Source organism: Microbacterium sp. WHRI 7836, from assembly GCF_040223885.2.
In the GTDB taxonomy this organism is placed as follows: Bacteria; Actinomycetota; Actinomycetes; order Actinomycetales; family Microbacteriaceae; genus Microbacterium; species Microbacterium oxydans.
The window spans coordinates 733,714-845,286 of sequence record NZ_CP168171.1 but is presented as its reverse complement, the minus strand read 5'-3'; the positions used below and the strand labels follow the sequence as shown (position 1 = coordinate 845,286).

Annotated in this window: 111 protein-coding genes and 2 tRNA genes (2 of these 113 cut by a window edge); 39 read left to right on the top strand and 74 right to left on the bottom strand. The window is 66.6% G+C overall.

The window, feature by feature from the left end; translation table 11 throughout:
- A protein-coding gene (locus tag ABRP18_RS03960; protein ID WP_082738403.1) for a M20/M25/M40 family metallo-hydrolase crosses the window boundary here: on the bottom strand, positions 1 to 280 show its 5' end (the start). The gene continues 1,067 nt to the left of window position 1, outside the view; 280 of the gene's 1,347 nt are visible here — the first part of the coding sequence; it begins with the start codon at positions 278 to 280; the stop codon falls past the left edge of the window.
- 112 nt (positions 281 to 392) lie between these two features.
- Here ABRP18_RS03960 and ABRP18_RS03955 point away from each other — a divergent pair, with 112 nt between their 5' ends.
- From ABRP18_RS03955 to ABRP18_RS03945, 3 genes are all read left to right on the top strand, one after another.
- A complete protein-coding gene (locus tag ABRP18_RS03955; RefSeq protein WP_113681524.1) occupies positions 393 to 1,133 on the top strand; it encodes an SDR family oxidoreductase in 741 nt (246 codons plus the stop codon).
- Between the two features lie 85 nt (positions 1,134 to 1,218).
- Entirely contained in the window at positions 1,219 to 1,485 is a 267-nt protein-coding gene (locus ABRP18_RS03950; RefSeq protein ID WP_061015541.1) for a thioredoxin family protein, read from the top strand.
- Positions 1,486 to 1,570: 85 nt separating this feature from the next.
- Complete coding sequence (locus ABRP18_RS03945; protein WP_193762255.1) at positions 1,571 to 1,984, top strand: VOC family protein; 414 nt, start codon at positions 1,571 to 1,573, stop codon at positions 1,982 to 1,984.
- A 12-nt stretch (positions 1,985 to 1,996) separates the two neighbouring features.
- Here the strand turns inward: ABRP18_RS03945 and ABRP18_RS03940 are convergent, their stop codons facing one another.
- The 8 genes from ABRP18_RS03940 to ABRP18_RS03905 form a co-directional block, all read right to left on the bottom strand.
- Complete coding sequence (locus ABRP18_RS03940; RefSeq protein ID WP_058630436.1) at positions 1,997 to 3,511, bottom strand: CdaR family transcriptional regulator; 1,515 nt, start codon at positions 3,509 to 3,511, stop codon at positions 1,997 to 1,999.
- Positions 3,508 to 4,536 carry a DUF917 family protein gene (locus ABRP18_RS03935; protein ID WP_046747272.1) on the bottom strand — a complete coding sequence of 343 codons (1,029 nt, stop codon included), beginning with the start codon at positions 4,534 to 4,536 and terminating at the stop codon, positions 3,508 to 3,510. The genes ABRP18_RS03940 and ABRP18_RS03935 overlap by 4 nt, the downstream gene beginning before the upstream one ends.
- A gap of 10 nt (positions 4,537 to 4,546) precedes the next feature.
- Positions 4,547 to 5,665 (bottom strand): DUF917 domain-containing protein, encoded by a 1,119-nt coding sequence (locus ABRP18_RS03930; protein ID WP_113681527.1) that lies wholly within the window; start codon positions 5,663 to 5,665, stop codon positions 4,547 to 4,549.
- Positions 5,662 to 6,762, bottom strand: a complete 1,101-nt coding sequence (locus ABRP18_RS03925) for a DUF917 domain-containing protein (protein WP_061015545.1) — start codon at positions 6,760 to 6,762, stop codon at positions 5,662 to 5,664. The genes ABRP18_RS03930 and ABRP18_RS03925 overlap by 4 nt, the downstream gene beginning before the upstream one ends.
- A 1-nt stretch (position 6,763) precedes the next feature.
- Positions 6,764 to 8,311: a hydantoinase/oxoprolinase family protein gene (locus ABRP18_RS03920; protein WP_349885582.1), complete on the bottom strand. Its 1,548-nt coding sequence runs from the start codon at positions 8,309 to 8,311 to the stop codon at positions 6,764 to 6,766.
- A 42-nt stretch (positions 8,312 to 8,353) separates the two neighbouring features.
- A complete protein-coding gene (locus ABRP18_RS03915; RefSeq protein ID WP_113681528.1) occupies positions 8,354 to 9,694 on the bottom strand; it encodes a cytosine permease in 1,341 nt (446 codons plus the stop codon).
- Positions 9,695 to 9,952: 258 nt separating this feature from the next.
- Positions 9,953 to 11,356 carry a threonine synthase gene (gene thrC, locus ABRP18_RS03910; protein WP_349885581.1) on the bottom strand — a complete coding sequence of 468 codons (1,404 nt, stop codon included), beginning with the start codon at positions 11,354 to 11,356 and terminating at the stop codon, positions 9,953 to 9,955.
- Between the two features lie 88 nt (positions 11,357 to 11,444).
- The gene (locus ABRP18_RS03905; protein ID WP_113681530.1) at positions 11,445 to 11,951 is read right to left on the bottom strand and encodes a methylated-DNA--[protein]-cysteine S-methyltransferase; all 507 of its coding nucleotides are present in this window, start codon (positions 11,949 to 11,951) and stop codon (positions 11,445 to 11,447) included.
- A 168-nt stretch (positions 11,952 to 12,119) separates the two neighbouring features.
- Between ABRP18_RS03905 and ABRP18_RS03900 the strand changes: the two genes are divergently transcribed.
- Complete coding sequence (locus ABRP18_RS03900) at positions 12,120 to 12,932, top strand: alpha/beta fold hydrolase (RefSeq protein WP_113681531.1); 813 nt, start codon at positions 12,120 to 12,122, stop codon at positions 12,930 to 12,932.
- Positions 12,933 to 12,989: 57 nt separating this feature from the next.
- On the opposite strand, the gene erm is transcribed toward ABRP18_RS03900, so the two are convergent.
- From erm to ABRP18_RS03885, 3 genes are all read right to left on the bottom strand, one after another.
- Entirely contained in the window at positions 12,990 to 13,754 is a 765-nt protein-coding gene (gene erm, locus ABRP18_RS03895; RefSeq protein ID WP_349885580.1) for a 23S ribosomal RNA methyltransferase Erm, read from the bottom strand.
- A 226-nt stretch (positions 13,755 to 13,980) separates the two neighbouring features.
- Entirely contained in the window at positions 13,981 to 14,583 is a 603-nt protein-coding gene (locus ABRP18_RS03890; RefSeq protein WP_061015550.1) for a response regulator transcription factor, read from the bottom strand.
- A complete protein-coding gene (locus ABRP18_RS03885) occupies positions 14,580 to 15,779 on the bottom strand; it encodes a histidine kinase (RefSeq protein WP_308472280.1) in 1,200 nt (399 codons plus the stop codon). The genes ABRP18_RS03890 and ABRP18_RS03885 overlap by 4 nt, the downstream gene beginning before the upstream one ends.
- Before the next feature lie 156 nt (positions 15,780 to 15,935).
- Between ABRP18_RS03885 and ABRP18_RS03880 the strand changes: the two genes are divergently transcribed.
- From ABRP18_RS03880 to ABRP18_RS03860, 5 genes are all read left to right on the top strand, one after another.
- Positions 15,936 to 16,484: a hypothetical protein gene (locus ABRP18_RS03880; protein WP_058630427.1), complete on the top strand. Its 549-nt coding sequence runs from the start codon at positions 15,936 to 15,938 to the stop codon at positions 16,482 to 16,484.
- Positions 16,485 to 16,545: 61 nt separating this feature from the next.
- A complete protein-coding gene (locus tag ABRP18_RS03875) occupies positions 16,546 to 16,881 on the top strand; it encodes a helix-turn-helix transcriptional regulator (RefSeq protein WP_058630426.1) in 336 nt (111 codons plus the stop codon).
- On the top strand, positions 16,881 to 17,582 hold the full coding sequence (locus ABRP18_RS03870) for a cation transporter (RefSeq protein ID WP_113681534.1): 702 nt from the start codon (positions 16,881 to 16,883) through the stop codon (positions 17,580 to 17,582). The genes ABRP18_RS03875 and ABRP18_RS03870 overlap by 1 nt, the downstream gene beginning before the upstream one ends.
- Before the next feature lie 34 nt (positions 17,583 to 17,616).
- Positions 17,617 to 18,525: an SDR family NAD(P)-dependent oxidoreductase gene (locus ABRP18_RS03865; RefSeq protein WP_349885579.1), complete on the top strand. Its 909-nt coding sequence runs from the start codon at positions 17,617 to 17,619 to the stop codon at positions 18,523 to 18,525.
- Between the two features lie 38 nt (positions 18,526 to 18,563).
- On the top strand, positions 18,564 to 19,469 hold the full coding sequence (locus ABRP18_RS03860) for an arginase family protein (RefSeq protein WP_349885578.1): 906 nt from the start codon (positions 18,564 to 18,566) through the stop codon (positions 19,467 to 19,469).
- Between the two features lie 16 nt (positions 19,470 to 19,485).
- Here the strand turns inward: ABRP18_RS03860 and ABRP18_RS03855 are convergent, their stop codons facing one another.
- The 3 genes from ABRP18_RS03855 to ABRP18_RS03845 all read right to left on the bottom strand — a co-directional run bounded on the left by ABRP18_RS03855 (position 19,486) and on the right by ABRP18_RS03845 (position 22,825).
- Complete coding sequence (locus tag ABRP18_RS03855; protein WP_113681772.1) at positions 19,486 to 20,766, bottom strand: hemolysin family protein; 1,281 nt, start codon at positions 20,764 to 20,766, stop codon at positions 19,486 to 19,488.
- A gap of 94 nt (positions 20,767 to 20,860) precedes the next feature.
- Entirely contained in the window at positions 20,861 to 21,901 is a 1,041-nt protein-coding gene (locus tag ABRP18_RS03850) for a TerC family protein (protein ID WP_061015555.1), read from the bottom strand.
- Positions 21,902 to 22,135: 234 nt separating this feature from the next.
- Positions 22,136 to 22,825, bottom strand: a complete 690-nt coding sequence (locus ABRP18_RS03845; protein ID WP_308431943.1) for a GntR family transcriptional regulator — start codon at positions 22,823 to 22,825, stop codon at positions 22,136 to 22,138.
- Positions 22,826 to 22,939: 114 nt separating this feature from the next.
- Here ABRP18_RS03845 and ABRP18_RS03840 point away from each other — a divergent pair, with 114 nt between their 5' ends.
- Complete coding sequence (locus ABRP18_RS03840) at positions 22,940 to 23,902, top strand: bile acid:sodium symporter (RefSeq protein ID WP_349885576.1); 963 nt, start codon at positions 22,940 to 22,942, stop codon at positions 23,900 to 23,902.
- 60 nt (positions 23,903 to 23,962) lie between these two features.
- Positions 23,963 to 24,955 (top strand): DUF418 domain-containing protein, encoded by a 993-nt coding sequence (locus ABRP18_RS03835; RefSeq protein WP_349885574.1) that lies wholly within the window; start codon positions 23,963 to 23,965, stop codon positions 24,953 to 24,955.
- Positions 24,956 to 25,230: 275 nt separating this feature from the next.
- Here the strand turns inward: ABRP18_RS03835 and ABRP18_RS03830 are convergent, their stop codons facing one another.
- Together ABRP18_RS03830 and ABRP18_RS03825 are read right to left on the bottom strand one after the other, a co-directional pair.
- Entirely contained in the window at positions 25,231 to 25,923 is a 693-nt protein-coding gene (locus tag ABRP18_RS03830; protein ID WP_193762245.1) for a type 1 glutamine amidotransferase domain-containing protein, read from the bottom strand.
- A gap of 17 nt (positions 25,924 to 25,940) precedes the next feature.
- Complete coding sequence (locus ABRP18_RS03825) at positions 25,941 to 26,495, bottom strand: TetR/AcrR family transcriptional regulator (RefSeq protein ID WP_061015560.1); 555 nt, start codon at positions 26,493 to 26,495, stop codon at positions 25,941 to 25,943.
- Positions 26,496 to 26,557: 62 nt separating this feature from the next.
- On the opposite strand from ABRP18_RS03825, the gene ABRP18_RS03820 reads away from it, so the two are divergent.
- Complete coding sequence (locus ABRP18_RS03820; RefSeq protein WP_349885573.1) at positions 26,558 to 27,475, top strand: NAD-dependent epimerase/dehydratase family protein; 918 nt, start codon at positions 26,558 to 26,560, stop codon at positions 27,473 to 27,475.
- 347 nt (positions 27,476 to 27,822) lie between these two features.
- On the opposite strand, the gene ABRP18_RS03815 is transcribed toward ABRP18_RS03820, so the two are convergent.
- The 5 genes from ABRP18_RS03815 to ABRP18_RS03795 all read right to left on the bottom strand — a co-directional run bounded on the left by ABRP18_RS03815 (position 27,823) and on the right by ABRP18_RS03795 (position 30,686).
- Positions 27,823 to 28,224, bottom strand: coding sequence for a hypothetical protein (locus ABRP18_RS03815; RefSeq protein ID WP_349885572.1), 402 nt, complete (start codon positions 28,222 to 28,224; stop codon positions 27,823 to 27,825).
- A gap of 123 nt (positions 28,225 to 28,347) precedes the next feature.
- Positions 28,348 to 28,710, bottom strand: a complete 363-nt coding sequence (locus ABRP18_RS03810; protein WP_349885571.1) for a hypothetical protein — start codon at positions 28,708 to 28,710, stop codon at positions 28,348 to 28,350.
- A gap of 50 nt (positions 28,711 to 28,760) precedes the next feature.
- Positions 28,761 to 29,126, bottom strand: a complete 366-nt coding sequence (locus ABRP18_RS03805) for a DUF6527 family protein (protein ID WP_349885750.1) — start codon at positions 29,124 to 29,126, stop codon at positions 28,761 to 28,763.
- A 77-nt stretch (positions 29,127 to 29,203) separates the two neighbouring features.
- Entirely contained in the window at positions 29,204 to 30,436 is a 1,233-nt protein-coding gene (locus ABRP18_RS03800; protein WP_349885570.1) for a ThiF family adenylyltransferase, read from the bottom strand.
- Entirely contained in the window at positions 30,411 to 30,686 is a 276-nt protein-coding gene (locus ABRP18_RS03795) for a multiubiquitin domain-containing protein (RefSeq protein ID WP_349885569.1), read from the bottom strand. The genes ABRP18_RS03800 and ABRP18_RS03795 overlap by 26 nt, the downstream gene beginning before the upstream one ends.
- A 131-nt stretch (positions 30,687 to 30,817) precedes the next feature.
- Here ABRP18_RS03795 and ABRP18_RS03790 point away from each other — a divergent pair, with 131 nt between their 5' ends.
- The 3 genes from ABRP18_RS03790 to ABRP18_RS03780 are packed head-to-tail and all read left to right on the top strand — an operon-like array spanning position 30,818 to position 32,709.
- Positions 30,818 to 31,198, top strand: coding sequence for a helix-turn-helix transcriptional regulator (locus ABRP18_RS03790; protein ID WP_025104520.1), 381 nt, complete (start codon positions 30,818 to 30,820; stop codon positions 31,196 to 31,198).
- Between the two features lie 23 nt (positions 31,199 to 31,221).
- Positions 31,222 to 31,776 carry an ImmA/IrrE family metallo-endopeptidase gene (locus ABRP18_RS03785; protein WP_349885568.1) on the top strand — a complete coding sequence of 185 codons (555 nt, stop codon included), beginning with the start codon at positions 31,222 to 31,224 and terminating at the stop codon, positions 31,774 to 31,776.
- Positions 31,777 to 31,824: 48 nt separating this feature from the next.
- Positions 31,825 to 32,709 (top strand): HNH endonuclease, encoded by an 885-nt coding sequence (locus ABRP18_RS03780; protein WP_349885567.1) that lies wholly within the window; start codon positions 31,825 to 31,827, stop codon positions 32,707 to 32,709.
- 76 nt (positions 32,710 to 32,785) lie between these two features.
- Here ABRP18_RS03780 and ABRP18_RS03775 read toward each other — a convergent pair whose 3' ends face one another.
- On the bottom strand, positions 32,786 to 34,426 hold the full coding sequence (locus ABRP18_RS03775) for a hypothetical protein (RefSeq protein WP_349885566.1): 1,641 nt from the start codon (positions 34,424 to 34,426) through the stop codon (positions 32,786 to 32,788).
- Positions 34,427 to 34,535: 109 nt separating this feature from the next.
- Here ABRP18_RS03775 and ABRP18_RS03770 point away from each other — a divergent pair, with 109 nt between their 5' ends.
- Complete coding sequence (locus tag ABRP18_RS03770; RefSeq protein WP_374168966.1) at positions 34,536 to 35,006, top strand: zinc ABC transporter ATPase; 471 nt, start codon at positions 34,536 to 34,538, stop codon at positions 35,004 to 35,006.
- A gap of 9 nt (positions 35,007 to 35,015) precedes the next feature.
- A complete protein-coding gene (locus ABRP18_RS03765; protein ID WP_349885564.1) occupies positions 35,016 to 35,810 on the top strand; it encodes a metallophosphoesterase in 795 nt (264 codons plus the stop codon).
- 12 nt (positions 35,811 to 35,822) lie between these two features.
- On the opposite strand, the gene ABRP18_RS03760 is transcribed toward ABRP18_RS03765, so the two are convergent.
- The 4 genes from ABRP18_RS03760 to ABRP18_RS03745 form a co-directional block, all read right to left on the bottom strand.
- Entirely contained in the window at positions 35,823 to 36,518 is a 696-nt protein-coding gene (locus tag ABRP18_RS03760) for a hypothetical protein (protein ID WP_349885563.1), read from the bottom strand.
- Positions 36,446 to 37,387: a TnsA-like heteromeric transposase endonuclease subunit gene (locus ABRP18_RS03755; RefSeq protein ID WP_349885562.1), complete on the bottom strand. Its 942-nt coding sequence runs from the start codon at positions 37,385 to 37,387 to the stop codon at positions 36,446 to 36,448. The genes ABRP18_RS03760 and ABRP18_RS03755 overlap by 73 nt, the downstream gene beginning before the upstream one ends.
- Positions 37,388 to 37,627: 240 nt before the next feature.
- Positions 37,628 to 40,099: a S8 family peptidase gene (locus ABRP18_RS03750; protein ID WP_349885561.1), complete on the bottom strand. Its 2,472-nt coding sequence runs from the start codon at positions 40,097 to 40,099 to the stop codon at positions 37,628 to 37,630.
- Positions 40,100 to 40,103: 4 nt separating this feature from the next.
- Complete coding sequence (locus ABRP18_RS03745; RefSeq protein ID WP_349885560.1) at positions 40,104 to 41,282, bottom strand: ATP-binding protein; 1,179 nt, start codon at positions 41,280 to 41,282, stop codon at positions 40,104 to 40,106.
- A gap of 690 nt (positions 41,283 to 41,972) precedes the next feature.
- Between ABRP18_RS03745 and ABRP18_RS03740 the strand changes: the two genes are divergently transcribed.
- Both ABRP18_RS03740 and ABRP18_RS03735 read left to right on the top strand, forming a co-directional pair.
- Complete coding sequence (locus ABRP18_RS03740; RefSeq protein ID WP_256535808.1) at positions 41,973 to 42,686, top strand: response regulator transcription factor; 714 nt, start codon at positions 41,973 to 41,975, stop codon at positions 42,684 to 42,686.
- A complete protein-coding gene (locus ABRP18_RS03735; protein WP_062635612.1) occupies positions 42,683 to 43,660 on the top strand; it encodes a sensor histidine kinase KdpD in 978 nt (325 codons plus the stop codon). Before ABRP18_RS03740 ends, ABRP18_RS03735 begins: the two co-directional genes overlap by 4 nt.
- Here ABRP18_RS03735 and ABRP18_RS03730 read toward each other — a convergent pair.
- The 4 genes from ABRP18_RS03730 to ABRP18_RS03715 all read right to left on the bottom strand — a co-directional run bounded on the left by ABRP18_RS03730 (position 43,651) and on the right by ABRP18_RS03715 (position 47,195).
- A complete protein-coding gene (locus ABRP18_RS03730) occupies positions 43,651 to 44,490 on the bottom strand; it encodes an FAD:protein FMN transferase (protein WP_269405192.1) in 840 nt (279 codons plus the stop codon). The genes ABRP18_RS03735 and ABRP18_RS03730 overlap by 10 nt on opposite strands.
- On the bottom strand, positions 44,490 to 44,969 hold the full coding sequence (locus tag ABRP18_RS03725) for an FMN-binding protein (RefSeq protein ID WP_062635609.1): 480 nt from the start codon (positions 44,967 to 44,969) through the stop codon (positions 44,490 to 44,492). The genes ABRP18_RS03730 and ABRP18_RS03725 overlap by 1 nt, the downstream gene beginning before the upstream one ends.
- A 14-nt stretch (positions 44,970 to 44,983) precedes the next feature.
- Positions 44,984 to 46,405, bottom strand: coding sequence for a ferric reductase-like transmembrane domain-containing protein (locus tag ABRP18_RS03720; protein ID WP_062635607.1), 1,422 nt, complete (start codon positions 46,403 to 46,405; stop codon positions 44,984 to 44,986).
- A gap of 73 nt (positions 46,406 to 46,478) precedes the next feature.
- Positions 46,479 to 47,195 (bottom strand): VIT family protein, encoded by a 717-nt coding sequence (locus ABRP18_RS03715; protein ID WP_157523996.1) that lies wholly within the window; start codon positions 47,193 to 47,195, stop codon positions 46,479 to 46,481.
- Positions 47,196 to 47,580: 385 nt separating this feature from the next.
- On the opposite strand from ABRP18_RS03715, the gene ABRP18_RS03710 reads away from it, so the two are divergent.
- A complete protein-coding gene (locus ABRP18_RS03710; protein WP_045264357.1) occupies positions 47,581 to 47,892 on the top strand; it encodes a hypothetical protein in 312 nt (103 codons plus the stop codon).
- Positions 47,893 to 48,226: 334 nt separating this feature from the next.
- A complete protein-coding gene (locus ABRP18_RS03705) occupies positions 48,227 to 48,832 on the top strand; it encodes a DsbA family protein (RefSeq protein ID WP_374168965.1) in 606 nt (201 codons plus the stop codon).
- Between the two features lie 85 nt (positions 48,833 to 48,917).
- Here ABRP18_RS03705 and ABRP18_RS03700 read toward each other — a convergent pair whose 3' ends face one another.
- The 6 genes from ABRP18_RS03700 to ABRP18_RS03675 all read right to left on the bottom strand — a co-directional run bounded on the left by ABRP18_RS03700 (position 48,918) and on the right by ABRP18_RS03675 (position 54,605).
- Complete coding sequence (locus ABRP18_RS03700) at positions 48,918 to 49,448, bottom strand: signal peptidase II (RefSeq protein ID WP_374168964.1); 531 nt, start codon at positions 49,446 to 49,448, stop codon at positions 48,918 to 48,920.
- The gene (locus tag ABRP18_RS03695) at positions 49,448 to 50,056 is read right to left on the bottom strand and encodes a cadmium resistance transporter (protein ID WP_045264185.1); all 609 of its coding nucleotides are present in this window, start codon (positions 50,054 to 50,056) and stop codon (positions 49,448 to 49,450) included. Before ABRP18_RS03695 ends, ABRP18_RS03700 begins: the two co-directional genes overlap by 1 nt.
- The gene (locus tag ABRP18_RS03690) at positions 50,056 to 51,966 is read right to left on the bottom strand and encodes a cation-translocating P-type ATPase (protein ID WP_197462137.1); all 1,911 of its coding nucleotides are present in this window, start codon (positions 51,964 to 51,966) and stop codon (positions 50,056 to 50,058) included. The genes ABRP18_RS03695 and ABRP18_RS03690 overlap by 1 nt, the downstream gene beginning before the upstream one ends.
- Positions 51,963 to 52,322, bottom strand: a complete 360-nt coding sequence (locus ABRP18_RS03685) for a helix-turn-helix transcriptional regulator (protein ID WP_062636047.1) — start codon at positions 52,320 to 52,322, stop codon at positions 51,963 to 51,965. The genes ABRP18_RS03690 and ABRP18_RS03685 overlap by 4 nt, the downstream gene beginning before the upstream one ends.
- Positions 52,323 to 52,431: 109 nt before the next feature.
- On the bottom strand, positions 52,432 to 53,832 hold the full coding sequence (locus tag ABRP18_RS03680; RefSeq protein ID WP_349885557.1) for an FAD-dependent oxidoreductase: 1,401 nt from the start codon (positions 53,830 to 53,832) through the stop codon (positions 52,432 to 52,434).
- Positions 53,833 to 53,843: 11 nt separating this feature from the next.
- Positions 53,844 to 54,605 (bottom strand): MIP/aquaporin family protein, encoded by a 762-nt coding sequence (locus ABRP18_RS03675; RefSeq protein ID WP_046747249.1) that lies wholly within the window; start codon positions 54,603 to 54,605, stop codon positions 53,844 to 53,846.
- 48 nt (positions 54,606 to 54,653) lie between these two features.
- Between ABRP18_RS03675 and ABRP18_RS03670 the strand changes: the two genes are divergently transcribed.
- Together ABRP18_RS03670 and ABRP18_RS03665 are read left to right on the top strand one after the other, a co-directional pair.
- Positions 54,654 to 55,328 (top strand): helix-turn-helix domain-containing protein, encoded by a 675-nt coding sequence (locus ABRP18_RS03670; RefSeq protein WP_046747248.1) that lies wholly within the window; start codon positions 54,654 to 54,656, stop codon positions 55,326 to 55,328.
- 21 nt (positions 55,329 to 55,349) lie between these two features.
- Positions 55,350 to 55,748 carry a low molecular weight phosphatase family protein gene (locus tag ABRP18_RS03665; RefSeq protein ID WP_062635603.1) on the top strand — a complete coding sequence of 133 codons (399 nt, stop codon included), beginning with the start codon at positions 55,350 to 55,352 and terminating at the stop codon, positions 55,746 to 55,748.
- A 491-nt stretch (positions 55,749 to 56,239) separates the two neighbouring features.
- Here ABRP18_RS03665 and ABRP18_RS03660 read toward each other — a convergent pair whose 3' ends face one another.
- Together ABRP18_RS03660 and ABRP18_RS03655 are read right to left on the bottom strand one after the other, a co-directional pair.
- On the bottom strand, positions 56,240 to 57,538 hold the full coding sequence (locus ABRP18_RS03660; RefSeq protein ID WP_045264191.1) for a nucleotidyltransferase: 1,299 nt from the start codon (positions 57,536 to 57,538) through the stop codon (positions 56,240 to 56,242).
- Positions 57,538 to 58,092 carry an SLATT domain-containing protein gene (locus ABRP18_RS03655; protein WP_197073244.1) on the bottom strand — a complete coding sequence of 185 codons (555 nt, stop codon included), beginning with the start codon at positions 58,090 to 58,092 and terminating at the stop codon, positions 57,538 to 57,540. The genes ABRP18_RS03660 and ABRP18_RS03655 overlap by 1 nt, the downstream gene beginning before the upstream one ends.
- A 366-nt stretch (positions 58,093 to 58,458) precedes the next feature.
- Here ABRP18_RS03655 and ABRP18_RS03650 point away from each other — a divergent pair, with 366 nt between their 5' ends.
- Together ABRP18_RS03650 and ABRP18_RS03645 are read left to right on the top strand one after the other, a co-directional pair.
- Positions 58,459 to 59,331: an HNH endonuclease gene (locus ABRP18_RS03650; RefSeq protein ID WP_349885556.1), complete on the top strand. Its 873-nt coding sequence runs from the start codon at positions 58,459 to 58,461 to the stop codon at positions 59,329 to 59,331.
- Positions 59,331 to 60,956, top strand: a complete 1,626-nt coding sequence (locus tag ABRP18_RS03645; protein ID WP_349885555.1) for a hypothetical protein — start codon at positions 59,331 to 59,333, stop codon at positions 60,954 to 60,956. Before ABRP18_RS03650 ends, ABRP18_RS03645 begins: the two co-directional genes overlap by 1 nt.
- A gap of 402 nt (positions 60,957 to 61,358) precedes the next feature.
- Here ABRP18_RS03645 and ABRP18_RS03640 read toward each other — a convergent pair whose 3' ends face one another.
- Positions 61,359 to 62,228 carry a hypothetical protein gene (locus ABRP18_RS03640; protein WP_062635599.1) on the bottom strand — a complete coding sequence of 290 codons (870 nt, stop codon included), beginning with the start codon at positions 62,226 to 62,228 and terminating at the stop codon, positions 61,359 to 61,361.
- Between the two features lie 529 nt (positions 62,229 to 62,757).
- Between ABRP18_RS03640 and ABRP18_RS03635 the strand changes: the two genes are divergently transcribed.
- Positions 62,758 to 65,262 carry a hypothetical protein gene (locus ABRP18_RS03635; protein WP_349885554.1) on the top strand — a complete coding sequence of 835 codons (2,505 nt, stop codon included), beginning with the start codon at positions 62,758 to 62,760 and terminating at the stop codon, positions 65,260 to 65,262.
- Positions 65,263 to 65,446: 184 nt separating this feature from the next.
- Here the strand turns inward: ABRP18_RS03635 and ABRP18_RS03630 are convergent, their stop codons facing one another.
- Positions 65,447 to 68,167 (bottom strand): ATP-dependent RecD-like DNA helicase, encoded by a 2,721-nt coding sequence (locus tag ABRP18_RS03630; protein ID WP_062635597.1) that lies wholly within the window; start codon positions 68,165 to 68,167, stop codon positions 65,447 to 65,449.
- A gap of 440 nt (positions 68,168 to 68,607) precedes the next feature.
- Here ABRP18_RS03630 and ABRP18_RS03625 point away from each other — a divergent pair, with 440 nt between their 5' ends.
- Entirely contained in the window at positions 68,608 to 69,120 is a 513-nt protein-coding gene (locus tag ABRP18_RS03625) for an HAD domain-containing protein (protein WP_156149169.1), read from the top strand.
- A gap of 23 nt (positions 69,121 to 69,143) precedes the next feature.
- On the opposite strand, the gene ABRP18_RS03620 is transcribed toward ABRP18_RS03625, so the two are convergent.
- A complete protein-coding gene (locus tag ABRP18_RS03620) occupies positions 69,144 to 69,521 on the bottom strand; it encodes a hypothetical protein (protein ID WP_045264199.1) in 378 nt (125 codons plus the stop codon).
- 86 nt (positions 69,522 to 69,607) lie between these two features.
- The gene (locus ABRP18_RS03615; protein ID WP_156149170.1) at positions 69,608 to 70,030 is read right to left on the bottom strand and encodes a hypothetical protein; all 423 of its coding nucleotides are present in this window, start codon (positions 70,028 to 70,030) and stop codon (positions 69,608 to 69,610) included.
- Positions 70,031 to 70,292: 262 nt separating this feature from the next.
- Between ABRP18_RS03615 and ABRP18_RS03610 the strand changes: the two genes are divergently transcribed.
- Complete coding sequence (locus ABRP18_RS03610) at positions 70,293 to 70,577, top strand: helix-turn-helix domain-containing protein (protein ID WP_197073245.1); 285 nt, start codon at positions 70,293 to 70,295, stop codon at positions 70,575 to 70,577.
- Here the strand turns inward: ABRP18_RS03610 and ABRP18_RS03605 are convergent.
- From ABRP18_RS03605 to ABRP18_RS03585, 5 genes are all read right to left on the bottom strand, one after another.
- Positions 70,458 to 71,120, bottom strand: coding sequence for a hypothetical protein (locus ABRP18_RS03605; RefSeq protein WP_045264201.1), 663 nt, complete (start codon positions 71,118 to 71,120; stop codon positions 70,458 to 70,460). The two genes, ABRP18_RS03610 and ABRP18_RS03605, sit on opposite strands and share 120 nt — an antisense overlap.
- Before the next feature lie 482 nt (positions 71,121 to 71,602).
- Entirely contained in the window at positions 71,603 to 72,505 is a 903-nt protein-coding gene (locus ABRP18_RS03600) for a TniQ family protein (protein WP_153243565.1), read from the bottom strand.
- Complete coding sequence (locus ABRP18_RS03595) at positions 72,502 to 73,530, bottom strand: ATP-binding protein (RefSeq protein ID WP_045264203.1); 1,029 nt, start codon at positions 73,528 to 73,530, stop codon at positions 72,502 to 72,504. Before ABRP18_RS03595 ends, ABRP18_RS03600 begins: the two co-directional genes overlap by 4 nt.
- Positions 73,527 to 75,476, bottom strand: coding sequence for a Mu transposase C-terminal domain-containing protein (locus tag ABRP18_RS03590; protein ID WP_157523994.1), 1,950 nt, complete (start codon positions 75,474 to 75,476; stop codon positions 73,527 to 73,529). Before ABRP18_RS03590 ends, ABRP18_RS03595 begins: the two co-directional genes overlap by 4 nt.
- Before the next feature lie 53 nt (positions 75,477 to 75,529).
- Positions 75,530 to 76,267, bottom strand: coding sequence for a TnsA-like heteromeric transposase endonuclease subunit (locus tag ABRP18_RS03585; protein ID WP_082066568.1), 738 nt, complete (start codon positions 76,265 to 76,267; stop codon positions 75,530 to 75,532).
- A 444-nt stretch (positions 76,268 to 76,711) separates the two neighbouring features.
- On the opposite strand from ABRP18_RS03585, the gene ABRP18_RS03580 reads away from it, so the two are divergent.
- The 3 genes from ABRP18_RS03580 to hrpB all read left to right on the top strand — a co-directional run bounded on the left by ABRP18_RS03580 (position 76,712) and on the right by hrpB (position 81,535).
- Positions 76,712 to 77,140, top strand: coding sequence for a MarR family winged helix-turn-helix transcriptional regulator (locus ABRP18_RS03580; protein ID WP_045264204.1), 429 nt, complete (start codon positions 76,712 to 76,714; stop codon positions 77,138 to 77,140).
- Between the two features lie 170 nt (positions 77,141 to 77,310).
- Positions 77,311 to 78,903, top strand: coding sequence for a flotillin family protein (locus ABRP18_RS03575; protein WP_046746700.1), 1,593 nt, complete (start codon positions 77,311 to 77,313; stop codon positions 78,901 to 78,903).
- Between the two features lie 76 nt (positions 78,904 to 78,979).
- On the top strand, positions 78,980 to 81,535 hold the full coding sequence (hrpB, locus tag ABRP18_RS03570) for an ATP-dependent helicase HrpB (protein ID WP_349885553.1): 2,556 nt from the start codon (positions 78,980 to 78,982) through the stop codon (positions 81,533 to 81,535).
- Between the two features lie 20 nt (positions 81,536 to 81,555).
- On the opposite strand, the gene ABRP18_RS03565 is transcribed toward hrpB, so the two are convergent.
- The 5 genes from ABRP18_RS03565 to ABRP18_RS03545 form a co-directional block, all read right to left on the bottom strand.
- Positions 81,556 to 82,290 (bottom strand): ABC transporter permease, encoded by a 735-nt coding sequence (locus ABRP18_RS03565; protein WP_046746701.1) that lies wholly within the window; start codon positions 82,288 to 82,290, stop codon positions 81,556 to 81,558.
- Positions 82,287 to 83,072 carry an ABC transporter ATP-binding protein gene (locus ABRP18_RS03560; protein ID WP_349885552.1) on the bottom strand — a complete coding sequence of 262 codons (786 nt, stop codon included), beginning with the start codon at positions 83,070 to 83,072 and terminating at the stop codon, positions 82,287 to 82,289. The genes ABRP18_RS03565 and ABRP18_RS03560 overlap by 4 nt, the downstream gene beginning before the upstream one ends.
- A gap of 134 nt (positions 83,073 to 83,206) precedes the next feature.
- Positions 83,207 to 83,803, bottom strand: a complete 597-nt coding sequence (locus tag ABRP18_RS03555; protein WP_058631477.1) for a TetR family transcriptional regulator — start codon at positions 83,801 to 83,803, stop codon at positions 83,207 to 83,209.
- 42 nt (positions 83,804 to 83,845) lie between these two features.
- Positions 83,846 to 84,601, bottom strand: coding sequence for an AAA family ATPase (locus tag ABRP18_RS03550; protein ID WP_046746703.1), 756 nt, complete (start codon positions 84,599 to 84,601; stop codon positions 83,846 to 83,848).
- Between the two features lie 70 nt (positions 84,602 to 84,671).
- Entirely contained in the window at positions 84,672 to 86,168 is a 1,497-nt protein-coding gene (locus ABRP18_RS03545; protein ID WP_349885551.1) for an L-serine ammonia-lyase, iron-sulfur-dependent, subunit alpha, read from the bottom strand.
- 126 nt (positions 86,169 to 86,294) lie between these two features.
- Between ABRP18_RS03545 and ABRP18_RS03540 the strand changes: the two genes are divergently transcribed.
- Positions 86,295 to 86,591: a hypothetical protein gene (locus ABRP18_RS03540; protein ID WP_349885550.1), complete on the top strand. Its 297-nt coding sequence runs from the start codon at positions 86,295 to 86,297 to the stop codon at positions 86,589 to 86,591.
- An 84-nt stretch (positions 86,592 to 86,675) separates the two neighbouring features.
- Here the strand turns inward: ABRP18_RS03540 and ABRP18_RS03535 are convergent, their stop codons facing one another.
- Positions 86,676 to 88,406, bottom strand: coding sequence for an FAD-binding protein (locus tag ABRP18_RS03535; RefSeq protein WP_349885549.1), 1,731 nt, complete (start codon positions 88,404 to 88,406; stop codon positions 86,676 to 86,678).
- 77 nt (positions 88,407 to 88,483) lie between these two features.
- On the opposite strand from ABRP18_RS03535, the gene ABRP18_RS03530 reads away from it, so the two are divergent.
- Entirely contained in the window at positions 88,484 to 89,416 is a 933-nt protein-coding gene (locus ABRP18_RS03530) for a LysR family transcriptional regulator (RefSeq protein ID WP_058631591.1), read from the top strand.
- 101 nt (positions 89,417 to 89,517) lie between these two features.
- On the opposite strand, the gene ABRP18_RS03525 is transcribed toward ABRP18_RS03530, so the two are convergent.
- Both ABRP18_RS03525 and ABRP18_RS03520 read right to left on the bottom strand, forming a co-directional pair.
- Positions 89,518 to 89,590, bottom strand: a tRNA-Arg gene (locus ABRP18_RS03525).
- Positions 89,591 to 89,654: 64 nt separating this feature from the next.
- Positions 89,655 to 90,239 carry a hypothetical protein gene (locus tag ABRP18_RS03520; protein ID WP_058631503.1) on the bottom strand — a complete coding sequence of 195 codons (585 nt, stop codon included), beginning with the start codon at positions 90,237 to 90,239 and terminating at the stop codon, positions 89,655 to 89,657.
- 129 nt (positions 90,240 to 90,368) lie between these two features.
- On the opposite strand from ABRP18_RS03520, the gene ABRP18_RS03515 reads away from it, so the two are divergent.
- Positions 90,369 to 91,208, top strand: a complete 840-nt coding sequence (locus ABRP18_RS03515) for an SDR family oxidoreductase (protein WP_349885548.1) — start codon at positions 90,369 to 90,371, stop codon at positions 91,206 to 91,208.
- Between the two features lie 20 nt (positions 91,209 to 91,228).
- Here the strand turns inward: ABRP18_RS03515 and ABRP18_RS03510 are convergent, their stop codons facing one another.
- From ABRP18_RS03510 to ABRP18_RS03475, 8 genes are all read right to left on the bottom strand, one after another.
- On the bottom strand, positions 91,229 to 92,089 hold the full coding sequence (locus ABRP18_RS03510) for a hypothetical protein (protein WP_058631592.1): 861 nt from the start codon (positions 92,087 to 92,089) through the stop codon (positions 91,229 to 91,231).
- Positions 92,089 to 92,334, bottom strand: a complete 246-nt coding sequence (locus ABRP18_RS03505) for a hypothetical protein (protein ID WP_058631505.1) — start codon at positions 92,332 to 92,334, stop codon at positions 92,089 to 92,091. The genes ABRP18_RS03510 and ABRP18_RS03505 overlap by 1 nt, the downstream gene beginning before the upstream one ends.
- A gap of 110 nt (positions 92,335 to 92,444) precedes the next feature.
- Positions 92,445 to 93,110 (bottom strand): GntR family transcriptional regulator, encoded by a 666-nt coding sequence (locus ABRP18_RS03500; RefSeq protein ID WP_046746712.1) that lies wholly within the window; start codon positions 93,108 to 93,110, stop codon positions 92,445 to 92,447.
- A 113-nt stretch (positions 93,111 to 93,223) separates the two neighbouring features.
- The gene (locus ABRP18_RS03495; protein WP_046746713.1) at positions 93,224 to 93,865 is read right to left on the bottom strand and encodes an NADPH-dependent F420 reductase; all 642 of its coding nucleotides are present in this window, start codon (positions 93,863 to 93,865) and stop codon (positions 93,224 to 93,226) included.
- 56 nt (positions 93,866 to 93,921) lie between these two features.
- Positions 93,922 to 94,863: a GNAT family N-acetyltransferase gene (locus tag ABRP18_RS03490; RefSeq protein WP_349885547.1), complete on the bottom strand. Its 942-nt coding sequence runs from the start codon at positions 94,861 to 94,863 to the stop codon at positions 93,922 to 93,924.
- Between the two features lie 16 nt (positions 94,864 to 94,879).
- Entirely contained in the window at positions 94,880 to 95,314 is a 435-nt protein-coding gene (sufU, locus tag ABRP18_RS03485; protein WP_058631507.1) for a Fe-S cluster assembly sulfur transfer protein SufU, read from the bottom strand.
- Positions 95,311 to 96,618: an aminotransferase class V-fold PLP-dependent enzyme gene (locus tag ABRP18_RS03480; protein ID WP_061016099.1), complete on the bottom strand. Its 1,308-nt coding sequence runs from the start codon at positions 96,616 to 96,618 to the stop codon at positions 95,311 to 95,313. The genes sufU and ABRP18_RS03480 overlap by 4 nt, the downstream gene beginning before the upstream one ends.
- 43 nt (positions 96,619 to 96,661) lie before the next feature.
- The gene (locus ABRP18_RS03475; RefSeq protein WP_061016101.1) at positions 96,662 to 97,042 is read right to left on the bottom strand and encodes a helix-turn-helix domain-containing protein; all 381 of its coding nucleotides are present in this window, start codon (positions 97,040 to 97,042) and stop codon (positions 96,662 to 96,664) included.
- A gap of 89 nt (positions 97,043 to 97,131) precedes the next feature.
- Between ABRP18_RS03475 and ABRP18_RS03470 the strand changes: the two genes are divergently transcribed.
- Together ABRP18_RS03470 and ABRP18_RS03465 are read left to right on the top strand one after the other, a co-directional pair.
- Positions 97,132 to 97,524 (top strand): nuclear transport factor 2 family protein, encoded by a 393-nt coding sequence (locus ABRP18_RS03470; RefSeq protein WP_349885546.1) that lies wholly within the window; start codon positions 97,132 to 97,134, stop codon positions 97,522 to 97,524.
- Positions 97,525 to 97,601: 77 nt separating this feature from the next.
- Positions 97,602 to 98,249 carry a LysE family translocator gene (locus ABRP18_RS03465; RefSeq protein ID WP_349885545.1) on the top strand — a complete coding sequence of 216 codons (648 nt, stop codon included), beginning with the start codon at positions 97,602 to 97,604 and terminating at the stop codon, positions 98,247 to 98,249.
- A 10-nt stretch (positions 98,250 to 98,259) separates the two neighbouring features.
- Here ABRP18_RS03465 and ABRP18_RS03460 read toward each other — a convergent pair whose 3' ends face one another.
- The 7 genes from ABRP18_RS03460 to ABRP18_RS03430 form a co-directional block, all read right to left on the bottom strand.
- A complete protein-coding gene (locus ABRP18_RS03460; protein WP_349885544.1) occupies positions 98,260 to 99,060 on the bottom strand; it encodes a DUF1206 domain-containing protein in 801 nt (266 codons plus the stop codon).
- Positions 99,061 to 99,136: 76 nt separating this feature from the next.
- Positions 99,137 to 99,772, bottom strand: coding sequence for a GyrI-like domain-containing protein (locus ABRP18_RS03455; protein ID WP_193762602.1), 636 nt, complete (start codon positions 99,770 to 99,772; stop codon positions 99,137 to 99,139).
- 84 nt (positions 99,773 to 99,856) lie between these two features.
- On the bottom strand, positions 99,857 to 100,723 hold the full coding sequence (locus ABRP18_RS03450; protein ID WP_349885543.1) for a GyrI-like domain-containing protein: 867 nt from the start codon (positions 100,721 to 100,723) through the stop codon (positions 99,857 to 99,859).
- Positions 100,724 to 100,816: 93 nt separating this feature from the next.
- Positions 100,817 to 100,951, bottom strand: a complete 135-nt coding sequence (locus tag ABRP18_RS03445; RefSeq protein WP_227751399.1) for a methionine/alanine import family NSS transporter small subunit — start codon at positions 100,949 to 100,951, stop codon at positions 100,817 to 100,819.
- Complete coding sequence (locus ABRP18_RS03440; protein ID WP_349885542.1) at positions 100,948 to 102,570, bottom strand: sodium-dependent transporter; 1,623 nt, start codon at positions 102,568 to 102,570, stop codon at positions 100,948 to 100,950. The genes ABRP18_RS03445 and ABRP18_RS03440 overlap by 4 nt, the downstream gene beginning before the upstream one ends.
- 69 nt (positions 102,571 to 102,639) lie before the next feature.
- Entirely contained in the window at positions 102,640 to 103,314 is a 675-nt protein-coding gene (locus ABRP18_RS03435) for a haloacid dehalogenase type II (RefSeq protein WP_349885541.1), read from the bottom strand.
- 75 nt (positions 103,315 to 103,389) lie between these two features.
- Positions 103,390 to 103,478: transfer RNA gene (locus tag ABRP18_RS03430), tRNA-Ser, on the bottom strand.
- A 159-nt stretch (positions 103,479 to 103,637) separates the two neighbouring features.
- Between ABRP18_RS03430 and ABRP18_RS03425 the strand changes: the two genes are divergently transcribed.
- Entirely contained in the window at positions 103,638 to 104,345 is a 708-nt protein-coding gene (locus ABRP18_RS03425) for a potassium channel family protein (RefSeq protein ID WP_349885540.1), read from the top strand.
- 52 nt (positions 104,346 to 104,397) lie between these two features.
- Positions 104,398 to 107,004, top strand: coding sequence for a family 78 glycoside hydrolase catalytic domain (locus tag ABRP18_RS03420; RefSeq protein ID WP_349885539.1), 2,607 nt, complete (start codon positions 104,398 to 104,400; stop codon positions 107,002 to 107,004).
- 98 nt (positions 107,005 to 107,102) lie between these two features.
- Here ABRP18_RS03420 and ABRP18_RS03415 read toward each other — a convergent pair whose 3' ends face one another.
- Positions 107,103 to 109,388 carry a glycoside hydrolase family 3 C-terminal domain-containing protein gene (locus ABRP18_RS03415; protein WP_349885538.1) on the bottom strand — a complete coding sequence of 762 codons (2,286 nt, stop codon included), beginning with the start codon at positions 109,386 to 109,388 and terminating at the stop codon, positions 107,103 to 107,105.
- 94 nt (positions 109,389 to 109,482) lie between these two features.
- On the opposite strand from ABRP18_RS03415, the gene ABRP18_RS03410 reads away from it, so the two are divergent.
- Positions 109,483 to 110,061, top strand: a complete 579-nt coding sequence (locus ABRP18_RS03410) for a TetR/AcrR family transcriptional regulator (protein ID WP_349885537.1) — start codon at positions 109,483 to 109,485, stop codon at positions 110,059 to 110,061.
- 90 nt (positions 110,062 to 110,151) lie between these two features.
- On the opposite strand, the gene ABRP18_RS03405 is transcribed toward ABRP18_RS03410, so the two are convergent.
- Complete coding sequence (locus tag ABRP18_RS03405) at positions 110,152 to 111,099, bottom strand: carbohydrate ABC transporter permease (protein ID WP_046746726.1); 948 nt, start codon at positions 111,097 to 111,099, stop codon at positions 110,152 to 110,154.
- Positions 111,096 to 111,573 carry the end of a sugar ABC transporter permease gene (locus tag ABRP18_RS03400; protein WP_349885536.1) on the bottom strand. It continues 488 nt past the right edge of the window, so 478 of the gene's 966 nt are visible here — the last part of the coding sequence; its start codon lies off the right edge, out of view; the stop codon is at positions 111,096 to 111,098. Before ABRP18_RS03400 ends, ABRP18_RS03405 begins: the two co-directional genes overlap by 4 nt.

The window sequence follows — 111,573 nt, the reverse complement described above, 5'->3', positions numbered from 1 at the left end:
TCTCGTCGACGGGGACGACGTCGTAGTGCGCCATCAGCACGACGGGCCCCTCGTCCGCCGCAGCACTCCCGCTCCCCTTCCAGTGGAACAGCAGGCCGAATTCGGTGTGCCGTTCCAGACGCAGCCTCTCGTGCGTCAACGGGTAGAGCTCGGCGATCAGCGCGACGAACTCCTCGAACGGAGCCGAGCCGCGTTCATCGAGTTCGGCCGACACCGTCGGGATCCGGATCATCTGCGAAAGCCTCTCGGCGATGCCGGGGCGCACGGTCGATGTGGTCACAGCGCCATCGTACCCAGCGGCGGATCCGCTCATCGCGAGCCTTCCGACTGCGTTCGCGCTCGTCCGGCTCGGCGAAAAAGACGAGGATGGACCGAGACGAAGGAGAACGCACATGAGGATCGCCGTCGCAGGAGGAACCGGGACCGTCGGTCGACACACGGTCGAGGCGCTGCAATCGGCCGGCCACGACGCCGTCGTCCTCAGCCGATCCCGAGGAGTGGACCTCGTGACCGGGCAGGGCGTGGGGGAGGCACTCGCCGGCGCGGATGCGGTGATCGATGTCGTGAGCGTCGAGACCCTCAAGGCGAGCACGGCGATCGAGTTCTTCACCGCGGCGGCCGGGAACCTGTCCGCTGCGGCTGCCGACGCGGGTGTCGGACATCTCGTGCTGCTGTCGATCGTCGGGATCGACCGCATCCCGTACGACTACTACGCCGGCAAGATCGCCCAGGAGAAGATCGTCGAGGGATCCCGCGTGCCGTCGACGATCCTGCGAGCGACGCAGTTCCACGAGTTCGCCGGGCAGATGTTCGAGCGGGCGAAGCTCGGACCGCTCCACCTCGCCCCGAACGCCCGCACCCAGCCTGTGGCAGCCCGTGAGGTGGGCGCACGTCTCGCGGCACTGGCAGGGGCGGAACCGCAGGGCCGGGTACGCGACCTCGCCGGACCCCGCGAGGAGCAGCTGTCCGACATGGTCCGCGCTTTCGCTCGACGTCGCGGATACCGCGGCTGGGTGCCCACCGTGAACGTGCCGGGGCCGCAGATGGCGGGGATGAGGGCGGGCCATGCGCTCCCCGGCCCCGACGCCGACCTCGGGCACCAGGGCTTCGCCGAGTGGCTCGCCGCGCAATAGCGTCCTGGAGCCGGTCGGGGAACACGAAGAACCGGGCGGAGGTTGCACCTGTGGTGATGACGCGAGAGCGTCCGAGGAGGTGCGGATGGAACTGACCCTGGTGTCGTCGTCGTTCTGCGGCGCGTGTGCACGGACCAGGACCGTGCTGGCCGAGGCGGCACGCTTCCTTCCCGACGCGACCATCACGGAGATCGACGTCGCGCGAGACCCGGATACCGCCGAGAGACTCGACATCGAGGTCACACCGACGGTGATCATCCGCGACGCCAGTGGCCTCGAAGTGTTCCGCGCCGCCGGCGTCCCGACCGTGCCGCAGGTACTCACCGCCGCGGTCAGAGCGCTCCCGGCCTGAACCTCTTGCGGGCACGACGACCGCGGCGCAGACTGAGCCTCAGCGGCACCGGCCGTGTCGTCCGTGTCAGCCTCCTGGAGTTCTCATGCCCGCTCTCAACCCGTACCTGTCCTTCCGCACCGAGGCCCGCGCGGCGATGGAGTTCTATCAACGCGTCCTCGGGGGCGACCTCGTGGTGAACACGTTCGGGGAGTTCCCCGACATGGTGCAGGATCCGAGCCAGCGGGACCTCATCATGCATGCGCAGCTGGACACTCCGGACGGTCTGGTGCTGATGGCCTCGGACACCCCCGACGGCATGCCCTACGAGAAGCCGCAGGGATTCTGGGTCTCGCTGAGCGGGAACTCGCAGGAGACCACCCGCGCCGTGTGGGACGGGCTCTCGGACGGGGCGACGATCACCATGCCGCTCGACGTGCCCCCGTGGGGCGGCCTGTTCGGGATGCTCGTGGACCGGTTCGGCATCCCGTGGATGCTGCACGGCGACCCGCAGGACTGAAGACTCCCCGGCTCAACGCGGCTGCACCGCGCGACACGCGAGGTGCAGGGCGAGGCGCGCCTCCGGGTCGGTTAGATCGATCCCGAGAAGCTCCTGCACGCGTCTGATCCGCATGGTCACGGTGTTGCGGTGCAGGCCCAGCGCAGCCGCGGTCGCGGCGATGCCCGATTCGTGGTCGAGGTAGGCCGAGAGCGTGACGAGCAGTTCGCCGCCTCCCTCCCGCAGCGGAGCCAACAGCGATTCCGCCGCGGGAACGAACGTGTCGTTGCCGGTCCACGCGAGAAGGAGCTGCTCCAGTCCGAGACTGTCCACCCGTACGAACCATCCCGTCGCCGACCGCGATGCCGCGATGCGCGCCGCGTCGCCCGCCTCGTCGAGCGTCGTTGCGAGGCCTTCCGAACCGCCCTGGAGCGAGCCGACCCCGGTGGCGACGGCGAAATCGCGCAGCACCCCGAGATGCAGGTCCCGCAGAGCGGCGACGGCCCGCTCCACCTGATCCGGATCCGGCGACTCGGCGAAGGTCAGCCACCCGCTCAGTCCACGACCGGCCGTCGTCGCATGCGCCTCGCCGTCGATAGCGCTGAGGCCGGCGCTGACCGTACGCAGCAGCGAGAAGGAGTCGAGGCGGCCCCGTGCCACCATCCGGAAGCCGAGGTGATGTCCGCTGGTGCGCCACCCGCGCTCGAGCATCCGTCGTTCGACGTCGGCATCCGCCGCACCGTGCAGGTCGACGAAGTCCCGCAGCAGTCCGGACGACACCGCGACGTCGTTCACGGCCGCCACCTCGTCGATCAGGATGCGTGCGGCGACGGCGGGCATCGCGACCTCGGCCGCGACGGACAGCGACTGCACCTGCGCCTCACCGAGCCCCCGGCCGAACAGCACGAGCCGCAGACCGCTGCGCCCCGGGCTGTCCACGCGCACCGATGCGGCCGCAGCATCCCCGATGCTCGTCCGATCCAGCCAGGATTCGAAGCCGATCGCGGCGTGCAGCCGCTCGTCCAGGTGAGCACCCGCCTCCTGGAGCACGCCGGACGAGTCGATCAGCGCAGCTCCGACGCCGAGGTTCGCGGCAATGTGGCCGAGCAGGTCGGCCAGGTCATCGGCGGCGTACTCGAAGGACTGGGCGACCTTGCGCACCTGACTGAGCGTCAACGCATCCCGCGCCTCGATCAGCATCCAGCAGGCCCTCGCGAGCTGGATCGGTCGCTCGACATCGAGCAGGCAGAGGCCGATACGGTCTGCGAGGCGGAACGCGCCCGCGTCGAACGAGGCGGCTCCGGGGAGGGCGAGCCCCGAGTACCCGCGATCACGCAGGCGGCGCAGCAGTGCATCCTGCTGCCAGGTCGATGTCGGCGCTGCCGCCGTGATGATCGCGAGTCGGCCGGTGCCGGCTTCGACCAGCTCTGCCTCACTCGCCCCCACCGCGACGGCATCCCACAGTGCATCCGCGGGTCCGGCGACACGCCTGAGGGCGCCGTTCTCGGAGTGGGCGAGCAGCGCGCTCAGCTGCAGTCTCTCGTTCACGCGGCGTCCACACCCTCGAGGCCGTACGCCGAGGGCAGCACCTTCGCGCGTCGGTCCGCTCTGGCGTTCCACCAGGGAGGCGCCGGGATCGCGAGCACCGCCACCGTGCGCGCGAGCCGGAGCTCGGTCACCTCGAGGATCTCGCGCGATATCGCGTCGACGACCACGATGATCTCCGGCGCCGACGCCACGAGACGGCCATCCGTGAGCACCGCGAGGGTCTCGGAGCGGCTGACCACGCGATGGACTGCGCCGGTGAGACCGCTGATCTCCACCGCGTTCACGTGTGGATCGTGCGCCCAGGGCGATACCGAGATGATGCGACCCTCGGCGAGCAGTTCCGCCCCGAGGACGTCCGCGAGCAGAGGGAGGGGTGCTGCCGAGGCTGCGAGGTAGGCCCGGCCCAGTTCGAGCGCGTAGGCGAGGTGTCCACCGATCGCGTGCTCCGTCAGATCGCCGACCGTGAACCCGCCGAGCACGGCACATCCGACCCCGCCCGCCTGGACGATCGCCGACCGCACCACCCTCTCGGCGTCGATCGCGCGGTGCGCCTCGACGAGCGCGACGCCGTCGGACCCCGTGTCGCACGCGAACACGAGACCGGGCACCTGATCCACGAACAACGACATCTGGTCGAGGCCGGGCACTGCGCGACCGGTGCAGTCCGCGTCGACGATCACGTGTGAACCTGCGAGCGTCAGCGGAGCGAGGCCGTTCATGCCCCCGCCCTCGAGAGAGCAGACGGCCGGCACCGGATGGCCGATCCAGCGTTCGACCGCGCCCAGCAGCCGGGCGAACGGGTTCGCCCCGGGGAGCCGCTCACCGAGCAGCATCGTGGAGCCGACGAAGGCGACACCCAGGCATGGCGTTGCCGGGTCCAGCGCCGCGACCGGTGAGACCTCGATCGGCCAGCCCTCGGCTCCGGCGAGCATCAGCTCGAGCATGGTCGTCGAGCCACCGCCGCCGGAGCCGAGGAGCGCATAGCCGCGGGCGAGCGCCGTGAGGTCGTCGCGCTGCAGCATCATGCGCTCCAGCCTAGGGAGAAACGCCCTCACCCGCGGCCAGCGCTTCGATCGGAGCGAACTCCGCTGCGAGGCCGAACGCCGAAGGTCCGAAGGCGGCGAGGGCATCGGGCGTGCGCATCATCTCCGGAGTGGAGATACCCAGTACCCGGACGCGCTGACCGTACCGGAGCCCTTCCGTCGTGATGGGCTCGGCCGTCTCGTGATCGACCACGCAGATCAGGTCGGGGACGATCGCGACGAGCGTCTCGCCGCGGTGCGCGATGAGGTTCTCGTTCTGGAACGAGATCTCGAACGTGTCGCCCTCGTCCGCGCCCAGCGGTGCGATGACGGCTCGCCCCTTCGCGAATCCCTCGGTCGTGCGGCGTTCGACGTCGACGACCTTGCCGACGCAGAGTTCGCGCAGGTGCGGGTACAGGGTGGTCGAGAGCGTGCGGGCGATCGCCTCGAACGGCGAGCGATGCTCCTCGCGCGCGAGGCGGATCGCGCGACCGAGCGCGAGCGCCATCGAGATCGTGCGTGGCACGGCCGTCCTCCGCACGTCGGCTCCGGTCATCGCATACTCGGCGATGTGCCCGACGCCGCCGAGACGGATGGTGATCCCGCGGGCGAGCCACTCCATCTGCCGGTCGTCGTCGCCCGTGTCGATCACGACCTTCTCGCCCCGTTCGCCGGCGAGGGCGAGGGGCGATCCGTGCACGCCGTACACGGCGAAGGTCTCCATCGACAGCTCGGGAAACGCCCGTCCCATGCCGTCGGCGTCGACCACGGGAAGCCCGGTCTCCGCGGCGACGATGAGCGGGATCATGGAGTTGATGCCACCGCATTCGATCGGCATCGTCGCATCGGCCTTGCGCCCCAGGTGCTCTTCGAGCGTGCGCAGAGCCAGCGTGGGCTCCGTGCCCGCGGGGATCTTCTCGATCATCACGGTCGGCGCCCCCATCTGCGCGGTCGGGATCACGAACAGATCGTCGGGGAGCTCATCCGGGTCGAGGATCGTGATGCTGCCCTCGCCGAGAACGCGCTCGACGAGCATCTTGCCGATGTACGGATCGCCTCCCCCGCCGGTACCGAGCAGCGTCGCGCCCCTGGCGAGGTCGGGCAGGTCGGCGGCCGTGAGCTGCCAGCTCATACGGCGGCTCCCGCCGCAGCGGTTCCGACGGAGACGCTGCCATCGAAGCGGTGCGCATCCATGTCGTACCCGAAGTACCCGGGGCCGACCATCGCGAGCGCCGCCTGCGAATGCCAGCGCTCGTCGGCCGGAGCCGCGATCACCCGCACCCGCTGTCCGTAGCGCAGCGCCTCGGTCGTGATCGGCTCACCCGACTCGCCGTCGAGCACCATGATCAGGTCGGGCGTGGTCGCGAGGACGACGCCGTCGGCTTCCGCCACCAGATGCTCGTTCTGGAACTGCAGGGTCAGCGTCGCCCCGCCGTCGCCGTCGATGCGCGCGCGCCCCCGGGCGAAGCCGGTCGTGGTGGCCCGGTGCACGTCGACCACCTTGCCGTCGAACAGCTCACGCCCGCCGAGCAGATCGACGACGCCATCGACCGGGTCCGTCTTCGCGTCCCGCGCCGCCGTGATGCGCTCGCCGATCTCGATGCATCGGGAGAGCGAGCCCGCCACCAGCGACTCACGTGCGGCGGAACCCGACATCGAGAACCCGGAGATCATGACCGAGCAGCCCATCTCCACGCAGGCCACGCGGGCGATGCGCTCCGTCCAGGAGTTGTCGACCGTCTGCAGCACGCCGGTGTTGCCCTTCTCGTCGCTGAACGCGAGAGGGGAGGCGGTCACCCCGTAGAGGGTCGGGAGCACCATCTGCAGCTCGGGGAAGGCACGTCCCATCCCGTCGGCGTCGACGAGCGGCAGACCGAGTGCTGCGGCGGCCGCGATCGGGATGGTCGAGTTGACTCCGCCGACCTCGGCGCACGCGATGTGGGTGATCGGACGGCCGAGATGGATGCTGAGCGCCTTGACCGGCTCGACGACCTCGGCGAGACTCGGCAGCTTCTCCACCATGACGGTCGGTGCGCCCATCATCGCGACGAACAGCACGAGAGCGTCGTCCGGCACCTCGTCGAGGCCCACGACCGTGACCTCACCGGCGGCCAGCGCCTGACGGGCGAGGAGTGCTCCGATGTAGGGGTCTCCTCCCCCACCCGTGCCGAGGACGGCAGCACCGCGGGCGAGTCCGTCGATGTGCGCAGACGTGATGGTCCAGCTCATGTCACGCCCCCATGTCGAGGTCGCCGACGGCCTTCACGCGGATGCGCGTGGCGTTGCCCGGGAGGTACGGGATCGGAACCTCGTCGAAGTCGATGATCGATACCGTCGAGGGTTTCGCACCCGCCGCGATCGCCTTGTCGACGGCTTCCGCGCGGACTTCGGCGATCGTCTCATCGCGACGACCGGGCTCGATCGCATAGACCTTGTCGATCTCGCCGCCGACCTGGGCGATCGATGCGCCGATGGCGTTCGCGACCGCGTAGTTCTCCGGTCGGTGCACGGTGCCGAACAGGGCCAGCTCGTCGGGGAGCAGGATGGATCCGCCGCCGACGGCCACCACGGCGATGGGCTCCGGCGAGGTGCGCATGCGGTCGACTGCTTCGGAAACGCGCTCGGCGATGCGGGCGAGCACTCGCTGCACGAACACGGGGTCGAGGTGTGCGACCCTGCTCGCATCGCCCACCTGGGCGCGACCCGCGGCCACCGCGATGTCCGTGGCGGTGAGCGTGGAACCGCCGAAGACCAGGGCCTCGGTGGTCAGCCGGTACCCCACCGATGCCGGTCCGACCTCCGCGGTCTCCTCATCGACGATGCTGCCGCCGCCGATGCCGAGGGAGAGCACGTCCGGCATCCGGAAGTTGGTGCGGATGCCGGCGACCTTCACCTCGTTCGCCGTCTCCCGGGGGAAGCCGTTGATCAGCAGTCCGATGTCGGCGGTCGTGCCGCCGACATCGATCACGGCACAGTCGTCGAGACCGCTGGTGGCCGCTGCTCCGCGCATCGAGTTCGTCGGTCCGGAGGCGAAGGTGGCGACCGGGTAGCGGCGCACGTACTCCTCGTCCATGAGCGTGCCGTCGTTCTGGCTGAGGAAGATCGGCGCCTCGATGCCCTGGGCACGCACCGCCGAGGTGAGCCCGTCGACGATCTCGGAGGCGAGCTCGCGGAGCGCGGCGTTGATGATCGTCGCGTTCTCGCGCTCCAGCAGCCCGATCCGTCCGATCTCGTGCGACAACGAGATGGCGGCATCATCCCCCAGCACCGACGCGACGATCTCGGCGGCCTGCACTTCGAGGTCGTGGTTGACCGGGCTGAAGACCGAGGAGATGGCCACCGAGCGGATGCCGTGCGCCTTCATGTCCTCGGCGTGCGCGCGGATCTCCTCGGGGTCGAGGGGCGAGATCGGCCTGCCGTCGAACTCGTAGCCACCGTGCGCGAGGTAGCTGCGGGCCTGGGTCGCCTCGACCAGCACCTCCGGCCAGTCGACCAGCGGCGGCAGTGCGCGCGTCGCCGGCAGTCCGAGGCGCAGGGCGGCGACGGGCGCGAGACGGCTGGCCTGCACCAGGGCGTTGATGAAGTGCGTCGTGCCGATCATCACGGCGTCGATGTCCGCACCGGCGAAGGCGTGTCCGACCCGCAGATCCTCGATCGCCTGGATGATGCCGCTCGTCACATCGGGTGTGGTCGAGTGCTTCACCCCCGCCAGGGTGCGGGTGCCGTCCATGAGGACGGCATCGGTGTTGGTGCCGCCGACGTCGATGCCGATGTGCATGATTCTCGCTTTCCGGTGAGGGGATGTCTGTCTCGGGGCCGGTCAGGCCGCTGCTGCCGCTTCTTCGATCGGGGCTGCCTGTCGCGTCGTGGCGACTCCGACCCCGCGCACCCAGCCGAGCTTGCCCGCCACGATGTACAGCACCATGGAGAGGAAGAGACTGAGCAGGGACGGGATGCCCCACGTGACGAAGTATCCGACGAGTGCCGAGACGAGCCAGACGACGATGGTCGCGGGCACGATGCGCGGTGCCGTCGCCGGCAATGTGCCGGCTTCTCGGGTGGCGTCGAGCTCGGGGCGCCAGCGACGCACGATGTAGTACTCGGCGACCATGATCCCGGCGATCGGCGGGAATGCGACGCTGAGCACGATCAGGAACTCGGTGAACTGGCCGAGGATGCCGACTGCGGCGAGCACGGACCCGACGATGCCCAGCACGATGGTCGTCGTGACGCGGTGCAGGTTCTTGCCGAACGCGGTCGAGATGAAGTTCACGAGTCCCAGCGTGGAGGAGTACAGGTTCCAGTCGTTGATCTTCAGGGTGCCGGTGAGCACGATGAACAGACCGATGAAGCCGACCGACGAGGTCACGATCGCGACGATGTCGCCACTGGCGGCCGCGTGGGCGAGCAGCACGCCGGCGAGCCCGATCACGAACTCGCCGAGCGAGACGCCGACCACGGTCTGCTTGACGACGTCGGCGCGGGAGCGGTTGAAGCGGGTCATGTCACCGGTGATGATCGCACCGACGATGAGACCGCCGGCGACGATGCCGGTCCCGGCCCAGACGCTCATGGTCGGGCCTGGGGCAGGACCGGTGAGCAGTTCGCCGATGTCGTGGCGGGTGAGCTCGGAGATGACCGACCAGCCGACCAGGATGAGGAACAGCGGCACGGTGATGTTCGCGAGCCACTGCATCCCCACGAACCCGAAGGCCACGATCGCGGTGACGGCGAGACCGAAGATGAGGCTCCAGGCCCACACCGGCAGGGCACCGGGCATGAGCGCGTCGAGAGACTGGGCGGAGATGGCCGACTGGATGCCGAACCAGCCGATCAGGCTGATGCCGATCGCGAGGCCGACCAGCGAGGCTCCGATCTCGCCGAAGCCGGTCCAGCGGGCGAGGAGTGCGGTGTTCAGGCCTTCGCGCTGGCCGATGAAGCCGACCACGCACATGATCACCTCGAGGATGAGCGAGCCGAACAGGAAGGCGAGGACGGCCTCGCCGAAGGTCATGCTGTAGCCGAGAGTCGCGCCGAGGAGGAACTGCGAGAGGGCCGAGACCTGTCCGAATCGCTGCACGGCGATTCCGAACCAGGGTTTGCGGGCCTCGGGAGTCACTCGGGAGAGCGCGAAGTCGTCTGCGTGCGCCGTGCGTGCCATGAGGATCCTTCGGGAGGAGGAGGACGGGTTGTGCGCCACAGTAGCGACGCTTCCCACGGCCCCGACATGTGCATATCGCACGAGAATCACGCGAGGATGTGCAGGTCGCACACCTAAGGTTCCTCTTCCTCGCCTGTCTCTTGTCCAAGAACGACGCCGAGACCCACGCTCAACGCCGAGACCCCCTCCTGCCGACGCGGGCAGGAGGGGGTCTCGGCGCCAGGCGTGGGTCTCGAGGACGGCCTGGGGCGCGTGGAGTCAGTGCAGCGCGTTGGTCTCGATGAAGGCGCGCAGGGCCTGCTCGTCGTCGCCCATCTCGGTCACGTGCTGAGGCGCATCGAGCATCTCCTGCAGCTCCGGCGCGTAGCCGAGCTCGACACCGATGGCCTCGTGGAGCATCTCTGCGAACTTCTCGGGCTTCGCGGTCTCGAGCACGAGCATCGGCACGCCGGGCTCGACATACTCGCGGGCGACCTTGACACCGTCGGCCGTGTGCGGGTCGATGACCTCGCCGGTCGCCTCGTACACCGAGCGGATGGTCGCCAGTCGATCCGCGTGCGTCGACGTGCCGCTGACGATGCCGAACTCTTCGAGGAAGCGCTCCTTGTCGGCGGAGAAGTCGAAGTGGCCCTGCGCCTCCAGATCGTCCCAGGCGCCGACGACGCGAGCGGGGTCGCGGCCGACGAGCTCGAAGATGAAGCGCTCCAGGTTGGACGCCTTCGAGATGTCCATCGAGGGACTCGACGTGGCGAGGGTCTGGGCGGCGCTGCGCGGTCGATAGACGCCCGTGCGGAAGAACTCGTCCAGCACGTTGTTCTCGTTAGCTGCGAGCACGAGACGACGGATCGGGAGTCCCATCTGCTTCGCGAAGAAACCGGACAGGATGTTGCCGAAGTTCCCGGAGGGCACCGTGAACGACAGCTCTGTCCAGCCTCCGGCATCCGTCGCCCGCAGCCAGGCCCAGAAGTAGTAGACGGTCTGCGCCGTGATGCGTGCCAGGTTGATGGAGTTCACCGCGCCGAGGTGCTGGGCGTGCTTGAAGTCGAGGTCGCCCGCGAGCTTCTTCACGAGGTTCTGGCAGTCGTCGAAGACGCCCTCGACCGCGATGTTGTGCACATTCGCGTCATCGAGCGAGAACATCTGCGCCCGCTGGAACGCGCTCATGCGGCCCTGCGGCGACAGCATGAACACGGCGACGCGCTCCTTGCCGCGCAGCGCGTGCTCCGCCGCCGAGCCGGTGTCTCCCGAGGTGGCGCCGAGGATGTTGAGCACCGCGTCGTTGCGCTCCAGCGTGTACTCGAGCACCTGGCCGAGGAACTGCATGGCCATGTCCTTGAACGCGAGCGTCGGTCCTTCGGAGAGCCCGACGAGCGTCAGGTCGTCGTCGATCGCGCGCAGCGGCACCACACCGTCGGGGAAGTCGGCGTACGCGGCATCCGTCATCCTGGCCAGGTCTGCACGGGGGATGTCGGTGGCGAACAGCCCGAGCACCTCGGTCGCGAGTTGCGGATACGTCAGCGCACGCCAGCGCTCGAGCGTCTCGCCATCGACAGTCGGCATGACCTCGGGCACCGCCAGTCCGCCGTCGGGCGCGAGGCCCTCCAGAAGCGTCTCGCTGAACGACTGCGGCTGCATGCCGCCGCGGGTGGAGATGAACTGCACGTTGGCTCCTCGGCTCGGGACTCGGCCCGTCCATTCTCGCAGGGTGTTCCCCGTCGAGTTGACGCGATGACGGAGGCGGGCGCTGCACTCAGAACAGCGAGGTGGGCAGTGCCCCTTCGTGCTCCAGCAGCCAACGCTTGGTCTCGAGCCCGCGACCGACGTCGCCGCCCGAATAGCCGCCGAGTCCGTCGCCGGCGACGACCCGGTGGCAGGGGACGATCAAGGGCACGGGGTTGGCTCCCATGATCGAGCCGATCCCCCTGGCGGGCACCGCGGTTCCGCTGCGTGCGGCCAAGCCGCCGTACGTGATCGTCTCACCCTGCGCGACGGTCTCGTGCAGGGCAAGGAGCACAGCTTTGGTCGCCGCGGTCTGCACGCCGAGGTCGACCGGCACGTCGAAGCACCGCAGCCTGCCGTCGAAATAGGCTCGGAGTTGCGCGAGAGCTTCCGTGAGCAGCGGATCGGCGCCCGGCTCGGACACCACCACACTCCCGTCGGGCGGAGTCGACCGCCACGTGACGCGGGTGATCGCCCCACCGTCGCTGACGACTCCGACGACGCCGACCGGAGTCGCGAGCGTTCCGAAAGCCGACATGCGTCGAGAGTACCGCCCGTTCCGGACACGCAGACCGGCCGAACGATCACGGCGCGGAGGAGCGATCTCGCGGGGAGAGGGTATGGCGCCCCGCCGCTTCCGGCGCGACCCTGGATGGTGGCATCCCTTACCGTGCACGATCACCATCTCGCTGACAAGGAGCACCCTATGAACACCACCACGGCCGCGCTCGACCTCGCCGATGTCCGTCTGCACTACGAGCTCCGCGGCGAGGGACCGCTGCTCGTCCTGATCGGCGCGCCGATGGATGCCGACGCCTTCGCTCCCTTCGCCGACGAGCTCGCCACCGATCACACCGTCCTCACCACCGACCCGCGCGGGGTCAAACGGAGCATCCTGCACGACCGCTCGCAGGGCTCCAGTCCCGAGCAGCGCGCCGATGATCTCGCGGCGCTCATCGAGCACGTCGATCGCGGACCCGCGAGCGTCTTCGGCTCCAGCGGCGGCGCCGTGACCAGCCTGGCGGTCCTGCAGGCGCACGGCGACCTCGTATCCGTCGTCATCGCCCACGAACCCCCACTCCTGGAACTGCTGCCCGACCGCGTCGAACAGCGCCGCCTCACCGACGAACTCCGGTCGGCGGCGCTCTCCGGCGACCGCGTCGGCGCCTGGAGGCTCTTCTTCGCGCAGGCGAACATCCCGATGCCCGAGGAGGCGCTCGTCCAGTGGTTCGGCGGCGAGGTCGATCCGCAGCATCACGCCGACGAACAGTTCTGGTTCCGTCACGAGCTTCCGGCCAGCGTGCGCTGGGAGCCCGACCTGGAGGCACTGCGAGCGCGCACGGCCGACCTCGTGCTCGGAATCGGCCGGGAGTCGGTCGGCCAGCTGTGCGAACGCACGACGACTGCCCTCGGGGAACGGCTCGGAGTCGAGCCGACCCGGTTCCCCGGCGACCACACCGGATTCGTCGATCACCCCGGGGAGTTCGCCGCGCGTCTTCGTGAGGTGCTCGACCGCTGAGGAACGCCCGCCGATCGAGGCCATCGAGCGCACGACCAGCTCGACGGCCTCGACACGTCAACCGCGGCAGAGCTGATGCCAGAGCGCTGCCCAGTGCTCCGGGCGCAGCTCACGGGGAAGGCGACACTCCCTCGCCCCGGCTGCCGCCACTGCCCGCCGGGCCTTGCCCATAGGGATGCGTGCGGCGGCGGCCACGACCGCGGCGAGGCTCCCCCCTCGGCCCGTGAACATCGCGCGGACGAACGCCTCGTACCGCTGCCGATCCGATACCGCGACGAGAGGCGACCCCCGACGGGTGATGGCGAGCAGACCGCCGTCGACACTCGGCTGCGGTGTGAAACCCCACGCGGGGACGCGCCCTTCCAGGGCGAACTCGAACCACGGCGCGGACTGCGCCGTCATCATGGTCGCGCCGCCCACACCGGCGCGCTTGCGCGCCACCTCCCATTGCGTGAGCAGCACCGCCTCGTTCCAGCGGTCGCCCGAGAGCAGGCGCCGCAGGATGGGCGTCGTCACGTGGAAGGGGATGTTGCCGACCACGGTGTCCGCATCGAGCGGGTGCCGTGTGGCGTCGGCGATCTCGATGCGCACACCGGGCAATGCCCTGCGCAATCGGTGCACGCGGTGCTCGTCGACGTCGATCGCGGTGAGCGGTCTGCCCAGATCCGCGAGCACGCGAGTGAGCGCTCCGTCGCCGCAGCCGAGTTCGAGGATCGAGCCCGAGGTACGACCGACGAGGGCGGCGATGCGGGTCAGGGTCGGGCGGTGGGTGAGGAAGTTCTGGCCGAGTTCGTGACGGCCGCCATGGATTGAACGAGGCATGAGTGCGCTCCAGAAGAAGAATCGGAGCACCTCGGAGGAGGGAGACGACGCGAAGAAGCGTCAGTGAGGACTGCCCGTCCCGAGGTGCGATGACATCTCGGTGGACGGCGCGCAGATGCGTGCGGAGAGCGAGCGCGCCGTCAGGCGCGGCGGTCGCGGAACACGAGAGTGCGCCCCATCACGGGCGCTGCGCATATTGTTCCCATGCCTGCCAGCATATCCGCCCTCAGATCCAGCCGCGCTCCTCGGCCATCAGCACGGCCTGCTGACGGGTTCCGACCGAGAGCTTCCCGAGGATGACGGAGATATGGTTGCGCACCGTCCCCGGGGCGAGTGAGAGCGCCCGTGCGATCTGGCCGGTCGTCTCCCCACGCCGACCGGCACGCAGCACGTCGAGCTCGCGGTCCGTGAGCGGTGAGCGCTCGTCGCTCAGCGCATCGGCGGCGATCTCCGGATCGACATAGCGAGCCCCCGCCGCGACCCGGCGGATGACAGCGGCGACCTCGTCGGCCCCACGGGACTTCGGCAGGAAGCCGGAGACACCCGAGGCCAGGGCACGTCGCAGCACTCCCGGGCGTGCATGTCGAGTCACCACCACGCACCGCGTCGCGATCGCCCTGTTCAGCTTCTCCGCCACCTGCACGCCGTCGAGGCCCGGCATCTCCAGGTCGAGCAGGCAGACGTCCGGCTGCAGCCGCAGAGCCTCGGCCACGGCCTGCTCGCCGTCCTCGCACTCGGCGATGACCTCGATATCGTCTTCCAACCGGAGGAGGGCTGCGAGCGCGGATCGGATCATCGCCTCGTCATCGGCGAGCAGCACCCGGATCATCGAGCCTCCTCCGATCCCATCGGCACAGTGACGACGACGACGAATTCGGTGGCCTCACGCCGGACATCGAGAGTTCCGCGCGCTTCCTCGATCCGCCGCCGCACACCGTCGAGGCCCGATCCGTCGTGCTCGATATCGGCGTCGACCGCGACATCATTCGCGATCTCATAGCGCCAGTCGTCGCCGACGCGACCCAGCAGGAGGCGTGCATACCGTCCGCCGCCGTGTCGGAGAACGTTCGTCGTCGTCTCCCTGATGACCGGACCGAGGGCGGATGCCGGTGCGGCGTTCGCATCCGCATCGATCGTGGCTCCCACATCGAGGCCGGCCGCCGTCAGGAGATCACGGGCGTTGGCGAGTTCGTCTCCCAGCGGCACGGAGCGGAAGCGCGTCGCGAGGTCTCTGGTCCCCTGTCGCGCCTCGTCGACGCTGATCCGCGCCGCACGGAGTTGCTCCATCCCCGCATCGGCGTCACTCGGCAGCAGACGCTCGGCGAGCTCCAGCTGCAGCGCGATGACCTGGAGGTGATGCCCCTGCAGGTCGTGCACGTCGGTCGCCACCCGGAGGCGTTCCTGCGTGGCGGCGAGCCGAGCCTCGGAGGCCCTGGCGCGATCGAGGGTGATCAAGACATCCCACCACCACAGCGAGGTGACCGTCATCACGGGGAGGAAGACGGTGTAGGCGGCGGTGAAGAGGAAGGGCACCTCGGGAGCGACGTCGAGGTGCGAGTCGACCACTGCGAGGGCGGCCAGGACGACCGTCGCAGCGATGACGACCTTGTATCGGACACCCGGCTGCCAGTTCAGCAGCACGATCGACTGCACGATGGGCATGAGGGCGAGCTGCCAGCTCCCGATCAAGCCGCCGGCAGCCGCACCATAGGCGACCGCGATGAGGAGCGGTGCGCCGAGGCGCATCCAACGCACACCCGGCTCCGCGTCCAGACGATGCCGATAGTCGAGGAGCAGCGAGACTGTGGAGGCGACCCAGAGGATTCCACCGCCTCCGACGATCACACCGCCGATACCCCGGAGGTCGACCGCGAGCGTGGTGACCGTCCACGCAGCGACAAGCGCGAGTTCGAACATGATGACTGCGGACGCCGTGTACCACCAGGTCGCGGTCACACCCCGCGACAACTGCCTCGCTCCCGGACTCGGCCCGACGGAGGCAGGGGGCTCGATACGACTGCTCACGCTCCCCACGATAGGGCCGTGACAGTTGTCACGGACGCGTCGTGCGATCTGCCCGGGAAGCGATGACGGGCCGACACTGCCGCCGAAGGGAGCATTCGGCTGGACTGGAGTCATCGCATCGGAGACTCCGATCGCACCGACAACCGGGAGTATCCCATGAACCTCATCGAGACCTTCCAGAACCTGGTGGCCCAGGTCCCCGAACTCGTGCAGCCGCTCATCGTCGCCCTCGCCGGCGCGATCCCCTTCATCGAGGGTGAAGGGGCCGTGAGCATCGGCATCATCGGCGGCATCTCTCCGGTGATAGCCGCGATCGCCGCGATCGTGGGCAACTTCCTCTGCGTCCTGGTGGTAGTGATCGTCAGCTCCGGAGCCCGACAGGCCGTCGTGAACCGTTCGCGAGCCAAGACCGCGGCGCTCGCCGGTGCCGGCGGCGGCACGATCGACGAGCCGGCCGCGGATGCGGCCGACACTGGTCGCGGCACCGCGCGTCGCGAGAAGTTCCAACGTGCGTTCGAGCGCTACGGCGTTCCCGGGGTGAGCCTGCTCGGACCGCTCCTGCTGCCGACGCAGTTCACCGCGACCATGCTTGCGGCTTCCGGCATCGGCAGGGCGCGCATCCTCTTCTGGCAGGCTCTGGCCATCATCGGCTGGACCACCGTCGTCGCCGTCATCGTCGGAAGCGCGGTGTACGCGATCCGCTGATCTTCGTGAGGAGACTGGATTCAGAATATCTTGAATTCAGTCTTTTCTGTACAGTTGAGCTGTGACCACCGCTCTCGCCTCCCTCACCCACACGGCAGCAGTCGCCCGTCTGGGGCACGCCCTCTCGGACGCCACCCGGGCCGGTGTGCTGCTGGCACTGCGAGAAGCGCCCCGATACCCCGCCGACCTGGCCGATGCGCTCGGCGTCTCACGCCAGGCCATGTCGAACCACCTCGCCTGCCTCCGCGGATGCGGGCTCGTCGAGAGCGTTCCGGACGGACGCCGAAGCAGCTACCGACTCGCGGATCGCCACCTCGCTCCAGCCCTCGACATGCTCATGCGGGTCACGCTGATCGTCGAGCCGGACTGCTGCTCGGGTGAAGGCTGCACCTGCTGATGACCCCCACGGCAGCCGCGACGCGCCGCGAGACCCTCCACCGCCGCATCCGCCTGATCGTCGGAATCACCATCGGCTACAACCTGATCGAGGCGGTCATCGCGATCGCCGCCGGATCCGTCGCCTCGTCAGCCGCGCTCGTCGGCTTCGGACTGGACTCCACGATCGAGGTGCTCTCCGCGGCCGCGGTCGCCTGGCAGTTCACCCGCCGCGATCCGGAACGCTGGGAGAAGCCGACTCTGCGCGTGATCGCCATCGCCTTCTTCGCACTGGCGATCTATGTGACGGCGACGTCCGCGACCGCGCTGGTCACGGCCGAGCGCCCCGAGCACAGCACGATCGGCATCGCTCTGACCGCGATCAGCGTCGCGGTCATGCCGTTCCTCTCCCTCGCCGAACGCCGCGCGGGGCGAGAACTGGGTTCGGCCACGGCGGTCGCAGACTCGAAGCAGACCCTCATCTGCACCTACCTCTCCGCCGCGGTGCTGGTCGGGCTGGTCGCGAACTCGCTGCTCGGCTGGTGGTGGGCCGATGCGGTCGCCGGTCTCGTCATCGCCGCCTTCGCGGTGCGCGAGGGCCTCGAGGCATGGCGGGGCGACGCCTGCGCGACGTCGGTCGGGATGCTGCTCGAGAACGACGACCACGACCACGACCACAACCACAACCACGACCACGACAACGACAACGACGACGCACGCTGAAGCCGCCCCCAGGGGCGGCACCTAGGCTGAGGGGATGGAAACCGCTCCCCCGACGTCGGCTCGGGATCTGCTAGGTCGGACGGTTCTCGTCACGGGCGCGAACGCGGGCATCGGCTACTGGTGCGCGGAGCAGCTCGCCGCACGTGGCGCACGCGTCGTCCTCGGCTGTCGCTCCCCCGAACGCGCGCGCACGGCGGTCTCCTCGATCAGAAGCCGGGTGCCGGACGCCGACCTGCGCGTGCTGGCACTCGACCTCGGCTCGCTCGGAAGCGTGTCAGACGCAGCCTCCGGAGTGGATGAACGCCTCGACGCGATCATCTGCAACGCCGGCGTGAAGGCGGCGGATCGGGCGGCGCGCACGAGCGACGGCCACGACCTCATGGTCGGCACGAACTTCCTCGGTCACTTCGCCCTGGTCGCACAGCTCGAGGCGGGGCTCGCTCCGGATGCCCGTGTGGTCGCGGTCGGCTCGATCGCCCACCGTTTCGCACGCCTCGACCCGGCGACGCTCCACGACCCGTGGACCGGTTCCTCACTGCAGCAGTACGGGCGGTCGAAGGCGTCTCTGATGGCTTTCGCGTTCGAGCTGGCACGGCGCTGGGGCGGCTCATCCCGCTCGGCGGTCTGCGCGCACCCGGGCTATGCGGTCGACCCGCTCACCCCTCAGCGGCCCGGCCTGGCGGCGGTGCCCGGATTCGTCCGCGCGCTGGCGGCACCGACCAAGATGCTCGTGCAGGGCAAGGATGGCGGGGCGCTGCCGATCGTCCATGCTGCGACATCGGCGGAAGTCCTCAACGGCGAGTACTGGGGTCCCGGCGGTGTGCTCGAGTTCCGCGGAAGCCCCGCGCGGGTGGCGGCGTCGGAGGAGGTGCGCTCATCCGAGGTGGGCGCGGCGCTGTGGGCGGCGGCCGAGCGCCTCACCGGGGTGCCCTTCCCGACGTGACGGCGCCGGGTGTCCGACCCCTGCGACAGGATGAGGCCATGATCACGCTGCTCTCCGCGCCGTCCAACCTCGGCCTCCGCCCGCCACAGCCCGGCGCGGTTCCGGGTGCGGCGAAGGCCCCGGAAGCGCTGCGCGAGGCCGGGCTGTTCAGCCGATTCGCCGCGTTCGGCGCCACCGACTCGGGCGTCGTCCTCCCCGGACGCTATGTCGACGACGCCGCGACGAGGCCCCCCGGCCACGTGCGGAACGAGGTCGCGATGGTCGATCACGCGCGACGCCTCGCCGCCCGCATCGGTCAGGCGTTCGACAGGGATGAGGCGCCGCTGGTGATCGGCGGCGACTGCTCGATCCTCCTGGGTGCAGGCATCGCCTCCGCCCATCGCGGCGGGATCGGACTCGTGCACATCGACGGCCACACCGACTTCCGCCACCCCGGCAACGACCCCGACAGCGCGAGCGTGGCCGGGGAAGACCTCGCCGCGGCGGTGGGACTGCACTGGCCGGCCATCGCCGACATCGACGGCAGCGGCCCTTACTTCCCTGCCGCCCGCACCGCGCACATCGGCCACCGCGACGACGACGAGCAGCAGCAGGAGGCACGCGCCGTCCTGGGGAAGGTTGCTCCGGCAGCGGAGGTCCTGTCCCGCGGAGCACAGTGGGTCGGCGCGGAGTGTGCCGCAGTGGCAGGGCCGGCCTACTGGCTGCAGCTCGACGTGGATGTGCTCGACCCCTCCGTCATGCCCGCGGTCGACAGTCCCGACCCGGGAGGGATCGGCGCGGCGGAGCTCACCGCACTGCTGCGGGAGCTCGCGCCACGCGCCGTCGGCGCCTCCGTGACGGTTTTCGACCCCGACCTCGACCCCGATGGGCGCTACGTCCGCCTGCTGGTCGATGTCCTCTCGGAGGGACTCCACGAGCTGGGAACCCTGACACCGCGCACCTGACGACGGAGGCGCGGGATCAGGCGTCCGACTCCGCGATGGGATCGGTCATGACCCGCACGCGCGCGATGCGTCGGCGGTCCATCTCGGCGACCTGGATCGTCGCACCGGGAACCTCCACGGTGTCTCCGACCACGGCGAGGCGTCCCAGCTGCTCGGTCACGAAGCCGGCGATGGTGTCGGACGATCCGCGCGGCATCGCCAACCCGGTCGCCTCTTCGAAGTCCTGCAGGTTGAGTCGCCCGTCGATGCCGTCGTCCGCCGAGATGAACACCTCCGCGTCGTACTCGTCGAAGATCTCGCCGACCACCTCCTCCACGAGGTCTTCGAGGGTGACGAGACCGTCCGTCCCGCCGTACTCGTCGACGACCACCGCGATGTGATGCCCCTCGGCCCTCATGCGGGTCAAGGTCGGCAGCACGCGCGCGGTCGAGGGGATGTAGGGGATGTCGCGCATGAGCGCGCTCAGCGGACGGGTCGGATCGTCGGCGGCAGCCTCGAACAGGTCGCGCACGTGCACGAACCCGGTGATGTCGTCGATCGAGGTCTCCGACACGGGGTAGCGCGAGAACGGCAGGTCGCGCACCTGCGCGATCACCTCTCCGACCCGCGCGGCCTCGTCGAGGGCGACGACCTCGGGGCGCGGCCGCATGACCTCGCTGACCTGGCGTCCGCGCAGGGACAGCACGTCGTCGAGGATACGTCGTTCGTCATCCGGGAGCCCCTGGTGGCTGGCCACGATGTCGCGCACCTCCTCGTCGGTCATCTCGTCGCTGGTCTTGTGCGGATCCCCTCCGAGCAGCCGGACGAGGGCGTTGGTCGAGACCGAGAGCAGCCAGATCACCGGACGCATGATCGTCGCGAACCCGTTGAGGGCTGGCGCGACCGCGTAGGCGAACTGCGCGTTGCGCTGGATCGCGAGACGCTTCGGCACGAGCTCGCCGAGCACCAGCGACAGGTACGCGATCACGAGGGTGAGCACGAGCGTCGCGACGGTCAGCGAGAGGGCGGGCGTCAGCCCCCACGACTCGAGAACCGGTGCCAGGGACGGCGCGATCGACGTCGCACCGTATGCCGCCGAGGCGAAGCCCGCGACGGTCACACCGATCTGCACCGCGGACAGGAAGGTGTTGGGATTGCGAGCGAGGGAGGCGACCTTCGCTCCACGACGACCGCGCTGCCCGATGGCGTTGATCTGACTCTCACGCAGCGTGACCAGCGCCATCTCCGTCGCAGCGAAGACACCGCCGATCAGCACGAACGCGAGGACGAGGGCGATGTTCCAGAGCAGGTCGCCCATCAGTGGGCCGCCTCGTCTGTGGTGGGGTGAGCGCCCGGGACGAACCGGGCGCTCGTACTGTCAGAGTCCGAAGAGTCAGAACAGCGCTGCGCGCTCAAGAGTGCTCCTTGTTGTCGGTGGTGTTGTTGGTGTGGGTGGTGGATTCGGTGGATGAGACCTCGTGGCCCGAGGCCGGGACGCGACGGGTCTTGATCAGGCTGGCCACGGTGGCCACGGCGATCGTCGCGCCGATGAAGAGCAGCGAGAACCAGATCGGGATCTCGGGGGCCCACTCGACGCCCTGGCCGCCGTTGATGAACGGAAGCTCGTTGACGTGCAGCGCGTGCAGGACCAGCTTGACGCCGATGAACGCGAGGATGACGGCGAGGCCCTGAGCAAGGTAGACGAGCCGCTCGAGCAGCCCGCCGATCAGGAAGTACAGCTGACGCAGACCCATGAGCGCGAAGGCGTTCGCCGTGAAGACGATGTACGCCTGGTCGGTGAGGCCGTAGATCGCGGGGATCGAGTCGACCGCGAACACGAGGTCGATGAAACCGATCGCGATGATCGTCAGCAGCATCGGAGTGACGAAGCGCTTGCCGTTCTTCACGACGGTGAGGCGGTCGCCGTTGTAGTCCTCGCTCACCGGCAGGTGACGACGCACGAAGGTCATGAACCGCCCGTTGGCCGGGTTGCTCTCGTGGTCGCTGAACGCCTGACGGTAGGCGAGCACGAGCAGCAGAGCACCGAACAGGTAGAAGATCCAGGAGTAGTTCTCGATGAGCGTCGCGCCGATGGCGATGAAGATTCCGCGCAGGATCAGCGCGATCACGATGCCGATCATCAGCACCTTCTGCTGGTACTTCTTCGGCACGGCGAAGCCGGTCATCACGATGAGGAAGACGAAGAGGTTGTCGATCGACAGCGCCTTCTCCGTGAGGTAGCCGGCGAAGTACTCGCCGCCATACGTCCAGCCGGAGACGACGCCGATGCCGACACCGAACAGCAGCGCGAGGCTGATGTAGAAGATCGACCAGCGGGCCGATTCACCGATCGTCGGCTCGTGCGGCGTGCGCACGTGCGCGAAGAACTCGTAGACGAAGAACGCGATCGTGACGGCGATCGTGATGATCCAGATCAGGGGGGTGACGTCCAAATTCGGGCTCCAGACTCGGGGTACGACAGTACCGCCAAAGTCTTCTCCATTCCATGGAACATGGAACCGGTGGCCCGGGATGCGACATGCATCCGTAATGACGACCCCACCGTGTCGGAGTACTCCCCTTGGGTTCCCCCAGATTAGGAGAACACCCTTTGCGCTTCCTGTGGATCTGCCGGGAACGTCCCGCTCCGAGCGAGGAAGGAGCGTCGGCGATCGATGCGGGAGCTGCTAGTCCCCGATCTCGGGCCGGGTGAGCTCCTGCTCCTCGGCGCGATCGATGATCGCGGGGAGCACTTCATCGAAGAACGTCACGAGCACAGCCCGGGTCTCCACGGCATCGCGCTCGAGGATCGCGCTGCGCAGGGAGTCGACGAATCCACCGACACCCTCCCAGTCGAAGGCATCCCTCGCGTGCTGACCGAACCGGCGGATCTGCGGCCCGAGGCGTTCGATGATGACCGCCCGCGAGGCGTTGCCCTCGATGCGCGCGAAGCCCGTCGCCGTGCCTCGCAGCGCGACACCGAAGCCGGCGACGTCGCGCGACTTGATCGCGGCAGACATCTCATCCGCGAGCTCGGCGAGGTACGCGAGATCGTCATCCTGGATGAGCGGCATCATGTGGCGCACCGATCCGATCCAGATGTCTCCGAAGAGGTCGACCGCGTTGCGGACCTGATCGAGGTCGATCGGCGCTACCCGGGTGTAGCGGTTGCGCTGCATCTCGACGAGGCCGTGGTCTGCCAGTCGGTCGAGAGCGTGCCGGATCGGAGTCTTCGAGGTTCCGAGGCGCTCGGCGAGCTCGTAGTCACGCAGCCGCTCTCCCGGGCGCAGCTCACCGCTGATGATCGCGTCCTGCAGCCGGTTGTAGGCCTCATCGCTCATCGACCTGCGCTCGAGGGGTCCGCCTGAGAGTGCCACTGCCTTGTCCTCCGCTCGAGCACGCAAATGTAGTAGAGCCTGAAGTTCTACCTACACTGCAATGTATCGCATCCCGCGTAATCGCCGTGAAAAAACAGGGTCTTGGAGGTGGTGATGCGCGAGCTGACGGCATGGGGCGAGCGGCACCAGGTGATGTTGTACCTGACCTCCATCGTCGTCGGCGCCGCGATCGGTCGATGGGCACCTGCGAGTGCTCCGTGGTGGGAGTCTGCGATGACCCCTGCCCTGGGTCTGCTGCTCTACGCGACGTTCCTGAGCGTGCCTTTCTCTCGCGTCGGGCGGGCCTTCACCGACTGGCGCTTCCTCGTCACGCTGCTGATCGTGAACTTCGCCGTCGTGCCGCTCGTGGTGTTCGGCCTGACCAGGTTCGTCGCCACCGACGAAGCCGTGCTCCTCGGTGTACTGCTCGTGCTGCTCACTCCCTGCGTGGACTACGTGATCGTGTTCACCGGCCTCGCCGGTGGCGACCGCGCCCGGCTGCTGGCGGCGACTCCACTGCTCATGCTGGTGCAGATCCTCCTGCTCCCCGTCTATGTCTCCCTCATTATGGGGCCGGGCGTTCTGCGTTCGTTCGATGCCCGCCCTTTCGTCGACGCGTTCCTCCTCCTGATCGTGCTGCCGCTCGGGCTGGCCGCGCTGACGCAGCTGACGGCGAGGAGACACGCGTTCGCTCGGGCCGTCGAGCAGGGATCGGCAGGGGGAATGGTGCCGCTCATGATGCTGACCCTGTCCACCGTCGTCGCCTCGCAGGTGGCGGACCTCGGCGATGCATGGGCCGGCGTGCTCGTGACGGTTCCGCTCTTTCTGGGATTCGCCGTGATCGTCGGGCCGCTCGGAGCCCTGGCGGCACGCGTCGCACGACTCGATGCGCCGGGGCGGCGTGCCGTGGTGTTCAGCGCCGTCACCCGCAACTCGCTCGTGGTGCTGCCGTTGGCACTGGCTCTTCCGAATGCTTTCGCGATCGCCCCGCTCATCGTCGTGACGCAGACGATGGTGGAACTGATCGTCATGGTCGTGATGGTGGCGCTCGTCCCACGCCTGGTCCGGGGCGACTGACCGCTCTCCACCCACAGCCGATATCCCGCCCGTATCGCGTCGCTCGACGTCATCCGCGGCGTGGCCATCATCGGCACCCTCACGAGCAACATCTGGCTGTTCCGCGCGTTCTTCGGCGAACGGGTCATCGACATCTGGTGGGATGACCTGCTGTCGGCCGCCTCGAACGGCAAGTCCCTCGGGCTCCTGCTCCTCGACGGAGTGCTGAACTACATCTTCGTGGTGCAGTTCGACGTGCTCCGGGCCTATGCGATCCTCGGTTTCGTGGTCGCCTTCGTGCTCCTGCTGCCCGAGAAGCGCCAGTGGATCTTCATCGGGGTCGCACTGACCGCGCACATCACCCTCATGCTCATGCCGCTGTTCACCGCCGATGGCACCTTCATGCTCCCGGGGCTCGTGTTCCCGGGAGACGCGGGCGATTCGAGCGGCCAATCGGGGTACTGGGCGACGGTGCAGGCGAACTCACTGACCGTGTTCTCCGACCTCACCATCGGCACGGACACCGGGTCCATCCTTTCGCTCGGGCTCGTGCTCTTCACGCTGGGCGCGATCCTGTATCGCCACGGGCTGTTCGAACCGCGAGGGGCACGCCTGCGCAGGTGGGTCATGATCATCGGACTCGGCATCGGTCTTCCGCTGGAGCTCACCTTCTTCCTCGCGCAGGACCAGTTCGGGCTCGACCGGTTCCTCTCCGCTCCCTTCGTCGCCTTCGGCACCCTCGCCCTGATGGCCGCGTTCTATCAGAGACACCCCATCGGGTTCGTCGGGCGGCAACTCTCCCTCGTCGGACGGATGGCGTTGAGCTGCTACGTGCTGCAGAACATCCTCGGGAGAGTCGCGCAGCAGCTGATCGGTCACTCGCCGCTGTCGACGACGCTCGACCCACTCGTGGGAACCCTCGTGATGTTCGTCGGCATCGCCGGCATCGTCGTCCTCTTCGCGAACCTCTGGTCCCGCCGGTTCCGGAAAGGACCGCTCGAGTACATCTGGGACGTCAGCTTCCGATTGCTCACTCGCAGGCTGTCCGATCTCACGAAACATGTCGGACCGTGAGACGCAACGCCCTTGGAAAGACGGGCGTCTGATCTGCCGCCGAGGCTGCCTGTTGTCTCACGAAGCGCGTCGGAAAGATCACGCCTCACCCTCAACCTGCCTAATACGTCGGTCGCTCAGTTTCGGTGCAGCGGGTTTTCGGCAGGGTTTCGGTAGGCGCGCGGCCAGCGTGTCGTGTGGTCGACCGGCGGCCCGGGAGTGCTGCCGTAGACGATCGATACTGGTGGGCGTTCATGAGGCTCGGACGATCTGCACAGTCCGAGCGCCGCCGTCCCTCACGCCCCGAGCGTCTGCACGACCTTCTCCGCCGTCTCTTTTGCCGAGCCCGGGTTCTGACCGGTGACGAGATTGCCGTCGATCACGGCGTACGACACGAACGGCAGCTTGGCCTTCTCGTACAGAGCGCCGCGTTCCTTCATCGTCTCCTCGGCGTTGTACGGCACGAGCTTGTCGACGCGGGCGAGCACCTCTTCCTGCCAGGCGAAGCCGGTGAGGCGGCGTCCGTCGACGAGCAGCGAGCCGTCAGTGAGCTTCACGTTGAGCAGGCCGCAGTAGCCGTGGCAGACGGACGACACCACGCCGCCACGCTCCCAGATCTCGCGCGTGAGGCGTTGCAGGCCATCGTTGTCGGGGAAGTCGTACATCACGGCGTGACCGCCGGTGTAGTAGATCGCGTCGAAGTCGGCCGCGTCGAGCTCATCGGGGCTGAGGGTGTTCTCGAGCAGCGCCATCTTCGCCGGATCGTTGTGCCAGGCGCGGGCGACCTTGTCATAGTTCGGGAACTTCAGCGAGCGGGGTTCGAGCGGCACGGCGCCACCGTGCGGGCTGACGATCTTCTGCTCATACCCTCGTTCGGCGAACACCTCCCAGGCGTGGGCGAGTTCGCTGAGCCAGAGGCCTGTCTGGTGCCCGGTCGGGTCGTCGTAGTGCGAAACGTTGGTGACGACGTGAAGGATGCGCTTCGTCATGATTCCCCCTAGGGATCTCAGAGAGCCGCCGTGACGACGGCGAAGGTGGTCCGAACGCGGTTCTCCACGTCGGATTCAGGGTGAGGACGGAACTTCCCGTCAAGGTGCAGGAAGGCGAGGCCGTGCGCCATGCTCCACAGCGCCGTGGAGAGCGCGTCGGCATTGGAGGACGGATACAGCCGCGCGGCGACGCCGGCGAGCAGGTCGTGCAGCGCGGTCGACGCCTGGACACGGTCGGCGTTCTCGGGGTCGCACTCATTCCCGAACATGAGGCGGAATACGGCGGGACGGCGCAGCGCGAAGAACACGTACGCCACGGCGAGGTCTGCCACGACGTCGGGCCCGTCCTCTTCGACGACGGCGCGCAGCTCAGCGCCCATGTCATGGAACCCTTCAACGGCGACCGCGGAGTCGAGGGCCGTCCGGTCGGCGAAGTGTCTGTACGGCGCCGCTGTCGACACCCCGGCGCGACGAGCCACAGCGCGCATCGAGAGCTCTTCGCCCTCTTCGATGCTCTCGATGGCCGCCTCGACGAGAGCCTCACGCAGATTGCCATGGTGGTAGGTGGTCATTCCGCACTCCTCGATGTGAACGGTGCTAACATAACACGTCGACACACGATTGGGGACACATCATGCAGACGATTCTCGGAGCGGGTGGCCAGATCGCGAATGGCCTGGCACGCGCGCTCCACGGCACGGACGAACTGCGACTCGTGAGCCGCAAGCCCCACGCCGTGAACGCCGACGACGCCACGGCATCGGCCGATCTCACGGACGCCACGCAGACGTCCGACGCCACGGTCGGCAGTGACGTGATCTACTTCACCGCAGGCCTGCCCGCTGACACAGAGCTATGGGAGAAGCAGTTCGAGACGATGCTGCGCAACGCGCTCGACGCCGCCCGGACCGCGGGGGCGAAGTTCGTCTACTTCGACAACACATACATGTACCCGCAGGACGCCCGCGTCCAAACGGAGGACACCCCGTTCGACCCCGTTGGACGCAAAGGCGTCGTCCGCGCACGCATGGCTCAGATGGTGCTCGATGAGATCGACCGCGGCGAGATGCCCACGCTCATCGCCCGGGCCCCGGAGTTCTATGGACCCGAACGCACACAGGGATTCACGAATTCCCTCGTGTTCGACAGAGTGAAGCAGGGTAAGCGCCCACTTATCCCCGTCCGGGCCGACACACGACGTTCCCTCATCTGGACGCCCGACGCGAGCCGCGCGCTCGCCGCGCTCGGCTCGACGCCCGATGCGTACGGTCAGACCTGGCATCTCCCGGTGGACGCCGCACACCCGACATATCGCGAGATCATCGCCACGGCCGACCAGGCGTTCGGAACATCAAAAAAAGCCATCATCCTCCCCAGCTGGGCGCTTCGCGCCGCCGGTCGCATCTCACCCGCGGCCCGGGAGATGGGTGAGTTGTTGCCCCGCTACCACCAGGACAACATCTTCAGCGACGCGAAGTTCCGCACCGCATTCCCTGACTTTCGGGTGACAGCCCTTCGCGACGGCATCGACGCGCTTGCCACAGAGCACTGACCGCATCGCCCCTCTGACGACCACCGCCCCAGTCAGGCCTCACGCGACACGACGACACGCGATCTGAGATTCCGACACTTTTTGTCCGGTGACATTGAATCTGTAGTCCGTGCCAACGATCTTGTGTTCGAGATCCCGCAGAATCGCACGAGTCTCGGACACGAGATCGCCAAGTACTCGAGCAGACCGGTGACAGTAAACCTGTAGTTCACCGAAGCGCTTCCTTGATCGCTATGGCTCCGGAGCGCGAAGCTCGGTGTCGCCACCGCAGAGCGTGCGCACGGCAAGTCGGACGAATCTCCCAGGTTCTTGCGCGCCCGCAGTATCCGATCCCGGCGAGTCGAATGTCAGCGCGAACGCCGCGGCCACCATCCTCGGCGGGGAACCGGCGGCGCGGCAGGTGGCGCGGCCAGATGCGCCTCGATCACTGCCAGGCGGGCACGAAGATCACGAGACTCCTCGTCCTGCAGTTCCCGAATGTGAACTCGCGCGATGACAGCACTCCCACCCCCGGCGATCATCGTTAACAAGACCGGCCCGAACGCCCAGATCGACGGCGGCCCACTACTCACGTAGACCGTGAACAGCACCACCGCGGCCGCACTCACCCCGCCGCACAGAATCTCGGTGGCGTGTGGGGCGAGCTTGTTCCGATCCTCGAACCGGGTCCAAATCAAACCGAAGACGACCACGAGGATCACGATCCACAGCATCGCGGTCGGGAGCAGGTCAGCGTAGTCTCCCGACACCGCCTGCACCCCGACCGCTGCGACGACGGCGATCGCATAATTCAGAGAAACATCCCAATCTGTCGATACGCCGCCGACCGGCCGAACGCGGACGACGGCGCCTCCCCCGTCGCGGAGGCGGGTCTATCGGTGTTCGTCATGGTGTCCTCCCAGAGGTGGTGCGTCACGGCTCGACGCCGGGAGCCTGCCGGTCCCTGCGACGTGTTCAACAACATCCTCGATGGACATCCCCTCCCGATGAGCCACGACGCGGATCTCGTCGGCCAGTTCCGCCGCCGTGTACATCGGCCACCACGACTCGGGCCCGTGACAGCGCTCGGCGATCTGCCGGCGGGTGTACGTGCCGGCGACACCGAGTTCCATCCAGTGCTCACTCCCGTCGTCACCGACGCATAGTTCGACGAGCCCGTACCCGTCCGGAGTGCGATAGACCCCTGAACTGGTCGGCGCCGATTCCAGGGCCAGGGTCACCGTTCGTTCGTTCATACCGGCCAGGGACAGTTCGGGGCAGTGCGGGCATCGTTCATGCGGGGAGCCTAACCGGCGGCACGGACGTCCGCCCCGGGGCGAGGCGCGTCAGTCCGGTGCCGCAGACGGCGGGGCCGCAAGAAGTGTCCGAGACGGCGCCACCAAGATCGCTTCGTCGACGGTCGCGACGCATCCAGGGCCCGGCCATCCGCCTCCCGATTGCGGCGCACCTGGGACGAGGTGAAGCGGCCCGCCCACCGGATGCACCCTCGATCGATGAGGTAGTGCGAGCCACACGGCAGCCCCCAGTTGCCGATCGATGGTCGCAGCGACACCGCCCCGTCGAAGGTGAGCACCCACTGCGCCGGAGACAACGGGGCGACAACCTCACGGCCACACCCACAGGCGCAGGCGTGCGCCGTGGTGCAGAACATCGTCGACACGTACAGCACGCCCGGCTCCAGATCCGACGGGAACGACGTCACGAACTCCGGGACGATCCGGTCCACTCTCATGCGGCCTCCTCGGACGGAGCCGCATCCGCATCCGGCCCGTCGTCCGTACCGAAGTCCGTGTCGAGCTCCGCACCGACACGGATGTCACCGGTGAAGATCTTGTAGATCGATTCCGTCGTCACACCGGCGCTGGCGTAGTAGCCGAGGTACTTCTTCCATTCCAGGACCGCGAGCGTCGCGTTCAACGCGTTGAGGTCCGCGACCTGGATGTTGCGGTCGTACTCGTTGACTCCGCCCGCGGAGGACGCCGCCGGCGAGATCGGCAGGCCAGGGAAGTGGTTCACAATGGTGAGCAAGCCGGACAGACGTCCGCCCTCGTCCTGGATCCCCATCCCCACCTCGATCACCGGCACACTCCGTTCGCGCAGCCAGGCCAGGATCTGCGGCTTGTCGTCGGCGTCTGCCGCCGCCATGAACACGAACGTGAAACCGGCGAGGACATCGAGCCTGTCGGCGGTGACGAACGTGGGGTGGGCGTTGATACCCGTGTGCATGTGCGCGTACCGGCCCGCGAAGTAGTCGGCCTTGTTCGGTCGCTGGGCGAGCTCGTCGAGCGTGGCGGCCCCTGGCGCCCGGAACGCGTTGTGGTTGTCGAACACGTCCCCGTCGAACAGGTCGATGCTGTCCACCCACGTCTTCGCCACCTGGTCGAGGATGTAACTGCCCGTTCCCCCGAGACCGATGATCGCAACCTTCTGCCCCCGGAACCGCGCGTTCATGTCGGCCAGACCCGCCCGCGCTGTCCCGGTGTCGCGATACACGAAGGGCAGGTCATCCGGGACCTCGGACCACCCCGCCCCCGGGGTCGCCGTCACCGTCGGGTCGAGCGCGCGCGCCGGGTGGCTCAGCACCCGCGCGTACGACCTGACCTTCTCGTGCATGGTGTCGAAGGCCTCGATCCGTCGCGGCTTGCTCGAGATCATGAACTCCGCCGTGAGATCGGCCGTCACCGCGTGCGGCGACGGCGTCGCCCCCTCAATCGGCTTCCCGTTCTCGTCGCACGGCTGCTCCCCGATGAACCAGATCACGTGACTGCCTGTCGCGTCCTGCACGATGTCGTCTCCGCTGAACGTGACCGGAAGGGCGAGCCGCCCGTACGCCACCTCCCGTGCGGGGGTGACGTACGGGATGTGCTCGACGAGGAGATGGTTGCTGTCCACGGTGAGGCAGTAGTCCTCCTCGAGCAGCTGGCGGATCGAGGAATCAGCTGCGAACGGTGACGTAGACATCGAACACCATGCCCTTCTTCACGCGGACGGTCTTGCCCGGCTGCAGTGCGCCCGCACCACCACCGTTGTGTCCCCGCGAGTACTCGATACGCACGACGTCGCCGTCGTTGAGCGGGTCGTTCGGGAACGCCAGCGCGTAGACCTGCTCGTACGAGATCTCCTTCTCCCTCCACGCGAACTCGCGGGTGTTCACGAAGATCGTGACCGCCGGCTTGCCGCGCAGAGCGTCCTGCTCTGAGATCGTGTCCATGTCTTCTCCTCCGACGCTGATAGTCGCCGCACCAGACGCGCCGGATGTAGTGCGGTGCTCGAAGTTTCGAGCAGTAGTAGAATAGCACACATGATCGACATGTCGAGCAGTGCGAAAGAGGCGGAGCGGGGATGACCGAAGAGCTACGCGTTGACGTGAGATCGCTGCACGCGGCGTTGGATAGGACACGGGAGAGCAGGGGGCTGTCCTGGCGGCAGCTCGCGAAGGAGATCGGCGTGAGCGCGTCTACGATCTCCCGGATGGCGAACAACTTGAAACCGGATGTCACGGCCTTCGCGGCGATGACCACCTGGCTGCGCATGCCGGCCGAGGATTTCTACATCGGCGGTGCCGTCCGGTCGGACGTCGATGAGCCGGATCTCGTCGCGACGCTCGCGCCGCTTCTGCGCGCCCGCAAGGACCTCACCGGCAAGGACGTGGAGTACCTCGAGGAAGTCATCGGCGCCGCAGCGCGACGTTTCCAGGCTGAAAGTGCGTCGCGGGGCGAGTAGTGGAGCGGTGGACCCAGAAGTCGATGCGAGAAGTCGCCGCCGAGGAGCGGAAGAACCTCGGCCTCGCGCCGACGGCACGCTTCGACCCCTATCTCCTCGCCGATGAACACGGCATCTCGGTCTACCCGCTGTCGGAACTGCACGCGTGGGCGCTCAGCGAGGCGGCGCTGACTCACTTTCTCGCCGATACGACGGGACGGTGGTCGGCGGCGCTGGTGCCGTTGGGCACGAGCCGCATCATTCTCGACAACGACGGCCACGCGGAGGTCCGTCGGCGGGCGAGCATCGCGCACGAGCTCGGACATCATCTTCTGGAACACGCCTTCGACGCGTCCCTCATCGGCGCGAACCATGAACGGGTCTTCGATACGATGAAGGAGAAGCAGGCCACGTTCATGGCCGGGGAGCTTCTCGTCCCCGACGTCGCCGCGCGCAAGGCAGCGTTCGCCGGGTGGAGCAACCAGCAGGTGGCGTTCGTGTTCGGAGTGAGCGAGCAGTTCGCGCAGATGCAGATGAAGGGTGCCCGCGTCATCGCGCAGCGCTGGATCCGGAAGAACGGGCCGGGACTCCGGGCGTAGCCCGGGAGGCCAGTCTGGGCGTCGGCAACCTTGTGTACTCTCAAGACGATGACGGAGGCTGGATCAGACAACCACACCAATGGTGTGATCGAGAGCGTGTTCGGCAAGGCCAATGGGCGCGGTATTCCCGAGTTGAGTCGCGCAACGCTCAGGATGAAGGACGGCTCCGTGCTGGAAGCCCGAATGCCACGACCCGTCGGCAACGAGATCACCTTTCGCGCACTGCCTGTCGCGTTCGAGTTCATTGACCTCGGGGTCTGCCCGATCTGCTTGAGCCCTGAGCCGACGAGCCGCGAGCATGTCCCACCCCACTCGATCGGTGGGAACGCACTCATTCTGACCTGTGAGCGGTGCAACAACGAGTTCGGCTCCAAGTACGAGCCCCATCTGCAGGGATGGTACGAAGGCTCGATCGGCAAGGTGAAGATGTCCGGCGCTGACGTGGACGGAAGGCGGTTCGCTGGGGAGTACCTCCTGCGAGAGAACCCTGCAGGCGGCTTCATTCTCTTCCAGCAGGGCCGCCGTGACCCCGAGGTTGATCGCATTCTCCAAGCCGGAGAATCGTTCGAGATTACATATCCGCAAGCGGACGTGATGCGGATGCGCGTTGCCGCCGTGAAGAGCGCATACCTCGCTGCGTGTGCCGCGATGAGAACTGTTCCAAGGTCACCACGAGCAGACAAACTGAGGTCGGAGTTGCTCGCTCTGCGCGACGTGTCACGCTCGCAGCGGCTTCAACTGAGTCCGCTGATGAAGTCGATTCAGATCGCCCGGACAGCGGCGGAGCCTGCCCCGGGCGAGATCGCCCTGATGGTGGGTGCGGACGCCGAGAAGACCAGGACACGGTTCGTGATCAGCTTCAACCGGGTCTTCGCTGTCGACTGGCCGTTGGAGCCCATCACGGGATTCCACGAGGTGGAACGACCCGGATAAAGGTCGCCCGTTGCGGGCGCACGCCAGAATGCTCGAGCAGATCGCCGCACCGGGCCGCTCGCCCGGCCGTCCGCCGTCAACGAGTCAGGAACTGGCCCTCGTCAACGCCTTTCATCCCCCAAGCCGAGATCGACACCTGTCGAGACTCCGGCAGATCCACACGGTCAGGTGCCCAGGCAATCAAGAAGTCACCGTCCGGCGCAGAAACGACATAGTCGCGCGGTTTGCCCGCAGCGCCTTCCGGATCAACGGGTGCCGCGGTGAGTTCGGGATGAAAGGCGATCGTCATAGGTGTCGGTATCCGCTGCCCGGCGAACTCGATAGTCCCGGCTTCGATCGCTACCTGCGTGGGTGGCTCGCCGGATGGAACAGTAACCCGCGCGCTGGCGAGACGAGTGCGCACAGCGCGCCCCTCCCACAAGAGTCGTGTTTGACGCAGCCGTACGCGCCCGATGGTGTCGAATGGCTCGTTGCAAGCGGGAATCGGTATGCCGGTGATGGACTCGATCGCAACAACATCATCGAAGGCCTCTTCGAGGGCCTCATACTCTCGGCGAGCCTCTTCCGCAACGGGCTCCAACGAGAGCGTGATCGGTTCGCCATCGGTGAGATCGATGGCGATGCTATCGGCATCATGTGCTTGTAGGAGAAAGCGCACCGAACGGAGCTTGATCACGTTGGTCAGGTCAAGATATCGCTGACCAGAGAGTTGGCAGGACACCGTCTTGGATGCTTCGAGCGTGAAGGTGAAGGTGAAGATGACGCATCCATCGATGAAGACGTCATAGTCGAGACGTGACTCACTTTTACGACGCCCCAAAACTGCCGCTTCGACGATCTGCGCTTCGTCGCCGAATCGGAGCGTAACCGATGCTCGATTGCGTGGATCTTCGCGGAGAAGCTCGGTCAGCGTGAGTTCGTTCCAGTCTCCATGCTGGCCCACTGCGCTATCGGTGATCGAGGGAACTGCGGTGCCCAGGGGAGCCCGGTAGACGCGCGACATCAGAGGAGCTTCCTCATCGCCGATAACGACCGGATCGTCCCACGATGCAGCAGACACCTGCAGCTTCGATTGGCGCTGCAGCTCCTTGATGAGATCAAGCGTCGAGAGGGTCAGGACGGCGATCTGCGAGAAGACGCAAACGGCGGCGCCGAATCGGTCGCGAAAAGAGTGCTCAAGCGCATCCGCCTTCGGCCCGGTCGGGTCGGCGTGAACGAGATCGGCGTACAGCCACCCGGCCGCGAGCTGTGTGTCAGTGACTACCGAGGTAGGCATTTGGCCGTTGATCGCCTGGACTGTGTATCCCTGGGTCTGTGTTCCCTGAATCTCGGTCCTTCGCCATCGTCGACGCAGCTCTTCGAGGTGCTGCCTTTCTGCCTCGTCGTCATCACTTAGTACCTGGCCAAGTGCGTCGAGCACAGTTTCGTAGAAGATCGGCTCTCGCTTCACGGTGATCGGACGGAGCCGAGCCACAAGCGATTCGAACATCTCCTCGTCTGGGAGGTTCGTGCTGATCGTGACGTTGTTGGCCAGGTCGATTTTCGCCTGGAAGAGCCCCCGCGCATACGCTTCAAGCTTCTCTCTGGACTGCGCTAGGGAGTGTGCAGCGACTCTACGTGCCCGGAGTACGAAACGATCTAGAACTTCGGTGCTGCTTTGCTGGTATTGGGCTCCCGCTGTCGTCCTGGCCTCAGCTTGGGGCTCGGATGATGACATGCCACTGATGCTAGGGGAAGTATGCACCTGGTGGATCCTCTACTCGCGGCTGGCTGCCAAAACGGCATAGACATTCCTCCTCAAGGATGTCAAACTGACCTGCTCTGCGTTGGGAGGATCTGATGGCGCTGAAAGCGATTCCGGGTACTGGACGCAGGTGGTCGACGGGATGATCGACCGCAACGTGGCATCGGCACCGACCGAGCCCGGCGTCTACCGGCTGCCGTGTGGAGAGTGCTACGTGGACTTCTTCATCGACTCGGCCGGCGCCGAGCACTGGCTTGTGCCCGGTGACCCTGCCGAATACACACGCGAGACGATCGCAACCATGAGGCATGGAGAACATGCGTGGGAGCGGATGTACACGCTCGGTGCTGCAGCCGTGGAGCTCCGGCGTCGCGCGGAGGAACGTGGCGGTGACCTGGCGGTGCTGCTGGCCGAGCTCGCCGCGAGCATCGATGAGGCGGACGCCGTCGAGGAAGCGGAGATCGCGCAGATCGTACGGGAGCGCACGGCGTCCGGGAAAGCGTCCCGCTGGCGGATGTCGCTCGCCGGTTCGGAATCAACCTCGACGAACTGATGGACCGCGATGAGTGAGTATTCCTGGTTCGACTTCGATCAGCTCAGTTACGTCACCTCCGATACGCACTTCGGCCATGCCCGAATCAGCGAGCTCGCCGGCCGCCCGTTTGGTGCGGTCGAGGAGATGGATGCGGAGCTGATCGCCCTGTGGAACGCCGCGGTTGGCCCCGACGATGTCGTACTGCACCTCGGGGATCTCGCGCTTGGCCCGATCGAGCAGTCCCTCGCTCTGACGGCACGGCTGAACGGGCGCCGGTTCCTGGTGCCGGGGAACCACGATCGTGTCTCGCCTGCGACGCAATCGAAACGATCGATCGAACGGTTCCGGCCGCTGTACGAGGCGGCAGGGTGGACGGTCCTCCCCGAGGTGATCGAAGGCACCCGCCACGGGTATCGACTGCTGGCCTCCCACTATCCCTACGCCGGGGACTCGCAAGATGCAGACCGGCACACGGCGCACCGGCCGGGTTGGGATGACGGTGTTCCGCTGCTGCACGGGCACACCCACGCCCGCGACCACGGCGCTAACGGGCACCAGTTTCACGTGGGCGTCGACGCCCACGGCTACGCCCCGATTCCGTTCACGGTCATCGACGAGTGGATCCGCACCATCCCCGGCATCCAGACCCGCCTCGAGGCCGCAATCGATGAAGCCCGCCGGGTGATCGCCGGCTTCGACGACGAAGAGCGGCCGGACATGGACGCAATCTTCTACGAGCAGGGATACAACGAGTTCCCCATCGTGCTCGGCGAACTCCTCGACGCCCTCGACACCTCAACAGGCGACAGCGAGCCAGCCTGAACGCCGCCCGCGTCATCCGTAGAGCAGGGTGTGGGGCGTCGGCCGACGACGGTCGAGTATGCGGTTGGCAGGCGCGGCGACGCCGGGTACATAGGGTTGCACCTGAATGCGGACGGTGCTGAGGTGGCGCAGCAAGCAGCTGCGGTGACGTTGTGATGAGGCGACGAGAGCCTTCTCCAACCGTGCCGGCCGTTGATTCTTCTTGTTCTGACGCATCCCGTTCGCCGTCTCAACCGCCGCTTTCCCTTCGGCGACGATGCGTTCGGCAACTCGATGAAGCTGGTCGGTCGTGGAACTGTTCATGATTGTGATCACGGCGGCCTCGAGGGCCCAGACCTGCTGTGCCAGCCGGAACCTCGGGGGGAGGAGGTAACTGGCAAAGGACAGGTCGGCGAGCACCGTGGCGAGACGTACGATCTCCGGATACGCGATCAGGGACACGCTGTCCTCGTCCACTGCATCGATGCCGAACGCGGTCATGCGCTCGTGGAATCGCGGCGGGAGGTCCGCGTCGGCGGCCCAGTGCCGGATCAGGGTCGCGGCCAGCTGCGACTCCCCGGTCGCGAGGCCGACGCCGCGTTTCCAGAGCGATCCAGATAGGCACCGCTCGGCACGGGTGTATTCGGGGAACCCGGTCAAGTCGATATCGGCGCCGTCGAGGCGCCAGCGGCGGTGCCGGTTGCAGACGGCCCCGCCGCGGCTGCGCACGGTCGTCTCCTCCCCCTGTGCGCAGCGCCGGCATGCAACCCGCGGCTGCTGCGTGTATCCGCAGTGCCGGCACGGGTGCGGCGCCCAGTCGTGGTGGTGACAACGCACATACATCGCGTTGCGTCGCGCATCCCTATCGAAATGCCCGGACGGCAGCCCACCGAGGCGCTCCGCCCACTCCGCCGCGCGCTCCAGATCGGGCCGGTACGGAGGGGTTCCGGGCAAGCATCGCGCAGTAGCTCTTCCCACACGGAGAGCCGCGCGGCTCGTCCGGCTTGCTCATGCAGCAGCTCGACGCACGTCTCGTCATGCCAGCGCGCGTACCGATACCCGGACAGGAACCGCAGGTTGTGGGCCTCTGCCTCGCTGATGTCGTCGACGACGAAATAGTCCCATCCGAGTTCGCTGCAGAGGCTCAACGTCCGGTCGAACGCAACGATGTCCTTTGGCTTGATGTTCCGAGCGGGCTTCACATCCACCAGCGCCGCCGTACCGTCCCTCCACCGCACGAAGAAGTCTGGCGTGTGATCCTGCACGTCGCCCTGACCCCGCGGCACAGCCCAATGGATCCGCATCGGCTGCGCAGATATCGCCAGGACCGTCGGATCCCGGTCCAGACGCATCAGCGCCGCCATCTCGTACAACGACTCGAACCAAACATGTCCACCGGTCGTGGCTGCCCAGTAGAAGCCCGTGTAGTTGACCTTGTGCTTCCAGGATCCCGGCTCCCGAACACGGTCCACGGTCTCGAACGCGACGTTCTGCACATCCGCCACGTCCAGCCTCGACGCGACACCACGACGCTTGAACTCCACTTGCGCGGGCGGGACATCGCCCACGCATCGCGGCTGCCAACGAGTCAGATCCATCCGGCTCTCCTCTCCACAATCTGTGTTCAGTTGGAGAACGAGAACGTGAACCTGACGCGCTCAGATTACGACTGCCGACTCCGCCGACGCACCAGGACACGCCCGCAAGCGTTGGGAGTTCCGACTCCCAACAAGCGCGGATTCCGAATGGCGATGGTCAATGCGGGCACGCCTCTTCCTTGCAACCAAGCCCGCGAGACACGGGCACCAAAGCACAACCTCAAGCACCCGTCACGTTGCTCACGTCGTCGCGCGTGCCCGGATGCTCGTGCGAAGATCATCGGTGCGCACGCCGACAGCGTTGAGATTCTGGCGCATCTGAGCGAAAACCGGCGCCTGACGTTTCGGATCAGAGATCGTCAGAACGGCGGCGTACGGAATGCCGTCCACAGGCAGCGGCTCGTCTGCGCGTTCGAGGTAGTCCACCTGGAACCGCCAGTCCGCCGACGGGCCGCGCCCGCGCATCGTCGTCGTCTCGAACGACTTCACTAGCTGCCACTTCATTGATTCCAGTAGCAGGTCTCGCTCATTCTTGTGCGCCTTGTCAGGCTTCGGCACCGCGTTCACACGCTTGAGTCGAGTCGCGAACTTGTCGTCCTTCTGTCGCTGCTTCAGGTGCGCATCAATGTTCGCACGCACCCGCTCATCCCCATGCTCGTATGCGATGGGCGGGCACGCGACGAGCGTCAGCCGCGCCTTCCCACTACATCGACCATCGTCGACAAGTGCGTCCGGCCACCGGAACTCGAACCAGTTGTCCTCGCCGGGGCGAATGACGCTGTCGACGACGAGAGTGATCTCCGAGTCGTCTCGCTGCAGCATCCTCTCAGCGGTTACGGGCATGCCGAACCCGATGAGATGCTGGGCGGCGGGCAGGAGAGTCTTATGCGTGTAGAGCATAGGAGTGTTCGCGAAGTGCACCATCAGCGCCAATAGCACCTCCCGCGATACCGGCCCTTCGATCAGAGCATCCAGGTCGGCGAGTCGTCGCGCAACCAGCGGCGCGGCATAGCTCGTCCCGCATCCAGTCACGATAGAACCAGCTCCGTCGACGGAGAGCATCCCCCGATTGCCGTCTGGGAGCGATGTCCCCGACCCTCCGATATGCGCGAAATCGGGTTTCGTTGCCCCTCGCAGACCCGGGCCACGGCGGCTGTACCTTGCCAGCGCAAGCGGGACCTGCCCGGCCAACTTCGGAGGGTTCAGTGCACTCACAGAAACGTTCAGAAGGCTCTCGCCGGGCTCGGCGAGGAACCCGTCGGTGTCTGCAGCAAGAGCGGCGAGAGCGGTCGCCGGCGTCGTGTGCCATTCGGGGCGGATGTCGGCCGAGTCGAGATTTCCCGCAGAGATCACGAAGATGACGTCGTGAGTTCGGGCGATCTGGTCCAGGCGCTCCGCGGTCCACCCGTATGTCTGAGAGGTGCGAGGCGTGCGGACGTTGATGCTGAGGTTGAACACGCGTACACCGTGGTCTCGTCTGTACGTCTCCACAGCCGCTTCGATCTCGTCGAAGAACTGTGCAATGCCGCCGGGATAGTAGCCACTGAACGGGACACCGGTGTCGCCGGGGTCTGCGGGAAGGACGTCAACGTCGTAGATGAGACAACCATGCTGCTGGTCCTCGGGGAAGGAAGGATTCATCCGCTTCTCCGCGAGGAGAAGACCGGAGATGAACGTGCCGTGATCGGTATCGCGATCCGCGTCCGCAATTATGCCCCACCGCTCCCTCACCCATCCCTGCAGGTGAGGTCCGACACCGCCGTCGATCACACCCACTTTCGTCAGCGGGTCCACCTCGGGGACCTCGAAGTAATAGTCCGGTGCCGGCTCGTTCAACGCGGCGCTCGCTCCGCGTTCGCCAGAGACGATGGGTGGCAGCGCGATGGAACGGACGATGGGATTCGTCCCCAGGGCGTGAAGGATGACCTCGTGGGTCTCCGCCGCGGTCAAAGCGCCACCTGTTTGGAACTCGAGGGCGGTCGCGTCATAGGCAACCGTGAGCGCGAGCGTGCGACCGACTCCGCGATCCTCGCTCAGTGATCGCTGTTCCAGCCCGGCGCGCTTCATCGTGTCATCCAACGCCGCCAGAGCCCGTTTCACCCCCACAGCGAGACTCGGGAAGTCCGGGGCGGACGTGATCGGGAAGCAGGTGATGATGTAACCACTGCCGGTACCAGCGCGCTGCAACCAGGCAACCGCGTCCACAGCACTGAACTCCCGGCGGTCCGCCTCAGACCACAGCGTCATCGACTCGATGGCGGACACCTCGCACCGGTTTCGGGTTGGGTTCGCCTTGAATTCACCAGTCTTCGCGTTGGTCTTGTCGACAACCACCGTCTCAGCCGCCTCGATGGCGGCGATGACCTTGTCGAGGGATTCCGGGGTGACGGCGAAGATCGGCTCCCCTACACCGGCGGTTCCCACCTGCGGGGTCCATCGGCTGCGAAAGAGCTTCGTCTGAGGACGGTGAGACTTCGCGATGGCGTCCCGCTGCATGGTGACTTTCACATGCCCAAGACCGTTGAACCCAGGCGCCTGGACCAGCGAGGCTCGGATTGCTTTCGCGGCGGCGGCGAGAGCATCACGGTGAGCGGCGAAGCCGATGTTGTTGCCCTCGAAGAAGTCCGTACCGTTATCGACGGGTGGCGTGCGCTTCCTTTCGTCGCGTAGGGCTTCGTTGTTGAGCACGAGCTGCACGGGCGCATTGGCCATGGGTTCACTCCTCCGTCACACGACGTTGAACGGTCTTGGTGCTGATGCTGTAGAGGTACGCCAGGTCGGTATAACTGAATCCAGCCGTGTGGAGGCGTTTCACTTGCTTCGCCTCCTCGAGGCGAAGCAAGTCGAGCACTTCGTCGCTGATGTGGACAGAAGTGGACTCGGCCACCTGCGCGACGGTGACAGCCGGGGGTGCCGCTGCCACCTCGTGGAACAGCCGCCGCTTGCGGTATTTCGTTGCCAAGGTCCGAAGTTCCGCGCCTGATAGGCCCTCCGCCGCCCAGGACAGCAGGTGGGCTTCTGCGTGGGCGTTCTCGCCCGCATCATCCAGTGAACGCAATGCAATCTGCACGCGCTGCTTGAAAGCGGGCTTCGGGATCGCGAGCTGCACCTCGAACCGACGCCAGATCGCCGGATCCAGCAGCGCTTCGTGATTGGTGAGCGCAATGGTCACCCCGAGCCCGACACGCACGTCCATGTTCTGAAGCAGCGCGTTGACCACACGCTTGATCTCCCCGACCTCGTTGGGGTCGTCCCGCACCTTGGCGATGGCGTCGAATTCATCGAGAACGAGCACGCAGTCGTACCGGTTCGCGAACGTGAACAGGGTTCCGAGATTGCGGGCGGTCGTGCCGAGGAACGAACTGATGAGACCGTCAAGGCGCGCAAGGACGACGGGGCGGCCCAACTGCTGCGCGAGCCACAACGCAAGAGTGGTCTTGCCAGTCCCAGGCGCGCCGTACACGAGTAGCGAAGGGGATGGGGAAAGTCCCGCCGCGCGGATACGCTCGGCGTTCATCCACTCCATCAGCAGGGCATCGATGTTCGCCTGGACAGCGTCCGGAAACAACGGCAGGGTCGCGACGATATCGTCAGGCATGACAACGGTCGCCAGCGGAGCTGACGAATCCTTATCGACGGGGACAGCCGTCTGCCTGCTCAGGCTCTCGAGCCCGGTCGCGAGCGCCGGCGCATGGGCGCTCTGAGTCAGCCGGCTGGGGGCTACCTCCGTGCTTCCGGTGCGCTGGCTGAGGAGCTTGTTGAGGGCTGCGGCTTGCTTGCTGTCTCCGTCGGCGACGAGAGCGTTAACGAGGCGTTGAACCTGGTGGTTCAGGCGCTCGGAGTCGTTCCCCAGTGCGACGCGGACAAGTGATGTGACAATCGGGAAGTGCTCCATGATGGACAGCCTAGAGGCTGCCCCGGACATTATTGGGTAGAAACTGGACACCGAAGGGGTTCGATGAGACGGATCCAACGATTCTCGGGACGTCGGAGGTCTATCGCGTGACTCTCACCGCGAGCGCGCTCGATCGGGAATCTGAGTTTGCATCCCAAGCACGGCGCGATGCGGCCTTCGAGCCAGCCGAGGCACACGACCGGAGAAAGCGTTCCTGACGTGGTCGGCGGCAGCGCTGATCCACTCGAACTACAGGTCGGTCGGCAAGAACCACGGATGCACTGTCACGACCACAAGATCGATGGCAAGAACTACAGATGCCCTGTCAACGGACACTTTTCGTGAGATCGGACACAGGCGCTCGATGTGTCCGATCTCACGAAAGCTGTCGGTCGGTGAGACAGAACATTCCCGGGAAGACGGGTGAGTGATGCACGGTCGAGGCTGCCGGCTGTCTCACGAAAGATGTCGTAAATCACCTTCCACTCTCACGCTGCCTAAAACGTCGAACGGCCAGTTTCGGCGCATCTGGTTTCGGCAGGGGGTTTCGGCGGGTGCGCGATCGGCGTGTCGTGCGATCGGCCGGCGACCTCCGTGCGTCTGCCGTAAACGATCGTTTCTGGCCGGACGGCGACGGCATGCGGAGATCAGTCTGCGATACCCGACCGGGTTTGGGTCGGGCGTACGCTGATGATCTCGATCGCAGACGACAGGACGGCGACCATGGGTGACTCGGCACAGAGGCCGCGCAGTTCGCTGCTCTACGTGGAGGATGACGCCGACATCGCTGCGCTGACCGTCGAAGTGCTGGAAGACGTGTACGACGTCGAGCATGCCTCAGACGGCGAGACCGCGCTCCGGTTCGCGCTGAGCCGGCGGTATGACGTCATGGTGGTCGATCGACGACTCCCCGGCATGGACGGTGTGGATTTCATCCGTGCCGTGCGCACGGCCCACATCACGACCCCCATCCTGATGCTGACCGCGCTCGGCACCGTGGACGATCGTGTCACCGGTCTCGACGGCGGAGCGAACGACTACCTGGTGAAGCCCTTCGATTACGACGAGCTACTGGCGCGTCTCCGTGCGCTGCGGCGCGCGTTCCGGGCTGATGGGAAGCGTCGGCGACTCGGGGAGTGGGTGTTCACGCCGGACGCCCAGGCCGCGTACGATCCATCGGGAATCCGAGTGGCGCTGACGGCGACGGAGAGCGCGCTCCTGGAGCTGTTGAGCACCAGCCCCGAGCACGTGTTCAGTCGGGACGAGATCCTCCGCGCCGTGTTCCATGAAGGAGACACGACGAGTTCCGTGGATACGTATGTGCACTATGTGCGGCGCAAGACGACTCCCGACATGATCGAGACCGTCCGCGCGCGCGGCTACCGCGCGGGAACACCGTCATGAGCGACGCTGATACCAGGCGCGTGCGACGCGCAGCGCTGTCCATCGGGCTCTGGGTCGGGATCTCGTCTGGTGTGATCGTCGCGATCGGCATCGGGGTGCTGATCGCGGTGGTGCTCTCTACGTCGCGCCGCGAAGGCGAGGAGCACGGCGGCGGCTGGTTCGGCGGTGGTGACGGTGTCAGAGACGACTTCATCGTCGACATCGACGTGGTCGTGCCGACCGTGATCATCCTCGGGTTGATCGGCGTGGTGCTGCTCGGGGTGGTCGCCGCGGTCGCCGCGCGACGGTCGGTCCGCCCGCTCGGGGAGGCGCTGCGTCGGCAGCGGAACTTCGTGGCCGACGCGAGTCACGAGCTCCGCACCCCACTGACGACACTGACAAGCCGTATCCAGGTTCTGCAACGCCGTCATGACCGGGGCGAGGAGCTCGGAGCGGGTCTCACCGACCTGCGGCACGATGCGGACATGATGGCAGACGTACTCAATGATCTGCTCATTGCTGCGGAGGGGGAATCGCTTGCCGACGGGAACGCGGACGTCGCGACAGCGGCAGCCGCAGCCGTCGCGACGATGACGACGAGCGCGAAGGAGTCCGAGGTCTCCCTCGCGATCACGGTGGAACAGGACGCGGAAGCCCAGTTGCCGGAAGTCACGCTCGTCCGCATCCTGGTCGCGCTGCTCGACAACGCAGTGCAGCACTCCCCCGCCCGCGGCACCGTCTCGATCCACATCGGGAGAGACCGACAGAACGTGACGGTGCGCGTGATCGACGAGGGCTCCGGGATCGAGGGCATCTCCCCGGACCAGGTCTTCGAGCGGTTCGCGCGTCCGCGCGAGAGTGGACGCCCCCGTAGCTTCGGTCTCGGGCTCTCACTCGTGCGGGATGTCGCCCGTCGCGCCGGGGGTTCCATCGAGGTCGAACGGTCGACGGCATCCGGCACGACTTTCCTGCTCACATTGCCGGCTCATGCGTGAACGGGTGCGTATCCTCCGATCGGCGGCGAACCGGCCGTCGTCGTCTGCACGTCCACCATCGTCGAGCCGAGCCAGCGGGTCACGCGACGATCGTCGTCGACGATGATGCCGGTGCGCGACCCCGCAGCCGCGATCCATGAACGGTCCGCTGGACCGGCCACCACGGCAGCGGTCGCCCAGACGTCCGCCTGGGTGAGACCATCGGCCACGATTGTGGCCGAGGCGGTGCCTGTCGCGGGCCGGCCGGTGCGGGGATCGAGGATGTGAAGCCCCCGCTCCGCCGTGCCCGAGGTCGCCACCGCACCGTTCGACACGTCGACCACCGCGATCATCTCGCCGCGGTGGTGCGGGTCGGCGATTCCCACCGGCCATCGCCAGTCGGCTCCCTCGGCAGTGAACAGCTGCAGGTCTCCTCCGGCGTTGATCCCGACCGCGGTCGCCACACCCAGCAGCGGCTCGAGGTGCCGACGTGCCGCAGCTTCCACCGCCCAGCCCTTCACATACCCCGTCGGGTCGAACCATCCCCGCCACCGGGCCGAGAACAAGCCGCCGGTCTCCTGTTCGGCGAGATCGCAGGCATCCGCGACCAGCGCCACCCTGCCGTCGGCATCCGCGATAGCAAGCTCACCGCGACGGATGCGACTGATATCGGAATCGGCGCGATACGTCGAGAACACCCGATCGATCTCGCGCAGTTCGTCGAAGCATGCTCGCACCGCCCGGTCGGCGCCAGCATTAGTCGTCTCCTCCGGGCCGATCAGATGGATGCTCATCGGGATGCCCATGATCTCCTCGACCCAGACCCGCGTCTTCTCATTCGCGGTATGCATCAGCCGTGCGCCTGGTCGATCGCGCTCTGCAGCGACGAGAGGTAGCCATCGCTCGTGTAGGTGGCGCCGGACACCATCTGGATTTTGGAGCTCTGCGCCTGGATCGTCTCCGAGACGAGCCTCGGGACCGCGGTCCCGTTGATCTGCCGGTCTCGACCGTTGCTGTTCGGGTAGTCGACCGCCTGCGCATCTGTGATCTGTCCGCCGGAGACGGTGATCTGCACCTGCACCGGCCCGTAACGGGTCTGCGACGATGCGCCGGTGTAGGTTCCGTCGGCGAGACCGGAGCCAGAGGCCGTCGTGCTCGAGCTGGTTCCCGAGCCGTTCGCGCCGGTGTCGGTGGTCGTCGCCGCACTGCCGCTTGTCGCGGTCGCCGCGCTGGCGTCGGTCGGGGTGACCGCCTCCAGAGACGTTCGGTAGCTGAACAGCAGCACGAGGCCGCTGACGGTCGCGAGCAGTGTGTAGAGGATCTTCTTCATGGCCGTCTCCCTGCTCAGATCGTGAACGATTCGGAATGGATGCGATGGGCGGGGAACCCGGCGTCAACCAGGTCGCGCCGGAGGTCTTTCATCCAGGCCTCAGCGCCACAGATGAAGACGTCGTGGTCCTTCGGCTCCGGCACGAGATGGTGGAGGAGATCTGCGCCCGACCACGCCTCGTGAGTGGCAGGGATCCAGCTCGACGCGCCCGACGAACGCGGGCCGACGAACGGCAGGTACCTCAGGCCCCGGGTGCTGATGAGGTGAGCGATGGCCTCCTGTCGAAGTGCGTCCTCTGCGGCGGACTCCCGGGTGATGAGCATCGCGTCTCCTGGTCCGTAGCCTTCCGTCTCGAGCAGCGAGACGAGCGGTGCGACCCCGGCGCCGGCGCCGATCATGAGCAGCTTCGTCCCGGTCCGCCGCTCGCCGGTCATCTCCCCGTATGGTCCTTCCACGATGACCCGGGTGCCGGAGCGCAGCGCGGTAAGCCGGCGTGTGCCGTCCCCCACCACACGGGCGGTCAACGTCAGCTCGCTTCCCGGCGCAGCGGAGAGCGAGAACGGGTGTCCGCGGGTCCAGCCGGGCCCGTCGAGGAACCGCCAGACGAAGAACTGACCGGCCCTGGCACCGAGCGTTGGAAGGTCGCGACCGGTGACCCGGACGGTGACGCCCCGAGCACCGTCCGCCTCGACCCCTGCCACACGCAGCGCACGACGTGTGGACCGCAGCAGCGGCATCCCGATGCGGAACAGCAGCACCGATCCCGCGGCGAGGGCCCAGATCGCCCACCAGTAGACGGTCGCGATCGGCGAGGACAGGAAGTCGGCGCCCGTCCACAGCTGGTGCGGCAGCGCGAGCCCGACGCCCAGGTAGGCGTAGAGGTGCAGGAGATGCCAGGACTCGTACCGCAGGCGACGACGAGCACGCCGGATGGAGGTGACGACCACGAGCAGGATCAGCAGCGTGCCGGCCGTGGCTAGGAGCATGCCCGGGTAGTCCCAGATGAAGCTCCACAGCTGGACGAGCGGGTTGATGCCGGCCGCCATCGCGTAGCCCACCGCGAGCAGCGCGATGTGCGCGCCCATCAACCAGAACGACCAGAATCCGACGAAGCGATGCAGCCGCGTGATCCCGTCGCGACCGAATCCGCGCTCGAACAGCGGGACGCGTGCCATCAGCAGCACTTGATAGAGCAACAGGTTCGCCGCGACCAGCCCGGTGAGGCGTCCGAGCGACGTGATGGTCTCGGCGTTGACCCCCAGGACTGCGGTCACTCCACCACTGGCGACCCACAGAGCCACGACGAACAGGCTGGTCGCCCAGATCACCGTGATCGCCGCTGCACGCCAGAGCTGCGCGCGGCCATGGGCTGCCCGCCGTGGCTCAGGGGAAGCGGCGGGGACGGAAGCACGCGGTCTCGTCGTCAGAGTGGTCATAGGGGAATCGTGCTGCGCCGACTCTGAGACAGGTCTAAGGAACGGCTCCCGATAGGCAACTCATAGCTGTCTCTCAGGCAACGCCACTCGTCCCGAGCAGCGTGCCGATCGCGAACGTGACCACCAGCGCGATCGCCCCACCGAGCACCACCCTGATCGTGGGCCTCAGCGCGGGGTTCCCGCCGATCCTCGCGCTGACGAATCCGGTCAGCGCGAGCGCCAGCAGCACCACCGCGAAAGCGACCGGCACCCGGATCTCGGGAGGCGGGAGCAGTATCGCCAAGAGCGGAAGCAGCGCTCCGAGTGCGAAGGCAAGTGCGGAGGCCCCCGCCGCCGCCCACGGACTGACCACCTGGTTCTCCGTGATGCCTAGTTCCGCTTCGAGGTGCGCGGTCAGCGGGTCGTGCGCGGTGAGCTCCTCCGCAACGAGGCGTGCGGTCGCCGGGCTAAGTCCTTTCGCCTGATAGATGCTCGCCAGCTCCTCGAGCTCGGTAGCCGGATCATCGGCCAGCTCGCCTCGTTCCTTCTCGATCAGAGCCCGTTGGCTGTCTCGCTGGCTGCTCACCGACACGTACTCCCCGAGCGCCATCGAGATCGCACCGCCGACGAGACCGGCGACACCCGCGGCGAGCAGCGTCGCGGAATCGGTCGTCGCCCCCGCGACACCGACGACGAGCGACGCGACCGACACGATGCCGTCGTTCGCGCCGAGCACTCCGGCTCTGAGCCAGTTGAGCCGCCCAGCGAGATCGCCGCGGTGGGGTTCACCCGGATGCGTCGCCAACATCATCGCCCCGTTCTTTCTCCCGGCGCGGCTATGGAAGGCACATCCCGACGTAGGTCGAGCTCTGCGTGCGCGGAATGCCACTTCGTGAGAGGTCGAGTCATCGGACAAGAGTACACCCGCCACAAACGCGCGCTCCGCAGCTCGACCGCTAGCAAGTCCGGTCGCGGCACCAACCGAAGGCCCATGCCAGAACGGGGTTCCGGCTCCCGTTAGCGGCGACCGCCCCGGCAACCAAGTGATACCGCGCCGGAAACGATCGTTTTCGGCTGGTCGCGCACCTGGTTGACGACGACCGCTGCCTTGCCATAGCCGATCGTTACAAAAGATTGAAGCGTAGGCCCCCGGCGATGCTGCGCGGTCAGCAGCAGATGGGAGGATCCTTGTGATCATGGAGATTGAGTTATTGCATATCGCGGGCTGTCCCAGCTGGATCGCCGCGGGCCACAATGTTGCCGAGGCGCTTCGGGAGACAGGCCATGGGGCCACGCCGTTGCGCTATCGACTCATCCGCACGGAGGAGGATGCCGCTGCGGTTCCCTTTGCCGGGTCTCCCACGATCACACTGAACGGGAAGGATCTGTTCCCCGGCGCGGATCACAGCGTCGCCTTAGCGTGTCGCGTCTACGCGACACCCGCGGGCGTGGCAGGTACGCCGACGGTTGATCAGATCCGGGAGGCGATCATCACTCGTGGCCGCTGAGTCAGACGAGACATGTACGTGTTGCGGGCGATCGTTGCCCCGAAGGAAATTGCATGCCCTTGGGAAGCGCGGGGTGTTCATCTGTCGCCGGTGCGGCTGGTGGGTTGCGCTTCGTCTGCGACGCGACCATCCACCGGATCACCAGGAGAGTTAGTCAGCAGTCCCTGTACAGTCAGCGTGTGCTGACTTTTGCTTTCGTCTCGATGCAATGAACGAGACGCCCCTACTCGCCCTCTTCTAAACCTCCCTACCTTGGCGACGCCCGCCACCGATCTGGAGCATCCGTCTTGAAACCCCCGTCAAGGTCGCCCTCGTCACCGGCTCCACCCTCACCGTGCTCGCCATTATGGCGCTCGTGGTCGTCCTGATGACCCGCCCCGCAGCTCCGGAATCCCGCACAGAAGGTGCACTGCCTGGTACCCGTGCGGATTCGCATGTGCTCGACGCGTCCGGGCCAGACGCTCCGACGCTGGTTGAGTTCCTCGACTTCGAGTGCGAAGCGTGCGGTGCGTTCTATCCGGTCGTCGAGCAGATCCGCGAACAGTACGAGGGTGGAATCAACTACGTCGTTCGCTACTACCCCCTCCCCGGACACTTCAATTCGATGAACGCCGCCCTGGCTGCGGAAGCCGCGTCCGAGCAGGGGAAGTTCGAGGAGATGTATCAGCGCCTGTTCGAAACGCAGACTCAGTGGGGCGAACAGCAGACCTCGCGAGCGGACCTGTTCCGTACCTTCGCGGAGGACCTCGGGTTGGATTTGGGTGCCTATGACGCGGCTGTAGCCGCCCCGGCGACTAGGGAGAGAGTCGAAGCTGACTTCAACGATGGACAGTATCTTGGGGTCAGCGGCACGCCATCATTTTTCCTGGATGGCGAGAAGCTTGAACTCACTCAGCTCAGCGACCTGACTAACGCACTCGACGAGGCGACCAACCGTTGACCTCGAGTGTTCGAACCCTCTCGCGTCCTGCCGCCGCAATCAGCCCTCCTACCGCATCCGCGCATTAGCGGCTGCCCTAGACGTCTCATTCTTGGGTCTCATCGCCGCCGCGGATCATAAGGAACGCTCCGGCGATCGCAGCAGCGAAGATCACAATGTCCGCGACATTTCCGATGAACCAGTTCACGTAGGCGAGGAAGTCCACGACGTGTCCGCGGGCGAACCCGGGATCTCGGAAGAGACGGTCGCCTGCGTGTGATGCTGCGGCTCCTCCGAGCGCGCCGATGATGATCGCCCATCCCAGGCGTTGAACTCGAAACGCGAACACGATCGCTGTAACGGTGGCGGCGACAGCGAGCAGCGCGAACACCCAGGTGAAGTCTTCGCCGAAGGAGAAGGCGGCACCAGGGTTGTACGCAAGCTGCAGGCCCAGCAGGTCGCCCGCCAGCGGGATGCGCTCGCGCTCCGTGAGAGTCGCTACCGCCCACACTTTCGTTCCCTGATCGATCAGGACGACGAACACGGCGATCAGGAGCGCTCCAACCGTGAGTTGCCAGCGCGGCGCCGACGGCACTTTTCGCGCAATAGACGGGCGAGCTTCGGCCTCGGACGACATCATCCGAGGACCTCAATCAGGCGAACGATGACGCCGGATTCGATCAGTATGAACAGCCCGAGACCGATGAATACGGCCGGTACGAGCCAGTGCTCGACTCGTTCCAGCCCCTCGGTGACGGCCTTGTTGGTGCCGATCAGCCGTCCGGCAGCGCACCAGACGGCGACGAGGATGAGGAACACGACGATCATGACGACGACGTCGCCGGGCGCGCTGGTGCGGAAGATCGGCGTGTAAAGGGAGATGTTGTCGGCCCCGTTGGCGATCGTGATCCCGGCGACGCCCCACAACCCGACCGCGGTGATCTTGGCGTCATCATCATCGTCATCACCGTTTCGACGCAAGCCACGTACGAGCGTCCAGATGCCGATGCCGAGCGGGATCAGCCCGAGGAAGCCCACCCACTCGTCCGGGACGATCGTGAGGCCGAGCGCGGCGATCACGCTGATCACGACGAGGGTGATGAACCCGAAGTACTGGCCTGCGACGATCTGCCACGGTCGCGGCTTTCCTCGGCTGGAAGCGAGGAACAGCACGGTGAGCACGACAATGTCATCGATGTTGGTCGCAGCGAACAGGCCGATCGCTGATCCGATGGTCGCGAGCATCAGCTCTTCACTCGCGGAGTGCGGGCGGCGCGCAGGCCGTTGAGAATAACGATGACCTCGGCGACCTCGTGGACCAGGACGACCGCCGCGAGCCCGAGGACACCGAAGAGCGCGAGCGGGAGCAGTGCGGTGATGATCAGCAGCGACAGGATGATGTTCTGGTTGATGATCCGTCGTCCCCGTCGGGCGTGGTCAAACGCGCGCGGGATCAGACGCAGATCGTGACCGGTGAACGCGACGTCGGCGGATTCGATCGCTGCGTCGGAGCCGGTCGCGCCCATCGCGATGCCGATGTCTGCGCCGGCGAGAGCCGGGGCATCATTGATTCCGTCACCGATCATCGCGACCGGCCCTACCTTCGACAACTCCGCGATCGCGGTCGCCTTGTCCTCCGGACGCAACTCGGCTCGCACGTCACTGATCCCGGCCTGCGCACCAAGCGCACGGGCAGTCCGGGCGTTGTCGCCGGTGAGCATCGTCACGCCGACGCCCTGGCCGGTGAGCGTTCGGACCACCTCGGGGACTTCTGGGCGCAGCTCGTCACGGACGCCGATCGCGGCGACCGGCGTCCCGTCACGATGCACGATCACGACGGTCATGCCCTGCTCTTCGAGCTCCGCGACCCGATCCCCGAGCGCGCCGGCGTCCAGCCAGCGGGGGCTTCCCACAGTGATTCTCGAGTCGTCGACCGTGCCGTCAATGCCGTGACCAGCCCGCTCGGTCACGTCCGCAGCGGCTGTGACACCCGGAGCGGCCGCCGTGATCGCGGCAGCGAGAGGATGCGTGCTGTGCTGCTCCAGCGCTGCCGCCCACGCCAGCGCCTGAGCCTCCGACACGCCATCTGCGGTGAGGACAGCGGTAACGATGGACTCGTTGCGGGTGAGGGTGCCGGTCTTGTCGAGGGCAACGTGCCGGACGGTGCCGAAGCGCTCGAAGACGGCACCGGACTTGATGATCACGCCGAACTTGCTTGCGGCGCCGATCGCGGCGACGACCGTGAGTGGCACCGAGATTGCGAGTGCACACGGAGAAGCCGCGACCAGCACGACAAGCGCGCGGGTGATCCACACCTCTGGATCGCCCAGCAGCGACCCGATGATCGCGACGAGCGCCGCGAGGATCAGAACACCGGGCACCAGCGGGCGGGCGATCCTGTCCGCGAGACGAGCACGCTCGCCCTTCTCTGTCTGCGCTTTCTCTACCAGCTCCACGATCGTAGTGAGCGAGTTGTCGGTGCCAGCAGCCGTCGTCTCGACCTCCAGCGCACCGGCACTGTTGATCGCACCCGCCGACACCGCATCGCCGGGCTCCACCTCTACCGGGATCGATTCGCCGGTGATCGCCGAGGTATCCAGGCTCGAGCGACCAGAACGCACGACCCCATCGGTCGCGATCCGCTCGCCCGGCCGGACCACCATGACCTGGCCGACCGTCAGCTCTCTCGCCTGCACCTGCACAGTAGTGTCGCCCTGCAGGATCGTGGCTGTTTCCGGTACGAGCTTGAGCAGTGCGCGCAGGCCGCCGCGGGCACGGTCCATCGCCTTGTCCTCGAGCGCCTCAGCGATCGAGTACAGGAACGCGAGAGCTGCGGCCTCCTCCACGTAGCCGAGGATGACTGCACCGATGGCGCTGATCGTCATCAGCAGACCGATGCCCAGCTTGCCCTTGAACAGCTTTCGAACCGCTCCCGGCGTAAACGTCGAGGCACCCAGCAGCAGACCGACCCAGAACAGCACCAGCGCGGGGATCTCCTGGCCAGACCACTCCAAGATCAGGCCGGCCAGGAACGCGACCCCGGAGAAAACCGGCACCAGAACTCCGCGGTCTTTCCACCAGGGGCGCTCGGCCTCTTCGATTTCCTCGTCCACCGCGCTGGCAGGCTCGTGCTCGCAGCCACACGCCGCGCTCACGCGTCCACCCCCGTCGCACAGCAACCGGCCACCGTACACGCTGAGTCCACGCACGGCGCGTGCTCATCCACAGCCAGCGTCACATCCACCAGCGCAATGAGGGCAGCAGCGAGGTGCGAATCGGCGATCTCATAGCGAGTCTGGCGGCCTTCTGGTTCCGCGACGACGATTCCGCAATCGCGCAGGCACGTCAGGTGGTTCGACACGTTCGAACGAGTGAGTACCAGATCGCGCGAGAGGACGGCCGGATAGCTGGGCCCCTGGAGCAGGGTCATCAGGATCCGGGAGCGCGTCGGATCGGCCATCGCCCGGCCAAGCCGGTTCATTACATCGATACGGGAAGCAATAGTCAGCACGTACTGAACTATACAGCCATCGGTGACCAATCGCGATCGTCGAAAGAGGACCCGAGTAAGGCTTCCAGCGTCGTTGGTGGGCCCGGAGTATCCCCACGTCAGAGCGATCCTAAGCAGCAGGCTGTCGCAGCGCAGATGCCGACCGGCGCGTTTCCCGCTCCCACGCCTGGGTTGCGACCTGCACGGCGTCCCACGGTGAGCCGAGCGGGGGCGTGTACGACAGGTCGAGGTCACTCATCGCCGCGACAGTCATGCCGTGGTGCAGAGCCGTGGCGTAGGTGTCGACGCGCTTGGAGATTTCGGCACCGCGAGTGCCCACGAGCTGCGCGCCGAGCAGACGGCCGTCGTTGGTGTCTCCGGTGATGCGAATGCTGATGGGCGACGCGCCCGGGTAGTACCGCTTGTGGTCGTCCGCGATCGCGGTGTGACTGTGCGGGGCAAAACCGGCGGCTGTCGCTTCGTGGTCACGAAGCCCCGTGCGTGCGGCCACGACATCGAACACCTTCACGACCTGCGTGCCCAGGCTCCCAGCGAATCGCGTATCGCCACCGATCGCGTTCTCCCCTGCGACGCGTCCTTGCTTATACGCCGTGGTGCCGAGAGGAAGGTATGTGACGCCGAGCAGGCGGTGGTGGGTGACCACCCCATCGCCGGCCGCCCACACGTTCGGCAGGCCGGTACGCATCTGTTCGTCGACGACGACAGCGCCGCCCGCGCCCGTGGTTGCGCCGGCTGCGGTGAGAAGGCTGGTGTTAGGTCGCACGCCGACGACGACGAGCACCACGTCAGCGGTGCGAGAGAGTGCTTCTCCGTCGTGGGTTCCTGTGACGGTGATCCATGCGGCTTCACGGGTGACGGCTTCGACGCGCGTGCCGGTGAGGACGTCGACGCCGTGTCTGGTGAGTTCGTCGTGGACGAGGGAGCCGAGTTCGGGATCGAGGGTGGAGAGGACTTCGGGGCCGCGCTGGAGCTGGGTGACTTGGAGGCCCCGCACGGTCAGGGCTTCGGCCATTTCGAGGCCGACGTAGCCGGCTCCGACGATGATTGCCGTCTCGGGCTGATGGTCGTCGAGGTACTTCTCTAGCGCGAAGGTGTCGCCCATCGAGTGCAGCAGGTGCACGCCGTCGTCGGGGCCGAGCTGGTCGAGGCCTGCGATGCCGGCGGTTGACGGGGATGCTCCGGTGCCGACCATGAGTTCGTCGTACGCGATCGTTGATTCGCTGCCGTTCGCGTCGCGGACCGTGAGTCGGCGGCTGTTGACGTCGATGCCGGTGGCGAGGGTGTCCAGACGGAGGTTCATGCCGGTGGCTTCGAGATCCGCGTGGGTGCGGTGGGCGAGCGACTGCCAGGGCTGCACCTCGCGGGAGAAGTAGTACGGGATGCCGCAGATCGAGAAGTTCGGGTACGCGTCGGCCACGACAACGGTGACATCGACGGACGGGTCGAGTTCGCGGGCCCGTAGGGCGGTGGAGATTCCGGCGTCGCTTCCGCCGATCGCTACAAGATGCATGAGGGTGCCTTTCAGGGCTGGGTTTCGAGTTGTTGAGGGAGCACGACGTCGCCGGCCGTGCGGGCGGCGGTCGGGTAGAGGGCGAGCAGCAGGCCGAGGCCGATCGCAGCCCCGACGAGCTGTGCAGCGATGAACGGCGCGACAGAGGCGGGCGCAATGCCGGCAAAGGTGTCGGTGAACATGCGGGCGATCGTCACCGCGGGATTCGCGAACGACGTAGAGCTTGTGAACCAGTACGCCGCGCCGATGTACGCGCCGACCGCGGCCGCCGTGGTCGATCCCTTGCCCGTGCGCGCGAGCGCGAAGATCAACAGCACAAGTCCCGCGGTGGCGACCACCTCCCCGACCAGGTGGCCATCGGTCGCGCGGTCGTTCGATGAGAGCGCGGGGGCGGCGTCGAACATCACTCCCGCCAAGAACGTTCCGGCGATCCCGCCGAGAACTTGCGCGAGCAGGTACGGGGTGAGGTCGCGCAGCGGGAGTCCCGTCCCGGCGCGGCGTCCGAGCAGCCAATCTGCGATCGACACCACGGGGTTGAAGTGCGCGCCAGACACGGGGCCCAGCATGAGGATCAGGACCGTCAGGCCGAGCGCGGTGGTCAGGCTGTTCTCCAGCAGTTGGAGGCCGACGTCATCCGGCGAGAGGCGCTGCGCAGCGATGCCGGAACCCACAACGATCGTGACGAGCAGGCCCGTTCCAAGGAACTCGGCAGCAGTTCGGCGCAGCATGTGAGGTCGCGCGGGCTCGGACTGGGAGCGGGTAGCAATGTTCATGTCGGCTTATCTTGACCCGAGAGGGGTAGTTCAGTCAAGATTGAAACAATGAACACTGAACGAACTGATCAGGTGGAGGCGCGCGCGGCAAAGCACGCCGCGCTGGGTGACCCATCTCGCCTACGGATCGTCGACCGTCTCACGCTGGGCGACCTCTCCCCCACCGAAATCGGGGTGGCGTTGGGCCTTCCCTCCAACCTCGTCACACATCATCTGAATGTGCTGGAGTCCGTGGGGATGGTCTCGCGTTCCCGCTCGGAGGCCGACAAACGGCGCAGCTACGTTCACCTAACCGAAACCGCACTTCGCGGGCTCACTCCCGGCCGAGTGGAGCGCGCGGATCGCGTCGTGTTCGTCTGTACGGCGAACTCCGCCCGGTCGCAGCTTGCTGCGGCATTGTGGTCTACCCGCAGCAGCATCCCGGCGTCATCGGGAGGAACGCACCCGGCCGAGCGGATAGATCCGGGAGCGGTTGCCACAGCCGAGCGCCACGCACTCGCGCTGCCAACGGAATCACCGCGCGCCCTGACTTCGGTCCTGACCGATTCGGATTTCGTGGTGACGGTGTGCGATAACGCTCACGAAGAACTCGGCGTCTCCGGGCACCTGCACTGGTCGATTCCCGACCCGGTGCGGATCGGCACCGATGACGCTTTCGATACCGCCTTTGACGAGCTGGAGCGCCGCATCGCGGAACTCGCTCCCCGTCTCGCCGCCAGCTGAACCCAACCCGGAAGAGACCCCGTGACTGACGCTCCCCCAACCGTCCTTTTCATCTGCCAGCACAACGCCGGCCGCTCACAGCTCGGCGCAGCGCTCCTAGAGCACCTGGCCGGCGACCGGTTCACCGCGACGTCGGCGGGCCTCTCTCCCGCCGACGAAGTAAACCCGGCCGTGGCCGCCACCGTCGCAGAACTCGGAATGAACATCACCGATCGTGTGCCGCGCGCCGTCACCGTCGACGACCTGGACGCCGCCGACATCGTGGTCCTGATGAAGCCCGGACTCACCCTGCCGGCGACGCCTCGCGGGGAACTCCTGGAATGGTCGTTCCCCAACCCGGCGTCCTGGGACGCCGAAGCAGTGCGCCCGCTGCGCCAAGCCGTATCCGAGAAGATCCAGAGCTCACTTCTCAACCGTTGAGCTGACTGGAGCGGAGCGCCAGAGGTCAGCGAATACGCCTGCCAAAACCCTCTGACGGCTCACGTTTCTGGACCCCATTCAGCGGCTGTACGAGTCATCCCGCCGTACACGATCATTCTCGGCGGGGTCGGTAGCTTCGCCGCCGATCGGTGCTGCGACAGGTTTCATGAGAATCCGCCACCTTCCATGAGAACTGCGACAACATTCGTGAGAAAGTGACGACTTTCGTGAGAAACGACAGGCCTGTCGAAATCTGCTTGATGTCCGATCTCACGAGAGTTGTCGTGAGATCGGATCGCGATCCCGCGAGTTTCCGGGACAGCTGTAGCCGGCACATGGAGCGACTTGCCTCATGACGCTTATCAAAATTCCGACGACGAGAATGATCGACCAAGCTGACTTGCTCGAGAGGCGTTGGAGCCAGTCACCTGTGGCAGGGTGGATCGCCGCAGGGCCGCGGGCATGGGCACCCACTGCACCAGGGGCGCGGTCTAGGAAGACTCTGCTGCGATCGGGATGTCGATATGCCCGCGAGCCACGACGACGTTGCGCTGGATGACGTAGCACTCCACGTAATGATTCCCTCGGAAGGAGGTCACTTCGCGGCGCTCGGTGCCGTGGGTCGGACGGATGATCTCACCGCGTACGTGATCCCGCCGCTCAGCTTCGGCTCCTCGGTTCAGTACCTTCCAACGCACCTCATATGATCCCGGCACGTCGATGTTGTCGATCGCGAACGTAAGTTGTTTCTTTGCGGGCAGTAGCGAGAACAGGTTGAGAAATGAGTTCAGCGAGGTAGGACGGAATCCGTCCTGGGTCACGGTACAGCTGATCTCGACCGAAAAACGGATGTCCACGGGATGGGTGTCCTCGATGAACTCCTCCGTGTCGTTGAACGATCTGGCTGCAAGCGCATTCTCCCCTCCAGCCACTACTGCTGGGACGGACTTTCCGAATACTGCTCTCCACTTCTTGTACTCGTTCTTCTGACCAGCAGCGTCGACCGCCTCGGTGCAAAGCTCAGCGCCGGACGCAGCCTTCTTCTGGAAGCGCTTCTTGACTCGAACGCGCTGACGGCTTCCAAGCGCCAGATAGAAATCGTGGTCCACCTGGTCCGCGAGGTACAGAAGGAAGTCGCGCATCATCTCGCCGTAGGATTCGGACGTGCCAGAGCGATGTTCCGTCGTAGACGTTAGGAAATTGTACGCAAGGGTGTCTACGAGCAGCCCGCCCATCACGACTCCTTGCTTGTTGCGCCATGCTCGAGCGAGCTTGCACAAGCGTCGCAGATTGCCACTAGTAGCTGAGTCTTCCTCGCTGATTGCGGAGATCTCATCGCGAGGCTTCGTCATCTTCCACGAGTCGCTGTAAGTGTCCGGGTAGTCGAAGGACCCGTCCTCGTTTTCGAACACGGGCTGCACCTCGAAAGTGAAGTTCGAGAACTCCACTACGACGACCAGCCTGTCGACCCCGACAGTCGTCGTCGGATACCGCTTCTGGATCGCAGCGCGGGCGCGCCGCAGCGCTTTGAGCGGCCCGCCTTCCTCCTCGTATGAGGCGCGCAGACTGGACGGCAATATGTACAGGAGGTCAAGGTCCGATATACCTTTGATCGCTGTCCAACGACCGTAGGAACCGACCATCAGCTTGTTCGCCGTGGAGCCGGTCAAGCTGCGGAACTCGCTGTTCAGAGCTTTCGTTACTTCGTCCCGCCGGTCGGCGATGCTCTCAGCAGTGTTGACCCTGAGATTGGTGAGGAGACCATCGAAGATGTCACCGGTTTGCGACATCAGTGCTCCCAATCCTCTCGAAGCGCCTCCGGCAGCATCAAATCGATCTCCTGCGTGCTGAGAGTGAGATCTTCCTTGTCCTTCAGGCCGGATTGAGCCATGGCATACGCCTGCGGTGTCGTTCGCGGGGCGTCCTTCAGCACGGCCTGAGCCGCCTTCTGCAGCTCGTCTCGTTTCTGCCGCGCCTGGTCGAGCGGCAGAGACTCGGACTTCAGGTCCACAATCAGCGACAGATACGACTCCCGCAAGTTCCATAGCAAAGCCGCGGTGTCGCGGTGCTGCTGCATCTCCTCGCCGTATCGGAATGTCCGGTCACCCAGGCTTGCCGCCGTGACTAGCACGGCGATGAAGGAGGTAGCTAGCGATGCCCACTGCGGGTCCAGCAGCAGCCCGAAGAGTGACGCTAGGAACGTCCCCGATCCGACCGCCGTGAGAACGAACTTCCAGACTCTTTGCCTCCGCGAGGACATCGCGCAGATGTCAGCTTGCTTCTCATGGGTCTTCTGCGTGTACGCGATGCGCCCATATAGCTCTCTCACCTGGTTGAGAAGCAAGTCACGACCCGCCTCTGACGGTTCTGTCTCTCGTCGATGCATCTTTCCCCCAGCCCACGGCGACAGTCCGCCGCAAGTGCATGCTAGCGGCGGACACCGACACGGCCCGTTTCGAAGGCGAACCAATGGGCGTAGCTCGGCCGGAACGTTGGGGGACGAAGTCCCGCGCAGGCTACGACTCTTTCCGTTCACCCCAGAGAGAAACGACTCTGCATGCCCCGGAATTTACATCCGGCTCACAAGCGCGATCCGTCATGAAGCCTGAGCGAATTCACCGATAGAGGCGACGCAGTCGCGCTACTTCCTCGATTTAGAGAGCTAGCGGACATTCCCGCAACGTCGAGGACGACGAGTACAGTCTGACCCGTGAGCGATTCGTCTGGCCAGCCTCGTGTACGCGGTGTGATTGAAAGCGTCAATGGGCGTGCGAATGGTCGCGGCATCCCTGAGCTCAGCCAGGCCGTTCTTCGTCTGGAGGATGGGTCGACGCTCGAGGTGCGTATGCCGCGGCCATTGGGAACAGAGCGGTATTTTCAGGCGCTCCCTGTCGCGTTCGATTTTGTCGACTTTGGTGTTTGCCCGATCTTCTTCGCGCCGGAGCCGCGAAGCCGAGAGCATGTGCCGCCCCACTCAGTTGGCGGGAGCGTGATCACGATGACCTGTGAAAATTGCAACAACGAGTTCGGCAGCAAGTACGAGCCGCACCTGCGCAATTGGTATGAGAACGCGATCGGGAAGGTACGACTCTCGGGCAAGACCGTTCCCGGCCGCCGCAGCGTTGGCGAGTACCTACTACGCGAGAACGCATCCGGCGGGTTTGTTCTCTTCCAACACGGCAAACACGACCCGGCGGTCTCTCAGATCTTGGGAGAACAGGAGTTCGAGATGAGCTACGAGATTGTCGACGCAACCCGTTCGCACATCGCAGCGGTCAAGACTGCATATTTGGCCGGATGCGTTGCGCTGCACGCGATCCCGCGGACGCCCCGCGCTGATGCGTTGAGAGCTGAGCTCCTCGTTGCCCGAGACGTGCCCCGTGACCAGAAGGCTGAGCTCGGCGACGTAGCGAGGTCCATCAAGGTCGCGCGTTCCGCACACGAACCGAGCCCTGGCGAGATCATCTTGATGGCAGCCTCGGATGAACTAACGGAATCGGCAATGGTGATCAGCTTCAATCGCGTCTTCGCCGTCGATTGGCCGTTCGACCCGATCACGGGATTCACAAGGCGTGTGGACTGATGGCGGCTCAGAACGATCGTCGCGGCCAGAAGAAGGTGGCACCGACGATCGAGCCCGCAAAGATCGTGGAACGCTTTGTTCTGCGTGCGCGACGGGTTGCCGCGCACTCACTCTCGCAGTCGAGGGACCGCCTCCAGGCGTTCGCCAACACCATGATCCGCGGCAACATCGATCTCGCGGGCCGCTTTACCGTCGTAGAGGACCTGCCCGATGAGGAGACCGTCGAGTCTCTCGTCGCTCGCCTGCGCCCGCTCACGGTCGAGTCGGAGCCGATCTTTTACAACCGGGTCCTCGACGCGATCACCGCATTGACTGCCGGGGCGGCATCAGCTTCCGATAGGCAGCGAATCACGGCCCTACGAGCAGCCTGGGGGTCTACGGAAATCCAGGGAACACAAGTCCAGGGATACACCGTTCAGGCGGTCGGACCCGATCATGCACCGACCAGCATCGTCTCGGATACGCAACTTGCGGCAGGCTGGCTCTACGCAGATCTCGTCCACGCGGACCCCCGCGGAGCGAAGGTGGCGGCGCTCGAGCATGATCTCAAGGAGCGCTACACCGCGGCGGTTCGCGTGTTCTCGCGCATCGCAATGCTCACACTCGACACATTGGACCTTGTTCGCGACCTGCAAGAACGATCGCTGATCATGTTGCCTGATGATGCATGGACGTCCGCGGTAAGCGTTCACGAGTCGGAGTCACCGATCGATGTGCGCGTGTTTTACGCCGACACCGGCACCGCGGTCCCTGATCTAGCGGAAGGCAGCGACCTGCCGACCGAATGGTCGCGCTTCACCGTCTCTGACGTGTTCCTGCAGGACCCCGCCAATCAGGTGTCCCTCACCCTTCAGACTGGCGACGAGCATACGAACCTCGAAGCCGCAGTCATGCACCGTCGCCCTGAAGAAGGCGGCGTCGAATGGGACATTTTCGTCGATGGGTGCCTCATCCTCACCTTCGCGTTCACATTCGAGAACGATCGGGCAGTCGCATGCACCCTCGCTGAGGAAAAGTACCTCGAACTCACAAACGCGCAAAAGCTTCGCTCCACACAGCTCGCACGGCGCCTGCACTCAGCAGATCGCGCGGTGTTCGACGTCCCCGGCGGAAACATCACCATCTCGATGGAGGACCTCAGCGCCGAAGAGGAACTCCAGATGCGCGTTATCGAGGAGGCGCTCAGTGATGTGATCGAGATCGAGAGGATCACGGGAAATGAGATCGGAGTCTGCAACGGACGCTTCACTAACCTGGAACGCGTCAGACTGCGGCAGACACGTCTGATCTGGGAAGGCAAAGTCGTCCATGCCCGCCTAAAGAGCGCGACCGTCACCTCACCATCGGGAAATCCACCGCAGGTCATCACCATCAAGGAGGGATCGATCGCGTTCGCCGGGCAACAGATCCCAACGCCCGCGACGCACCTCTGGCATCAGCAGCTCGAGGTGCATCCCACCACGGCGACCGACAGCCCCGGGCACCCGCGCGACTACATCATGAGTCCGCCGCAAGGCGAGCACCTTGTAGCGTGGGCCCCCTCACGGTTAGTCCGCTCTGAAACCGAGCCAGTGCTCGCGTCGCCGTGGGATCTCACCGGAATCGATGAAAAGTCGTTCCCGTAGCACCGACGAGTTCGGCACAACGCAGTCGACGCGCCGAGCACGGACAGAGCACCGGCAGCCCATCAGTTCCGTCTCGGCCAGCAAGGCAGGCGCGATCCTCACCAGAACTTTCCTGCACGCGGGCTTCACCAACTACGCCATAGTGGCGGGCTGCAGATGGCGATCGACGCGAAACGCGCCTGTCTCACCTGGAGCCGCCTGCGGAGTTCGCGGTGCCCGCCGAGTGGGAACGCACCTATCGACCACTCGCCGTGAAGACCCCTGCAGCTGGCGAGATCCTCACGCTCACGTACACAGCTGCACCCCGCACTACCCTCCCCAATCAGAAGCGCCCGGGGCGAGGTGCCCGTGCGCAGCCATTGGCGTAGCGGTCAGCCTGCACTCTCGAAGGCCGCGAAGCCCCTAGAGCTTCCCAGCGAGGACCATCGCGCGCATCGCGATCTTGCCGGCATTCATGATCCCGTATCGGTCTTCGACCCGCGCGGCGAGCTCGTTCACGGATTCTCCTGCTTCCGCGGCACCGAGCACGCTGCCGAGCAGCACCGATTGATCGTAGACATCTCCGCCGGGGGCTAGGAACTGCGCCATCAGCTCTTCGGTGGGAGTGAGGGGTTTCCCGCGCAACGGAGTGCTCACCTTCCATCGAGCATCCAGGCGGTTCAGCGAGTACCACTTCGCTCTCGACCGGACGGAGCTCGGCGATAGTTTGACGCCACCTTTCCCCGACGTCACGGCTGCGCGAGCCCAGATATTTCCCCCCGCTCCTTGAGGCTTCTGGAAGGTCATGTCGCTGCGCGCGATGACGGCCATCGGCTGCAGCATCAGGGTAAAGACGCAGGAGTCATGGACCTCGAGCCGGATCCGGCTTTCGTCCTCTCCCCAGCTGCCGCCTACCAGCTGACCCGACACTCGCAAGTCCTCCGCACCCTTCGAGCTGAAGAGCAGCGCCGGGCTGAGTACCGTCACCGGGGTTCGGCCCTTGTTGATCACTGTGATGACAGCGACATCGAGTGCGGGACCGTCCAGTCTGTATGGCATCCGCCAGTCGATGGCATCGGGGTTCTCCATATCTGCCGGAGAGGCACGTACCATCCGGAGGCCATCGGTTTGGCCGAGCTCGAGCTGCACCTTCAGGATGCTGCCGCCCCATACCCACTCCCGGACAGCCCAGAAGAGTGCCACAGCCGCGACGACCAGGATCCCCACCTGCACCAGGTCGGCAAGAGGATTAGGGGCCGGCGCGACGCAGGCGAGGGCGGCTAGACAGATCACGTGGCCTCCTGGCGGTCACGTGATCTTACCGAGGCCGACGCTCTGCGCTTCTCCGGACATGTTCGGCACGGGTCACTCGTAAGGGAGGGCGCTTCGCACAATCTTCAACGCTCCTGCTCGAGCAGCCTCGGCGAGCACCCTGCCGTGAAACAGTGGCCCTGTTCGGTACATTGATGCGACCGACTGGATCTGTCACGTATTGAATCATCTCGCCTCGAAAGACCACGAATGGAGCCCCCATGGCCCAGGACTACCCGCTCGAGGAACTCAGTCCGCGCGCTTTCGAACAAATGACGATCGCCGTGTGTGAGGAGGTGTTCGGTCCAGGGCTTGAAGCCTTCGGGGCGGGGCCGGACGGGGGGCGCGAGGCCACCTTCCGTGGGCTCATTCGGTGGGGCACCGAGCCTGACGATCCGAACGTGTGGGATGGGTACACGGTGATCCAAGCGAAACAGCGCGAGCATCACTCCGTCGATCCCGCTAACAACCTCTCTTGGCTTCTCAAGCAGATCGACGCGGAACTCGAGAAATGGCTGGACATGTCCAGCACCCGGGCTTCAGTCCCGGACCACCTCCTTTCGTCACGAACGCCCGCATCTCGAGTGCGCCGGGCGCCGGCATCGACCGCCTCACCGCGCACCTTGCCAAATGGTTGGACAACCCCGCGTCCGGCGACCCGAGAGTCACCCTGCGAAAGCGCGGCCTTCGACAGATCCGGGTGTGGCACCGAGACAAAGTCAACTCTCTTCTCACCGCGCACGGATCCGTGCGCAACGGGTTCAGGGCTCTCCTCACCGTGGGTGACCTGCTCGAACGCCTCACTCAGATTTCCGACACCTTGAGGCCCGACGAGCTGCATCCCTTCTTACACACCCACGCGGGAGCGGCGCTGTCCGCCGAACGCTGGGTCCATTTTCAAGAAGCTGGCGGCAGCGACCGCGAGTCCGTCGAGCAGATCGTCATCGACCTGAAAACTACCGACGAAGACGCAACGGAGTCTACGGTCCTCTCCGAGATCTTCACCCGGTCAAGCGCTGTGCTGAAACCCATGATGGCCGATCGGGTGGAGCGCCCCCACGTCGTCATAACCGGACGAGCAGGAAGCGGCAAGAGCACCATCACGAAATTCGTCACGCAGGCATTTCGCTCACAATTTGCGGCAGAAGAGTCTCTGCCACCCACCGCTCGGCACGTCCGCGAAGCAACCGAGGCAGCATTCCGCGGCCTCGGGACGGATGGTCCTACCGGGCGGCGATGGCCCGTGCTCATCAGGCTCACGGATTTCGCTGCGGCCATCGGGCCGAGCGGCGACCTCATGCTGCTCCGATTCCTCGCCGACACGATCTCGCGCCGGGCCGACATCGACATCAAACCGAACGTCCTCAAACGGTGGCTCACCTCCTGGCCGTCGATCATCATCCTCGACGGGCTCGATGAAGTGACCGCGCTCGAGGTCCGCCCACGAGTGCTCGACGCGATCACCTACTTTGTGGAAGACCTCGAGAACAGCAACGCCGACCTCCTCTGCATCGTCACCACCCGCCCCTCCAGCGACGCGGAACGATTCATGCCCGAACGATTCCGTCAACTTAACCTCACCTCCCTCGATCGGGAAACAGCAGAACGCTACGGGCGCATGGTCACTCAACGGCGCCTCGCCGACGATCCGGACCGCCGAGACCCACTCCTCGCGTCCCTGGAACGTCAGTTCTCACTGAGCACGATGCAACGCCTCATGAAGACTCCGCTCCAGGTACTGATCATGACGATCATCCTGGAGCGAGTCGGAACACTGCCCTCGGACCGCTACCAGCTCTACTCCCAGTACTTCGACACGATGTACACGCGCGAAGCAGGAAAACCCACCACCCTGGCACCCCTCCTCGCGTCACAGAATCACGCCATCATCTATCTGCACGAAACGGTCGGCCGGGTCCTCCACATCAAGGCGGAAACTTCCGGAGGCGAAAAATCGGTGATGCCCCGCGGGCAGATGCGCGAGCTTCTCGACGCCCGACTCACCGAACTCGAACACGACACAGACCGCCTCCGAACCCAGATCGGGGACCGGATCATGCAAGCCGCAACCGAACGGCTCGTCCTCCTCGTGCCCGCCGAAGACGACGGGTTCGCCTTCGAAGTCCGCAGCCTTCAAGAACTCATGGCTGCTCGGTCACTCGTGAAAACCAACGACGCCAACCTTCGCACGCGGCTCATCGCCCTCGCCCCCAGCCCGCACTGGCGCGCAACCTGGGTGTTCATGGCCGGATACGTATTCTCCAACGGCACCGACGAACAACGAGAAATGATCGTCCACATCGTGGAGAACGTCGACATCGGCGAGACGTGGCCCGGCTGGTTGAGCCCGATCGGCCCCGAACTCGCCGCTGCCCTCCTCGACGATGGCCTCGCCACCCAGACACCTAAATGGCTGCGCCGACTCGTCCAAGTCGCCCTCCGAGCATTGACCGGCCCGGCACCACGCAACATGCAGGCGTTCGCGGACGGCCTCACCGCAGCAGCCAGCGCCGATTCCACCACACGAAGCCTCATTCGCAACACACTCATCCAGGCCCTATCCGGGACTCCACGAGCAAGTCACACCGCCCGGTTCCTCCTCGCGATGACCAAGCTCGACGCAGGGATCAGTCAGGCAGCGCTCCGGGACGCCACAGAACCGATCTTGTCGAGAACCTCCGAGACCTTCGACTGCCTCGGCACCGTCCTCGAAGACCACATCTCGTCGCTGCCAGAACCCGGCGACGCGGTCGTGGCCCTCAGACCCCTCCTCGATGCTTTGAACTTCTACCACGCACCACCGTTCGGCAGCGGCGAGGTCGGCGTGACCCTCGTGCACAACGACACCGTCACCGACAATTCGACCGCGCAACTGATCGACGACCCACACACCGCCGCACTCCTCGAAGTCCTCATCGCCTCTCTCCCCCTCGAGAGCTGGCGCGTCCCGCACGGGGTGTCTGTCATCTACGAACGCGGCGCCGGCCGCCGCCCCGTCTCCGACCAACTCGACTGACCGTCACGAAACTGCACGCGAACCCCAACCGCCGCGCGCGCCGCACACATGCACGGAGACGAGTGGAGATGAAGTCGGCCATTTCGGACTGTTCCCCACTTCGGCGACGCGGGTCGTGGTGCCGATCTTGCCGCTGGGCCTGACCAGACCCCGCTCAGCAGCCGGTGGCGACACCGACCGGAGACTAGGGACGCTTCTTCGACCCAATCGACTTGAGCCCGCGGCGTCCACGGAGTAGACCGAGGTCCCGTCCTTGGTGCGGTCGTTCGAGCCGGCTCAACACAGCGTGTTGGGTCTCTGGCGTCCAAAAGATCGTGAGGCGCTCTCGAGCTCGGGTAACCGCCGTGTAGAAGATGCTGTGTGAGAAGCGGTCCTCGTTGGCGTCGGTGATCACAACCTTCACGGAATCGTACTCGAGACCTTGCGCCTTGTGGATGGAAACCGCGTAGGCGACTTGGAACGGAACCGTCTTGCTATTGGACTCGTCCTCCTCGTCGGTACTCCCCTGCTCCGAAACGGAGAAACGGACCGTCGAGCCGCCGAGCCACTGCAATCCGGAGACTCGCGCGACATCAAATGCCGTGAGTATCCGATCTAACTCGATGTCAAACTGGATCTGACCGGGGAAGGTTTCGATTCCAACAATCGTTCCTTTGAGGTTGTTGTAGATGACTCCTCTGAATCGCGAGGTGTCCCCGAATAAGACGGGGTCGCCGATCTTGTACGTTGAGACGCCCCAAACGGTCGCTTCGCCAGGATTGCCGCTCTGGAGGAACCGGTTGATGTTGTTGATGCCGTATAGGCCGTCGTAGTTGAGGCACAGGATGATCTCTTGGTCATTGCGCGGTGCGAAGAGGGTCTCGTCGAGCACGGCTGAGTAGCCGTAGTGAGCCAGCAACTCTTCGATGTTCGGCTCGATGCCGCGCACGGCATCCCAGAACTTCAGTAGCTGGGCGCTCTTCGTGCGGTAGGGGCTGGTGAGCTCGAACACCGAGGAGTCCGGCAGGAACGCCGGAGCCAACGTGAACCAGTTGCCGAATTTTATTGATTCGATCTGGTAACTGTCCCCGACAAGAACAAGTAGTTCGAACGACGTCCGCCGTAGCACCTGGAGGAGATCGTCGTTGCTGACGATGCTGCACTCGTCAATGAACAGCACGTCAAATTCGGTGCCGGTGTCGTTCCAGAGGTGGCTCGCGATCGTTCGAAACGTGGAGTTCTGGGCACTGACGCGCCGCTCAAGGTTGTTCTTCGCCGGATTGGTGTGCGCCAGGAACAACTTCCTCTTGTCGTTGAAAAAGTGAGCGATGTGGTCGATCATCGTCGACTTTCCCGTGCCGGCTGCACCGTAGATCAAGGCGACCTGGGAACTCGCGAACAGTGCTTTGAGCGCTGCCTCTTTCACCGGATCATCCACGTTCACCGTCGGCGTCTCCTCAAGCCATCGCTCGACCGCCTCGGTATATCCGCCGATCCCAGATTTGGCGTGGGCCTGAAGTTCTTCGATGATCTCGACCGAGTCGTCTTCGTACTCCTGGACGAAGACGTGCTTCTTGTCGTGGACGAGGTCCCGCGCCGGGCGGTGCCCGTGCCAGAGCTTGCTGTTGAAGGTCGCGATCAAAGCGTCAATGTCGCCGAAGCGCTCAAGCTCCTCATCGGGTGTGTAGAGCATGCCGTGCTGCTCGACGTTGTTCTTTACACGACGAGCAAGCAGCTCGTGGACGCGGTCACGAGTGTCCAGACTTTCGACCAGGTCGGAGAACGTGACGTTGTGCTTTTTCGGCGAGGTGCAGAAGGGCATTGAATCGAATGGCTTGCATCCGCGATCCAGGTTGAGATTCGAAAGCAGGCTAGAGGTTTGAGAGCTGTACTGCTGCTTGAGGATCAGGTTATTCATCCTGAGCATGAGGTAGCGGATCATGTTGTGCCCGGGGCGATGGCGGGAAATCAGATCGCGGGCCCTCTCAAGCACGGGAAAGATCGCCGCCTTCTGGACGCGCCGCGTGGCATCCTCTCGTAGCCCCGCAAACCTAGTGTCAGGAAGCGCGACGACATCGAGGAGTCCAGTCTCCGTTCGAGTCAAATACTCCATAAGCACGCGGTACTCACTGGACCCTGACGATACCTTCGACGCCACTCCGAACAACCGAGCGAAGTTGTCGAACTCGCACGGACGAATCGAGACCTCCCAGTCCGTGATGATGGTGATCGGCATCGTCTGGCCGAGCACGTCGATGGCTTCGGAAACCACGGTAAGGTTCGCCGCGTACTTGTCCGTCATCTCGATGTCCGTGAAGGCAATGATTCGGTCGACCTTCTGCAAGTGATCAGTCGTCGCGCGGAAGACTACCTCGTAGAGAATCCGCCCTTTCGTGAAGATCGGCCGGATTCGATGGACGTAGTACCGGTTCCGAACACCTCCTGGTGTCGGATTGGCGCGGACGGCATCGATCCGGGCGGCGATCTTGCGGTGGTACTCGCGAAGTGAAGGATCGAGGTTGACCGGAAAATCCTCCAGATTATTGAGCGTCTCAATCTTGCAAGCTGCCCGCAGCAGCAGGCGTAGCCTGATGAGGTACTCGTAGTACTTGAGCATCAGCCGCTCGGAGGTGTCACCATCCATCGTGTAGTGCGACACGCTCTCCTGTAGCAATTTGTGGAAACGGTGCAGGAACTGAACGCGCTTCGGCGCTGACCCGATGGCGACCAGCGCCGCCTGAATCGCGTCGTAGTCGTAGTCAGCATCAGCACGGCCCGTGTGAAGGCGAACCGCTGCTCCCTCTACGAGATTTCGAAGGTGTGACAAAACCACGAGCGACATAAGTGCACGATCGCCTTTCAGCGCAGCGATGCTGTCACAGATGGCACGATCGGCGCTACGGATCTGATCATCGACTGTTCTCATCGCCGCCCCCTTGCAAGCCTCGTCGTGTCCAACCTGTGGCTCGTGCCAGAGCGCTGGGATGGATCGCTGTACGCTCAAAGTACCGCGCGTGGTTGCAGTACGTCACGAACTAGCCGAGTTCCGTCCAATCTTCAGCACGTACCTCGGCAGCCGAGCTACGCTCGAGCACTTCATAAATTGACGAGCCACCCCTACATCCGGCATGTACCCCACCGACCAAGCGCACGAGGCTCTCAACGCACGCGGCTTCTCCCACCCGAAGGAGACACTCCGGCGCATCACTCGGCACCCGGCGTCGCTGACCACTCACGCTTAGCCACTTCCACCTCAAACTCAAGGGGGTCGTAAGCTCGCGCTATGACGATCTCGGAGCCTTCGTCGGACACGTCAAGGCGGCTGCACGTCCAAACCCCCGAGCACTTACGGGGAGATGCCTGATCATGGATAGACGCTCGCATCAGCGCTCCGCACTGCTTGTGCTCGACGTCGATGGCACGATCTCCAGGATCCACCGCGAGGAAGAGCGCACGCTGCACCAGAACGCACAAGGCTGGCGCTCCTGGATGACGGTCGACGATGACCTCGTGGACGCGCTTGACGATCTCGCACTGCGAGCCGACGTGCAGTTCGCGTGGTTGACGACTTGGCCGCGCGATCAGGTCGGCTGGTTGATCCGCGAGCCGTTACGCGGCAAGCTCAATGGCCCTTACGTGCCCTGGCAAAACTGGCCAAAGAGTGGATGGCGGACGATGAGCCTCATCTCGCACATCCGGCAGACGGGCCCAGATGCGGTCGTGTGGGCAGACGATCGAGCTCCCGAGGACGCTGAGCAACGGCTAACCGCGATGACGGAGGTCCCATCGCTGGTCGTCCGCCCCGACAAGTTCGTGGGCCTCACCCTTGCCGATGTTGGGCAAATTGATCAGTTCCTAGACGAGCAGCTCGTAGTCTGAACGTCCGCCAGGCAGGGCGGCCCTCATTCGGATGCTTCCCCGGCCTTGGCACGAGCGTGAGACGCGCAGAGTGCCCACACCCACATTCGGATCGTGTAGGTCCTCGCCGGTGCCCCGCATTCTTCGCAGGTCCTCGTGCTCTCCCACTCAGCAGCAAGGATGGCGTCGCTGAACACTTCGTTGTAGTCGTAGACGTCGTCGGATGCACGAGCGTAAAAGCTGAGAGAGCCAAACTTTGATTTGATCTGCTGAACGACGTAGCCCGGAGCGATCGCCGCGAGCTTTCTGTCAAGCCGGTCGAGAAGCGGGTACCAGCCGGAGCTCACATCGATGAGCTCAGGCCAGCCAGGTTCGATGCGAGCAATGATCCGCCGAAGCCCCGGCGGAGCGTTCTCAGTCATATCGTCCCCTCCTGATCGACGTTCTCCGCTCTAGACGACTCGAACGGGCTAGTGGTGGCTCACGGGTACATCGGCTCGATGGGAGCCTACGTACCTTCGTTCGTTTCGTCAGCCACCTCCAGCGGTTCCGCAAGCAGGACCAGTGTGGAATGCTTCGAACCGTTACGGGCAACTAGGGACGCTCGGGACTGTTGCCGCCGTCGAGAATGCTCACGGAACGCGCGCCCTACGCGCAGACTGCGCATCACGGCCCTGTCGAAGCTAATCATTCCTCGACGACGCCACTCGATAGCGGCGTGACCTCGAAATCCCGTGACCGCCCGTCGGCGCTCCATGAACTCGAGTTCTGGGAAAGGACCCGGCAATCCACCGGTGTCGGGCAGCAGGTGGGTGAAGAGTTCGGCGAACGTCGGACCGAGGCCCGTGCGGCGTCGAGTCTGCGCGATGAAGATGGCGGCAGCCAGCGCCCATTCCTCCGCGGTGTCATCGCCGGTGAACTCTTCGAACATGTACACCCATTCTGTAGGCGGCGGACTCGTGATGTCCTGCCACCAGATCGGGAACGCCTCACACATGACGCACACCATCACATTTCGCGGTCGCATGCACGGGCCGATCCCGCGGCGCGACCGCCAGTCACCGGGATGGGCAGCACACGTGCAGGGAGTAGCGGAGCAATCCGACGAAGATGATGATTGTTTCGTATGGCCTCCCAAATTATGCCATACCGATTAGGCCAAGCATGAGAGCCCGGATCTAGACGCTTGGAAGGTGCGCCAGCGGAACGACGACTTGGAAGCAGATTGGGATGCGTTCGCGCAGCGCTTCGCCACTTCCCTTCGCACTGCTCGCCACAAAGCCAATCTGAGCCAGGAAGACGTGGCCTACCGCGCCGGGCTGACCCGGTACACGTATCAGAAGTACGAGAAGGGCGAATCACGCCCCGGCCACCCGGCTAACCCGACGTTGCGAACTCTCCTGGCTCTCACCCAGGTGCTCGGCATCACCTTGACCGATCTGGTCCCGGGGAACGCTCCCGATCTTCGAAGTCGCTGAGCGCTGTTCAGGCCCCTGCGTGACCCACGGTGCATCGTCGGCCCAGCCGGGAACGATGCGCCGGGATACGACCCGAGATGCAGGTGCCGCACGCACAGAACGCTCCAGGATGTCCGCTCTTCTGCCGGAGCGCGTGATGTGGCGCAGGAGAACCGCTTTCTCACGGTAGGACGCTTCCGCGACCCCCTTCTCAAATGGCGTTTTCGATACCGTCGCCCCGCTCGACTTCGGCATTCGGATCGCGGTGTACATCGCGGCGCGGTGAACCGCTACGACCGTGGCTGCGGTCGATTCCAGTTCCGCCGTCCGGCTTCCACCTCCAATGCCTACGACGAGCCCGATAAGCCCTTCGACCTGCTGGGAGTCGCTCTCGGCGAGTGCAAACAAGCTGAGCGTGACGTCAGGGTGCGTTAGCGTCACGAGCAGGTCAACTGCCGGCGCATACGAGCACGAGGCTCGGAGCCAGCGCGCGTCAGGTCGCTCTTGCCAGCTGTCGATGATCAAGCGCAGGGCAAGGTCGTATTCGCCCGTGTGCATCGTCACTCCACGTCTCCAAAGAACTCCTGAAATCGACTGTTCGGCGCGATGGCACGCCGACGGGGTGGACAGGAGTTCATCTTCACCGAGGAAGTGCCATCGACGGTGGCGAATGCAAAACCCACCTCCCCTACTGAACACCTCAGTCGGGTTTCCGTCGCTGCATACCAAGCACGCGGAGCGAGCGCGATCAACAACTTCGCACGTGGCGCAGCGTCGAAGCATCCACCGAACGTGGTGGCAGCGCCGATACAGACGGAAGCGTGCGCGCTCCTTGGCGAAGTACCCGGGAGGCAGCGCACCGATTGCCTCAGTCGCAGATGTGAATCGAGCGTTGGTCGAGCTCGACCTGTTGGCACCAACCGTCCGCTCCAAATAGTGGGTGAGCGCGCTGAGATCGAGCGAGTTGGCGACGGCCAACCTAGCCAGGAAACCGGCAGGCGTCTCCCCGGGCAGCGGAATCACACGACAGGGAAGAGTTCGCATGCCTACCTCGACCTCAGTTCCACACGATGGTTCAGCACATGCGCCCTGATCGCCTTGACCCTCGGAAGCATGCGCCTGGCAGCGGGCGTAAGCACGCAGCCGCCTTGCGTCGCGACCGCGGACCTGCCGATCCAGAGTTCCCGTCCCTGAATTCTCAGGCTGTCGAAGATGCCGTCCACGGCGCGATGCCCTAGAGAGTGCGCGGCGACTACGCGATCGAACAGCATTGCCAGTGCGTACCCACCGAGACCCTGCGACATCAGAACGTTCGCGAGACGAGCGTCAGTGAGCCGCGCAGTGAGCGCGATTCGCCGCGGAAATTGAAGAATCTCGTCATCCAGAAGTTCAGCTGCGCACCCACCTTCGAGATTTCGCAGTCGCAGCAACTCCGCGGCCGCATCAACTTCGGGTGACCGATACGGCACACCTCGAAGAGTGAGAGTTCCATTCAGCAGGCGTTGCGCGAGCAGGTGCTTGTGCCTCCCCGGCAGGGGAATATCTCGGCCGCTTCCGTGCCACCTCCGGTGTCGCACGCAGACCGGACCGTGCATACGCGCGACTGTGACCTGATCGCCTCGGGCGCACCGTCTGCAGAGAGCCACAGCTGCCGGAATCATGCGACAACTCGGGCATTCGACTTGACGCGTGGCGCCACCATGTCCACAGGCGCGACCGCCGGCTTCGCGGAGCAATGCACCATCCGGAAGCCCACCCAACGCCTCGATCTTCCGGAGGGCGCTTCTCGGTGTCACCCGAATTGGGAGGGTTCGATCCTCGCGTCGCAACGCCAACCAGAGGTCCTTTTCGCCGATTGCATTTGCGGCGCAAAGCCGCGCCCAGTAGCTCGCCGCCGTTTCTCCCGGATACAGGCGAACGGAAGTCGGAAGCCCGGGACGCGAGGTCATGCCGCACTTACAGGCGTTCGCGATCGTCGCGGCTTGCTTGTGTGGAGCGTTGCGGCCGTCTGACGGCGGGCAAGATCGCGTTCAAATGCGGCCGAATCGAGCTTCTCGGTTCCGTCGTCCATCGCGCTCAGGGCAGCGAACTGCAAGAGGTCCTTGAGCAGTCCGATCTCCCCGCCCGTCAGCGCGTGCAGTGTCGGCGCCGCGGACAGAATCGATCCTGGCCGTTGCTCTGCTAGACACAGTGAGCTCTCCATGGCGAGAAGCAGATCACCCCAGCGAGCCTTCTCCGCGGTCGAGATCAAAGGAAATGGTAAGGCCACGTGCACTTCGAATCGCTTCCCGATCTGCCCACCACGTGAGCCGTCGAGAAGTCCGGTCCCCTCAACTGCGATTCCGGCGTAGACGAACGTGCCTCCACATCGCTCGGAAAGCTGCTTGAGCATGTCTGATGCCTCGACGTTCTGCCGGTACTTCAGATCGAGGTGATGCACGTCATCGACCAAGACAAGTTCGGTGGAGCATCTGCGCAGGGCGTTCGAGACCGCTTCCAGCAGGTCCCCGTAGGTCATCCTGCTGAGAACCGGGAGACCAAGGAATCGGGCGAACTCATGCATCAGAGCTTTGGCTGAGCACTGGGCGGGTACCGCGACATACACGACTGGGAGCATGCCCGGCCCCGCAGCCGGGTGGCCGGTGTCTCGCCGCCTGCGTTCGTGTGCTCTACCGATCTCGACTAGCGAAGTAGTCTTGCCCTGGCCTGGCTCCCCCGAGAGGATCAGGCCTAGCTTCCCGACTCGTCGGTAGGCGTTGAGCATGACGCGATCCCGCACGGCTCGCTGGAAGGCTTCGAACTGCGGTGTCCGCACGAAGGCGCCTGCCTGCGAGTATTGAGCTCGTCCCTGGTTGTATAACGCGCGGTCCCCGAAGCTCATGGCCCGAAGCTCCTCGGATGTGACCGGCGCCGGGCGCTCATACGCGGTGTCGACGTGCTCGCGCCAGCCTTCCTTGGTCGCGATCTCGATCATTCGTCGATCCTCCGCCGCACCTCGTCGAGCCTGTCTCCGATGAGAGGGAAGCCACCGGTGTTAGGCCATTCCTCAGTAGAGGTGGTCTCGATGGACGAATTGTCATCGTCAGCAGGTCGTTTCTCGTCCTCGATGCCCTTCACACTGGTGAAGTTCATCGGATCTTCAGCGATCGCTGCCAATCGAGCGCGCTCTCGCCCGCTTCGCTTCTGACCGTTGCTTCGAGGGGCCGGATTCCCTTGACCGGCGAACGCCTTGATCGCCATCGCAAGCTCGCGACGTTCAGCATCGAGATCCGCGACACCACCGGAGCGCGACGTGCGAGCGTACCGCCAGACATCACCCAGCATCGGGAGTTCATGGACCTGATTGGACCATCTCAGAGGGATGAACTCGCCGTCCCGCTCGAGCCAGACGACGTGCAGATTGTAGGGGTCTACGCGGATCGGCCATCGGCCGTTCCGCGCTTTGTCAGGAGACTTGCGCCTCCACAGGCCTTTGAGCCGCTCGGAGTTGTAGACGCGGTTATCGATGCGCACGCCGTAGCGGTTCAGAACTCGGTAGTCCACAGGTAGCAGCGCGATGTAGTCGTCTCGCGTCAGCGGTACGTGGAGTTCGGGCACGTAAGCGCGGAACGCGCGACACATCTCGTTCGGCGACAACTTGATGCGCGGATGCAACGGGTCCCGCAGTCCGTCATGCGGACGATTCTGCCACTCGACCGCGATCCAGTCCTCTAGGAGCTCCTGGGCCTGTGCGATCGTCAGTAGTTCGTCGGATTCCGTGTCTGTGTCGCGCCCGCGATGTTCGACGCTGCGGCCGACATATCCCTTCACATGCTGCAGCAGCATTGAGTTGATTGCCCCGAACGCTCGCTCTACGTGCGGTTTGTCCGTTGGTGTGTGCGGCGCCGAGGTGATCAGCGAGATATTCAAGGTTTCACACGCAGCGCGGAAATGCCGCGACAAATAGTTTCGTCCGCGGTCGGTGGTGATCGTGTCCGGAAACACATACGGCTGCGCGATACGCAATCGCTCAAATCGCTCCTGATCGATCAGTTGATCGTCAGCCCATGCCGTCGAAATCAGCTGTCGGGTCTCGCGAACCCCTTCCATACGCCGGCCATAGGGCACCAGGGCCCGTGCAAGGACAGCCACCAGGTCGACGCTCTTCGTCCCTTCGGGGCGGAGCATCGCGGCAAGAATCGAGCGCGTTGCGACGTCAAGGAGAATCGTCAGTTCGGGCCGGCCGACGGTTTCGTCATCGATCCGCAACATGACATCAATCCGCGTGGAGTCCATCTCGACCAGTTCGCCGGGACGCAGTGCGGTGCGAGTGCCGAATGTGCCGTCGGGTTGAAGCGCAAGCGACTCGCGAGTCTTGGCCGAACCGAAGGTGAATTGCCCGTGCTCGTCTGCTTCGAGAAGTCGGAAGAACGTCGCTCGGCTCGGCAGCTTCACCGCATCGCCGTGGAGACGTTCGACGCGCCTCATGATTTGTTCGATCGCTGTAGTTCGACTCACAGTCGAGGCGCGGCTCTTTCCTCCGAGTACGTGGTTGATGGCCTCGACGAGGCGTGGATCCCATGTGCTCTTGCGTGGGGAGCCTTTGCCTGCAGTGGTCGTCCCCTGCTCTCGGAACGCTTTAAGCCGACGCTCCACGGCGCGCGTGGAGACAGTTCTACTTAGGCGCACCTCCAGCCACTCGCGCTCTGCTTCAACAGCCTTCCCGACCCCGATCTCTTCTCGGGTCGCCTCGATACGTATGCAGGATTGCAGCCACGCATCCATGTCCGGCGTGATGTCCTGCACCTGCAGAGGAAGGTTCAGCAGACCTGAAGTGTCGCTAGGCACCGGTGTTGCATCATGTCGAAGCTCGTCGAGAGCGACTTCGACCTCACTTCCGTCCTCATCTCGGAGCATCGCCAAATCCTTCTCGATGAACAAGACCGAGAACTTGCGTTGACGCCACGTGAGCGACCCGCCAACTACAACCCGCACTACACGCTCCTTTGCCACACGATCGTTCTGATGTTGAGGGCTTGATCGAGATCTGCCTCGAGCGCCCCTGACCAGAGGTGCGCGTAGCAGTGTGCGAAGCCCTCGGATCCGACGCCGAGCAGCGCAGCTACCTCAGCCAGGGGCAGCCCATCTTCTGGGAGCATTGGCAGTTCTTCGCTGCTCGCCCAGTCTCGAAACGGGCCCAGGAATCGGAGGTTGGCCTCGCGGACTACCGATTCCGCGTCATAGACGACATACCGCCAGCCGCGCTCAGCGGCGAACACCGCTGTCATGTCGAACTGTCTTCTGACGTCGTCCTTGATCTGAGTCGCCGGCTTGACGTCCATCAGCACGGCGTGCCCGTCGTCCAGACGCACGAAGTAGTCCGGGCAGTGCTCGCGCGGGCCGTCGGGTGTGGTCCATCGGATCCACATGGGCTGGCTGGCGATCGCAACCACGCCCGGGGTGCGGTCCAATTCGATGAGGCAGCCCCGCTCCGTCAGCGACTCGAATCCGACAGACGCGCCAAGCGCACCCATCCAGTGGTAGCCGTCGTAATGACGCTTGAGCCGCCAACTGGGAAAGTTCCGAACGGGATCGCCTCGTTCGAAGGGCACGCTGTCGCAGTCGACGGCGTCGAGCTCTAGTTGCACGCCATCGAGACGGTACTCAACGCGAGCTCGCGTCCGGTTGGCTTTAGTGGTGGGAGGAACAGGCCACTGCTGAGTCAGGTCCATAGGGATCCAATCGACATCGACGGATACTTCCTATTCGGCAGTCAGCCTCTCTCCTGGGGAGCGGTACTGGCCTATGTCCTGAGCCCTGACAAAGATGCCCCGACTGGGGATCTGCTCACGGGCAGACTATGTCCGGCACCCAACGAGGCTGGTCGACACGCCGCTCTTCCGACACGTCTAGTGAGACTCCGACACTTTCGTGAGACTCTCCGACAGCCTTCGTGAGACTCCGACACTTTTCGTGAGATCGGACACGATGCCTGCGCTCAAGATTCCGTGATCAAACCGTTGCATTCGTTACCTCGCCGTTATACAGTGATCGCACGGTGAATGTTTGCTGTGGCATCCACCGCATGTGATTGCAGGACACTCTTGGTGCAAGGGACAAGGGCCGGTCGGGAGCCTCTCCGACCGGCCCTTTACTGTTCGCACTATTCTGTGAGGATGACCGATCGCAAGCTCGCCCTGGAGGCCTGGGAGAGCCTGTTCCGCGCGCAGCACGAGCTGTTCACCGAGATGATGGGCGACTTCGAGCACAGCGATATCGCGCAGGCCGAGTACGACGTGCTGCTCACCGTCACCCGCTCCCCCGACCTCACAGCGCGGCTGCGGGACATCACGGCGAATATGCTCATCAGCCAACCCAGCGTCTCGCGACTGGTCGACCGCATGGTCGCGCGCGGTCTCGTGGCGAAGTGCCCCGACCCCGACGACGGTCGCGGCGCACTGATCCGCGCGACGGACGAGGGGGCACGAGCCTTCCGCTCGCTCGCCACCGTGCACGGACGCTCGATCGCCGAGCGCATGTCCCGCCTCGACGACGACGAGCTCCGCGCCCTGCGCGACCTCGCGGAGAAGCTCCGCAAGGGCTGATGTCCGGCTCTCCTCCACAGCTTCTCTGGAGGAGACAGAGTTCCCCACGGGGAGTGGAAGATGACGTCCGCCGCGGCGGTACCGGGCGCTTTTCTGGCAGGGTGGGGGCGAAGGCGCGCATCACGGCGCGCCCGAGACCGCCCCCTCGGGGGGAATCAGGGAGGTCATCCATGGAGATCGCCGGAATCGTCGGCATCCTCGTCATCGTCGGAATCGCCGTCGTCGTCGCCGTCGTCCTACTGCTCGTCCTGCTGCTGTTCGCGCGCAGCTGGATCAAAGTCGCTCGCGCCGACGAGGCACTCGTCATCTCGGGACGCAAGCAGAAGGTGCAGACGGCCGTGCTCTCGGCCGACGGCTCGAGCAGGTCCGAGATGTCGGAGTCGCCGGTCACCGTGATCGTGAACGGCAAGTCGCTCGTGAACCCGATCACGCAGCGTCACGAGATCATCTCGCTGCGTTCACGTCAGGTCTCCCTGAACGCCGAAGCGCAGTCGCTCGACAGCGTGACCCTGAACGTCGACGGTGTCGCGATCGTGAAGATCGGATCCGACCCGATCCTGGTCCGCCGCGCAGCCGAACGATTCGCCTCGCAGGACAAGGCCATCGAGCAGTTCACCACCGAGCAGCTCGAAGGTGCGCTCCGCGGTATCGTCGCCACCCTGTCGGTCGTCGAGCTGATGCGCGAGCGCAAGAAGTTCTCGGACCAGATCGCGGCAGACGTCTCGCAGGAGCTCGCCGAGCAGGGGCTGATCCTCGACTCGTTCCAGATCAAGGGCATCACCGACAAGGTGGGCTACATCCAGTCGCTCGGCGCCCCCGAGATCCAGGCGAAGCGCCAGTCCGCCGAGATCTCGCAGACCAACGCCGACCGCGCGATCAACCAGAAGAACATCGCCAACCAGGAAGCGAACCTGATCGAGCAGACCGCGCTCGACACCAACACCGCCAACGCGGACTCCGGCATCGGCCGGGCGCGCGCCGAAGCCGAGCAGGCCGAGGCACTCGCCCGCGCGCAGGCCGAGCAGGCGGTGCTGCAGCAGCAGGCCGAGAACAAGCAGGCACAGCTCGACGCCGACGTGAAGCGCGTCGCCGACGCCCAGCGCTACGAGGCGGAGACCCGCGCCCAGGCCGAGCTCTACACACGCGAGCGCTCGGCCGAAGCCGCCGCGATCGAGCAGGTCAAGCAGGCCGAGGCCCGCACGCGCATCGCCGAACAGCAGGCCCAGGCCGACAAGGCCCGCGCCGAGGGTGAAGCAGCAGCGGCGATCGCGAAGGCCAGCGGTGAGGCGAATGCCCTCCGAGCCCAGGCCGAGGCCGAAGCAGAAGCCCGCCGCCTCCGCGCCAGCGCCGAGGCCGACGCGATCCGTGCCGAGGGTGACGCCCGTGCGGCAGCCCTGGAGGCGGAGGCCAAGGCCATCGCCTCGAACCAGGACGCATTCCTCTCGCAGCGCGTCCTCGAGGTGCTGCCGTCGATCATGGCCGAGTTCTCGAAGGGCTATGCGGCGATCGGCAACGTGTCGATCATCGGCAGCTCCGGCGAAGACGGCGCATCCACCGTCGTGGGCGCCGACAGCGCCAAGGCACTCGCCTCGGTGTTCGACAGCGTCCACTCGGCTACGGGACTCGACCTGGCCGGCATCATCCAGGGTCAGGCCGTGGGCCGCGGCTTCGGCGCAGGAGTCGCAGAGGCTTCGGCGGCCGCGCCCACGCCGCGCGTCGCGACGCCGACCACGCCACCGCCGCCCGCGCCGCCCGCGGAGTAGTCGGCGCATGACGGCAGATGCCGCGATCGATTCGGTCGCGGCATCCGCCGTTTCTCCGACCGGGCAGACTGGACGGATGACGCGCGCCGCCTTCGACATCGCCACGATCGGCGCCGGCCTGTCGTTCGCCGGCGCCGTCGAGGAGCTCTCCGCCGCCCTCGACACGAGTTCATCCGTGGTGGTGACCGCACCACCGGGCACGGGCAAGACCACCCTGGTGCCTCCGCTCCTCGCCTCGCGAACCCCCGGTCGGGTGGTCGTCACCCAACCGCGCCGGGTGGCCGCACGCGCGGCCGCTCGCCGACTCGCGCAGCTCGACGGCTCGCCTCTCGGCGGGCGCGTGGGATTCACCGTCCGCGGCGAGCGCTCCGCGGGAGCCGACACGAAAGTCGAGTTCGTCACGGCGGGGGTCCTCCTGCGACGGATGCTCGACGACCCGGGACTCGACGGCGTGGGCGCGGTCATCATCGACGAGGTGCACGAGCGCGCCATCGAGACCGACCTCCTCGTCGGTCTGCTCTCCGAGGTGCGCGAGCTGCGGGACGACCTGACGGTCGTGGCGATGTCGGCCACCCTCGACGCCGCCCGGATCGCCGCCGTCATCGGAACCGACGAGTCCCCTGCGCCGGTCGTCGACCACGACGTCCCGGCCTTCCCCCTCACCGAGCGATGGGCTCCGAGTCCCGTGCCCCGCATCGACGAACGGGGAGTCACCCGGGGGTTCCTCGACCACGTCGCGAGCATCACCGCATCCGCAGCCGCCGAACTGGTCCGCGAAGACCCGGAAGCCGATGTGCTGGTCTTCGCCCCCGGCGCTGGTGAGGTGTCGGAGATCGCGCGACGCGTCCGCTCCCTCAGCGACGCCTTCGACGTGCGCGAGTTGCACGGGCGGATCGCCCCGGCGGAACAGGACGCCGTGATCCGCGGCCGCGCGCCGCGCGAGGTCCCCCGCATCATCGTCACCACCTCCCTGGCCGAGTCATCTCTCACCGTGCCGGGTGTACGGCTGGTCGTGGACACCTGCCTGTCGCGGCAGCCCCAGCGTGACGCGGCCCGTGGCATGACGGGTCTGGTCACCACCGCCGCCTCACGCTCCTCGTGCGTGCAGCGTGCCGGACGCGCCACCCGGCAGGGCCCCGGCACCGTGATCCGCTGCGTCGACGAGCGCACTTACGCCGCGGCTCCCGCTCGTCCGTCGCCGGAGATCGCCACGGCCGACCTCGCCGACGCCGCCCTCCTCCTCGCCTGCTGGGGCGCACCGGGTGGCGCGGGTCTGCGCATGATCGAACCGCTGCGAGCCGACAGCCTCGCCGACGCCGTGGCCGTGCTCCGCGGACTCGGCGCGATCGACGACGACGGTCGCGCCACGGCAGACGGCCGAGTGCTGGCACGTATCCCGACCGACCCGCGACTGGCCAGGGCGCTGCGGGACGGCAGTCCCGTGGTGGGGAACCGACTCGCCGCTGAGGTGGTCGCGCTTCTGAGCGGAGACCAGCGCGTCCCCGACGCCGACGTCGCCCACGCTCTCATCGCACTGCGCGGAAGTCGGACCCCCGACGCTCGCCGTTGGCACGAGGACGCGCGTCGCCTGGAGCGGATGGTCGATCCGACGCCGGACACGCGTTCGGGCCTCGAGGGAGTGGGTCTCGTGATCGCGCTGGCCTTCCCTGACCGTGTCGCCCACCGCGTCGAGCGCTCGGAGTCGGGCGCGACCTTCCTCCTGGCTTCGGGCACCCGGGCCGGGGTCACCGGTCCGCTCGCCGCCGTGGAGTGGCTGGCCGTGGCCGACGTCACCCGGGCCTCATCGCGGGCGGCGGCGGGCTCCGGTGCGGTCATCCGATCGGCGGCGGTGCTGACGGAGGGGCAGATGGAGAGCGCGGCCAGCCACCTGATGACAGACCGCATCGAGGCCGAGTTCGTCGGAGGTCGCGTGCAGGCCCGCCGTGAGCGCCGGATCGGGGCGATCGTTCGCTCATCGGTACCGGTGCGGGCGGCGGCGTCGGAAGGCCGGGATGCAGTGGAGCGGGCGCTCCGACGCGACGGACTCGGCATGTTCACCTGGTCCGAGAGTGCGGATGCCCTGCGCCGCCGACTCGCGCTGCTGCGACGCGAGCTCGGCGAACCCTGGCCCGACGTGTCGGACTCGGGGCTGCTCGAATCGCTCGACACGTGGCTGGCGACGGAGCTAGATGCCCTCGCGTCCGGCGCCCCCGCCAGCCGGCTGGATCTCACGTCCGCCCTTCGCCGTCTGCTGCCCTGGCCGGAAGCCGCGCACCTGGATACGCTCGCCCCGGAACGGCTCGCCGTGCCCAGCGGGTCCCGGGTGCGCATCACCTACCCGGAGCCCGACGGCGACGCGACCGCACGCCCCGTCGTGGCGGTGAAGCTGCAGGAGTGCTTCGGCTGGGCGGAGACGCCGCGGCTGGTGGACGGACGCGTTCCCGTGCTCTTCCACCTGCTGTCCCCGGCGGGGCGGCCGCTCGCCGTCACAGACGACCTCGCCTCCTTCTGGTCCGGTCCCTACAACCAGGTGCGCGCCGAGATGCGCGGCCGCTACCCCCGGCACCCGTGGCCCCAGGATCCGTGGGCCGCGGCGCCGACCAAGCACACCAAGAACCGCGCCGCTCGCTGACCCGCACCCCCGAGCCCGTCTCAGCCAGTTCGCCGCCGCAGTGTGAGGGCGGCAAGCGCCAGGGCGCCGACGGCGAACGCCACGACGATGAGCAGCGGACCGAACACGTCCGCGCCCTCGTCCCCCGCCGCGACCGCGTTGATCGTGTCGATCGCGTAGCTGAGCGGCAGCCAGTCGGAGATGGCGTGCAGCACATCGGGCATCTGGTCTCGGGGCATGAACAGACCGCCGAGGATGATCTGCGGGAACACCAGCAGCGGCATGAACTGCACGGCCTGGAACTCGGTCTGGGCGAACGCGCTCGCCAGCAGCCCGAGCGCCGTGCCGAGCAGAGCATCGACAACCGCGACGAGGCCGAGCTGCCACAGCGGCCCGTCGACGTCGAGGCCGCACACCGCGACCGCGAACGACACCGTGATCACCGCCTGCAGCAGGGCCATCAGCCCGAACGCGAGTGCGTAGCCGAGGATGAAGTCGGCCTTCTCGAGTGGCGTGGTCATCAGCCGTTCGAGCGTGCCGGAACGGCGCTCGCGCAGGGTGGTGATCGATGTGATGAGGAACATCACGATGAACGGGAACAGCGCCAGGATCGCACCGCCGAACTGGTCGAACACACCGTCCTGCTCGCTGAACAGCCAGGCGAAGAGACCGACGAGCAGGCTCGGGGCGATGAGCATCAGGGCGATCGACCGCGGGTCGTGCCGCAGCTGCGTGAGCACGCGCCCGGCGGTCGCGAACAGCCGACGGCCGTTCATCCCTCGACCTCCTCATTCCGCTCGTGCGCCTCTCGCCGCGCCCGCCTGGTGGTCGCGGCGCCGGCCGCGCTGTCGCGCTCGATCAGAGCGAGGAACGCGGCTTCGGCGTCGCTCGTGCCGGTGTCGGCGAGCAGCGACGATGGTGTCGTGTCGGCGATGATCCGCCCTTCCCGCATCAGGAGCAGCCGGTCGCAGCGCACAGCCTCGTCCATCACGTGGCTCGAGACGATGAGTGTGACGCCCCGGTCGGCAAGGCGGCGGAACAGGCTCCACAGCTCGGCACGCAGCACAGGGTCGAGGCCGACCGTAGGCTCGTCCAACACGATGAGCTCCGGGGCGCCGATCAGTGCGACCGCGAGCGACACCCGCGTCGCCTGGCCGCCGCTCAGCGAATCGACGAGCTGCGCCGCCTGCGCGCCGAGACCGACCTCCTGGATGACCCGGTCGACATCGCCCTTCGGCGCTTTCAGGAGCGAGGCGAAGTAGGTGAGATTCTGCCGCACGCTGAGATCGCCGTAGACCGAGGCGCCCTGCGTGCCGTACGCGACACGATGCCGCAGCTGGCGGGAACCGCCCGGCTCACCGAGAACGGTCACGTCGCCCGACGCGATCCGCTGCACCCCGACGATCGACCGCATGAGCGTGGTCTTGCCGCACCCCGAGGGACCCAGCAGCCCCGTGATCTGGCCGCGGGGCACGGCGAGGTCGATGCCGTCGAACACACGAACGGCCCCGCGCCGCACGCGCAGCTGCGTGATCTCGACGGCAGCATTATTCATCATGCGATGAATTATGCGCCTCCCGCTCGACGGCGTCAACGGGTTCTCCAGAGCGCAGAAAGGTGGAGCGCAGTAGAAGGTACAGAGCAGTAGAACGTGCAGAGCAGTAGAAGGTGCAGAGCAGGAGGAAGTGGAGCTCAGTCGAAGAGGTAGCGCTGCACCGTGGGGCCCAGCCGTGCGACGAGGTCCTCCACCGGGGCGGCAGCGAGCGCCGGGAGCTTCAGCACATATCGGGCGATCAGCATCCCGGCGATCTGCGAGGCGACGAGCGATGCCCTGAGGTCGGCGTCGTCGACGTCGAGGCTCCGCGAGATGCGGGAGAGGAGCTCACGCGAGAGGAAACCTGCCAGCAGCGGTGTCGTCACCCGACTCCCGATCGCGGTGCGCAGGAGCATGACCCCGCGCCGGCGCACCTCGGGCTGCTCGAACGCCTCGAGGACGTATCGGATCAGACGTTCACCGACCTCGTCACGCGGACCCGTGAGGATCCCCGGCACATCGATGTCCGGACGCAGCGGGATGCCCACGGCTTCGGCGAAGAGGTCGGCTTTGGTGCCGAAGTAGTGGTGCACGAGGGCGGAGTCCACCCCGGCCCTCGCGGCGATGGAGCGGATCGTCGCTCCGTCGTAGCCCTTCTCCCCGAAGTCGTCCACGGCGGACGCGATGATGCGCGCCCGCGAGTCCGAGACGCCGCGGGGACGGCCACGCCGCCTGGGGGGCTTGTGCTCGGTCATGCCCGTCAGCCTATGATGCGCGGCGATGGCACGGCGCGCCGGTCAGTCGAGCAGATGACGCAGATAGCGCGTCGGATGCTCGAGGAACGAACGCCAGTGGTTCACGATCTCGAGGTCGTCCCACTCGGCCGGGCGCACACCCCACTCGCCGACCTCGAGGATCTTAGCTCCCGGCAGGGCCGCCAGCACCGGCGAGTGGGTGGCGCACAGCACCTGCCCTCCCTCGTCGGCGATGCGTCGGAGCACGGCGATCAGGGCAAGGGTGGAGTTGAAGGACAACGCGGCCTCCGGCTCGTCGAGGCAGTAGAAGCCCGGCTCGTCGAAACGGCTCTCCAGCAGTGCGAGGAACGACTCGCCGTGGCTCATCTCGTGGAACGGCACATCGGGTGCGCTGGTCGACGGGTTCTCCTCGAGGTAGGTGTAGAAGGAGTGCATCGTCTCTGCACGGAGGAAGAACCCCCAACGGCTCGAGCCCACTCCCCGCTGCAGCCGCAACCACTCGGACAATGGCGATTCGGTCGCCCGCGTGGTGTGTCGAGCCTGCCGGGAACCTCCCTCGGGTGAGAGGCCGTACGCGATCGCGACGCCCTCGACCAGGGTGGACTTGCCGCTGCCGTTCTCGCCGACCAGGAAGGTCACCCCGGGGTCGAGGTCGATCCCCTCACGCAGCACCTGGGCGACCGCGGGGATGTTCGTCGGCCACCCCGTGCCCGTCGTCGGCGCCTCATCGTTCGGACGGACCGCGACGACGGGCTGCTGCCGTCGTCGCCGAGAGGTCGGCTCCCAGAACGCATCCATCGTGATCCCTCCCCGTGTGACGTCTCGGAGAGGCTACCCGCATCCCCCGACAGGGACACGGGAAGGAGCCTCAGCACTCGATGACGTTGACAGCGAGGCCACCCTCGCTCGTCTCCTTGTACTTGGTGGACATGTCGGCCCCCGTCTGACGCATCGTCTCGACGACGGCGTCCAGCGAGACGTAGTGGCTGCCGTCGCCGCGAAGGGCGAGCCGCGCAGCGGTGACGGCGGTCGAGGCGGCGATCGCGTTGCGCTCGATGCACGGAATCTGCACGAGGCCGCCGATCGGATCGCACGTGAGACCGAGGTGGTGCTCCATCGCGATCTCGGCCGCGTTCTCGATCTGCCGGTTCGTGCCGCCCATCACCGCGGTGAGGCCGCCGGCCGCCATGGCACAGGCGCTGCCGACCTCGGCCTGGCACCCGCCCTCCGCGCCGGAGATCGACGCGTTGGCCTTGAACAGCGACCCGAGGGCCGTCGCGGTCAGCAGGAAGCGACGGATGCCGCGGCGACGGTTCGCCTCAGCGGTCTGCTCCTCGTCGAGGTCGCTCCCGTCGCTCACCGCACGCACGTCCGACTCGAAACCGAGCAGCGCACTGCCGACCAGCTCGCCGTACGGGGTGACCGCGTTGCCCGCCCCGAGCCCCGAGTCGGCAAGGAAACGCCACCAGTACATCGCGACGGCTGGGAGGATGCCTGCGGCTCCATTGGTCGGTGCCGTGACGACGCGACCGCCCGCCGCGTTCTCCTCGTTCACGGCGAGCGCGAAGGCCCCGAGCCATTCCCCGGGAAGCTCGCGATGCCCGTCGGCTTCCACCTCCTCGAGCTGGCCGCGGATCACACCGGCGCGCCGCTTGACCTTGAGGATTCCGGGGAGCGTGCCGTCGGCGTGGAGGCCGGCATCGACACACCCCGACATCGCATCCCAGATCGCATCGAGCCCGGCAGCGACCTCCTCTTCCGAGCGCAGCGATGTCTCGTTCAGTCGCGCCACCTCGGCGATCGACAGTCCGTTCTCGTCGCAGAGGGCGAGCAGCGACGCCGCATCCGCGTAGGAATACGGGAATCCGGCGGTCGTGAGCTTCGCCTCCTCGCCGTCGCGTCGGATGAAACCTCCGCCGACCGAGTAGTAGGTCTCCTCGGCGAGCACCGCACCCGAGTCGTCCCAGGCGGTGATCGTCATGGCGTTCGGGTGCCCGGGAAGCCGGGTGCGCGGCGCGAACACGATGTCGTCCTTCGCGAAGGGGACGTCGTGGGTGCCGTCGATGCGGATCATGGCCTGCGCGGGCAGATCGGTCCAGGCTGCACGGACGTCGGCAGGATCGCAGGTCTCCGGCGTGAGACCGCGCAGGCCCGCGACGACCGCATCCGGGGTGCCGTGCCCGATACCCGTCGCTCCGAGCGAACCGTAGAGGGTGCTGCCGATCCGGGCGACCTGGGGAAGGATGCCCGTCGCTGTGAGTCGCCGAGCGAAGTCGAGGGCCGCTCGCATCGGTCCGACCGTATGGGAGCTCGATGGCCCCACTCCGATGGAGAAGAGGTCGAAGGCCGAGACGTACGCTGTCACCCCTCCAGGCTACGCCGGATTCACCACTTCGGTTCACCGCGGTTAACTCATCAGCGCGTCAAGCCCCTTCCCGTCATGCGTGTGCTGAGCCATCCTGTTCGGACCACATCGTCGAAAGGGGTCATCATGACCGACACCGCTCCCGACCCGGAGACCACGGACGAGGCCTCCCCCGAATCGCAGACCCCCACGCCCACGCCGTCGTCGGACACGAGCGAGGGCGAGGTCACGACACCCGCCGAGGCGGAATCGCCAGAAGACGCCGACCCGAGCGAGGTTCCGAGCACCGAGGAGCTCGAAGAGCCCAGCACCGAGAAGGCCCCGGGCGAAGAGCCCAAGGCTCCGAAGCGCGATGAGCCCGAGCCCGATCACGAGGCGGTCGGCATCGGCGTGATCGACACGGAAGAGCCGCAGGCCGACTGAGCTCCCGAAGAATCCGGAGCACCGCAGAGGCCCCGTCCTGCTGTCATCGGCAGGACGGGGCCTCGGTCGTGAACGGGGTCCCCGCTACTCGACGAGCTTGCCCTCGGTGTCGACCTCCCGCATGAGCTCGGCGATCTCAGGCGAGATCTCAGGGATCGTCTCTCGGGTCACTCCGTCCTTCGGCGACCACACCAGGTTCACCTGCAGTGTCGGGTCGGTGTCGGGGAAGTCGCTGCGGTTGTGGCATCCACGGGTCTCCCGACGTTCCAGCGCCGCCTCGAGGGTGGCGCGTGCAGCGAGCGCCGACGCCTTGAGATCGAACGCGTGCGCGAGGTCCTGGAAACCCGCGATGTCGGGGTGGATGCCGATGTCCTCCATGCGCCCCTCGATCATGTCGAGGTCGGCGAGTCCCGCGCGCAGCCCCTCCTCCGAGCGCACGACTCCGGCGTACTCGGTCATCAGGTTGCGGATCGCGCGCTGCAGCGCGCGGACGTTCTCACGTCCCTCCGCGGCGAGCAGGTCGTCGATCTCCGCACGCGCCTCGGCGACGGCCGTCGCCGACCGACGCTGCGCATCCAGCCCGGCCGCATGCTCCATGGCCGCCTGCCCCACGATCCGCCCGTAGACGAGCAGCTCGATGAGCGAGTTGCCCCCGAGTCGGTTGGCGCCGTGCAGTCCGCTGGAGGCCTCGCCGATCGCGTAGAGGCCGTCGACATCGGTCTGGTGGTCTTCCGGCCGCACCCACACACCGCCCATCGAATAGTGCGCGGTCGGTGCGATCTCGATCGGGTCGGTGGTGATGTCGAGCATCTGCAGCTCCATCATCGTCTGATAGACGCGTGGCAGGCGGGTCATGATCGTCTCGCGCGGCAGGTGCGACACGTCGAGCCAGACGCCACCGTTCTCGGTGCCGCGACCTTCCTGGATCTCGGTGTACGCCGCGAGCGCGACGCGGTCCCGCGTCGACAGCTCCATCCGCTCGGGGTCGTACTTCCCCATGAACCGCTCACCGAGCGCGTTGCGCAGGATGCCGCCCTCGCCGCGAGCCGCCTCGGAGATCAGGGTTCCCGCCGCGCTCTCCGGCTCGATGATGCCGGACGGGTGGAACTGGACGAGCTCGGGGTCGCGCAGGCGAGCTCCCGCGTCGACCGCCAGGCGGAAGGAGTCGCCCGTGTTCTCGTCGCGGCGGGAAGAGGTGCGGCGCCAGATGCGGTTGTGTCCGCCCGCGGCGAGGATCACGGCATCCGCGTGGATGAGGTAGCGGGTGCCGTCCGCCTGGTCGAAGCCGTAGGCCCCGAACACGACGTTGTCGCGCACCAGGAGGCGGGTGATGTAGACGTGGTCGAGGATCGGCACGTCGAGCTGCTCGGCCTTGCGCACGAGGGTGCGCTGGATCTCGAGCCCCGTGTAGTCGCCGGCGAACGCCGTGCGGCGGAAGGTGTGAGCGCCGAAGAACCGCTGCGAGATGCGGCCGTCGTCTTCACGCGCGAAGTCCATGCCCCAGCGCTCGAGGTCGCGGATGCCCCGCTCGGCGCCCTGAGTGACGATCTCGACCGTGTGCGGGTTGGCGAGGAGGTAGCTCTCCTTGATGGTGTCGGCCGCGTGCTGCTGCCAGCTGTCCTCCGCGTCCATCGTGCCGAGCGCGGCGTTGATGCCGCCGGCGGCGAGGGAGGTGTGCGCGTCCTGCCGCGGCCGTTTGCCCACGGCGAGCACGTCGACGCCGTGTTCGGCGATCTCGATCGCTGCCCGGAGACCCGAGCCTCCGGTGCCGATGACGAGGACGGTGGTGGATATCTGACGTTCGCGCGTAGCCATGCGGTCAACGGTAGTTAGGGGATCCTAATAACTCCAATGCATAGTTCGACTTGAAACGATGCGGGTAGGCTATGGCCATGAACCTCGAGCAGCTCCGCGGGTTCGTCGAGGTCGCGCGTCTCGGACACTTCACCCGCGCCTCCGAGCACCTGCACCTGGCACAGCCGTCTTTGAGCCGGCAGATCTCGACGCTGGAGCGCGAGCTCGGCGCCGAGCTGTTCCACCGCGCGCGCGGCCATATCGCCCTCACGGCCGCCGGCGAGACGCTCCTCCCCCGCGCACAGCGCATGCTGGCGGAGGCCGATGCCATCCGCGACGAGATGGGCGAACTCGCCGGGCTCCGACGGGGACGCGTGCGCCTCGGCGCCCCTCCCACCCTCTGCATCAGCCTCGTCGCCGAGGCGATCCGCTCCTTCCACGCCGCGCACCCCGGCGTCGACCTGCATCTCACCGAAAGCGGATCTCGCCGCCTCGTCGAGGAGCTCGCCGTCGGCGCCGTCGACATCGCACTCATCACGGAATCCGACGGCCCTCCACCCTCGGGGTTCAGCCTCACGCGGATGCCGCTGCTCACCGAGGAGCTCGTCGTCGTCTCGGCCGCGACCGAGCCGCCCGTATCGAGCTCGGCATCCATGACGCTCCTCCACCTCGCGTCCCTCCCCCTGATCGCACTCGACGAGACCTACGAGCTTCGAGCCACGACCGAGGCGGCCTTCCGCGCCGAGGGCCTCAGGCCCACCCATGTGCTCGAAGGCGCCGAGATGGACGCGGTGCTGCGTTTCGTCGAGCGCGGTGTCGGCGTCGCGGTCGTGCCGGCGATGGTGCTCCTCGATCGCCCCGCCCTGCGATCGGTCCGGCTGACGCACCCCATGATGACCCGCACGGTCAGCCTCGCCCACCGTGCGGATGTGACACCGGCCGTCGCCGTCGCCGCGATCCGCGACGTGATCGTCGCGACCGCCGCCGAGGTGGCCGACCGCGACCCGGCGATCACGAGCCTGCTCACCTGACGACGCGGGGCTCATCCTCAACGATGAGTCGGCTCGTTCCCGACAACGCAGAAACGGCCTCCACCGGAGTGGAAGCCGTTTCTCACTGTCTCAACACAGTGTGCGCCCGAAGGGACTCGAACCCCTAACCTTCTGATCCGTAGTCAGATGCTCTATCCATTGAGCTACGGGCGCCCGGCCCGCTCAGCGGGCCGTAGAACAGCCTACAACAGTCCCGACGCGAAAGCGAAACGAGCCCTCAGTCGTCGGCCGATGCGGCCTTCTGCTGCTTCTTCCGCCTCTTGGCCTTGGCTCTCTGCTCCGAGGAGAGCGCCTGCAGGTCGACGAGCCGAAGGGCCTGCATCCGGGCCTCGCGCATGCGGTTGTAGTCGGGATCCTGGTCGGGGCGCATCCCCTCGACACGCAGTCGACGGTCGAGGTTGTGGCGCACGTCGGCCCAGGCCGCACTCCTCGCCTCCTCGACGATGGCGGCGAGCTGCTCCCGGTCCTGCATGATCTCGCGCAGACGCACGGCGACGCCGGTGGACTGCTTGGCCCGACGGCGGAGGTTGCGCACATCGCGATCGCGGTAGTCGTGCGTTCCCACCGGGTCGGAATGCCGGCCCCTCGCCCGCTTGCGCAGGGCGGTGACGGTGGCCGCGGCTTCTTCCGACTCCTCTGCCATGGCACGGAGCGCCTCACGCGCGTCGTCGATGTACTTGTCCATGTCGAACACGCCGTCCTCGGCGATGGTGCCGATGAGGATGTGGTTCTTGACGGCCAGGCGCGCGGCAGCGGTCGCGATCGCGACGCCTTCGGCGATGGCATCCGCTGTCCGTCCCACCGGTACCTCCTCTCCTTGAGCGTACCGGTATCGATGCGGCCCGGTGTCGGCCAGAATGGTCGGAATCAGCATGCCCCACCCATCCGACATCCGCGGGTTCGCGCCCCGATCACGCACTGCAGGAGACGCATGAAACACCTCGATCTCACCGGGGGCACCACCGTGATCACCGGAGGCGCCAACGGGATGGGCGCGGAGGTCGCACGCCGGCTCGCTGCCCGAGGAACATCTCTCGCGCTGGTCGACCACGACACCGCGGCTCTCGCGAGGATCGCCGAGGAGCTGCACGACGCACGCGTGACCACGCACGTCGTCGACCTCCGCGACGACGACGCCGTCTTCGCAGCCGTCACGGACATCACCGCGTCGCACCCGCGGATCAATGCGCTGATCACGTGCGCCGGCTCCTCCATGCTCGGCGACATCGATCAGCTGACGATGGAGGAGATGCGCTGGCTCACCGACGTGAACCTCTGGGGCACCGTGTCCGTCACCAAAGCGCTCCTCCCCGCGCTCCGCGCCGCCCCTGCCGCCCACATCACCCATCTGGCGAGCGTCTACGCCCTCGCCGCCCCCGCCGGACGGATCCCCTACGCGGTGAGCAAATTCGCCGTCCGCGCCTTCTCGGAAGCACTGCGGCACGAGCTGGAGGGCACCTCTGTGACCGTCGGCGCCGTGTACCCGGCAGGGGTGCGCACCGGGATCATCCTGCACGGCCGCTATGCCGCGGCGATCGACCCGAAGGTCGCCGCCCGCGCCGCCGCCGCCCAGGCGGAGATGTACCACACCGAGCCCGCAGACGCGGCGGCGCGGATCATCCGCGCGACCGAACGACGGGCTGCACGGACCATGGTCGGCCGCGAGGCGCGCCTCATCGATGTGCTCACCCGTATCGCGCCGGCGTCGTACTGGCGTGTGATGCGGCGGCCGCTGCGCGAAGCGATCGACACCACGACGCCGATGTCCTGACGACGCTGAGGCGCACCGCCTCAGCGGACGACGCCCACCCAGATGCCCGAGGCCCACGCCTGCTGATCGCCGTTGCAGCCGACCGATCCGGGATATCCGCGCACCACGGCCATGCAGTTGGCGAGGAACTCCGGGTCGCCGCCGAACAGCGACCCGTAGGCACCGGACGACGTGAGCGAGCCCCATACACGGAACTGATAGATGTGCGCGAGCTCGTGCGCCATCGCCCAGTTCAACCGGCCGGCGCCCCAGCTCGCGATGTCGGCGCGGTACTTGATGTACCCGTTGCTGTTCGCGCAGGCCGGGGCGTTTCCCCCCGCACAGGACGACGATTCGTAGAGCCCGACGCCTCCACCGCCGACGAGGTCGAGCGCCGCCCGCACCCGCGCGTAGCCGTCAGGGCCGCTCGACGACCACGCCGGCCCGCCGGGGCCCGAGCTCTGCGCCGCCTGCCACGAGGCGACCTCCGTGCCGACCTTCTCGGTGAGCGCGTGCACGGTCGCCGTGGCCGCAGCGACCGTGTCGGGGTTCTCCTTCTCGGCGGCGACCGTCTGCTGTGCCGAAAGCGCGGCAGCACGGTGCGCGGCGGTGTCCACCCGCCCCTCCGCACCCTTGAGGGCGACGGTGAGCGCCTGCACCTCCGCGAGGAAGGCGGGACGCTGGGCGAGGACGGCGGCGCGCTCCGCGGTGTCCTGCTCCGCGCGGTCGACCGCGCCATCGAGGTAGTCCGTGCGCTGTCCGGCATCGTGGTACTGCTCGGTGAGGGCGGTCAGCTCAGCGACGGCGGACGCCCTCTCCTGCTCGAGGCCCTGGGATCTGCCGATCATCCCCGAGACGAGGAGCACGGAGGCCGCGAGCGCGACGGCCACGGCGCGACGCATCACGGGAGGAAGCCCGTCGTGTCCGCGATCTGCGCGTCCTGCTCGGCGAGCTGTGAGCGCAGCGCGGTCAGCTGCTCGGCGAGCTCCCGGTTGTCGCCCCGCGTCGTCTCCAGCGCACGTTCGATCCGGACGATCTCCGCTTTGACCGCGGCGATCGATTCCAGACGCTCCTGATCGGCGATGGCGACGACTGTGATCCCACCGACGAGCAAGAGGCATCCGACCGCGACAGCAAGACCTCGCATCTCGCTCCCCAGGACAGCGCACCAGTTCCGGACCGACTCCGATCGCCCCAATATACAACCGGAGGCGCCTCCGCAGGACCTCACCTCGGGGGGCCGCGGACCCGCGAGGCTCAGACCGTCAGGTCGCTGCGCGCCGCAAGCCGCCGCTCCGCCGCGGACTGGCCGCTGGCGAGGTGCGCCGGCACGATCCGACGCAGCGCTTCCGTATCCCGCGCCGTCATCGCCTCGAGGATGATCCTGTGCTCGTCCGCCATGGCGAGCAGGTCGTCGTGCTGACCGAACAGCCAGCGCAGACGGGTGAGGAAGACGGCGATCAGCTCTCCGAGCATCTCGTTCGCGGCGAGTTCGACGGCGACCTCATGGAACTCCGCCGCCGCGATCCTCGCCGCCTCGGAATCCTCGGCACGTGCGGCCGCGAGCTCGCGCTCGTACGCGGCACGGATGCGGGCGATACCCGCCTCGTCGTGCCGCTCCGCCGCGAAGACGAAGATCAGCGTCTCGATGGCCTCGCGCACCTCTGCGAAGTCCTGGATGTCGCGGTGCGTGAACTCCCTCACGACAGCCCAGGTACGAGGACGCGCGACCACGATCCCCTCGGCGACGAGCGTGCGGATGGCTTCGCGGACCGGAAGGCGGGACACGTTCAACTCCGCGGCGATGTCCCGCTCGACGAGTCGCGCACCCGGCTTCCGGTGCCCGAGGATGATGTCGTCACGAAGGATGCGGGTGACCCGCACCGACTCGAGTTCCCCGCCTGCTGCTATAGCCCCCGCCATCTGGGCATTCTCGCACCCCTGCCGGTGTTCCTCAACTTTTGGTATCCCAAGGCTCCGCCCCGATGGACCCCGACGACCGGGCGAGAGGATGCGTCCCCCGCCCGCATCGATGCTCAGGGCAGACGGTTCGCGCGTGCGAGGTTCTCCGTCAGCTCTTCCGCGTTCTGTCGGACCACATACGCCGGACGGTCACGCTCGACCCGCCACGACTCGCTGAGCGGTCCCACGTTGACGGTGTCGAACCCTGCCTCGTCGTAGAAGCGGGTCACGAAGGCGACAGCCTCCGCATCATCACCGGCAGTCGCCAACGCCCGCCGGTTCGGCGTGCCGGCCGGAGTGCCGTCCGACGTGATCTCCGAGGCGAAGATGTGGTTGAAGGCCTTCGCGATCTTGGAGTTCGGGAGCGCGCGCTGCACCAGCTCCGACGTCGTCGTCTCCCCCTTGTCGAGGGCTTCGATGTGCCCGTCCCGCTCGAAGTAGTAGTTGTTCGTGTCGAGCACGATCTTGCCGGCGAGCTGCTCTGCAGGCAGGTCGTCGATCGCGCGGAGCGGCACCGTGACGACCGCGACGTCCGCAGCGGCAGCGGCATCCTCCGCAGTGGCGGCGCGAGCGTTCGGGCCGAGCTCGGCGACGAGGTCAGCGAGGGTCTCCGGTCCCCGCGAGTTCGCGATCACCACGTCGTACCCGTTCGCGATCGCCACGCGTGCGACCTGGCTGCCGATGTGTCCTGCACCGATGATTCCGAGAGTTGTCATGTCGGGACCAACGCCGGGGGCTCGAGGCTATTCCCGTCGAGTCCTCCGACGACGGCTCAGAAGTCACGGAGCAGGCTCTCCTCGGTGCGGCGGTAGCCCAGCTGCTCGTACAGGTCGATCGCTCCCGTGTTGAAGCCGAAGACGTGCAGACCGATCGAGTCCGCACCGAGCCGGCGCGCCTCCCGCTCGACGGCATGCATCAGCTCGCGCCCGTACCCTCTGCGCCGGTGCTCGGCGGCCACCTCGATGTCCAGGACGAACACATGAGGACGACCTTCGCGCTGACGCACGCCGACCCACAGGATGCCGACCTCCGTCCCGTCGACGGAGGCGGTGAAGAGCTCCTGCCCCGCGGTGTCGAGTCCGTCGGGAAGCTCGGCGATCATCTGACGATGCGACTCGGCGAGCGCCTCCTCCGGGGTGTAGCGACCGGACTCGACGAGGTCGTTCGCGAACCCCTCCTCCGATGCGGCGGCGAACGTCGGGAAGCGCTCCGGGGTCATCGGCGACACGTCGACGTGGGAAGCGACGTCGCGCGCAGGGAGCGGCTCGAGCACCATCTGAATGGAGGCCACCTCGAAGCCTCTCCCGCTCGCGAACGCCCGACCGGTCGAGTCCTGCGGGAACAGCTGCATGCCGACCTGCGTGGCGCCCTCTTCTCGCGCGACCCGCAGGATCTCTGCGAGCAGATCGTCGCTGTGCGCGTCGGTGAACGGCTCGTCGACGACGAGGTCGAGGAGGAAGAGCTTGTCGTCCCGCAGAATCAGCAGGAGCGTCCCGACCTCCCCTTCCGCGTCCATGACCACGCGCATGACCCGCGCGGTCGCGGTCGCGGCGGAGTCCGGGAACACCTCGCCGAAGAGCTGATCGACGTGGGCGACCGCGTCGACGCCGGGGCGCCGGTCCGACGCCCTGTTGCCGTCGATGAGACGCTTCCGCGCGGCGGACCGCCATTCGTCGAAGCGTTCGGCGGGCAGAGGCATCAGCTGCACGGACATGCGTCCATCCTGCACCTCAGCTGCGGGTGAGCGCGTCTTCCGCTGCGACCCAGGCGAGCATGGCGCACTTGACGCGTGCGACGTACTTCGACACCCCACCGAGAGCTGCGGCATCTCCGAGCAGCTCCTCATCGGGTTCGATCTTGCCGCGGGAGCGCATCGCCTCGCGGAATGCGGCGATGCGCACCTCGAGGTCTTCGACGCTGAGCCCCTCGGCGAGCTCTGCCAGCAGCGAGGCGGATGCCTGCGAGATCGCGCAGCCGTGTCCCTCCCAGGCGATAGCCTCGACGCCGCCGTCGGCTCCGCGGTGCACCTGGAGGGTGATCTCATCGCCGCAGGTCGGGTTCAGCTGGTGCGACTGCGCCGGGATCTCCTCCCGCAGCCCATACCCGTGCGGGGTGCGCGAGTGATCGAGGATCAGCTCCTGATACAGGTTCTGCAGGTCGCTCATGCGCCCCTCCGGAAGAAGTCGATGGCTCCGGCGACGCCCTCGATCACGGCATCCACCTCGGCATCGGTCGTGTAGAGATAGGTGCTCGCCCTGGTGGACGAGGTCACGCCGAGCCGGCGGTGCAGCGGCTGTGCGCAGTGATGGCCGACGCGCACCGCGATGCCGAGATCGTCGAGGAACTGCCCCACGTCGTGGGAGTGGATGCCCTGGACGTCGAAGCTCGCCAGTCCCACGCGGGGCAGGTCGATACCGGCGCCGAGCACGCGCACCCCGTCAATCGCGCTCAGACCGTCGACGAGTCGCCGACCGAAGGCCGCCTCATGGGCGGCGATACGCGGCATCCCGACCTCCGTCAGGTAGCCGACCGCTGCGGCGAGCGCGATCGCCTGCGACACCCGCTGGGTGCCCGCCTCGAAACGCTGCGGCGGCGGAAGGTACTCGGCTTCGGTCGTGGTGACCGTCGTGATCATCGAGCCGCCCGTCAGGAAGGGCGGCATCGCTGCCAGCACCTCGCGGCGGCCGTAGAGGGCACCGATCCCGGTGGGTCCGAGCATCTTGTGTCCGGACAGCACGGCGAAGTCGACGTCGAGGGCGCGCACATCGAGGGGCAGATGCGGTGCCGACTGGCAGGCGTCGAGCAGCGTCAGCGCCCCGACCTCACGGGCGAGCGCGACCAGCTGCTCCACGGGATTGGTGACTCCCAGAACGTTGGAGACGTGCGTGAAGGCGACGAGCTTGGTGCGTGCCGTGATCAGCTCGGCCGCGGCGTCGAGCCGCAGGGCACCGTCGTCGTCGAGGGGGATCACCTTGAGCGTGGCGCCGGTGCGGGCCGCGAGCTCCTGCCACGGGATGAGGTTCGCGTGGTGCTCCATCTCGGTGGTGACGATCTCGTCGCCCTCTCGGAGCCGCAGACGCTCCGCAGCCGCACCGCCACGCCCGAGCGACGCGTTCGAGAGGGAGTACGCGACGAGGTTGATCGCCTCGGTGGCGTTGGAGGTCCAGACGATCTCGTCGTCGTCCGCGCCGACGAATCGGGCGACGGCCGTGCGGGCGTCCTCGAACAGCTCGGTCGCCTCGGCAGCGAGCGTGTGCGCACCGCGATGCACGGCCGAGTTCATCGAGGTGGCGAAGTCGCGCTCGGCGTCGAGCACAGCCACCGGTCGCTGTGACGTCGCCCCGGAGTCCAGATACACCAGCGGACGCCCGTGCACCTGTGCCCCCAGGATCGGGAAGTCGCCGCGAATGCGCCGCACCTCGGCGTCGTTCAGGGGGGCGATCACGTCGAGACCGGGAGAAGTGCTCATCCCTCCATGTTCCCACCTGCGGACCGGGGGTGGGCGCGACGGGTCAGGGGCCGCCGAGAGTCTTCGCGTCGGCGGCCGCGTCGTAGCGGTCCTGCGCGTCACGTACGTCCTCGACATGCGACTCCGCCCAGACCTGCAGCGCCTGGAGCGGCGCATACAGCGTGCGCCCGAGCGGAGTGAGCAGATAGCGGGAGTGGCCGTCGTCTCCGACGCCGCGCTCCAGCATGCCGTCGCGTTCCAGGGCGCGGAGCGTGTCGACGAGCACCTTCTTCGTGATTCCGTCCATCCTGGTGTGCAATTCGCCGAAGCGCAGAGGCTGCTCGTGCAGGAGGACGACGATCATCGCGGTCCATTTGTTCGCGATGCGCGCGAGTGATGCGCGCGACGGGCAGCTGGCCGAGAACACCGTCCACGTGTTCGACATCCGTTGCCCCTTCCGGTGACGTTGAAGTAACCGCGCCCCTGCCGAGACGCTGGATGCTCCACAGTACCGACCCATCGAGAAGGAGCATCATGTCGGCGATCGACGTCGTAGGACAGTACGGTGCGGCCATGGCCGCCGGAGACATGGAGGCGCTGGCGGCGACCTTCCATCCGGATGCCGTCTGGCACCAGCCCGGAGCGAACCAGCTGTCAGGAGATCACGTCGGCCCCGACGCGATCATCGCGCACCTGGGACGGTTCATGCAGCTGAGCGGGGGCACGTTCGCCCTCGAGACGGAGTCGGCGACCGAGAGCGGTGCCCTGGTATCCGCCACCGTGCGATTCCGCGCGCAGCGCGTGGGGCACGATGACCTCGATCAGCACGGCGTTGACGTGTTCCGTGTCGCCGACGGCCGCATCGTCGAGGTCTGGCTGATGAGCGAGGACCAGGAAGCGGAGGATCGCTTCTGGGGTACGGCCTGATCCGTCCCCCCGATTCGAGCGATGCCGGGTGGTCGCGGACCTCGACCGCCCGGCGTCCGCGCCTCTAAGCTCGTCCCATGATCGCCCAGGACACGCTGTTCACCTTCGTCGTCGCGGCGTTCATCATGGTCGTCATCCCCGGGCCGACCGTGCTCTTCACGATCGGCCGAGCCATGGCGCTCGGCCGGATGGGCGGATTCCTCAGCATCCTGGGCACGGCGGTCGGATCGATCGTGCTCGTCGTCGCGGTGGCTCTCGGCGTCGGCACCGTGATCGCGCAGTCGGTCGTGCTGTTCACGATCGTCAAGGTGCTCGGCGCCGGCTACCTGATCTTCCTGGGCATCCAGGCGATCCGCCACCGGAAGGACGCGGCGAGAGCCATGGCCACGGCGCCGGCGAAGCGCTCGGGCTGGCGGCTTCTCACCGAGGGCTTCGTCGTCGGCATCACGAACCCGAAGTCCATCGCGTTCTTCCTCGCGATCCTCCCGCAGTTCGTCGATCTGCATGCCGGATCGGTGCCGGCGCAGCTGTTCCTGCTCGGGGTGATCGTCGTGGTGATCGGCGTGAGCTGCGACGCCGTATGGGTGCTCCTGGCGAGCGCCGCCCGTGACTGGTTCGGCCGGTCGCCCCGACGTATTGAGGCGATGGGGGCGACCGGTGGCGGGCTGATGATCGCTCTCGGCGCTTTCCTGCTGGTGTGGAGCGAGAAACCCGCCACCGCGTGAACGCTCGAACTCACATCCTGGCGTAGCGGGCCCTGGCGATGCAGAAGACGCCGTAGACGGCGAACCCCGCGCCGACAGCACCCAGGACGAGTCCGCCGAGGGGCAGGTCGAGCAGACTGTGCAGGGCGGCATCGAGCCCCGCGCCCTTCTCCGGGTCCTGCGTGACGGCGGCGACGACGAAGAGCACCCCGGTCACGGCGACGGCGGTGCCCTTGCCGAAGTAGCCGATCACTCCCAGGGTCACGGTGCCCCTGCGGGCGACTCCCGATGGCAGGTCGAGCAGCTTCTCGAAGCCGCGGGTGAAGCCGCCGACGATGAACCCGACCCCGACCCCGACGACCGAGAGCCCCACGACGACCAACAGGGCGACGCCGCCGGGCGCCGAGAGCAGCACCGCGCTCAGGGTCTTCGACGCCGTCTCGGAGTCGGCATTGCCACCCACGGCGTAGATCAGGGCCATGCCCCCGACGATGAGGTAGGCGGCGGCGATGCCGAACAGCTTGACGCGCTGACCCCACTTCTTCGTCTCGACCGGATCGGCGGCGAGGAAGGCACTGGCGATCTGCCACACGGCGAGCGCGATCAGCCCGGCGGCCACGAGCACGAGCAGCAGCCCTCCGATCGGGCTCTGGCGGATCTGCTCCATGGCCCCGTCCTGGTCGGCGTCACCGGAGGCGCCGGCCGCGATGGAGATCGCCACCGAGCCGATGATGACGTGGATGAGACCGAGGACGACGAAGCCGGCACGGGCGATCCGTCGGAACGTCGACGACCTCTTGGCGACGCGCGCCGCGTTCTTGACCGTGCTCATCGTTGAAGCGTATCTGTCGTGCGGAACCCCGCCGAGGGGCTTGATTTCGCCTCGCCTGTCGCTCCCGACCTGTCGCTCAGGCGTGCGGCATGATCGGCTGCCGGAGGATGGTGCGCAGCTTCGCCGGATCGGCACGGCGCAGGTCGCTCAGGTAGATCTCGTGATGGAGCCCCCGCATCTGGAACCCGTTGTCGGGGATGAAGTGGTGATGCAGCTCTTCGAGCACCGGTCCTTCGTCGTCGAACGGTCCGACGTGGAGTGTCTGTACGCAGCTGCCCTCGTCGAGGGTCTGCAGCCGCACGGAGTCGAGCGCAGGGATCGGCTCCCTCTTCTTCACAGCCTTCTGCGACACCGACTCGACGGCTGCCGCGAACATCGCGGGGGTGATGTGATCGCCGACCATGATCATCATCGTCCACATCCAGGCCGACTTGTCACGGCGGGAGGTGAACGACTCCATGTCGGGCGCATGCCAGAGTCCCTCGAGCGGCATCACGACGGTGTCGATGCCGAGGTCGTTCCGACTCGCGAACTTCAGCGCGTATGCCAGGGGGAACAGCGCCGACACGGCGTCCCGATAGGCGGGCGCGGTGTTCGGGTCTCCTGCCCCGTCGATCATCAGGTACTGCAGGGGCGGCACCTCGACGACGCGGAACTCGCCCCGCTTCGCCCGGTACGCGTCGAGTGTCTTCTTCGGATCGATGGCCGCCATCACGTGCCTCCCTGGATCGTGCGCTCAGTGTCGCACGGGCCACGGACACGGGGTGGGTGCGCACGCGCGCCCACCCCGCCGGCCTCAGGCCGGTTCGACCGGAAGCCAGAGCTCGCACGACGCGGAGTCACCGCTGAACTCCAGGTAGCGCACGATCGACGGGCCGGGGCGCAGCCTCCACGGGTTCGACGGGAACCACTCCGTCGCCGTGGCCGCCCACAGCGTCTGCAGAGCGGCGGGGAAGGGACCACTGGCGGCGAAGACCGCCCACGATCCCTCGTCGACCGGAAGCACGTCGAGGTCTTCCGGAACCGATGTCGTGCTCTGCACCGCGACGCCGTGCAGATACCTCAGCAGCGAGCCTTCCGGGGCGTCGGGTTCGACGTCTGCCGTGACGGCCAGGATCCCCGAGGGCTCGGCATCGCCGAGGGTCTTGAGCCGCGCATGCTCCTCGGGCGGGATGGCCGCGATGTGCGCCTGGATGTGCGGATTGGCGCCTTCGTGGATCAACGGAACCTCCACGGCGTGACCGACGAGCACGAGCGCGGGCCGGTGGGTGATGGTGACGTGCATGGGGATGCTCCCTTCCACGCTCAGGCGGAACCGGAGCGAGGGTTGTGTACGGAGAGGGCCCCCGTCACGGCGCGCATCGGCCGGTCCGATGCCGTGCACCGCGCGGAAGGCGCGAGCGAACGCCTCGACCGAGCCGTATCCGTGGCGCACGGCCACATCGAGCAGGCTCGGAGCGCCGGCTGCGAGTTCCGCTCCCGCGTGCGTCATCCGGCGACGACGCACGTAATCCGAGAGCGGCATCCCCGCCAGCGCCGAGAACATCCGACGCAGGTGGTACTCCGTCGTGCCGTTCTCACGGGCGAACGCGTCGATGTCGATCTCTCCCGCGACACCGTAGGTGTCGACGAGGTCGACCAGGGCGTTCAGCGTGCCGATCATGAGGTCCTCCTTTCCCCACCATCGTCGCTGCGCATCTCATACGCCGACCCGACTTCTCCGGTCGGATGCGATCGGTTCTCCGTCGACGCCCGGTCAGAGCTCGACGGGAGGTGCCGGCTCCGTCCCCGACTCCTCGGGATGACGGGCCAGGTTCACGATCCCGGCGACCAGCCCGCCCCAGACCGTGACCATGGCGATGATCATCATGACGACAGCGATCGGAGTCATGCGCTCGCTCCCTTCGTCGTGGTGCCAACGGCCGGGATCGCGGACGTCTCCGCATCCGGCTCGTACTCCTCTTCGACGAGGAACTCGTCGTACTCGGGATCGTCCTTCGCGTGGGAACGGCCGCTCCACGGCAACGCCGACAGGACCAGGGCCAGCACCACGAGGGCGATCACCATGCCCCATCCGAAGACGGCGAGGAACCAGGCGGGGTAGCCGCTGTAGGGCTCGGACGTCTTCGCGATGAGCTCGCTGATGAAGAGGTACCCGAGCACGACGGGTGCCAGCACGCCGACGAGCAGCTTCCAGATCGCGCCCACCCGGAAGCTCGATCGACGATTGAGGTGCTCGACCAGCACCGGCAGCTTGTGCAGCAACCAGGCCACGATGATCACGGCCACCAAGGCGACCGCCATGATGCCGAAGGAGTTCACGAAGGCATCGACCGTATCGAGGACGGAGAGCGCCGTCGTCGTCGAGAACAGCGCCATCGAGACGATAGCGAGCGGGATCGCCACGGTCAGGGTCGTGCGCACACGCGCCCAGCCCAGCTTGTCCTGCAGCGCGGCGACGATCACCTCGAGGATGGAGATGAGCGAGGTGACTCCGGCGAACACCAGGGCCCCGAAGAAGAGGACGCCGATGATCGATCCGCCCGTCGCCTGCGACACGATCGTCGGGAACGCGATGAACGCCAATCCGATGCCGGAAGAGGCGACTCCCGCCACCTCGGTCCCCTGCGCCTGCGCCATGAAGCCGAGGGCCGCGAAGACACCGATGCCGGCGAGGATCTCGAAGCCCGAGTTCGCGAAGGCCACGACGAGTCCCGAACCGGTCAGGTCGGTCTTGCGCTTGAGATACGAGGAGTAGGTCACCATGATGCCGAACGCGACCGACAGCGAGAAGAAGATGTGGCCGTACGCGGAGGCCCAGACGCCCGGGTCGGCGAGTGCCTCCCAGTTCGGGGTGAAGAAGGCGTTGAGGCCGTCCATCGCACCGGGGAGGAACAGCGACTGCACCACGAGGATCGCGAACATGACCGTGAGCAACGGCATCAGGATCATGTTCGCCCTGCCGATGCCGCGCTTCACACCCAGCGCCATGATCACGATGACGATGAGCCACACGACCACGAGAGGGATGCCGACCTGGGGGACGAAGTCGGTCGAGACGCCGACTTCGGCGACGTCCGCCGAGCGCAGGAAGTCGGCGAAGAAGAAGTCGTTCTCGTTGCCCGCACCCCAGGTGAGCTGGGCCGAGAACCAGGTGTACATGGCCGCCCACGCGATGATCACGGCGTAGTAGACGGCGATCACGACGCAGATGAGCACCTGCCACCATCCGAGGGGCTCGGCAGCACGGTGCAGACGACGGAAGGCGAGAGGCGCCGATCCGCGGTATCGATGACCGATCGCGTAGTCGAAGAACAGCAGCGGGATGCCGGCGGTCAGCAGCGCGCACAGGTACGGGATGAGGAATGCCCCGCCGCCGCCCTCGTAGGCGACGTAGGGGAACCGCCAGATGTTCCCGAGGCCGACCGCTGAGCCGATCGCGGAGAGGATGAACACGTTCCGCGAGCCGAAGGCTTCGCGTTTGTGGGTCTGCGTCGTGGCGGAGGACATGCGGACGAGGCTACCCGAGGGCTGAGCCGAACGTCGGGTCGGACACAGACACGAGACGATCCCGCCGCTTCAGCCCAACGCCTCCGCCAGCTCGGCCAGGCTGGGGAAGCGCCCGTCGAAGGCGTCGGTGTCCTCGGGCGGATCACCTGCCGGACGCGGTACGTACGCGGTCCTCATCCCCGCGGCCCCGGCGCCTCGGAGATCCCAGGCGTGTGCGGCGACCATGAGCACGCGCGTCGGGTCGCCGCCCGCCTCCTCCACCGCGAGCCGGTAGACCCGCGGGGAGGGCTTGTAAGCCTCGACGGCGTCCGCCGATAGCGCTCCGTGCCACGGCAGTCCGGCGTGCTCCCCGAGCGCGTGCAGCGACTCCGGGTTCGCGTTCGACAGCCCGAACACACGGAAGCGGGCGGCGAGACGCTCGATGCCCTCGCGCGAATCCGGCCAGGCGGGAAGACGCTTCGCCGCGGTCGCGAGGCGATCGACGGTGGCGGCATCCGTGATCCCCGCGGTCTGCGCCACCAGTGTCGCCGCCTCGCGATCCAGGATCCCGGAGTCGGCGTAGTCGCGCTCACCCCGTGCGATCCGGCGCTGCTCCCCGTCGATATGACGTTGCCAGACGGCGAGGAGTCCATCGGAATCGCGGGGAGAGCCACCCGCCTCCTCGATGGCAGCGCGAAGCCCTCCGGGCTCATCGACCAGGGTGCCCAACACGTCGAAGACGATCGTGGTGATGTCGCGAAGCATGATTCGAGTCTGCCCTGACACGGGAGCCCAGGGGCCGGGAACGAGAAAACCCCCGCCGGAGCGGGGGTTCTTCTGCGGAGACGAGGGGATTTGAACCCCTGGTCCCCGTGAGGGGACTCCACCTTAGCAGGGTGGTGCACTCGGCCGGACTATGCGACGTCTCCAGGCATCCGGCCGGAAAGCGCGGATGCACCTAGCTATCATAACGGGTCCGGCGAGCGGACACGAACCGCGCCCGGCCGGTCGTCCCTCCTCGTCGTCACCCGCCTGGGATACTGACCGCAGATCACGGACATCGCCAGCCGCTGATCCGGAGGGACGCCATGACCGAGAAGCTGACCGCGCACGGGACCGACTCCTCGCCTTCCGGCGGCCTGTGGACCCGACGCGCAGCCGGGTACGGGGTCGTGCTCGTGCTCCTCGTCGTCTCGTATGGACTGTGCGCGACGCAGCCGAGCACCGACCCGAGCCCGTGGGCCTTCCTGCCGATGCTGGCGACCGTCGCCGTGGTCTTCTACGTCACCGGAGCGACGCGGCTGGCGCAACGTGTGTCGTGGGTGGTGCTCTCCGCTGCCGGTCTCGCCGCGGTCATCGCCGGCGCCCTCGGGCTCGACGGCCCGCTCTTGGCCATCCCGCTCTCCGCCGCCTCGATGCTCGCGCTCCTCGTGGCGCCGTGGGTCATCATCGCCCACCAGGTCACCCGTCGCGGGCTCGACTTCGAAGCGCTCCTGGCTGCGGTCACGGCGTACATCCTCGTCGGGATGTTCTTCGCGTTCGTGTACAACCTGATGTCGCAGCTGTCTCCCACTCCGCTGTTCGGCGACGCGACCGCCGACTCCCTCGGAAACCAGCTGTTCTTCTCCTTCACAGCCCTGACGACGACGGGCTACGGCAACATCGTCCCGGTCGGAACCGGCGGGCAGGCGGTCGCGATCGCCGAGGGGATCACGGGACAGCTGTTCCTCATCACGGCTGTCGCCCGGATCATGCGGGGCGCCAGCGCCAAGCGCACCCCGGCGCCGTCCGAGTGAACCCGCGACAGAGCATCGACACCCGACGAGCCGCAGGGGCAGGAAGAAGCACATGACCACCGTCTCCGCGCCACGCATCGAGCACCACCGGGAGCCGCTCGGCATCGGCGAGAGCCGCCCGCGTCTGAGCTGGAGCATCGCAGACGCCCCCGCTGACTGGCGACAGCAGTCCTATGCCGTCACGGTGGTGCGCGGCAGCAGCCAGGACCGGGACGAGGAGCGCATCGAGGTGACGTCCGAAAGACAGGTCCTGGTGCCCTGGCCCTTCGACGCCCTCGACTCGCGCGAGCGCGTCGGCGTGCGCGTGGCAGTGCGGGGCGGCGACGGCAGCTGGTCCGCCGACAGCCCGGAGACCTGGCTCGAGGCCGGCCTTCTCCGGGCAGACGACTGGTCGGCGCGACCGGTGGGGGTCGACCTCGACGAGGATCCGGAGAGCGATGCCCGCCGCGCGACCCTGGTTCGACGCGGCTTCCGCGTCGAGGGCGAGATCGCCAGCGCCCGGCTCTACGCCACGGCGCACGGCTTGTACGAGGCGGAGATCAACGGGGTCCGCGTCGGCTCCGACACGCTCTCACCCGGATGGACGACCTACCGCGAACGCCTGCGGTACTACACCTACGACGTGACCGCACTGCTCCTCGACGGCGAGAACGCGCTCGGCGCCTGGCTCGGCGACGGCTGGTACCGCGGTCGTCTGGGCTGGCGCGGCGGTCATCGCAACGTCTTCGGCAGCGACCTGTCCTTCCTCGGCCAGTTGGAGCTCGTCTACGTGGACGGACGGCGCGAGACGATCGCGACCGACGCATCCTGGAGGGCATCACTCTCCCCCATCCTGCGTTCCGGCATCTACGACGGCGAGGACTACGACGCACGGCACGAGCACACCGGGTGGACGACCGCGCCGTTCGACGACACCGACTGGTTCCCTGTCGCCGTGCGCGAACGCGACCCGCGAACCCTGGTCGCCCCGACCGGCCCGCCCGTGCGGGTGACGGAGGAGGTCGCCCCGATCACCGTGCTCACCTCACCGAGCGGCGCACGCATCCTCGATTTCGGGCAGAACCTCGTCGGCAGGGTCCGCATCCGCGTCGCGGGTTCCCGCGGTGCCACCGTGACGCTGCGCACCGCGGAGGTTCTACAGGAGGGCGAGATCTACACGCGTCCGCTGCGCAGCGCCCGTTCGAGCGACGCCTACACGCTGGCCGGACATCAGGGCGGCGAAGAATGGGAGCCTCGGTTCACCTTCCACGGCTTCCGCTACGTAGACGTCTCGGGGTGGCCGGGCGACCTCGACGCGGATGCCGCGGCCGGCGCGCTCGTCGCCCGTGTGCTCCACACCGACCTCGAGCGCACCGGATGGTTCACGTGCTCCGATCCGCTGGTCGAGCAGCTGCACCGCAACGTGGTCTGGGGCATGCGGGGGAACTTCGTCGACATCCCCACCGACTGTCCGCAGCGCGACGAACGCGTGGGCTGGACGGGCGACGTGCAGGTTTTCGGCCCGACCGCGTCGACACTCTTCGACGTCTCGGGGATGCTGTCCGGCTGGCTCAGAGACGTCGAGGCCGATCAGCTGCCCGACGGCACTGTGCCCTGGTTCGTGCCGGTGATCCCGTCGCACAAGGTCTGGTCTCCGGCCAGGGCTGGTGCCGCCTGGGGAGACGTCGCCACGCTGCTGCCCTGGACCCTGTACGAGCGCTTCGGCGACACCGGCGTGCTGGCGACGCAGTTCGAGAGCGCACGCCGCTGGGTCGACAAGGTCGATTCGTTGGCCGGACCCGACCGACTGTGGGACGAGGGGTTCCAGCTCGGCGACTGGCTCGATCCCGCCGCTCCCCCGCAGGATCCCGGAGCCGGCCGCACGGATCGGTACCTCGTGGCCACGGCCTACTTCGCCCGATCGGCCAGGGCGCTCGCGGAAATGGCCGGGGTGCTCGGGCTCCCCGCAGAGGCTGCGCGCTATGCGACTCTCGCCACCGAGGTCGCCGCCGCCTTCCGCGCGGCCTACGTGCGAGCCGACGGCACGATGACCTCGGACGCTCAGACCGCGTACGCCCTCGCCATCGTGTTCGCGTTGCTCGACGACGACACGCAGCGCGCAGCGGCAGGGGCGCGTCTCGCCGAGCTGGTGCGAGAGGCAGGCAATCGCATCGCGACGGGCTTCGTCGGCACACCGCTGGTCTGCGACGCGCTGACCATGACCGGCCATGCGGACACCGCGTACGACCTGCTGCTCGAGCAGGGCTGCCCGTCGTGGCTGTATCAGGTCGTGCAGGGAGCGACCACGGTCTGGGAGCGCTGGGATGCGATGCTCCCCGACGGCACGGTGAACCCCGGCACCATGACGTCGTTCAACCACTACGCGCTGGGCGCCGTCGCCGATTGGCTGCACCGCAGCGTCGCAGGGCTCGCCGCCGCGGAACCGGGCTACCGCCGCATCCGTTTCGCCCCGCGCCCTGGCGGTGGGCTCACGCATGCCTCATCGACGCAGCGCACTCACTACGGAGTCGCGTCGATCTCGTGGCACGTCGACGGCGACCGACTGCACGTCGACGTCGTGGTCCCGGTCGGCGCGACCGCGGAACTCGACCTGCCAGGAACATCCGTCGAGGAACTCGGGCACGGCTCCCACACGCGGACGGTGCGCATGCGGTCGTGACGGCCTGGCCGAATGCAGACTCCGGTCGCACTCTCCGTCGTTCCCGCTCGGCGGGAGCGATGGAAAGTGCGACCGGAATGTCGCTTGGCACCGACGGGTCAGCGGGCGGCTGAGTCCCCCGCGTTCGCTGCGGCGATGAGCTGCTCGATCTGCTCGAAGTCGACGGGAAGGCCCGGGAAACCGGCCAGGCGACCGATCGGGAACGACGCCATCATCTTCTGCATCGCCTCGTCGTTCGGCATCATCGACGCCGCTGCCGCATCGCCGCCGGACCCGCCCAGAAGACCACCGAGAGCCTGCTGCACGATCGGGCCCGCGACGGGGTGCGACATCAGGTCGCCGACCGAGGAGTTCATGGTCAGCTCCTGGCGCACCGTGTCTCCGGCGATGTCGACGGTCGCGGTGGAGCGGATGTCGCGGCTGGAGGCGGCGACGTCGACGATGTACTCGCCGCCCTCCACCACCCAGCGGTCGACGCGGACATCCCAGTAGGCGAGGTCCTCGCGCCGCACGACCAGCTCGACCGTGCGGGTCTCCCCTGCGGCGAGCGCGACGGAGGAGAAGGCCTTGAGCTCGCGGGGTGCGCGCTGCACGATCGATGTCGCCGGAGCCACGTACACCTGCACCACCTCGCGGCCGTCGCGGTCTCCGGAGTTCGTGACGTCGACGCGCACGACGATGTCGCCGTCCGCTCCGACCTCGGCCGTCGCAGGTGCGTACTCGAACGTCGTGTACGAGAGACCGTGGCCGAAGGGGAAGGTCACGTCGAGACCCTTCGCGTCGTACCAGCGGTAGCCCACCAGCAGGCCCTCGCCGTAGCGGACATGTCCGAACTCTCCGGGGAAGTTGCCGAACGAGGGGTTGTCCTCGAGCCGCACCGGCACGGTCTCGGTGAGCTTGCCCGAGGGGTTCACCGCCCCGTAGAGCACGTCAGCCACAGCGCTGCCGCCCGCCTGACCGAGCAGCCAGCTCTCGACGATCGCGGGTACACGGTCGGCGAAGGGGAGCGCGACCACGCCGCCGTTCGACAGCACCACCACGACACGAGGGTTCACCGCGAGCACGGCATCGAGCACCGCAAGCTGCTCGGCGGGCAGATCGATGTGGTCGCGGTCGAAGCCCTCCGACTCCTCCGCGGCCGGGAGCCCGAGGAAGAGCACGGCCACGTCAGCCGCCTTCGCGATGTCGACGGCTTCCGCCCGCAGGTCGTCTGCAGAGCCTCCGGACGCGGCGATGGCACCGCCTTCGACCGCGAAGCCCGCGGCGTAGGTGACGTGGTCGCCGCCGACGGCGCGCAGTCCGTCGAGGGCCTCGTCGATGCGCGTGGGGTTGATCAGCGAAGAGCCCGCTCCCTGGAACCGCGGCTCGGTCGCGAACGCGCCGATCACGGCGACCTTCTGGTCGTCGGCGAGCGGCAGCAGCGCACCGTCGTTCTTCAGCAGCACGATGGACCGACCAGCGGCCTCCCTGGCCAGCGCGTGGTGCGCGTCGACGTCGAGCGGGCCGGACACGGCAGGACGCCGGGCGGCCTTGCGCACGAGGTCGATCGCGCGACCGGCTGCGGTGTCGAGCACGCTCTCGGCGAGTTCGCCGGCGCGCACGGCTGCGACGAGCTGCGCATCCGTCCTCCCACCGGAGGAGGGCATCTCCAGGTCGAGTCCTGCGGCGACGCCGGCGACGCGGTCGTTCACGGCTCCCCAGTCCGAGACGACGAGGCCGTCGAAGCCCCAGTCGTCGCGGAGCACGCTGGTGAGCAGCCAGGGGTCCTCTGAGGTCCAGACGCCGTTGAGCTTGTTGTACGAGCACATGACCGTCCACGGCGCAGCGTCCTTCACGACACGCTCGAATCCGCGCAGGTAGATCTCCCGCAGCGGACGCGGATCCACGTCGGAGCTCGCGCGCATGCGGTCGAACTCCTGGTTGTTCGCAGCGAAGTGCTTGAGCGAGGTGCCGACGCCCTTCGACTGGATGCCGCGGACGGACGCGGCTCCGAGCACGCCCGACACGATCGGGTCTTCCGAGAAGTACTCGAAGTTGCGGCCGCACAGCGGTGAGCGCTTGATGTTGATGCCGGGTCCGAGCACGACCGCGACGTCCTCGATCGCGGCCTCGATGCCGATCGCGGCGCCCACCCGCTCGATGATCTCGGGATCCCACGATGAGCCGATACCGACGGCGGGCGGGAAGCACGTGGCCGGGACGCTGCTCGCGAGGCCGAGGTGATCGGTGCTGCCCGACTGCTTGCGCAGACCGTGCGGTCCGTCGGTCATCATCACCGACGGGATGCCCACGCGGTCGATCGCCTTCGTCGTCCAGAAGTCCGCACCGCTGGTGAGCGAAGCCTTCTCCTCGAGGGTCAGGTCGGAAGCCGAGTTCTCGGTCATTGTGTTCCTTTCGCGGGCGACGGCGATGTCCTTGCGAAAACCTTATGCCTTTCAGTATTAGATTTCAAACGTCATTCAGGATTAGGGTCGAGTCATGGCACGACGAGGTTCGTACGCGAAGGGTGTCGCGAGGCGCGAGGAGATCCTCGAGAGCGCCCTCGACGTGATCGGACGCAAGGGGTATCAGAACGCCTCGCTCAAGGAGATCGCCGAGGTCGTCGGTGTCACACCCGCCGCCCTCCTGCACTACTTCGGATCGAAGGAGGAGCTCTTCACCGAGGTGCTCCGCACCCGCGATGCGCATGACGGTCTCGACCCGACAGGACTCGGGGCCGACGATGCCCGCACCGCCTTCCTCGACGTGCACCGCCACAACACCGAGGTTCCCGGCATCGTCGCGTTGTTCTCGCGGCTCTCGGTGGATGCCGCCGACCCGGAGCATCCGGCCCACCAGTACTTCCTTGACCGCAGCGAGCGGCTGAGGGAGTCGATCGCCGACGGCTTCGGAGCCGACGGTCGCCGCTCCCCCCTGGATCCGGACGCCCTCGCCCGCGTGATCCAGGCCGCGTCCGACGGACTTCAGCTGCAGTGGATGATCGACCCGACCGTCGACATGCCCGGCATCATGGGCGCCCTCATCGACGCACTGCTTCCTCCGACTCCACCCACCTGAGTCGTCGAGACCCATCACCATCGCCGAGACCCATCGCAGGATGCGTCGCCGGCGATGGGTCTCGACGCGGAACGTGGGTCTCGACGCGTCTCACCCCTTCACGGCACCGCCGAGACCTGCCGAGCGCAGGAACACCGACTGGAAGACGAGGAACATCGCGATCGGGATCAGGGTCGCGATCGCGAGCGCGGCCAGGAACACGTCCAGTTCGGTCTGCGACTGCACGGCGGGGAGCCGCACCGACAGCGGCTGCACCGCGGGATCGGGCAGCACCAGCATGGGCCAGAGATAGTCCTTCCACGCGGCGATGATCGCGAAGACCGAGACCACCCCGAGGATCGGCTTCGACATCGGCAGCACGATCGACCAGAACAGCCGGAAGGGCCCGGCGCCATCCGTGCGCGCGGCCTCGAACACCTCGCGCGGAAGGCTGTCGAAGAACCGTTTCACCAGCAGGATGTTGAAGGCGTTCGCGCCCATCGGCAGCCACACCGCGAGGTAGTTGTTGAGCAGGCTCACATCGCCCAGCAGCGGTGGACGCACGATCGTCAGGTACAGCGGCACCAGCAGCACGATCCCGGGGATGAACAGCGTCGCCAGCACCAGCGCGTTGAGGATGGGCGCGTAGGTCGGGCGCAGCACCGAGAGCGCATAGCCCGCCGTCGTCGCGATGAACAGCTGCACGAACCAGGCCCCGAGCGCGATGATCACCGTGTTGAGGAAGTACTGGTCGATGTGGATGTCGTTCCACGCGGTCGAGAGGTTCTCCCAGTCCATGCCGTTCGGCCACAGCGCGAACGGCTGCTGCAGGGTGTCCTGCGTCGGCGTGATCGCCGACTTCGCGAGCCACAGGATGGGACCGAGTCCGGCGACGACCAGCCCGACGGCGAGGAACACGTGCGTGAGCGTCATCCCGATGCGGATGCCGGGGCGCCGACGTTCGGAGTCGGAGATGACGGTGCGATCGCCCGCACTGTCAGCGGCCTTCTCCGCGGCCCTCTCTGCGGCGCGGGTCGAGAGGCGGGTGGTGAGGCTCACGTCGTGCTCCAACGGTCGGTCAGCTTGAAGTACAGCCAGGAGAGGAGGGCGAGGATGATCGCCAGCAGCACCGAGACAGCCGTGGCCTCGCCGTAGTCGCCGCCCAGGCTGTTCCGGAAGGCCTTGTCGTAGATGTACAGCAGCACGGTCTTGGTCGCTCCCGCGGGGCCACCGCCGGTGAACAGGAACGGCTCGAGGAAGACCTGAGCGGTCGCGATCACCTGCAGGATCAGCATGATGAAGAGGATGCCGCGCAGTTGCGGCAGCGTGACGTGCCAGACCTTCTTCCAGACGCCGGCGCCGTCGACCTCGGCCGCGTCGTAGAGCTCCGGTGGCACACCCAGGAGCGCCGCGAGGTAGATGATGATCGATCCGCCGGCTCCGGCCCAGGTGGCTTCCAGCACGAGCGAGGGCATGGCCTGGACGGCGTCCTGGATCCACGGCTGCGGCGGAATGCCCACGAACCCGAGCACG

Excerpts from the sequence above, each read along its gene's own strand:
- ABRP18_RS03955 (WP_113681524.1), top strand. The coding sequence starts at position 393 with ATGAGGATCGCCGTCGCAGGAGGAACCGGGACCGTCGGTCGACACACG.
- ABRP18_RS03950 (WP_061015541.1), top strand. The coding sequence starts at position 1,219 with ATGGAACTGACCCTGGTGTCGTCGTCGTTCTGCGGCGCGTGTGCACGG.
- ABRP18_RS03945 (WP_193762255.1), top strand. The coding sequence starts at position 1,571 with ATGCCCGCTCTCAACCCGTACCTGTCCTTCCGCACCGAGGCCCGCGCG.
- ABRP18_RS03935 (WP_046747272.1), bottom strand. The coding sequence starts at position 4,536 with ATGATGCTGCAGCGCGACGACCTCACGGCGCTCGCCCGCGGCTATGCG.
- ABRP18_RS03930 (WP_113681527.1), bottom strand. The coding sequence starts at position 5,665 with ATGAGCTGGCAGCTCACGGCCGCCGACCTGCCCGACCTCGCCAGGGGC.
- ABRP18_RS03925 (WP_061015545.1), bottom strand. The coding sequence starts at position 6,762 with ATGAGCTGGACCATCACGTCTGCGCACATCGACGGACTCGCCCGCGGT.
- ABRP18_RS03920 (WP_349885582.1), bottom strand. The coding sequence starts at position 8,311 with ATGCACATCGGCATCGACGTCGGCGGCACCAACACCGATGCCGTCCTC.
- ABRP18_RS03915 (WP_113681528.1), bottom strand. The coding sequence starts at position 9,694 with ATGGCACGCACGGCGCACGCAGACGACTTCGCGCTCTCCCGAGTGACT.
- ABRP18_RS03905 (WP_113681530.1), bottom strand. The coding sequence starts at position 11,951 with ATGTCGGCTTTCGGAACGCTCGCGACTCCGGTCGGCGTCGTCGGAGTC.
- ABRP18_RS03900 (WP_113681531.1), top strand. The coding sequence starts at position 12,120 with ATGAACACCACCACGGCCGCGCTCGACCTCGCCGATGTCCGTCTGCAC.
- erm (WP_349885580.1), bottom strand. The coding sequence starts at position 13,754 with ATGCCTCGTTCAATCCATGGCGGCCGTCACGAACTCGGCCAGAACTTC.
- ABRP18_RS03890 (WP_061015550.1), bottom strand. The coding sequence starts at position 14,583 with ATGATCCGGGTGCTGCTCGCCGATGACGAGGCGATGATCCGATCCGCG.
- ABRP18_RS03880 (WP_058630427.1), top strand. The coding sequence starts at position 15,936 with ATGAACCTCATCGAGACCTTCCAGAACCTGGTGGCCCAGGTCCCCGAA.
- ABRP18_RS03870 (WP_113681534.1), top strand. The coding sequence starts at position 16,881 with ATGACCCCCACGGCAGCCGCGACGCGCCGCGAGACCCTCCACCGCCGC.
- ABRP18_RS03865 (WP_349885579.1), top strand. The coding sequence starts at position 17,617 with ATGGAAACCGCTCCCCCGACGTCGGCTCGGGATCTGCTAGGTCGGACG.
- ABRP18_RS03860 (WP_349885578.1), top strand. The coding sequence starts at position 18,564 with ATGATCACGCTGCTCTCCGCGCCGTCCAACCTCGGCCTCCGCCCGCCA.
- ABRP18_RS03855 (WP_113681772.1), bottom strand. The coding sequence starts at position 20,766 with ATGGGCGACCTGCTCTGGAACATCGCCCTCGTCCTCGCGTTCGTGCTG.
- ABRP18_RS03840 (WP_349885576.1), top strand. The coding sequence starts at position 22,940 with ATGCGCGAGCTGACGGCATGGGGCGAGCGGCACCAGGTGATGTTGTAC.
- ABRP18_RS03830 (WP_193762245.1), bottom strand. The coding sequence starts at position 25,923 with ATGACGAAGCGCATCCTTCACGTCGTCACCAACGTTTCGCACTACGAC.
- ABRP18_RS03825 (WP_061015560.1), bottom strand. The coding sequence starts at position 26,495 with ATGACCACCTACCACCATGGCAATCTGCGTGAGGCTCTCGTCGAGGCG.
- ABRP18_RS03820 (WP_349885573.1), top strand. The coding sequence starts at position 26,558 with ATGCAGACGATTCTCGGAGCGGGTGGCCAGATCGCGAATGGCCTGGCA.
- ABRP18_RS03810 (WP_349885571.1), bottom strand. The coding sequence starts at position 28,710 with ATGAACGAACGAACGGTGACCCTGGCCCTGGAATCGGCGCCGACCAGT.
- ABRP18_RS03805 (WP_349885750.1), bottom strand. The coding sequence starts at position 29,126 with ATGTTCTGCACCACGGCGCACGCCTGCGCCTGTGGGTGTGGCCGTGAG.
- ABRP18_RS03800 (WP_349885570.1), bottom strand. The coding sequence starts at position 30,436 with ATGTCTACGTCACCGTTCGCAGCTGATTCCTCGATCCGCCAGCTGCTC.
- ABRP18_RS03795 (WP_349885569.1), bottom strand. The coding sequence starts at position 30,686 with ATGGACACGATCTCAGAGCAGGACGCTCTGCGCGGCAAGCCGGCGGTC.
- ABRP18_RS03790 (WP_025104520.1), top strand. The coding sequence starts at position 30,818 with ATGACCGAAGAGCTACGCGTTGACGTGAGATCGCTGCACGCGGCGTTG.
- ABRP18_RS03785 (WP_349885568.1), top strand. The coding sequence starts at position 31,222 with ATGCGAGAAGTCGCCGCCGAGGAGCGGAAGAACCTCGGCCTCGCGCCG.
- ABRP18_RS03780 (WP_349885567.1), top strand. The coding sequence starts at position 31,825 with ATGACGGAGGCTGGATCAGACAACCACACCAATGGTGTGATCGAGAGC.
- ABRP18_RS03775 (WP_349885566.1), bottom strand. The coding sequence starts at position 34,426 with ATGTCATCATCCGAGCCCCAAGCTGAGGCCAGGACGACAGCGGGAGCC.
- ABRP18_RS03765 (WP_349885564.1), top strand. The coding sequence starts at position 35,016 with ATGAGTGAGTATTCCTGGTTCGACTTCGATCAGCTCAGTTACGTCACC.
- ABRP18_RS03755 (WP_349885562.1), bottom strand. The coding sequence starts at position 37,387 with ATGGATCTGACTCGTTGGCAGCCGCGATGCGTGGGCGATGTCCCGCCC.
- ABRP18_RS03750 (WP_349885561.1), bottom strand. The coding sequence starts at position 40,099 with ATGGCCAATGCGCCCGTGCAGCTCGTGCTCAACAACGAAGCCCTACGC.
- ABRP18_RS03745 (WP_349885560.1), bottom strand. The coding sequence starts at position 41,282 with ATGGAGCACTTCCCGATTGTCACATCACTTGTCCGCGTCGCACTGGGG.
- ABRP18_RS03740 (WP_256535808.1), top strand. The coding sequence starts at position 41,973 with ATGATCTCGATCGCAGACGACAGGACGGCGACCATGGGTGACTCGGCA.
- ABRP18_RS03735 (WP_062635612.1), top strand. The coding sequence starts at position 42,683 with ATGAGCGACGCTGATACCAGGCGCGTGCGACGCGCAGCGCTGTCCATC.
- ABRP18_RS03730 (WP_269405192.1), bottom strand. The coding sequence starts at position 44,490 with ATGCATACCGCGAATGAGAAGACGCGGGTCTGGGTCGAGGAGATCATG.
- ABRP18_RS03725 (WP_062635609.1), bottom strand. The coding sequence starts at position 44,969 with ATGAAGAAGATCCTCTACACACTGCTCGCGACCGTCAGCGGCCTCGTG.
- ABRP18_RS03720 (WP_062635607.1), bottom strand. The coding sequence starts at position 46,405 with ATGACCACTCTGACGACGAGACCGCGTGCTTCCGTCCCCGCCGCTTCC.
- ABRP18_RS03715 (WP_157523996.1), bottom strand. The coding sequence starts at position 47,195 with ATGATGTTGGCGACGCATCCGGGTGAACCCCACCGCGGCGATCTCGCT.
- ABRP18_RS03710 (WP_045264357.1), top strand. The coding sequence starts at position 47,581 with ATGGAGATTGAGTTATTGCATATCGCGGGCTGTCCCAGCTGGATCGCC.
- ABRP18_RS03700 (WP_374168964.1), bottom strand. The coding sequence starts at position 49,448 with ATGTCGTCCGAGGCCGAAGCTCGCCCGTCTATTGCGCGAAAAGTGCCG.
- ABRP18_RS03695 (WP_045264185.1), bottom strand. The coding sequence starts at position 50,056 with ATGCTCGCGACCATCGGATCAGCGATCGGCCTGTTCGCTGCGACCAAC.
- ABRP18_RS03680 (WP_349885557.1), bottom strand. The coding sequence starts at position 53,832 with ATGCATCTTGTAGCGATCGGCGGAAGCGACGCCGGAATCTCCACCGCC.
- ABRP18_RS03675 (WP_046747249.1), bottom strand. The coding sequence starts at position 54,605 with ATGAACATTGCTACCCGCTCCCAGTCCGAGCCCGCGCGACCTCACATG.
- ABRP18_RS03670 (WP_046747248.1), top strand. The coding sequence starts at position 54,654 with ATGAACACTGAACGAACTGATCAGGTGGAGGCGCGCGCGGCAAAGCAC.
- ABRP18_RS03660 (WP_045264191.1), bottom strand. The coding sequence starts at position 57,538 with ATGTCGCAAACCGGTGACATCTTCGATGGTCTCCTCACCAATCTCAGG.
- ABRP18_RS03645 (WP_349885555.1), top strand. The coding sequence starts at position 59,331 with ATGGCGGCTCAGAACGATCGTCGCGGCCAGAAGAAGGTGGCACCGACG.
- ABRP18_RS03635 (WP_349885554.1), top strand. The coding sequence starts at position 62,758 with ATGGCTGGACATGTCCAGCACCCGGGCTTCAGTCCCGGACCACCTCCT.
- ABRP18_RS03630 (WP_062635597.1), bottom strand. The coding sequence starts at position 68,167 with ATGAGAACAGTCGATGATCAGATCCGTAGCGCCGATCGTGCCATCTGT.
- ABRP18_RS03625 (WP_156149169.1), top strand. The coding sequence starts at position 68,608 with ATGGATAGACGCTCGCATCAGCGCTCCGCACTGCTTGTGCTCGACGTC.
- ABRP18_RS03620 (WP_045264199.1), bottom strand. The coding sequence starts at position 69,521 with ATGACTGAGAACGCTCCGCCGGGGCTTCGGCGGATCATTGCTCGCATC.
- ABRP18_RS03615 (WP_156149170.1), bottom strand. The coding sequence starts at position 70,030 with ATGTTCGAAGAGTTCACCGGCGATGACACCGCGGAGGAATGGGCGCTG.
- ABRP18_RS03600 (WP_153243565.1), bottom strand. The coding sequence starts at position 72,505 with ATGACCTCGCGTCCCGGGCTTCCGACTTCCGTTCGCCTGTATCCGGGA.
- ABRP18_RS03595 (WP_045264203.1), bottom strand. The coding sequence starts at position 73,530 with ATGATCGAGATCGCGACCAAGGAAGGCTGGCGCGAGCACGTCGACACC.
- ABRP18_RS03585 (WP_082066568.1), bottom strand. The coding sequence starts at position 76,267 with ATGGACCTGACTCAGCAGTGGCCTGTTCCTCCCACCACTAAAGCCAAC.
- ABRP18_RS03580 (WP_045264204.1), top strand. The coding sequence starts at position 76,712 with ATGACCGATCGCAAGCTCGCCCTGGAGGCCTGGGAGAGCCTGTTCCGC.
- ABRP18_RS03575 (WP_046746700.1), top strand. The coding sequence starts at position 77,311 with ATGGAGATCGCCGGAATCGTCGGCATCCTCGTCATCGTCGGAATCGCC.
- hrpB (WP_349885553.1), top strand. The coding sequence starts at position 78,980 with ATGACGCGCGCCGCCTTCGACATCGCCACGATCGGCGCCGGCCTGTCG.
- ABRP18_RS03565 (WP_046746701.1), bottom strand. The coding sequence starts at position 82,290 with ATGAACGGCCGTCGGCTGTTCGCGACCGCCGGGCGCGTGCTCACGCAG.
- ABRP18_RS03560 (WP_349885552.1), bottom strand. The coding sequence starts at position 83,072 with ATGATGAATAATGCTGCCGTCGAGATCACGCAGCTGCGCGTGCGGCGC.
- ABRP18_RS03555 (WP_058631477.1), bottom strand. The coding sequence starts at position 83,803 with ATGACCGAGCACAAGCCCCCCAGGCGGCGTGGCCGTCCCCGCGGCGTC.
- ABRP18_RS03550 (WP_046746703.1), bottom strand. The coding sequence starts at position 84,601 with ATGGATGCGTTCTGGGAGCCGACCTCTCGGCGACGACGGCAGCAGCCC.
- ABRP18_RS03540 (WP_349885550.1), top strand. The coding sequence starts at position 86,295 with ATGACCGACACCGCTCCCGACCCGGAGACCACGGACGAGGCCTCCCCC.
- ABRP18_RS03535 (WP_349885549.1), bottom strand. The coding sequence starts at position 88,406 with ATGGCTACGCGCGAACGTCAGATATCCACCACCGTCCTCGTCATCGGC.
- ABRP18_RS03530 (WP_058631591.1), top strand. The coding sequence starts at position 88,484 with ATGAACCTCGAGCAGCTCCGCGGGTTCGTCGAGGTCGCGCGTCTCGGA.
- ABRP18_RS03515 (WP_349885548.1), top strand. The coding sequence starts at position 90,369 with ATGAAACACCTCGATCTCACCGGGGGCACCACCGTGATCACCGGAGGC.
- ABRP18_RS03510 (WP_058631592.1), bottom strand. The coding sequence starts at position 92,089 with ATGCGTCGCGCCGTGGCCGTCGCGCTCGCGGCCTCCGTGCTCCTCGTC.
- ABRP18_RS03505 (WP_058631505.1), bottom strand. The coding sequence starts at position 92,334 with ATGCGAGGTCTTGCTGTCGCGGTCGGATGCCTCTTGCTCGTCGGTGGG.
- ABRP18_RS03500 (WP_046746712.1), bottom strand. The coding sequence starts at position 93,110 with ATGGCGGGGGCTATAGCAGCAGGCGGGGAACTCGAGTCGGTGCGGGTC.
- ABRP18_RS03495 (WP_046746713.1), bottom strand. The coding sequence starts at position 93,865 with ATGACAACTCTCGGAATCATCGGTGCAGGACACATCGGCAGCCAGGTC.
- ABRP18_RS03490 (WP_349885547.1), bottom strand. The coding sequence starts at position 94,863 with ATGTCCGTGCAGCTGATGCCTCTGCCCGCCGAACGCTTCGACGAATGG.
- sufU (WP_058631507.1), bottom strand. The coding sequence starts at position 95,314 with ATGAGCGACCTGCAGAACCTGTATCAGGAGCTGATCCTCGATCACTCG.
- ABRP18_RS03480 (WP_061016099.1), bottom strand. The coding sequence starts at position 96,618 with ATGAGCACTTCTCCCGGTCTCGACGTGATCGCCCCCCTGAACGACGCC.
- ABRP18_RS03475 (WP_061016101.1), bottom strand. The coding sequence starts at position 97,042 with ATGTCGAACACGTGGACGGTGTTCTCGGCCAGCTGCCCGTCGCGCGCA.
- ABRP18_RS03470 (WP_349885546.1), top strand. The coding sequence starts at position 97,132 with ATGTCGGCGATCGACGTCGTAGGACAGTACGGTGCGGCCATGGCCGCC.
- ABRP18_RS03465 (WP_349885545.1), top strand. The coding sequence starts at position 97,602 with ATGATCGCCCAGGACACGCTGTTCACCTTCGTCGTCGCGGCGTTCATC.
- ABRP18_RS03460 (WP_349885544.1), bottom strand. The coding sequence starts at position 99,060 with ATGAGCACGGTCAAGAACGCGGCGCGCGTCGCCAAGAGGTCGTCGACG.
- ABRP18_RS03455 (WP_193762602.1), bottom strand. The coding sequence starts at position 99,772 with ATGGCGGCCATCGATCCGAAGAAGACACTCGACGCGTACCGGGCGAAG.
- ABRP18_RS03450 (WP_349885543.1), bottom strand. The coding sequence starts at position 100,723 with ATGATCGGCACGCTGAACGCCCTGGTCGACCTCGTCGACACCTACGGT.
- ABRP18_RS03445 (WP_227751399.1), bottom strand. The coding sequence starts at position 100,951 with ATGACTCCGATCGCTGTCGTCATGATGATCATCGCCATGGTCACGGTC.
- ABRP18_RS03440 (WP_349885542.1), bottom strand. The coding sequence starts at position 102,570 with ATGTCCTCCGCCACGACGCAGACCCACAAACGCGAAGCCTTCGGCTCG.
- ABRP18_RS03435 (WP_349885541.1), bottom strand. The coding sequence starts at position 103,314 with ATGCTTCGCGACATCACCACGATCGTCTTCGACGTGTTGGGCACCCTG.
- ABRP18_RS03425 (WP_349885540.1), top strand. The coding sequence starts at position 103,638 with ATGACCGAGAAGCTGACCGCGCACGGGACCGACTCCTCGCCTTCCGGC.
- ABRP18_RS03420 (WP_349885539.1), top strand. The coding sequence starts at position 104,398 with ATGACCACCGTCTCCGCGCCACGCATCGAGCACCACCGGGAGCCGCTC.
- ABRP18_RS03415 (WP_349885538.1), bottom strand. The coding sequence starts at position 109,388 with ATGACCGAGAACTCGGCTTCCGACCTGACCCTCGAGGAGAAGGCTTCG.
- ABRP18_RS03410 (WP_349885537.1), top strand. The coding sequence starts at position 109,483 with ATGGCACGACGAGGTTCGTACGCGAAGGGTGTCGCGAGGCGCGAGGAG.